Source organism: Leifsonia sp. 2TAF2 (assembly GCF_052115085.1).
Taxonomy (GTDB): domain Bacteria; phylum Actinomycetota; class Actinomycetes; order Actinomycetales; family Microbacteriaceae; genus Leifsonia.
The window spans coordinates 55921-169028 of the sequence record NZ_JBFRFY010000002.1 but is presented as its reverse complement, the minus strand read 5'-3'; the positions used below and the strand labels follow the sequence as shown (position 1 = coordinate 169028).

The 113108-nt window shown below is 68.8% G+C and carries 107 protein-coding genes and 3 rRNA genes (2 of these 110 only partly in view); 46 read left to right on the top strand and 64 right to left on the bottom strand.

The features are described from left to right. Positions 1-37 carry the 3' portion of a CGNR zinc finger domain-containing protein gene (locus tag AB4Z18_RS13055; protein WP_441783165.1) on the top strand. Its footprint begins 518 nt before the window's first position, so only the last 37 of its 555 coding nucleotides appear in the window; its start codon lies beyond the left edge, outside the window; its stop codon occupies positions 35-37. Positions 38-372: 335 nt separating this feature from the next. On the opposite strand, the gene AB4Z18_RS13050 is transcribed toward AB4Z18_RS13055, so the two are convergent. From AB4Z18_RS13050 to AB4Z18_RS13040, 3 genes are all read right to left on the bottom strand, one after another. Further along, a complete protein-coding gene (locus AB4Z18_RS13050) occupies positions 373-1692 on the bottom strand; it encodes an NtaA/DmoA family FMN-dependent monooxygenase (protein ID WP_441783164.1) in 1320 nt (439 codons plus the stop codon). Positions 1693-1701: 9 nt separating this feature from the next. Further along, positions 1702-3078, bottom strand: a complete 1377-nt coding sequence (locus tag AB4Z18_RS13045; RefSeq protein WP_441783163.1) for an O-acetylhomoserine aminocarboxypropyltransferase/cysteine synthase family protein — start codon at positions 3076-3078, stop codon at positions 1702-1704. A 78-nt stretch (positions 3079-3156) separates the two neighbouring features. Continuing rightward, entirely contained in the window at positions 3157-3849 is a 693-nt protein-coding gene (locus AB4Z18_RS13040) for a DUF1345 domain-containing protein (RefSeq protein WP_441783162.1), read from the bottom strand. Between the two features lie 131 nt (positions 3850-3980). On the opposite strand from AB4Z18_RS13040, the gene AB4Z18_RS13035 reads away from it, so the two are divergent. Beyond that, positions 3981-5873: an FAD-binding monooxygenase gene (locus tag AB4Z18_RS13035; protein ID WP_441783161.1), complete on the top strand. Its 1893-nt coding sequence runs from the start codon at positions 3981-3983 to the stop codon at positions 5871-5873. 42 nt (positions 5874-5915) lie between these two features. Further along, positions 5916-6839 carry an MBL fold metallo-hydrolase gene (locus AB4Z18_RS13030; RefSeq protein WP_441783160.1) on the top strand — a complete coding sequence of 308 codons (924 nt, stop codon included), beginning with the start codon at positions 5916-5918 and terminating at the stop codon, positions 6837-6839. A 10-nt stretch (positions 6840-6849) separates the two neighbouring features. On the opposite strand, the gene AB4Z18_RS13025 is transcribed toward AB4Z18_RS13030, so the two are convergent. The 3 genes from AB4Z18_RS13025 to AB4Z18_RS13015 all read right to left on the bottom strand — a co-directional run bounded on the left by AB4Z18_RS13025 (position 6850) and on the right by AB4Z18_RS13015 (position 9227). Next, positions 6850-7632, bottom strand: a complete 783-nt coding sequence (locus AB4Z18_RS13025; protein ID WP_441783159.1) for a hypothetical protein — start codon at positions 7630-7632, stop codon at positions 6850-6852. Beyond that, positions 7629-8297, bottom strand: a complete 669-nt coding sequence (locus AB4Z18_RS13020) for an IclR family transcriptional regulator (RefSeq protein ID WP_441784005.1) — start codon at positions 8295-8297, stop codon at positions 7629-7631. The genes AB4Z18_RS13025 and AB4Z18_RS13020 overlap by 4 nt, the downstream gene beginning before the upstream one ends. 99 nt (positions 8298-8396) lie before the next feature. Beyond that, on the bottom strand, positions 8397-9227 hold the full coding sequence (locus AB4Z18_RS13015; RefSeq protein ID WP_441783158.1) for a helix-turn-helix domain-containing protein: 831 nt from the start codon (positions 9225-9227) through the stop codon (positions 8397-8399). Positions 9228-9360: 133 nt separating this feature from the next. On the opposite strand from AB4Z18_RS13015, the gene AB4Z18_RS13010 reads away from it, so the two are divergent. Then, positions 9361-10101 carry an SDR family oxidoreductase gene (locus AB4Z18_RS13010; protein ID WP_441783157.1) on the top strand — a complete coding sequence of 247 codons (741 nt, stop codon included), beginning with the start codon at positions 9361-9363 and terminating at the stop codon, positions 10099-10101. 31 nt (positions 10102-10132) lie between these two features. Here AB4Z18_RS13010 and AB4Z18_RS13005 read toward each other — a convergent pair whose 3' ends face one another. Then, positions 10133-10603: a hypothetical protein gene (locus AB4Z18_RS13005; protein WP_441783156.1), complete on the bottom strand. Its 471-nt coding sequence runs from the start codon at positions 10601-10603 to the stop codon at positions 10133-10135. Between the two features lie 224 nt (positions 10604-10827). Between AB4Z18_RS13005 and AB4Z18_RS13000 the strand changes: the two genes are divergently transcribed. Both AB4Z18_RS13000 and AB4Z18_RS12995 read left to right on the top strand, forming a co-directional pair. Continuing rightward, complete coding sequence (locus AB4Z18_RS13000) at positions 10828-11880, top strand: glycoside hydrolase family 6 protein (RefSeq protein WP_441783155.1); 1053 nt, start codon at positions 10828-10830, stop codon at positions 11878-11880. After that, positions 11877-12317 carry a hypothetical protein gene (locus AB4Z18_RS12995; protein WP_441783154.1) on the top strand — a complete coding sequence of 147 codons (441 nt, stop codon included), beginning with the start codon at positions 11877-11879 and terminating at the stop codon, positions 12315-12317. Before AB4Z18_RS13000 ends, AB4Z18_RS12995 begins: the two co-directional genes overlap by 4 nt. Here AB4Z18_RS12995 and AB4Z18_RS12990 read toward each other — a convergent pair. The 7 genes from AB4Z18_RS12990 to AB4Z18_RS12960 form a co-directional block, all read right to left on the bottom strand. Then, positions 12314-13192, bottom strand: a complete 879-nt coding sequence (locus AB4Z18_RS12990) for an alpha/beta fold hydrolase (protein WP_441783153.1) — start codon at positions 13190-13192, stop codon at positions 12314-12316. The genes AB4Z18_RS12995 and AB4Z18_RS12990 overlap by 4 nt on opposite strands. Before the next feature lie 231 nt (positions 13193-13423). After that, complete coding sequence (locus AB4Z18_RS12985; protein WP_441783152.1) at positions 13424-14056, bottom strand: HAD-IA family hydrolase; 633 nt, start codon at positions 14054-14056, stop codon at positions 13424-13426. A 102-nt stretch (positions 14057-14158) separates the two neighbouring features. Further along, entirely contained in the window at positions 14159-15289 is a 1131-nt protein-coding gene (locus AB4Z18_RS12980) for an NAD(P)/FAD-dependent oxidoreductase (RefSeq protein ID WP_441783151.1), read from the bottom strand. A gap of 5 nt (positions 15290-15294) precedes the next feature. Continuing rightward, complete coding sequence (locus AB4Z18_RS12975) at positions 15295-16299, bottom strand: Gfo/Idh/MocA family protein (protein WP_441783150.1); 1005 nt, start codon at positions 16297-16299, stop codon at positions 15295-15297. Beyond that, positions 16296-17066, bottom strand: coding sequence for an amino acid ABC transporter ATP-binding protein (locus AB4Z18_RS12970; RefSeq protein WP_441783149.1), 771 nt, complete (start codon positions 17064-17066; stop codon positions 16296-16298). Before AB4Z18_RS12970 ends, AB4Z18_RS12975 begins: the two co-directional genes overlap by 4 nt. After that, the gene (locus AB4Z18_RS12965; RefSeq protein ID WP_441783148.1) at positions 17063-17851 is read right to left on the bottom strand and encodes an amino acid ABC transporter permease; all 789 of its coding nucleotides are present in this window, start codon (positions 17849-17851) and stop codon (positions 17063-17065) included. Before AB4Z18_RS12965 ends, AB4Z18_RS12970 begins: the two co-directional genes overlap by 4 nt. Before the next feature lie 26 nt (positions 17852-17877). Continuing rightward, the gene (locus AB4Z18_RS12960) at positions 17878-18744 is read right to left on the bottom strand and encodes an ABC transporter substrate-binding protein (protein ID WP_441784004.1); all 867 of its coding nucleotides are present in this window, start codon (positions 18742-18744) and stop codon (positions 17878-17880) included. 185 nt (positions 18745-18929) lie between these two features. Here AB4Z18_RS12960 and AB4Z18_RS12955 point away from each other — a divergent pair, with 185 nt between their 5' ends. Beyond that, positions 18930-20045 carry a LacI family DNA-binding transcriptional regulator gene (locus tag AB4Z18_RS12955; protein WP_441783147.1) on the top strand — a complete coding sequence of 372 codons (1116 nt, stop codon included), beginning with the start codon at positions 18930-18932 and terminating at the stop codon, positions 20043-20045. Here AB4Z18_RS12955 and AB4Z18_RS12950 read toward each other — a convergent pair. Then, complete coding sequence (locus AB4Z18_RS12950) at positions 20042-20257, bottom strand: hypothetical protein (protein ID WP_441783146.1); 216 nt, start codon at positions 20255-20257, stop codon at positions 20042-20044. The two genes, AB4Z18_RS12955 and AB4Z18_RS12950, sit on opposite strands and share 4 nt — an antisense overlap. 86 nt (positions 20258-20343) lie before the next feature. Between AB4Z18_RS12950 and AB4Z18_RS12945 the strand changes: the two genes are divergently transcribed. Beyond that, a complete protein-coding gene (locus AB4Z18_RS12945) occupies positions 20344-21294 on the top strand; it encodes a GlxA family transcriptional regulator (protein WP_441783145.1) in 951 nt (316 codons plus the stop codon). On the opposite strand, the gene AB4Z18_RS12940 is transcribed toward AB4Z18_RS12945, so the two are convergent. The 3 genes from AB4Z18_RS12940 to AB4Z18_RS12930 all read right to left on the bottom strand — a co-directional run bounded on the left by AB4Z18_RS12940 (position 21267) and on the right by AB4Z18_RS12930 (position 22253). After that, positions 21267-21536, bottom strand: a complete 270-nt coding sequence (locus AB4Z18_RS12940) for a hypothetical protein (RefSeq protein ID WP_441783144.1) — start codon at positions 21534-21536, stop codon at positions 21267-21269. The two genes, AB4Z18_RS12945 and AB4Z18_RS12940, sit on opposite strands and share 28 nt — an antisense overlap. 135 nt (positions 21537-21671) lie before the next feature. Then, entirely contained in the window at positions 21672-21845 is a 174-nt protein-coding gene (locus AB4Z18_RS12935; protein ID WP_441783143.1) for a CsbD family protein, read from the bottom strand. Between the two features lie 84 nt (positions 21846-21929). Then, on the bottom strand, positions 21930-22253 hold the full coding sequence (locus AB4Z18_RS12930) for a DUF7882 family protein (protein WP_441783142.1): 324 nt from the start codon (positions 22251-22253) through the stop codon (positions 21930-21932). A 136-nt stretch (positions 22254-22389) separates the two neighbouring features. On the opposite strand from AB4Z18_RS12930, the gene treY reads away from it, so the two are divergent. The 7 genes from treY to AB4Z18_RS12895 all read left to right on the top strand — a co-directional run bounded on the left by treY (position 22390) and on the right by AB4Z18_RS12895 (position 31794). Next, positions 22390-24654, top strand: a complete 2265-nt coding sequence (gene treY / locus AB4Z18_RS12925) for a malto-oligosyltrehalose synthase (RefSeq protein ID WP_441783141.1) — start codon at positions 22390-22392, stop codon at positions 24652-24654. After that, positions 24651-26357 (top strand): malto-oligosyltrehalose trehalohydrolase, encoded by a 1707-nt coding sequence (gene treZ, locus AB4Z18_RS12920; RefSeq protein WP_441783140.1) that lies wholly within the window; start codon positions 24651-24653, stop codon positions 26355-26357. The genes treY and treZ overlap by 4 nt, the downstream gene beginning before the upstream one ends. Positions 26358-26403: 46 nt before the next feature. Continuing rightward, the gene (locus AB4Z18_RS12915) at positions 26404-26607 is read left to right on the top strand and encodes a hypothetical protein (protein WP_441783139.1); all 204 of its coding nucleotides are present in this window, start codon (positions 26404-26406) and stop codon (positions 26605-26607) included. A gap of 32 nt (positions 26608-26639) precedes the next feature. Continuing rightward, positions 26640-26972, top strand: coding sequence for a type II toxin-antitoxin system death-on-curing family toxin (locus tag AB4Z18_RS12910; RefSeq protein ID WP_441783138.1), 333 nt, complete (start codon positions 26640-26642; stop codon positions 26970-26972). A gap of 162 nt (positions 26973-27134) precedes the next feature. Next, positions 27135-29171 carry a glycogen debranching protein GlgX gene (gene glgX, locus AB4Z18_RS12905; RefSeq protein WP_441783137.1) on the top strand — a complete coding sequence of 679 codons (2037 nt, stop codon included), beginning with the start codon at positions 27135-27137 and terminating at the stop codon, positions 29169-29171. Further along, entirely contained in the window at positions 29171-30028 is an 858-nt protein-coding gene (locus AB4Z18_RS12900; RefSeq protein ID WP_441783136.1) for a serine/threonine-protein kinase, read from the top strand. Before glgX ends, AB4Z18_RS12900 begins: the two co-directional genes overlap by 1 nt. Positions 30029-30039: 11 nt before the next feature. Further along, entirely contained in the window at positions 30040-31794 is a 1755-nt protein-coding gene (locus AB4Z18_RS12895; RefSeq protein WP_441784003.1) for a glycoside hydrolase family 15 protein, read from the top strand. Positions 31795-31858: 64 nt separating this feature from the next. On the opposite strand, the gene acs is transcribed toward AB4Z18_RS12895, so the two are convergent. The 3 genes from acs to AB4Z18_RS12880 all read right to left on the bottom strand — a co-directional run bounded on the left by acs (position 31859) and on the right by AB4Z18_RS12880 (position 36851). Continuing rightward, positions 31859-33838 (bottom strand): acetate--CoA ligase, encoded by a 1980-nt coding sequence (gene acs, locus AB4Z18_RS12890; RefSeq protein ID WP_441783135.1) that lies wholly within the window; start codon positions 33836-33838, stop codon positions 31859-31861. Positions 33839-33903: 65 nt separating this feature from the next. Beyond that, positions 33904-36246, bottom strand: coding sequence for an ATP-binding cassette domain-containing protein (locus AB4Z18_RS12885; RefSeq protein ID WP_441783134.1), 2343 nt, complete (start codon positions 36244-36246; stop codon positions 33904-33906). Between the two features lie 35 nt (positions 36247-36281). After that, entirely contained in the window at positions 36282-36851 is a 570-nt protein-coding gene (locus tag AB4Z18_RS12880; protein WP_441783133.1) for a dihydrofolate reductase family protein, read from the bottom strand. Positions 36852-36898: 47 nt separating this feature from the next. Here AB4Z18_RS12880 and AB4Z18_RS12875 point away from each other — a divergent pair, with 47 nt between their 5' ends. After that, positions 36899-37909: a PHP domain-containing protein gene (locus AB4Z18_RS12875; RefSeq protein ID WP_441783132.1), complete on the top strand. Its 1011-nt coding sequence runs from the start codon at positions 36899-36901 to the stop codon at positions 37907-37909. A 137-nt stretch (positions 37910-38046) separates the two neighbouring features. Here the strand turns inward: AB4Z18_RS12875 and AB4Z18_RS12870 are convergent, their stop codons facing one another. The 3 genes from AB4Z18_RS12870 to AB4Z18_RS12860 are packed head-to-tail and all read right to left on the bottom strand — an operon-like array spanning position 38047 to position 41092. Continuing rightward, a complete protein-coding gene (locus AB4Z18_RS12870; RefSeq protein WP_441783131.1) occupies positions 38047-38826 on the bottom strand; it encodes a hypothetical protein in 780 nt (259 codons plus the stop codon). Between the two features lie 59 nt (positions 38827-38885). Further along, positions 38886-39380, bottom strand: a complete 495-nt coding sequence (locus tag AB4Z18_RS12865) for a MarR family winged helix-turn-helix transcriptional regulator (protein ID WP_441783130.1) — start codon at positions 39378-39380, stop codon at positions 38886-38888. 23 nt (positions 39381-39403) lie between these two features. Next, a complete protein-coding gene (locus AB4Z18_RS12860) occupies positions 39404-41092 on the bottom strand; it encodes an MDR family MFS transporter (RefSeq protein ID WP_441784002.1) in 1689 nt (562 codons plus the stop codon). 206 nt (positions 41093-41298) lie between these two features. Between AB4Z18_RS12860 and AB4Z18_RS12855 the strand changes: the two genes are divergently transcribed. The 3 genes from AB4Z18_RS12855 to AB4Z18_RS12845 all read left to right on the top strand — a co-directional run bounded on the left by AB4Z18_RS12855 (position 41299) and on the right by AB4Z18_RS12845 (position 44531). After that, complete coding sequence (locus tag AB4Z18_RS12855; protein ID WP_441783129.1) at positions 41299-41976, top strand: phosphatase PAP2 family protein; 678 nt, start codon at positions 41299-41301, stop codon at positions 41974-41976. A 163-nt stretch (positions 41977-42139) separates the two neighbouring features. Beyond that, the gene (locus tag AB4Z18_RS12850; protein ID WP_441783128.1) at positions 42140-44095 is read left to right on the top strand and encodes a sigma-70 family RNA polymerase sigma factor; all 1956 of its coding nucleotides are present in this window, start codon (positions 42140-42142) and stop codon (positions 44093-44095) included. A gap of 154 nt (positions 44096-44249) precedes the next feature. Beyond that, entirely contained in the window at positions 44250-44531 is a 282-nt protein-coding gene (locus AB4Z18_RS12845) for a hypothetical protein (protein ID WP_441783127.1), read from the top strand. 6 nt (positions 44532-44537) lie between these two features. Here AB4Z18_RS12845 and AB4Z18_RS12840 read toward each other — a convergent pair whose 3' ends face one another. Next, positions 44538-45647 carry a S1C family serine protease gene (locus AB4Z18_RS12840; protein ID WP_441783126.1) on the bottom strand — a complete coding sequence of 370 codons (1110 nt, stop codon included), beginning with the start codon at positions 45645-45647 and terminating at the stop codon, positions 44538-44540. Between the two features lie 151 nt (positions 45648-45798). On the opposite strand from AB4Z18_RS12840, the gene AB4Z18_RS12835 reads away from it, so the two are divergent. The 3 genes from AB4Z18_RS12835 to AB4Z18_RS12825 all read left to right on the top strand — a co-directional run bounded on the left by AB4Z18_RS12835 (position 45799) and on the right by AB4Z18_RS12825 (position 48611). Then, positions 45799-45987 carry a hypothetical protein gene (locus AB4Z18_RS12835; protein WP_441783125.1) on the top strand — a complete coding sequence of 63 codons (189 nt, stop codon included), beginning with the start codon at positions 45799-45801 and terminating at the stop codon, positions 45985-45987. A gap of 81 nt (positions 45988-46068) precedes the next feature. Next, entirely contained in the window at positions 46069-46293 is a 225-nt protein-coding gene (locus AB4Z18_RS12830) for a hypothetical protein (protein WP_441783124.1), read from the top strand. An 8-nt stretch (positions 46294-46301) separates the two neighbouring features. Then, positions 46302-48611 (top strand): ATP-binding protein, encoded by a 2310-nt coding sequence (locus AB4Z18_RS12825; protein ID WP_441783123.1) that lies wholly within the window; start codon positions 46302-46304, stop codon positions 48609-48611. A 63-nt stretch (positions 48612-48674) separates the two neighbouring features. Here AB4Z18_RS12825 and AB4Z18_RS12820 read toward each other — a convergent pair whose 3' ends face one another. After that, the gene (locus tag AB4Z18_RS12820) at positions 48675-49232 is read right to left on the bottom strand and encodes an RNA polymerase sigma factor (protein ID WP_441783122.1); all 558 of its coding nucleotides are present in this window, start codon (positions 49230-49232) and stop codon (positions 48675-48677) included. A 102-nt stretch (positions 49233-49334) separates the two neighbouring features. Further along, positions 49335-50324 carry a UDP-N-acetylglucosamine 2-epimerase gene (locus AB4Z18_RS12815; RefSeq protein WP_441783121.1) on the bottom strand — a complete coding sequence of 330 codons (990 nt, stop codon included), beginning with the start codon at positions 50322-50324 and terminating at the stop codon, positions 49335-49337. An 87-nt stretch (positions 50325-50411) separates the two neighbouring features. On the opposite strand from AB4Z18_RS12815, the gene AB4Z18_RS12810 reads away from it, so the two are divergent. Next, a complete protein-coding gene (locus AB4Z18_RS12810; protein ID WP_441783120.1) occupies positions 50412-50696 on the top strand; it encodes a GNAT family N-acetyltransferase in 285 nt (94 codons plus the stop codon). Here AB4Z18_RS12810 and AB4Z18_RS12805 read toward each other — a convergent pair. After that, entirely contained in the window at positions 50656-51027 is a 372-nt protein-coding gene (locus AB4Z18_RS12805; protein WP_441783119.1) for a hypothetical protein, read from the bottom strand. The genes AB4Z18_RS12810 and AB4Z18_RS12805 overlap by 41 nt on opposite strands. Positions 51028-51109: 82 nt before the next feature. Between AB4Z18_RS12805 and AB4Z18_RS12800 the strand changes: the two genes are divergently transcribed. Beyond that, entirely contained in the window at positions 51110-52261 is a 1152-nt protein-coding gene (locus tag AB4Z18_RS12800; RefSeq protein WP_441783118.1) for a glycerate kinase, read from the top strand. Positions 52262-52269: 8 nt separating this feature from the next. Here AB4Z18_RS12800 and AB4Z18_RS12795 read toward each other — a convergent pair whose 3' ends face one another. The 4 genes from AB4Z18_RS12795 to AB4Z18_RS12780 form a co-directional block, all read right to left on the bottom strand. Next, positions 52270-53319, bottom strand: coding sequence for a lipoate--protein ligase family protein (locus AB4Z18_RS12795; protein WP_441783117.1), 1050 nt, complete (start codon positions 53317-53319; stop codon positions 52270-52272). 46 nt (positions 53320-53365) lie between these two features. Beyond that, positions 53366-53578: a hypothetical protein gene (locus AB4Z18_RS12790; protein ID WP_441783116.1), complete on the bottom strand. Its 213-nt coding sequence runs from the start codon at positions 53576-53578 to the stop codon at positions 53366-53368. A gap of 58 nt (positions 53579-53636) precedes the next feature. Further along, the gene (locus tag AB4Z18_RS12785) at positions 53637-54881 is read right to left on the bottom strand and encodes an alpha/beta hydrolase (protein ID WP_441783115.1); all 1245 of its coding nucleotides are present in this window, start codon (positions 54879-54881) and stop codon (positions 53637-53639) included. 245 nt (positions 54882-55126) lie between these two features. Next, the gene (locus AB4Z18_RS12780) at positions 55127-55999 is read right to left on the bottom strand and encodes an alpha/beta hydrolase (RefSeq protein WP_441783114.1); all 873 of its coding nucleotides are present in this window, start codon (positions 55997-55999) and stop codon (positions 55127-55129) included. 72 nt (positions 56000-56071) lie between these two features. On the opposite strand from AB4Z18_RS12780, the gene AB4Z18_RS12775 reads away from it, so the two are divergent. Genes AB4Z18_RS12775 through AB4Z18_RS12755 form a run of 5 tightly spaced genes read left to right on the top strand, consistent with a single transcriptional unit; the run spans position 56072 to position 59758 of the window. Then, positions 56072-56503, top strand: coding sequence for a MarR family winged helix-turn-helix transcriptional regulator (locus tag AB4Z18_RS12775; protein WP_441783113.1), 432 nt, complete (start codon positions 56072-56074; stop codon positions 56501-56503). 5 nt (positions 56504-56508) lie between these two features. Further along, complete coding sequence (locus AB4Z18_RS12770; protein ID WP_441783112.1) at positions 56509-57807, top strand: MFS transporter; 1299 nt, start codon at positions 56509-56511, stop codon at positions 57805-57807. Between the two features lie 20 nt (positions 57808-57827). Beyond that, positions 57828-58772 (top strand): prolyl aminopeptidase, encoded by a 945-nt coding sequence (pip, locus tag AB4Z18_RS12765; protein ID WP_441783111.1) that lies wholly within the window; start codon positions 57828-57830, stop codon positions 58770-58772. A gap of 26 nt (positions 58773-58798) precedes the next feature. Further along, on the top strand, positions 58799-59491 hold the full coding sequence (locus AB4Z18_RS12760; RefSeq protein WP_441783110.1) for a nucleoside/nucleotide kinase family protein: 693 nt from the start codon (positions 58799-58801) through the stop codon (positions 59489-59491). Between the two features lie 9 nt (positions 59492-59500). After that, complete coding sequence (locus tag AB4Z18_RS12755) at positions 59501-59758, top strand: glutaredoxin family protein (protein WP_441783109.1); 258 nt, start codon at positions 59501-59503, stop codon at positions 59756-59758. Positions 59759-59779: 21 nt separating this feature from the next. On the opposite strand, the gene AB4Z18_RS12750 is transcribed toward AB4Z18_RS12755, so the two are convergent. After that, the gene (locus AB4Z18_RS12750) at positions 59780-60406 is read right to left on the bottom strand and encodes an MBL fold metallo-hydrolase (protein ID WP_441783108.1); all 627 of its coding nucleotides are present in this window, start codon (positions 60404-60406) and stop codon (positions 59780-59782) included. Between the two features lie 18 nt (positions 60407-60424). On the opposite strand from AB4Z18_RS12750, the gene AB4Z18_RS12745 reads away from it, so the two are divergent. The 3 genes from AB4Z18_RS12745 (at position 60425) to AB4Z18_RS12735 (ending at position 63177) form a co-directional block, all read left to right on the top strand. Further along, positions 60425-61213, top strand: coding sequence for an alpha/beta hydrolase (locus AB4Z18_RS12745; protein ID WP_441783107.1), 789 nt, complete (start codon positions 60425-60427; stop codon positions 61211-61213). Positions 61214-61313: 100 nt separating this feature from the next. After that, entirely contained in the window at positions 61314-62285 is a 972-nt protein-coding gene (locus AB4Z18_RS12740; RefSeq protein WP_441783106.1) for an aldo/keto reductase, read from the top strand. 31 nt (positions 62286-62316) lie between these two features. Next, positions 62317-63177, top strand: coding sequence for an aldo/keto reductase (locus tag AB4Z18_RS12735; RefSeq protein WP_441783105.1), 861 nt, complete (start codon positions 62317-62319; stop codon positions 63175-63177). A 6-nt stretch (positions 63178-63183) separates the two neighbouring features. Here the strand turns inward: AB4Z18_RS12735 and AB4Z18_RS12730 are convergent, their stop codons facing one another. From AB4Z18_RS12730 to AB4Z18_RS12710, 5 genes are all read right to left on the bottom strand, one after another. After that, complete coding sequence (locus tag AB4Z18_RS12730; RefSeq protein ID WP_441783104.1) at positions 63184-64062, bottom strand: LysR family transcriptional regulator; 879 nt, start codon at positions 64060-64062, stop codon at positions 63184-63186. Positions 64063-64123: 61 nt separating this feature from the next. Next, on the bottom strand, positions 64124-64834 hold the full coding sequence (locus tag AB4Z18_RS12725) for a winged helix-turn-helix transcriptional regulator (RefSeq protein WP_441783103.1): 711 nt from the start codon (positions 64832-64834) through the stop codon (positions 64124-64126). Between the two features lie 13 nt (positions 64835-64847). Then, positions 64848-65303, bottom strand: coding sequence for a VOC family protein (locus tag AB4Z18_RS12720; RefSeq protein ID WP_441783102.1), 456 nt, complete (start codon positions 65301-65303; stop codon positions 64848-64850). 52 nt (positions 65304-65355) lie between these two features. Beyond that, a complete protein-coding gene (locus tag AB4Z18_RS12715; protein WP_441783101.1) occupies positions 65356-66015 on the bottom strand; it encodes an MOSC domain-containing protein in 660 nt (219 codons plus the stop codon). Positions 66016-66043: 28 nt separating this feature from the next. Beyond that, positions 66044-67528, bottom strand: coding sequence for a peptide MFS transporter (locus AB4Z18_RS12710; protein ID WP_441783100.1), 1485 nt, complete (start codon positions 67526-67528; stop codon positions 66044-66046). 138 nt (positions 67529-67666) lie between these two features. Between AB4Z18_RS12710 and AB4Z18_RS12705 the strand changes: the two genes are divergently transcribed. From AB4Z18_RS12705 to AB4Z18_RS12690, 4 genes are all read left to right on the top strand, one after another. Continuing rightward, positions 67667-68104, top strand: a complete 438-nt coding sequence (locus AB4Z18_RS12705; protein ID WP_089915549.1) for an Lrp/AsnC family transcriptional regulator — start codon at positions 67667-67669, stop codon at positions 68102-68104. A gap of 67 nt (positions 68105-68171) precedes the next feature. Next, positions 68172-68597 carry an SRPBCC family protein gene (locus AB4Z18_RS12700; RefSeq protein WP_441783099.1) on the top strand — a complete coding sequence of 142 codons (426 nt, stop codon included), beginning with the start codon at positions 68172-68174 and terminating at the stop codon, positions 68595-68597. 89 nt (positions 68598-68686) lie between these two features. Then, on the top strand, positions 68687-69433 hold the full coding sequence (locus AB4Z18_RS12695; RefSeq protein WP_441783098.1) for a response regulator transcription factor: 747 nt from the start codon (positions 68687-68689) through the stop codon (positions 69431-69433). After that, positions 69430-70854, top strand: coding sequence for a sensor histidine kinase (locus AB4Z18_RS12690; RefSeq protein WP_441783097.1), 1425 nt, complete (start codon positions 69430-69432; stop codon positions 70852-70854). The genes AB4Z18_RS12695 and AB4Z18_RS12690 overlap by 4 nt, the downstream gene beginning before the upstream one ends. Before the next feature lie 54 nt (positions 70855-70908). Here the strand turns inward: AB4Z18_RS12690 and AB4Z18_RS12685 are convergent, their stop codons facing one another. Together AB4Z18_RS12685 and AB4Z18_RS12680 are read right to left on the bottom strand one after the other, a co-directional pair. Continuing rightward, a complete protein-coding gene (locus AB4Z18_RS12685) occupies positions 70909-71742 on the bottom strand; it encodes an aldo/keto reductase (protein ID WP_441783096.1) in 834 nt (277 codons plus the stop codon). Positions 71743-71771: 29 nt separating this feature from the next. Further along, on the bottom strand, positions 71772-75395 hold the full coding sequence (locus AB4Z18_RS12680) for a proline dehydrogenase family protein (protein WP_441783095.1): 3624 nt from the start codon (positions 75393-75395) through the stop codon (positions 71772-71774). A 94-nt stretch (positions 75396-75489) separates the two neighbouring features. On the opposite strand from AB4Z18_RS12680, the gene AB4Z18_RS12675 reads away from it, so the two are divergent. Next, positions 75490-77079 (top strand): phytoene desaturase family protein, encoded by a 1590-nt coding sequence (locus AB4Z18_RS12675; RefSeq protein WP_441783094.1) that lies wholly within the window; start codon positions 75490-75492, stop codon positions 77077-77079. Positions 77080-77163: 84 nt separating this feature from the next. Further along, on the top strand, positions 77164-77715 hold the full coding sequence (locus AB4Z18_RS12670) for an SRPBCC domain-containing protein (RefSeq protein ID WP_441783093.1): 552 nt from the start codon (positions 77164-77166) through the stop codon (positions 77713-77715). A gap of 19 nt (positions 77716-77734) precedes the next feature. On the opposite strand, the gene AB4Z18_RS12665 is transcribed toward AB4Z18_RS12670, so the two are convergent. After that, entirely contained in the window at positions 77735-78700 is a 966-nt protein-coding gene (locus AB4Z18_RS12665; protein WP_441783092.1) for a DNA-3-methyladenine glycosylase family protein, read from the bottom strand. 86 nt (positions 78701-78786) lie between these two features. Between AB4Z18_RS12665 and AB4Z18_RS12660 the strand changes: the two genes are divergently transcribed. Continuing rightward, positions 78787-80181, top strand: coding sequence for an FAD-binding oxidoreductase (locus AB4Z18_RS12660; protein ID WP_441783091.1), 1395 nt, complete (start codon positions 78787-78789; stop codon positions 80179-80181). 22 nt (positions 80182-80203) lie between these two features. Here AB4Z18_RS12660 and AB4Z18_RS12655 read toward each other — a convergent pair whose 3' ends face one another. The 4 genes from AB4Z18_RS12655 to AB4Z18_RS12640 all read right to left on the bottom strand — a co-directional run bounded on the left by AB4Z18_RS12655 (position 80204) and on the right by AB4Z18_RS12640 (position 83299). Beyond that, positions 80204-80749 carry an acyl-CoA thioesterase gene (locus tag AB4Z18_RS12655; RefSeq protein ID WP_441784001.1) on the bottom strand — a complete coding sequence of 182 codons (546 nt, stop codon included), beginning with the start codon at positions 80747-80749 and terminating at the stop codon, positions 80204-80206. Positions 80750-80851: 102 nt separating this feature from the next. After that, positions 80852-81181 carry a nuclear transport factor 2 family protein gene (locus tag AB4Z18_RS12650; protein WP_441783090.1) on the bottom strand — a complete coding sequence of 110 codons (330 nt, stop codon included), beginning with the start codon at positions 81179-81181 and terminating at the stop codon, positions 80852-80854. A 17-nt stretch (positions 81182-81198) separates the two neighbouring features. After that, complete coding sequence (gene menD / locus AB4Z18_RS12645; protein WP_441783089.1) at positions 81199-82950, bottom strand: 2-succinyl-5-enolpyruvyl-6-hydroxy-3-cyclohexene-1-carboxylic-acid synthase; 1752 nt, start codon at positions 82948-82950, stop codon at positions 81199-81201. Continuing rightward, on the bottom strand, positions 82943-83299 hold the full coding sequence (locus tag AB4Z18_RS12640) for a PLD nuclease N-terminal domain-containing protein (RefSeq protein ID WP_441783088.1): 357 nt from the start codon (positions 83297-83299) through the stop codon (positions 82943-82945). Before AB4Z18_RS12640 ends, menD begins: the two co-directional genes overlap by 8 nt. 42 nt (positions 83300-83341) lie before the next feature. Here AB4Z18_RS12640 and AB4Z18_RS12635 point away from each other — a divergent pair, with 42 nt between their 5' ends. Then, on the top strand, positions 83342-83680 hold the full coding sequence (locus AB4Z18_RS12635) for a DUF4229 domain-containing protein (RefSeq protein WP_441783087.1): 339 nt from the start codon (positions 83342-83344) through the stop codon (positions 83678-83680). On the opposite strand, the gene AB4Z18_RS12630 is transcribed toward AB4Z18_RS12635, so the two are convergent. From AB4Z18_RS12630 to AB4Z18_RS12620, 3 genes are read right to left on the bottom strand one after another with little or no spacing between them, the layout of a single operon-like run. Further along, the gene (locus AB4Z18_RS12630; protein ID WP_441783086.1) at positions 83668-84651 is read right to left on the bottom strand and encodes a 1,4-dihydroxy-2-naphthoate polyprenyltransferase; all 984 of its coding nucleotides are present in this window, start codon (positions 84649-84651) and stop codon (positions 83668-83670) included. The genes AB4Z18_RS12635 and AB4Z18_RS12630 overlap by 13 nt on opposite strands. A 26-nt stretch (positions 84652-84677) precedes the next feature. Beyond that, on the bottom strand, positions 84678-85853 hold the full coding sequence (locus AB4Z18_RS12625) for an AMP-binding protein (protein ID WP_441783085.1): 1176 nt from the start codon (positions 85851-85853) through the stop codon (positions 84678-84680). A gap of 11 nt (positions 85854-85864) precedes the next feature. Continuing rightward, positions 85865-86776 carry a 1,4-dihydroxy-2-naphthoyl-CoA synthase gene (locus AB4Z18_RS12620; protein ID WP_441783084.1) on the bottom strand — a complete coding sequence of 304 codons (912 nt, stop codon included), beginning with the start codon at positions 86774-86776 and terminating at the stop codon, positions 85865-85867. A gap of 56 nt (positions 86777-86832) precedes the next feature. On the opposite strand from AB4Z18_RS12620, the gene AB4Z18_RS12615 reads away from it, so the two are divergent. After that, entirely contained in the window at positions 86833-87825 is a 993-nt protein-coding gene (locus AB4Z18_RS12615) for an o-succinylbenzoate synthase (protein WP_441783083.1), read from the top strand. Positions 87826-87831: 6 nt separating this feature from the next. Here the strand turns inward: AB4Z18_RS12615 and AB4Z18_RS12610 are convergent, their stop codons facing one another. The 10 genes from AB4Z18_RS12610 to AB4Z18_RS12565 all read right to left on the bottom strand — a co-directional run bounded on the left by AB4Z18_RS12610 (position 87832) and on the right by AB4Z18_RS12565 (position 101440). Continuing rightward, a complete protein-coding gene (locus tag AB4Z18_RS12610; RefSeq protein WP_441783082.1) occupies positions 87832-88851 on the bottom strand; it encodes an HAD-IIA family hydrolase in 1020 nt (339 codons plus the stop codon). Continuing rightward, positions 88826-89668, bottom strand: coding sequence for a hypothetical protein (locus AB4Z18_RS12605; RefSeq protein ID WP_441783081.1), 843 nt, complete (start codon positions 89666-89668; stop codon positions 88826-88828). The genes AB4Z18_RS12610 and AB4Z18_RS12605 overlap by 26 nt, the downstream gene beginning before the upstream one ends. 1003 nt (positions 89669-90671) lie before the next feature. Next, positions 90672-90788: ribosomal RNA gene (gene rrf / locus AB4Z18_RS12600) — 5S ribosomal RNA — on the bottom strand. Positions 90789-90921: 133 nt separating this feature from the next. Next, positions 90922-94035, bottom strand: a 23S ribosomal RNA gene (locus AB4Z18_RS12595). Positions 94036-94461: 426 nt separating this feature from the next. Beyond that, positions 94462-95985, bottom strand: a 16S ribosomal RNA gene (locus tag AB4Z18_RS12590). The 16S, 23S and 5S rRNA genes sit together here, the layout of an rRNA operon. 699 nt (positions 95986-96684) lie before the next feature. Next, positions 96685-97752, bottom strand: coding sequence for a c-type cytochrome biogenesis protein CcsB (gene ccsB, locus AB4Z18_RS12585; RefSeq protein WP_441783080.1), 1068 nt, complete (start codon positions 97750-97752; stop codon positions 96685-96687). Between the two features lie 9 nt (positions 97753-97761). Beyond that, positions 97762-99390, bottom strand: coding sequence for a cytochrome c biogenesis protein ResB (gene resB / locus AB4Z18_RS12580; protein WP_441783079.1), 1629 nt, complete (start codon positions 99388-99390; stop codon positions 97762-97764). After that, on the bottom strand, positions 99374-100114 hold the full coding sequence (locus tag AB4Z18_RS12575; protein WP_441783078.1) for a cytochrome c biogenesis CcdA family protein: 741 nt from the start codon (positions 100112-100114) through the stop codon (positions 99374-99376). The genes resB and AB4Z18_RS12575 overlap by 17 nt, the downstream gene beginning before the upstream one ends. A gap of 1 nt (position 100115) precedes the next feature. Continuing rightward, entirely contained in the window at positions 100116-100733 is a 618-nt protein-coding gene (locus AB4Z18_RS12570) for a TlpA disulfide reductase family protein (protein WP_441783077.1), read from the bottom strand. Then, on the bottom strand, positions 100730-101440 hold the full coding sequence (locus AB4Z18_RS12565) for a histidine phosphatase family protein (protein ID WP_441783076.1): 711 nt from the start codon (positions 101438-101440) through the stop codon (positions 100730-100732). The genes AB4Z18_RS12570 and AB4Z18_RS12565 overlap by 4 nt, the downstream gene beginning before the upstream one ends. 153 nt (positions 101441-101593) lie before the next feature. Here AB4Z18_RS12565 and AB4Z18_RS12560 point away from each other — a divergent pair, with 153 nt between their 5' ends. Then, positions 101594-102355 (top strand): JAB domain-containing protein, encoded by a 762-nt coding sequence (locus AB4Z18_RS12560; RefSeq protein WP_441783075.1) that lies wholly within the window; start codon positions 101594-101596, stop codon positions 102353-102355. On the opposite strand, the gene aspS is transcribed toward AB4Z18_RS12560, so the two are convergent. After that, the gene (aspS, locus tag AB4Z18_RS12555; RefSeq protein ID WP_441783074.1) at positions 102285-103613 is read right to left on the bottom strand and encodes an aspartate--tRNA(Asn) ligase; all 1329 of its coding nucleotides are present in this window, start codon (positions 103611-103613) and stop codon (positions 102285-102287) included. The genes AB4Z18_RS12560 and aspS overlap by 71 nt on opposite strands. A gap of 64 nt (positions 103614-103677) precedes the next feature. Between aspS and AB4Z18_RS12550 the strand changes: the two genes are divergently transcribed. Further along, positions 103678-104862, top strand: a complete 1185-nt coding sequence (locus AB4Z18_RS12550; RefSeq protein WP_441783073.1) for an acetyl-CoA C-acetyltransferase — start codon at positions 103678-103680, stop codon at positions 104860-104862. 38 nt (positions 104863-104900) lie between these two features. Here AB4Z18_RS12550 and AB4Z18_RS12545 read toward each other — a convergent pair whose 3' ends face one another. The 3 genes from AB4Z18_RS12545 to AB4Z18_RS12535 form a co-directional block, all read right to left on the bottom strand. After that, positions 104901-106028: a bifunctional 2-methylcitrate synthase/citrate synthase gene (locus AB4Z18_RS12545; protein ID WP_441783072.1), complete on the bottom strand. Its 1128-nt coding sequence runs from the start codon at positions 106026-106028 to the stop codon at positions 104901-104903. 66 nt (positions 106029-106094) lie between these two features. Then, positions 106095-106994, bottom strand: a complete 900-nt coding sequence (prpB, locus tag AB4Z18_RS12540) for a methylisocitrate lyase (protein WP_441783071.1) — start codon at positions 106992-106994, stop codon at positions 106095-106097. Next, entirely contained in the window at positions 106995-108566 is a 1572-nt protein-coding gene (locus tag AB4Z18_RS12535) for an MmgE/PrpD family protein (RefSeq protein ID WP_441783070.1), read from the bottom strand. It abuts the gene before it with no gap. 31 nt (positions 108567-108597) lie between these two features. Between AB4Z18_RS12535 and AB4Z18_RS12530 the strand changes: the two genes are divergently transcribed. Beyond that, on the top strand, positions 108598-109236 hold the full coding sequence (locus tag AB4Z18_RS12530; protein ID WP_441783069.1) for a LysE family translocator: 639 nt from the start codon (positions 108598-108600) through the stop codon (positions 109234-109236). 52 nt (positions 109237-109288) lie between these two features. Here AB4Z18_RS12530 and AB4Z18_RS12525 read toward each other — a convergent pair whose 3' ends face one another. Together AB4Z18_RS12525 and AB4Z18_RS12520 are read right to left on the bottom strand one after the other, a co-directional pair. Continuing rightward, positions 109289-109819, bottom strand: a complete 531-nt coding sequence (locus AB4Z18_RS12525; protein ID WP_441783068.1) for a YbhB/YbcL family Raf kinase inhibitor-like protein — start codon at positions 109817-109819, stop codon at positions 109289-109291. Positions 109820-109829: 10 nt separating this feature from the next. After that, complete coding sequence (locus tag AB4Z18_RS12520) at positions 109830-110606, bottom strand: polyprenol monophosphomannose synthase (protein ID WP_441784000.1); 777 nt, start codon at positions 110604-110606, stop codon at positions 109830-109832. 153 nt (positions 110607-110759) lie between these two features. Between AB4Z18_RS12520 and trhO the strand changes: the two genes are divergently transcribed. Further along, on the top strand, positions 110760-111647 hold the full coding sequence (gene trhO / locus AB4Z18_RS12515; protein ID WP_441783067.1) for an oxygen-dependent tRNA uridine(34) hydroxylase TrhO: 888 nt from the start codon (positions 110760-110762) through the stop codon (positions 111645-111647). A 105-nt stretch (positions 111648-111752) separates the two neighbouring features. Next, positions 111753-113108 carry the 5' portion of a cation:proton antiporter gene (locus AB4Z18_RS12510; RefSeq protein WP_441783066.1) on the top strand. 237 nt of this gene lie beyond the right edge of the window, so the window shows 1356 of its 1593 coding nt (coding positions 1-1356); its start codon is at positions 111753-111755; the stop codon falls past the right edge of the window.

The following is a 113108-nucleotide window of genomic DNA, read 5'->3' as shown; positions in this document are numbered from 1 at the left end:
GATCGCGTTCCGGGCGCGCCAGGAGCAGGCCGGGTAGGGCGCGCGCGGGTCCTGTTTTCAGGACAATCCGCGCCGCCGGCGCCCTGTATTCAGGAGTCTCGGGGCCGCACGTGCAGCCATGTCCCGTTTTCAGGACATGGCTGCACCAGGAGCCCGGAAAGTCCTGAAAACAGGACCGCCCGCACGCGAATCGCAGGGAACGGGACGCGTGCAGGCTCCGCGCGAAACGGACACCGAAGGGTCCTGTTTTCAGGACGCGGGGATGCCTCCAGACCTGAATTCAGGAGAATCGGCGGGGAGCGTGCAGCCATGTCCCGTTTTCAGGACATGGCTGCACGAGGAGCCCGGAAAGTCCTGAGAACAGGGCCCGGCTCAGAAGTCGGACAGGTTGCCCCGGATGCCGCCGTTCCCGAACTCGGTGCGCAGGATCCCGCGACGCCGCAGCACCGGGACGAGCTCGTCGAGGTAGCGGTGCAACGTCACCGGGTGCAGGTCGCCGGAGAAGATGAAGCCGTCGTTGTCGGCCTCCTCCCCCAGTTGCTCGATGAAGTCGGCGATCTGCTCGGCCGTGCCGACGAATCCCGCGCGGTCGGCGATCCGGCCCTTCACCACCTTCGGCGCGACGAGCTCGCGCAGCGTCACACCCCCGCGGACACCCTGCTTGCCGAACAGCCCCTTGATGCTGCCCTGCGAAACGTGGTCACCGAAGACGGAGACGTCGAACGGCTCGTCGAGGGAGAACGTCGTCAGGTCGGTCTCCAGGTCGCTCGACTGCCCGGCCAGCTCCCGGTACAGCTCCTCGTCGGTGGGATGCTTCGACGCCTCCACGACGCGGCGCGCCTCCTCGTCGCTCGACACCACCTCCGGTTTGAACACGAACAGCACCTTGATCGAGTCCGGGTTGCGCCCGGCGGCGATGGCCGCCTCGCGCACCTTCGCCCGGTAGTCCCGAATGCTCTGCGCGTCCAGCGGGGCCAGCGCGAGCTGCACGTCGGAGTGGGTGCCGGCGAAGGCGATGCCCCGCGGCGAACCGCCCGGCGAGACGATGGCAGGGTCGCCGTCGGTGAACGGCACGGCGTTGAGCGGGCCTGCGAGCCGGAAGTACTCGCCGTCGTGCTCGAACGGACGGATCCGGGAGCCGTCGGCGAAGTGCCGGGTCGCGGCGTCCTCGATGAGGGCGTCGTCATCCCAGCTGTGCCACAGGCGGCGGATGACGGTGAGCCACTCCTCCGCACGGTCGTAGGCGGCATCGTGCGACAGCTGCGGCAGCCCGAGGTGCCGGGCGCTTCCCACATCCGTGACAACGTTCACGCCGAACCGGTGCCCGCTCAGGTGGTGCAGGCTCGCGAACTGGCGCGCGGCGACGTACGGAGGGTAGGCGCCCGCGTTGATGGTCGGCGCGACGCCGAGGTGACGGGTGGCATCCAGAAGGTACGGCGAGAGGATGAGCGGGTCGTGCTTCGGTCCGCCGTACGCCTCGCGGACGCGGAGGTCGAGCGTGTCGGGGAACCCCAGCGAGAGCGCGTCCTCGATGATGACCAGGTCGAGGCCCGCCTGCTCGAGTTCGCGGGCCGACTGCTGGTACAGGTCGGGACGCTTCCAGTCGTAGCCCCACTCCCAGTACGGGCGACCCCACCCCTGAGGGCCGAAGCCGCGGCTGAAGAACCAGCCGAAATGCTGAAGACGTGCCATGGTGTTCTCCTACCGTCCCGCGCCGACGGCATCGGGCACCGTCACATCCGGCACCGTCACATCCGGCGCCGTCACATCGGGCACCGTCACATCCGGCACCGTCACATCCGCCGCCACCACCGCCGCGATCCCCCGGGCGAGGTCGGCGATCAGGTCGTCCACATCCTCGAGCCCGATCGAGAGCCGAAGCAGCCCGCCGCCGATCCCCGTCTCCTCCCGCACCTCGGCCGGGAGGTGCGCGTGCGTCGTCGATGCGGGGTGAAGGATGAGCGAGCGCACATCGCCGACGTGCGTCATGCGGCTGAACAGGTCGACCGCGTCGTAGAAACGCTCCGCCGCGGCGGCGCCCCCTGCGAGCCGGAAGCCGAGTACCGCGCCCTGCCCGCGGGGAAGGTAGCGCTGGGCGAGCGGGTGCGAGGGATGCGACTCCAGCCCCGCATAGTCGACGCGCGTGATCTCCGGCTGGGTCTCCAGCCAGCGCGCCACCGCGAGAGCCGTGTCGGACTGGCGCTGCACCCGCAGCGACAGCGTCTCCACGCCCTGCTGGATGAGGAACGCGTTCATCGGCGACAGCACCGGCCCGAACAGGGACGCCACGACCGAACGCGAGAACGCCGTGTAGGCCGCAGCCCCGTGCACCTGCACGTAGCTCGCGCCCTCGAGCCACTCGTCCGGCCCGGTCAGGTGGGCGAACGGCGAGGTGGACCAGTCGTAGCTGCCCTGGTCGACGACCACACCGCCGAGCGTGGACCCGTGGCCGCCGAGGTACTTGCTCGCCGAATGCACGACGATGTCGGCGCCGAAGTCGCCTGGACGCAGAAGGTACGGGGTCGCGAGGGTGTTGTCGACGACGAACGGGATGCCGTGCTCGTGGGCGACGTCCGCGACCCCGGCGATGTCGAGGATGTCGGTCCCCGGGTTGGCGATCGACTCGCCGAACAGGACGCGGGTGTTCGGGCGGATGCGGCGCCGCCACTCCGCGAGGTCGGCCGGGTCGTCGACGAACTCGAGCTGGATGCCCAGCCGGCGCAGTCCGTTCTCGAACAGTCCGCGGGTGCCCGAGTAGACGTTCTGGGCGGAGAGGATGTGGTCGCCCGCCTGCACGAGGCCGAGGAGGGCGACCGTCAGGGCGGCCTGCCCACTGCCGACCGCGATCGCCTCGCGGCCTCCCTCGAGCGCTGCCACGCGGCGCTCCAGGGCGGCGGTCGTCGGGTTGCCTGAGCGGCTGTAGGTGTAGCCGGCCTCGCCTCCGCCGAAACGTCCCTCCGCCTGGGCGAAGCTGTCGAACTCGAAACCCGCGGTCAGGTAGATGGGGGTGACCCGGGCGCCGTGAGCGGCATCGCGGGCCTCTCCCGCATGCACCTGGGCTGTGCTGAACTCCGACATTCCCCTATGGTGCGGCACCACTCCCGCTCAGAAGCCTTCTATTGCGGAAAGCTACGCGGCGGCTGTCGGTCGTGGGGATCAGTGGTGCGCCGTGAGCGTGTTGAGCGCGAGCACGATGATGGCGCCGTTGTAGAAGAAGCTGAGGATGGAGTGCTTGGTCACCGACCAGCGCAGCGACGGCGACAGGATCACGGCGTCGGAGGTCGCGAACGAGGTGCCCACCGTGAAGGCGAAGTACACGAAGTCGCTGAGCCGAGGCGTCGCTCCCCCGGGGAACTCCACGACCGGCCGCAGCGCCCGGCAGTGCCGGCGATAGTAGAACTGCGCGTAGCCCCACTGCAGCAGCAGCCACGACAGCAGCATCGCGCAGGTCCCCACGACATCGGAGACGGTATCCCGGGCGGCATTGCTGTACACGGCGCTGACCTCGACGGCGCCCGCGATCCCGCAGACGCTGGCTATGACCGTGGACGCTGCGCCGACGAACTGAGCCACCCAACTGACGTACAGTGGCGGCGGATGCTGGGGCGACCGCGTGCGCGGCCGTCGCGCGATCAGGGTGATGGCGACGGCGACAGCGATCACATAGAGCAGGGCGATCACGCTCCACTCCGCCAGCAGTTCGACCGTCCTCGTGGAGTCGGGCTCCACCAGGAGAGCGACGCCGAGCACGACGAGGGCCACCTGGATCAGCAGATTGGCGCTCAGGATGACGTGCAGCAGGAGGCGACCCAACGTGCGACGGGTGAGGAGAGCGGGGAGGACGGCCATGTGACTTAGAGACGTCGTTGGGTCGCCGTTCATGACGCGGGCGCGCGGGAATGGCGGATCGGCTACCATGGAGAGCGATATGCGAACGTGGTGTTCGCATAATGAACGACCCACAACGAAGTGAGGACCCCGTGCAGTTCCACCACCACGGCTACGTCTCCGGCGATCCGCGCATCCACGAGCCCGCAGGCACCGGGATCGACCGCCCTGCCGAGCTGCCCGACGAGGTCGATGTGCTCATCGTCGGCACCGGCCCGGCCGGCATGATCGCCGCGGCCCAGCTCGCGCAGTTCCCAGACGTCGTCACCCGCATCGTCGAGCGGCGGCCCGGCCGGCTGGCGATCGGACAGGCGGACGGCATCCAGGCCCGCAGCGTCGAGACGTTCCAGGCGTTCGGGTTCGCCGAGCGGATCATCGCCGAGGCGTACCGCATCACCGAGATGGCGTTCTGGAAGCCGGATCCCGCCGATCCCTCCCGCATCGTCCGCACCGCCCGCCCGGTCGACGACCCGACCGGCGTCAGCGAGTTCCCGCACCTCATCGTCAACCAGGCGCGCGTGCTCGACTACTTCGCCGAAGTCATGGCGAACTCGCCGTCACGGATGACGCCCGACTACGGCTACGAGTTCGTCGGGCTCGAGGTCGGCGAGGGCGAGCATCCCGTCGCCGTCACCCTCCGGCGGACCGCCAGCCCGGACGAAGGCGCCCTCCAGGTCGTGCGCGCCAAATACGTGGTCGGCGCCGACGGCGCACGCAGCAAGGTGCGCGAGGCGATCGGCTGCCACCTCGCCGGCGACCAGGCCAACCACGCCTGGGGCGTCATGGATGCGCTCGCCGTCACCGACTTCCCCGACATCCGCACGAAGTGCTCGATCCAATCGGAAGCGGGCAACATCCTGCTGATCCCGCGCGAAGGCGGGCATCTGTTCCGGATGTACGTGGACCTCGGCGAGGTCGCACCGGAGGACAAGGGCGCCGTCCGCCAGACCACGATCGAACAGATCATCGAGCGCGCGAACGCCATCCTCCACCCGTACACGCTGGACGTGCGCAACGTCGCGTGGCACAGCGTCTACGAGGTCGGCCACCGCCTCACCGACCGCTTCGACGACGTCCTGCCGCACGAACTGGGGATGCGCACGCCGCGCGTCTTCATCACCGGTGATGCCTGCCACACGCACAGTGCCAAGGCAGGCCAGGGCATGAACGTCTCGATGCAGGACGGCTTCAACATCGGCTGGAAGCTCGGCCATGTGCTGGACGGCCGCTCCCCCGAGTCGCTGTTGGCGACCTACTCGGCCGAACGGCAGGTCGTCGCCAAGAACCTGATCGACTTCGACAAGGAGTGGTCGACACTGATGGCGAAGAAGCCGGAGGAGTTCGACAGCCCGTCGGAGCTGGAGGACTTCTACGTGCGCACCGCCGAGTTCCCCGCGGGCTTCATGACCCAGTACTCCCCGTCGCTGATCGTCGGCGAGGCCGCGCACCAGGAGCTCGCGACCGGTTTCCCCATCGGGAAGCGCTTCAAGTCCGCACCCGTCGAGCGGGTCTGCGACGGCAACCCCGTGCAGCTGGGCCACCACGCCCGGGCCGATGGCCGCTGGCGCATCTACGTCTTCGCCGACAGCGCGGCAGCGGGCCAGTCGTCCGCCGTGTCGAACCTCGCCCAGTGGATGTCGACCTCGCCCGAGTCTCCGCTGGCAGCGACCCCGACCGGCGCCGACCCCGATGCCTGGTTCGACGTGAAGGTGACCTACCAGCATGACCACGCCTCGGTCGACCTCGGCGCCGTGCCCGAACTGTTCCTGCCGCGGGTGGGTCCGTTCGGCCTGATCGACTACGAGAAGGTGTACGCCTCCGACCCGGCCGACGACATCTTCGCAGCGCGCGGCGTCGACCGCGACGGCGCGATCGTCGTGGTTCGGCCCGACCAGTACGTCTCGGCGGTGCTGCCGCTGACCGCGACGGACGAGCTGGCGGCGTTCTTCGCTCCGATCCTGGGCACCCGGACGCTGGCCCGCTGACGCGTTCGGGCGGCACGCCCGCCGGCGGTCTAGCCTGTGGGCGTGGCCCCCTTCGAGACGATCGCCGACGGCGTGCACGCGGTGCGCATCCCGATGCCCGGTGGCGGCCTGCCGTACAGCCTGGCGTACCTGGTGGAGGACCACGGCGGGCGGCTGCTGGTCGTGGACCCGGGCTCGCCGACCGACGAGGCCACCGGAAGTCTTCTGGATGCGGTGGATGCGCTGGGCCGCACCCCCCTCGACGCCGCCTCGATCGTGGTGACGCACCTCCACGCCGACCATGCGGGCGGGGCGGCCGCCCTGCGCGCAGCGACCGGTGCGCCCGTGCTGATGCACGCGCGCGAGGCGCAGGCCGTCGAGACGATCGCGCGCGGCCTGCCGTCTCCGGACCTGGACGCGTGGGGCGTTCCGGCCGGCCGGCGCGCAGAACTGCGAGCGGTCGCGTCCGCACCGGTCGGCCCTGCGGTGGCACCGCCGGATGCCGTGCTGACCGACGGCGAACTCCTCGACGTGCCCGGTCGCCGCATCCGCGTGCTCTGGACGCCGGGCCACACACCCGGCCACCTCTGCCTGCACGATGAGGACGCAGGCCTCGTCTTCACGGGCGACCATGTGCTGCCGACCATCAATTCCGGCCTCGGTCTCGGCGGGCCCTCGGCGACGAATCCGGTCGGGGACTACCTCGCCGGACTGGAGCGGATCGGCGCGCTCGACGGCCAGGCCCTTCCCGGGCACGAGCAGCCGTTCGACGGCCTCGCCGAGCGCTGCGCGGCGTTGCGCGAACACCACCTACGGCGAGCGCGCGAGGTCGCCGCGCATCCCGGCGGCACTGTGTGGGAGATCGCGAGCGGCCTGACCTGGACCGGCGGCTGGGATGCGCTGGCCGGCTTCACCCTGCTCTCAGCGCTGTCGCAGACCGCGCTGCACCGCGACTTCGTCGGCCGCGGAGGCCTCCGCTCCGGTTAGGGCCGATCGCTCACTCGAGGGCCAGCACCGCCCGCACGACGGGCACATGGCGGCGGGTCAGGTCGTTCGACCAGGCACCGAGCACGTGCAGGGTCGCCATCCGGAAGACCAGGGCCCGCACCAGGAGATGCCTCCACTCGGGGATGCCGTGGTCGGAAGCGAGACGACCGAGCGGGTAGCCATGCCAGCACGCCGCATCGGCGACGGCGATGGCGCTCGCGTAAGCCGCTGGACGCCAGTAGGGCGCCCAGTCGATGACAGCGGGCGGTCGGTCGTCGGCGAACAGCACGTTGCCGAGCAGATCGCCGTGGATGAGCTGCTCGGGCAGGTGCACCGGGCGGTACGCCGCACGCAGAGCGTCGAGGAGCGCATCCCACGGCCCCTCCTCCTCACCCCAGGCGATCCGGTCGGCGCGGGCCCACGGGAGATCGCGGCGCTCCAGGAAGTCGGGCTTCGGAACGCGAGCGAGCGCCCGGTGGAACGCCTCCCCAGCGCTCAGCACGTCATCCACTCGCGACGGATCCGCCGCTCCTGGGACCCACCGCTGGGCGTGCCAGCCGTCCCGCGTCCACGATCCCCGGTCGTCGCGCAACGGCTCGGGGACGGCGAACTCGGCCGAGCGCTCCAGTCGGTTGAGGACATCGGAGGCCCACTCCGTCTCGCCGAGAGCCTCGGCCGGCCGGAGGACCACCGAGCCGGCCCGCCAGGTGACTCCGCGTCCACCGGCGAGCCGCTCGATCGGCACCTCACCCGCGAATGCCGCCACGACCGCGCCCGGAGGCGGAACCGTCACCGCAGCTCCCCTTCGATGGCCGCGGCCGCCTCGCGCAAGCGGGCGCCGATCGCCTGCGCATCCACGTCGTTCGTGACGTAGACGACGGCGAGCGCGGCCACCGGCTGCCCGGCAGCCTGCACCGGAACGGCGATGGATGCGAGCCCTGCGATGACCTCGTCGTGGCTGGTCGCGTATCCGCGTTCGCGCGCAGCCGCCGCCTCGTCGCGCGGATGCTCCCCGGGGAGCGCCCGCCACTGCGCCTCGGTCAGCGCGGACTGGATGGCGATGCCCGGCGCGCCGGACGCGAGAGGGTGCCGCGTGCCCGGACGCTGGGCCACCGTTGCGTGCGCGTGCGACGGCTCCACCGTCACGAGCGTCACCACGTCGTGCCGGTCGAGCACAGCGAGGAAGGCCGTCATGCTCAACTCGTTGGCGAGGGCGGTGAGCTGCGGCAGCGCGGCCGACTGCAGATCGCGCGACACCGCCCGGGCGAGGGTGGCCATCCGCGGGCCGAGTTCCACGGCCCCGGCCGCATCCCGCACGACGAGCCCGTGATCCTCCAGGGTGCGCAGGATGCGGTAGGCGATCGAACGGTGCAGGCCGAGCCGGGAGGCGATCACCGGGATGGTCAGTGGTTCGCCGGCGTCGGCCAGCAGCTCCAGCATCCGGATGCCGCGTGACAGCGTCTGCAGCGGGGGCGTCTGGGCTGCGGTGGTCTGGGCGGTGGCGGGCTGGGCATCATCGGTCGGGGGCACGTGTTCGATTATAGAAACATTGGGGGCTCAACCGACTTCGGGCGCTCGCGCGGCCCACGTCGCGAGCAGCCGAAGCTTCTCGGCGGCGTCGCTGTTCTCGTGGGGGTAGTAGACCACCAGGATCATGTCGTCCACGGGCAGCTTTTCTCGATACAGGTCGAGCGTCCCGACGACCGGATGAGAGATGGTGGCCCTTCCGCCGTCGAGCGCCCGCACGTCGTGACGTGCCCAGAGTGTGCGGAACCGGGCGCTGGCGATCGACAGTTCGCCGATCAGCTCGACCGCGCGCGGGTCGTTCGCGTCCACACCGAACGTCTGCCGCGCCGCAGCGACGAACGAGACCACCGCAGCCTCCCAGTCGGCGTGGAACTCGCGCTCTTCCGGATCGAGCAGCAGCGACCGCAGCCGGTTCTCTCCCGGCACGAGGCGGGGCGAGAACGCGACTGCGAGCGGATTCGATGCGAGCACGTCGAAGTATCTGCTCTCGATGAAGGCGGGCACGTCGAGAGCCGCGAGCAGATGGTGGAGTCGCGCCGGCACGCCATCGCTGCGAGGACGACGCCGAACGCGGGGGCGAGGTCCGGCGAGGCTGAACAAGTAGGCCGCTTCGACCGCATCCAGGTGCAGCACGCGCGCGAGGGCTTCGAGCACCTGCAGGGAGGGATTGTCGTCCCGGCCGCGTTCGAGCCTCAGGTAGTAGTCGACGCTGATTCCCGCGAGGAGCGCGACCTCTTCGCGCCGCAGCCCGGGAACCCGGCGGTGCGGGCCGTTCGGGAGGCCCACCTGCTCCGGGGAGACCAGCCCGCGTCTGGCGCGCAGGTACTCCCCGAGCGCGTTCGGCCGAGCCGCATCATCCATGCTTCGACGATACCGAGCGCTCCGCCAACGTGAGGGGGTCCTGTCACTCCCCGGATCCGCGGGGAACTGCCTCAGTCGGTCCGGCGGCGCGAGCATTGCCGTGACCCGTCATCGAACGGGAGGAAGAGGAACCATGGAGTTGAACAATCGCACCGTACTGATCGTCGGAGGCACCTCTGGAATCGGGCTCGGCCTGGCACGACGCTTCGCCGCCGCAGGAAGCACCGTCATCGTCGCCGGACGCGACACGACCAAGGTCGACGACCTCGAATCGGTCACGATCGACGTCACCGACGCCGACTCGGTGGCCCGGGCTCGGGATGTCGTGCTCGCCGCCCACCCGGACCTCAACGTGGTCGTCACCATGTCGGGCGTCATGCTGATGGAAGACCTCCGCGACCCGGCGCACGCCGAGGCTGCGGAGACCACCATCGCCGTCAACCTGCTCGGCACAATCCGGACCATCGACGCCTTCACGCCGCACCTCATCGCCCGCGGCGGCGCGGACATCATCACCGTCACCTCGGGGATCGGATACCTGCCGTTCCCTCTGATGCCGACGTACGGAGCGTCCAAGGCGGGTGTCCACGCCTATACGGAGGCGCTCCGAGCGCAGCTCGCCGGCACCGGGGTCACCGTCACCGAGCTCATCCCTCCGGCCGTCGCGACAGCGGGTCAGGAGAAGGTGAACCCTGCCGCGCTTCCGCTCGACGGCTTCCTCGATGAGGTCACCGACCTCCTCAGCCAGGATCCGACGCCGAACGAGATCGTCGTCCAGGCCGCGCGCCGCCTCCGCTGGGCGGAACGGGACGGAACCTACGCGGAACTCCTGGAGGCCCGGTCGCAGGCGCTCAACACGCTCCCCGGCCGGTGATGGCCGCGGACGGACCCGCCTCCGGCGGCGCTTAGGCCGAGACCGAAGCCCGCGTGTTGACCACATCCACGCGTGCGTCGATGAACGAGTGCACGCTCTCGTGGATGTGGTACTGCGTGTGCGACAGACGGTCACCGCGGCTGCGGAGCAGCGCGCGCGCAGCGGTGCGACGGGCGCGGATGCGGCCGAGCGCGAAGGCGACCGCGACCACGACCGCGAGCACGACGAGCGCCCCAGCGCCGTCGACCGCGCCACTCCACGACGGCGCGACCGTCAGGAGCGCGACGGCCCACGCGGCGGCCGTGACCGCGAGGAGCGAGCCGCCGGTCCACAGGGCGGTCCGTGCGAGGCGGAGCGGTCGGGCCGCCAGCGTTGCGCGGGCCTCTGCGGCTTCCCGCTCGTGCTGTCGGCGGCGCTCCTTGGCCCAGTGCAGGTCGCGCTCGTGGCGCCGCGCGAGCAGCTGGGCCTTGTCGTGGGCAGGGTTGTAGGAGGTGGTGTGCACGATACGTCCTTTTGCGCGTTCGGGTTCTCTCGCGGGCCGGGTTTCGGGTCGGCGTCGCGAGGCTCAAGACAGTAACTCGGGTGTGACATCCGCGAGCATAGCCAGAAAGAACGGTCTGTGGGTCGTTTGGGGGACATTAGTTTGTACCCCAATCCGGGCGACATGGATGCCGTCCACCGTGCGCTGTTAGGGTGTGCTTTCCGAACGAGTCCGGAGGGGGACGGATGCGCAGACCGGTCGTACTCACCGTCGCCGTCGTGGCGGCCGTGCTGCTGGCCGCCGGCGTCGCGCTCGCGTTCGCCGTGCCCGGCTCGACGCCCCCGCGGGCAGCCTCCGGCGCCGCGAGCGCGACCGACGGTTCGGCCGCGACCTCCACGCCGACCGCCGGCCCCCGGGCGCCGGCGTTCGCATCCACGCGCCTCTATCTCGACCCGAACACCGAGGCCGCCGCCGCCGAGAAGCGCCTCAGCGCCGACGGCGACCCCGCGGCCGCGTCGTTCGCCGGCCGCATCGCCGAGGTGCCGACGGCGGTCTGGCTCGGCGAGTGGTTCCAGGGTGCCCGGTTGACGACCGAACTCCGGAACGACATCGCCGATGCGAAGGCGCAGAAGGCGACGCCCGTGTTCGTCGCGTATGCCATCCCGAACCGCGACTGCGGCGGGTACTCGAAGGGCGGTCTGGCGGCCGACCAGTACGTGCCCTGGATCCAGAGCATGGCATCCACGCTGAAGGGCAGCCACGCCGTCGTGCTGCTCGAGCCGGACTCGCTCGCCATGCTCTCCGACCCGAAATGCGCCGGCTCGGCCGAGGTCCGGTTGCCGTTGCTGCGGTCGTCGGTGCGCATCCTCGAATCGGCCGGGGTGGCCACGTATCTCGACGGCGGCAATGGCCGCTGGCTGTCCGCTGCCGATCAGGCCGCGTGGCTGAAGCAGGCAGGGGTGCAGGATGCGCACGGCTTCTTCACGAACGTGTCGAACTTCGACACGACCCAGAACGAGCGCGACTACGCCGGGCGCCTCTCCTCGAAGGTCGGCTGGAAGCACTACGTCATCGACATCTCCCGCAACGGCAAGGGCTGGACGGGCGACTGGTGCAATCCGCCCGGTGCTGCACTCGGTCAGGACCCGCGCGTGACCGAGGGCGCCGACGGCAAGCTGGATGCGCTGCTCTGGGTGAAGCATCCGGGCGTCAGCGACGGCAGCTGCAATGGCGGGCCGGCCGCCGGCGTGTGGTGGCAGGCGGGCGCTGAGGCGCTCGTGCGCGGGAGGGCGGAGTGAGCTCGGACGCGTGCGGCCGGCTGGCGGAGGCGTGCGCACGGCTTGCCGCCGACACCACCTCGCCCAGCCGGTTCCTGCGCGAACTCGGACACGAGGTGGCGGGGGTCCGGCGTGGACCCCTGTGGTTCCTCGACGCAGGTCGCGGTGGCGCCAACCGCATCCGTGGCCGCGGCTTCCGCGACCACGTCGACGACGGGACCGAGGGCCAGGCGCGCCATTTCGCCGGGATCGTCGCCCTGGCGGCACGGGTCGGCCCGACCCCGGCCCGCTGGCTGTCCATCCACGTCGGCCGGGATGCGCCCGAGACGGCAGACGGCCGCCTGACCGACCACGCCATCGACTTCGTCCGCCTGATCCGGTCGGGCGAGCTGCCGCTGAGCGACACGGACGCGTGGATCCGCGAGACGATCTGCGGCGCCGCGGCCGACTCGGCCTAAGCCCGCGGCGGGAGGTGCGCTCCCCGGTGGATCTCGTACAGGCTCGCGTGGCCGGGTGAGTCCGGGTCGTCGACGATCGGCCGGTCGGCCATGAACAGCCGGATGATGTGGGCCAGTTCGCCCGGGTGGCTGAAGTTGATCGCGTGCGCGGCGCCCTCGATCCGGACCAGCAAGAGGTGGTTGTCCGTTTGGGCGGCGATCTCCTGCACGCGGTCGGGGTGCGGCATCAGCGGGTCTCGGTCGCCGAGCACCACCAGGGTCGGGATGTGCAGCTCGAGCAGCCGGTCCAGCGACGGGTACTGCGTGAGTGCGCTGAACATCTTGAACGTGCTCGGCACGCCGAAACGGAGGTAGTCCGGCGTCGCCACCCGCATCATGCGCGCCGGTTCGCGCCTGCCGTCGCGAGTCAGCTGACCCACGGCACGGCGGAGGGGCTGGTTGTACAGACCGCCCGCCGGGGAGACGAGGATCGCGCGGTCGAGCCGGTCCGGGTAGTGGTGGGCGAACTCGAGGATGACCGGGCAGCCCATCGAGTTGCCCACCAGGGTGACCTTCTCGATGCCGCGCTCGTCGAGGAAGCGCGCGGCGGCGTGCGCGAGGTCGGGGATGTCGAGACTGCTGGGAGATTTGCCGCTCCGGCCGAAGCCGGGGAGGTCCGGCACCAGCGTGTGGAAATCGCCCGCGAGCCGCTCGGCGGTGGGCAGCAGATACCGGCCGGACAGGCCGAAACCGTGCACATGCATCATCGCGGGGGCGTCCGGCGGGCTCGGCGACTCCCGGTAGAACACGTCGATCCCGTCGACCGTGGTCCATCGTTCCGCCAGGCTGGACGCCGGGTGCCGGGGAAGGCGCCGCGGCGCGCTCTTCGTGCCCATGTTTCCGATGATCCTCGCCGGATACGCCCCGGCGCAATGCACTCGTGAGGAGGAACTGTGGAAGCCTGCGTTCGGTCGGAGAAAGGGCTGCGATTCTCCGACGTACCGCGGTGCGGAAGGAGTTCCGACTGCAGAGGCGGCAGGTCTCCGACGATGTCCGCGAAATCTCCGACAGTGCGCGGGCGACGGGATGCGCCCCGGATGCGACCGGATGTGCCCCGGCGCAATGCACTACCGCGACAGCAGTGCGCGCATCCTGGTCCAGTCGGTGAGGCGGGTCAGGTCGACGGTGGTGGCCGAGCTGTGCTGCCCGACGACGACGGCGCGCGCCCCGGACGCGACGGCGGCCGCGAGGCCGGCCTCTGCGTCCTCGAAGACGACGCAGTCGCCGATGGGCACGCCCAGCAAGGCCGCCGCACGAAGGTATCCCTGCGGGTCCGGCTTGCCGCGCTCGACGTCCTCCGCCGCGACGACGACGGCCGGGACGGGGATGCCGGCGGCGCGCATCCGGGCGATCGCCAGTTCGCGCGGGGCGCTGGTGACGACGGCGACCGGTGCCCCGGCTGTGACGAGCGCCTCCAGCATCGCGACCGCTCCCGGGATCTCGATGATCCCCTCGGTGCGACCGACCTCCTCGGCGACCAGCCGCCGCACGAGGTCGGCGCGTTCGCCCTCGCTCAACCCGGGGAGGAAGTGCGAGACCGTATCGATCGCCTGGCGTCCATGCGCGTAGGCCAGCAAGGCTGCTGGGTCGATGCCGTGCCGGTGGCCGAACGCGGTCCAGACGGATTCGACGACCGCCGTCGAGTCGACGAGCGTCCCATCCATGTCGAACAGGAACCCGGCCGCCTCGATCTCATCCACGCTCCGAGCTTAGGAGACGCAGTCGAAGACGAGACGGCCGGGAGGGCGGAGGGGGCCCCATCCCGCGGTGCCGGCCGAAGCCCGCGACCCCCTCCGCGACGTTCACACCAGGGCGGCAGAGAAGCGCGCGGGGCGGAACGTGTCGAGCAGCGGCGACTTCTCGCCGGTGAGGATTTCGCGGGCGAGCAGTTCGCCCGCGATGAGCCCGAGCGTGGCGCCGCTGTGCGTGAACGCGACGAAGTAGCCGGAGACCTGCTCCAGCTCGCCGAGGACCGGCTCGCCGTCTCCGGGGATCGGCTTGCCGCCGATGCCGAAGCCGTCGAACTCGAGCGCCGGGTTGCCGGCGAGCACGCGCGAGGCCTCCTCCAGCAGGCGGTCGACGATGCCGTCCGGCACGGTCACGGAGCCGTCATCCCCGATGATGAGCGCCTCCTCCGACCACGCGGAGTCGAGGGCGAGGGCGCCGGTCGGGGTCGGGCGCACGGCCACATTCGGCGTGTTCAGGACGGCCTTCAGCTCCGTCTCGACCGGCTTGGTCCAGACCAGCAGCGCCGTCGGGCTGCCGTCCTCGATCTCGATGCCGTGCTCGGCGACCTGAGCCGGAACACCCGGACCGGTCGCGAGCAGCACCGCGTCGGCCTCGAAGCGGCGGCCGTCGGGGGTCACGGCTCCGACGGCGCGGCCGTCCTCGACCACGACCTCGACGTGGCCTGCGCCGGTGATCAGGCGTCCGCCGCGCGCGGTGAACTCGGCGGCGAGGAAGGCGATGAGCGACGGAAGGTCGACCCATCCCTCGCCCGGGTTGAAGATGGCGCCCTCATCGGCGATCGCGGCCGGGTCGACGCCGGGCGTCCAGTCGGTGACGTCGGCGGCGGTGACCCACTGGGCGTCGTAGCCGATCGCGCGCTCGTGCTCCAGGATGGGCGCATACGAGTCGCCCTCGGGCGCCCAGGTCAGTCCGCCGTCGAACCGCAGGAACACGGAAACCTCGGCGCGCGCCGCGAGCGTGCGGTAGCGGTCGATGCCGAGCTGGCGCAGCGCGTGGTACTCCGGCGAGCGCAGGCCCGCCGTGTTCAGCCACGAGAGGGACCGCCCGCTCGCGCCGCTCGCGAGCTCGTTCTCGGTCAGCAGCGTCACGTCGGCCCCCGAGCGGACCAGCTGGACCGCCGTCGAGACGCCGAGGATGCCGCCGCCGATGACGACGACGCGGGAACGGATGGATGGCGTGGTCATGGTGCTCACTTTCGGTTCTGGGTGTGGATGGTGTCGATCAGTTCGAGGACCGCGAGGCTGTCCCGCGGGTCGACGGGGAGCGCGGCCCCGTCCTGGAGGGATGCGGCCAGCCGGCGGTAGAACTCGGCGTAGTCGCCGGGGATGAGCGGCAGCTCGTCGGGGTGCGCGTCGGTCCCGACGCGGGCCGGTGCGATGGCGCGGCCGAGGCGCGGGTCGCCGGGGCGCATCCCGCCGCCGAGCTGCCCCTCCTGCGGGTCGAGCCCCCAGGAGACGAAGCCCGAGCGCGAGCCGAGCACCCGGAAGCGTGGGCCTGCGATCGGCGCGACGGCGCTCATCCACAGGTGGCTGGTCGTGCCCGACTCGTGCTCGAGCACGGCGAACACGTCGTCGTCCGCTCCCCCGCCGCGGCGGTTGCGCACCTCGGAGTGCACCGCGCGGGCGGGTCCGAACAGCAGGAGCGCCTGGTCGATGAGGTGGGCGCCGAGGTCGAAGAGGATGCCGCCGCCCTCACCTGCGCCCGTTGTCGATTTCCAGGACTCGTCGGCCGACGGTTTCCACCATTCGAACCTCGACTCGAGGCGACGGACGTCGCCGAGCGAGCCGTCCTCGATCAGGCGGCGGAGGGTGAGGAAGTCACCGTCCCACCGCCGGTTCTGGAAGACGGTGAACGGGACGCCGGCGTCCTCCGCACGCGAGATGAGCGCGCGGCCCGACGCCGCATCCGGCGCGAACGGCTTGTCCACGACGGTCGCGAGGCCGGCGTCGATCGATGCTGCGGCGTGCTCGACGTGCAGCGGCGTCGGCGAGGCGACGACCACCAGGTCGAGTCCGGGATGGGCGAGCAGCGCATCCACGTCGGGCACCGCCACAGCGCCCGGATGGTCCGCGGCCAGCCGGTCGGTCTGCGAGGTGACGACCGCCGCGAGCTCGAACGCGGGGTCCGCCGCCAGGAACGGCGCGTGGAAGACCCGCCCGGCGACGCCGTAGCCGATGAGTCCGGCGCGGATCACAGCACCTCCGACAGGAAGCGCTGCAGGCGCGGGCTCTGCGGCCGGTCGAACAGGTCGTCCGGTCGTCCGGCCTCGACGACGCGCCCCTCGTCCATGAAGACCACCTGGTCGGCGACCCTGCGGGCGAAGTTCATCTCGTGGGTGACGACGACCATGGTCATACCCCGCCGGCCGAGGTCGGCCATGAGGTTCAGCACACCCTTCACGAGCTCGGGGTCGAGCGCGCTGGTGACCTCGTCGAAGAGCATCACCTCGGGCTCCATGGCGAGCGCCCGGGCGATGGCCACGCGCTGCTGCTGGCCGCCGGAGAGGTCGCGCGGCCGGTGGTCCATCCGCTCCCCGAGCCCGACCTCGATGAGGCGCTCCTCGGCGACGCGCTGGGCCTCCGCCTTCGACATCCGCTTCACCGAGCGGAGCGCCAGCGTGACGTTCTGCAGGGCGGTGTGGTCAGGGAACAGGTTGAAGTGCTGGAAGACCAGCCCGATCCGGCGGCGCAGCACATCCGGCTTCGTGCCCAGGATGCTTCCGCCGCCGAGCAGCACGTCGCCACTCTTCGGCTCGTGCAGCCGGTTGATGCCGCGGAGCATCGTCGACTTGCCCGACCCGGATGGGCCGATCACGCAGGTCGTGGTGCCGGGGGCAACCGAGACGGTGACGCCGCGGAGTACATCGATGTCGCCGTAGGCCATGGTCAGGTCGACGAGGTCGAGGGCCGAGCCCCGGAACTCGGGCGTCTGCTGCGCGGGCAGCGGAGAGGTGTAGGTCATGTGTTGCTCCCGAGGGTGAGAGGCGCCGGCGGCTGGACCTCATCCAGCTCGTCCAGACCGCTCTTGGGCGGTGCCGGCTTACGGCGTCCGGTGCGGAACCGGTTGTCGAAGTAGTTGACGAGGTGCGTCAGCGGGACGGTGATGACGAGGTAGAAGAGCCCGGCCAGCACCAGCGGGGACAGGTTGCCGGTCAGCACGGCCGCATCCTGGCCGACGCGGAAGAGCTCGCGCTCGCCGACCAGCAGCCCGAGGAAGTACACGAGGCTCGAGTCCTTCACGATGGCGATGAATTGGTTGACGAGCGCCGGAAGCACCCGGCGGATGCCCTGCGGCACGACCACCAGTCGCATCGCCTTGGCGTAGCTGAGGCCGAGCGCACGGCACGCCTCCAGCTGCCCGCGGTCGACGCTCTGGATGCCGGCGCGGAAGATCTCGCCGATGTACGCGGCCGCGATGAGCGACAGCGCCAGGATGCCGAGCGGGTACGGAGACGGCCCGAAGATCGACTGCGAGAACCGCGCGAACCCTTGTCCGATCAGCAGGATGGTGAGGATTGCCGGCAGTCCGCGGAACACGTCCGTGTAGATGCGGGCGGGGATGCGCAGCCAGCGGGACGTGGAGATCCCCATGACGGCGACCACCATGCCGAGCACGACGCCGATGATGGTCGCCGCGATCGAGATGATCAGCGTGTTGACGAGTCCGACTCCGAGGAGCTGCGGGAAGACCTGCAGCATCGACGGGATGTCGAAGAAGGTGTGGGTGATGGTGGTGAGCCAGTCCATGGGGATCTCCCTGAGTGCCCGCTCGTCTACTTGGACGGGGTGGGCGTCGAGGTCTGTTCAGCCTTCGGCAGGTACTGCTCGGGCATCGGCGAGCCCGGGAACCACTTCTGGTAGAGCTTCTTCCAGGTGCCGTCCTCCATCGCGTCGTGGAGGGCCTTGTCGAGGGCCTTCTTGAGGGCCGGGTTGCCCTTCGCGATGGCGAAGCCGGCGGGGGCGTCGAAGGACGGGATGTCTTCCGCATCCTTCAGCGACGGGTACTGCGAGACGTAGCTCTTTGCCGCCTCGTAGTCGAGGAAGTGCGCATCCACCGAGCCGCTGTTGATGGCGGAGACGGCGGCGTTGTTGTCGGGGAAGCGGACCAGGTTCGCCTTCGGGAAGTTCTTGACCGCGTAGGCCTCCTGCAGGGTGCCCTGCACCACGCCGAGGCGCTTGCCCGCGAGGTCCTTCGCCGAGTCGATGCCGCTCGACTTCGTGGTGAGCACCGTCAGGTAGCCCGCCAGGTAGCCGTCGGAGAAGTCGACCGTCTTCTTGCGCTCGTCGGTGATGCCGATGGCGGCGACGCCGACGTCGAACTGGTGGTTCGCGACGGCGGAGAGGAGGCCGGAAAAGTCCTGCCCGGTGAAGACGGCCTTGCCGAGGTGGGCGCGCTTGGCCACGTCGGTGAAGAGCTCGACATCGAAGCCGGTGAAGTTTCCGCCGGCGTCGGTGAAGGTGTAGGGCTTGGCGTCGCCGAGGCTGGCGACGCGGACGGTGCCCGCCTCGATGAGCCCGTAGGGGTTGTCCTTGGTGGTGGTGCCCGAGGCGCCGCCGGAGCTGCAGGCCGCGAGGACGAGGGCGGCCGAGGCCGCGGCGGCCAGCAGTGCGGCCGGCCGGAGGAGGGTGCGTCGTTTCACTGCGGGGTCCAATCGTCGAGGGATGGTGGACGAGAAACGGAACGTGCGATCCTCGTCGATCTCGGGGTTGCTGAGACCGGTCTCTGGCATTTACGCTGAGACCGGTCTCAGTTGGTTTTCTGGGACGCTATAACATCAATCCGGGGTTCGTCAACACGAGAACCCGAATCAGGAAGGCGGCACCGATGTCACCACGCCCCGCGTCTCGGCGCGCCGTAACGGTGGCCGACATCGCCCGCGCGGCCAAAGTCTCGAAGGCGACAGCCGCTCGCGCCCTCGGCGACTACGGACAGGTGAGCGACGCGGTTCGATCCCGCGTGCTGGCCGCAGCCGAGGAGCTCAACTACCGGCCGAACGCGCTCGCCAAGTCGATGAACACGGGCCGCTCGAACACGATCGGCGTGGTCGTCGGCGACATCGAGAACCCGTTCTTCGCCCACGCCATGCGGGGCATCTCCGACGTGGCGAACGCGGCCGGCTACGACGTCATCCTCACGAACTCCGACGAAGACGTGGATGCAGAGGAAGCGGCCGTCGACGTCCTCCTCGACAAGCAAGTGGATGCGCTCATCGTCGCGCCCGCATCCTCAGCCCGGGTGTCCCACCTCGCCGCGGTCGCCGACGCCGGCCGGCCACTCGTGCTCCTCGACCGCCGTGCCGACGGACACTCCTACGACTCGGTCACCGTCGACAACCGCGCGGCCGCGGCGGCCGCCACCTCCGAGCTGCTGGCGGAAGGCCACCGGCGCATCGCCTTCATCTCGACGCACGACCATCCTGCGCCGGAATACACGCCGGGCGAACGGATCACGATGTCCAGCGTCGCCGACCGCGTCGCCGGCGTGATGGAGACACTGGCCACAGCGGGCATCCCGTCGCCCGAGACCCACATCCGGCTGGACGCCCGCCGCCGTGGGGTGGATGCCGTCGCCCGCGAGTTGCTCGACGCCGACGAGCCGGTCACCGCGATCATCGCCTCCGACAGCCTGATAGCCATGACGGTCTTCCAGGTGATCCGGACGCTGGGCCTGCGGATCCCGGACGATGTCTCGCTGATCGCGTTCGACAACCCGGAGTGGACGGGCATCACCACGCCCCCGCTGACGGTTGTCGAGCAGCCCATTTACGAACTCGGGGCTGCGGCTGCTCGGCGGGCGCTGGCGCGCATCCGCGGCGAGCAGGTGGACGACGAGGCCGTCGTGTTCGCGGCCGACCTGGTGCGGCGCGCGTCCGTCGCCGCTGCACCTCGTCCCGCGCCGCTGCGCATCGCGGCCGCGTTCACGGAATCGAGTGACGCCTAGCGGCCGGTCTCGCGCGCCGACTGCGCTGCGCGCAGGTCGCCGAGTGCCCGATCGGTCTCCCGGTTGATCTGCCCGCCGCGTGCGAGGATCGCCGCGGGGAGCCAGTCGCTGAGGACGAAGCGACGGCGGGCGACCGGCTCGCCGTTCTTCACCCGGGCCGGGTGAGAAACCCAGCTGTGTTCGATGCCCTGTGTCCACGTCGTGTTTGCCATGACATCAACGTTACGGACGTAAAGATACCGCCACGAGATGGCTGCAGGTCTATCTTCGCAAACATTCGGCCACTACACTCGGCAGCATGATCCGATCCGTCGCGGTTCCCCTCATCGACGACTTCGCCATGTTCGAATTCGGCGTGGTCTGCGAAGTCTTCGGGCTCGACCGCAGCTATGCGGGGCTGGAGCCGTTCGACTTCCGTGTCTGCTCCATCCACTCAGGGGAGCCGATAACGAGCCCGGTCGGCGTCACCGTCACCGCCCCCTACGGACTCGAGGCGATGGACGACGCCGACCTGATCGCGGTCCCCGCGGCGACGGTGCGCGACGAGTACCCCGAGGAGTTCCTGGATGCGCTCCGCCGGGCCTACGCGCGCGGCGCCATCCTGCTCAGCGTCTGCTCCGGAGCGTTCGCGCTCGGAGCCGCGGGGCTGCTCGACGGCCGCGACTGCACCACCCATTGGCGCTACTCCGAGGCGCTGCAGCGTCGGTTCCCGGAAGCGCGGGTCGACCCCGACGTGCTGTTCGTGGACGACGGCCGCATCATCACCAGTGCCGGCACCTCCGCCGGGATCGACGCCAGCCTCCACCTCGTGCGCCGCGAACTCGGCAGCGCCGTGGCGAACACGATCGCCCGTAACATGGTCGTCCCTCCGCAGCGCGACGGCGGCCAGCGCCAGTACATCGACAAGCCGGTCAGCGACTGCGAAGACGACACCTTCAGCGAACTGCTCGAGTACCTCACCGACCGCCTGGACGAGCCCCACACAGTCGGGATGCTGGCCGAGCGCACCCACATGTCGACCCGCAGCTTCTCCCGTCGGTTCGTCGCCGAGACGGGCGTGTCGCCGATGCAGTGGCTGACCACCCAGCGCATCCTCCGCGCACGGCTGCTGCTGGAGACGACCGAGCTGCCGATCGACGAGGTGGCACGGCAGTGCGGCTTCGGCAGCGCCACGCTGCTCCGCCACCACTTCGACGCCGAGGTCGGCGTGCCGCCGACCCGCTACCGCGCCGCCTTCGCCCGCGCCTGACGGCCAGGCGCCAGGTCGTCACCGCGGTAGTGGCGCAGTAGCCTCCGGTTGCGCGCGACGATCTGCCCGCACAGAGCCACCGTGACGAACCCGCAGACGACCACGCCCCAGGCACGCGGGTTCTCTCCTTGTGTGGGGATGGCGATGGCCACCGCGATCGTCGCGAGGAGCGCCAGCGCGGCCAGGATGCCGCCGACGGCCGCCCTCCGCCAAGCCTTCGCCCGATCCGACCGGTCTCCCATGACCGGAAGCTACTCCGAGCGCCGGGCGAACAAAAGCCGCATCTCAGGGAAACGCAGGATGAACGGCCGGGCATTGCGAAGCCCCTACCCGAATCCGGGCGGGGGCTTCGCTGAACACGTCAGTTCGTGAAGGCGTCAGTCCTTGAAGACGTCTTTGATCTTCTCGCCTGCCTGCTTCACGTCGGCCTTGGCCTTGTCGCCCTTGCCCTCGGCCTCGAGTCGCTCGTCACCGGTGGCCTTGCCTGTGGCCTCCTTGGCGTTGCCTCCGAGCTTCTCGCCCGCGTTCTCGATCTTGTCGTCGAGTCCCATGAGGTCTCCTTTCGTCCTCCGATTCGCCTTCGACGCTCCCACCACGTCGACAGCCCGTCTACCCCCGACCGATCTCCTGAGAAATCAACCCCGGACGGCGACCTGCCCCTCACGGGTGGACTTGGCGGGCTCCGGCGTCACGAGGAGGCCGTTGGGCCGGTGCGTCCCGTCGAGCAGCGCCTCCAGCCAGTCGCGGTTGAGAGGCGCGATGGCGCCGTCGTCGTAGTGGAAGCCGATCGGGAAGCCGTTGTCGATCCAGATTGCCTCCCGACCGCCATCGTCGTCCCGCATCCAGCTGAGTGCGAACGACTCGCGACGCCGCAGCTTGTTGGTGATGACCACCTGAAGATGGGCGAGCATCCTGTCGCTGAACTCGTACTCCGCGCCCCCGTAATTCAGCACTGCCACTTCCGCCACTCCCCTCGGGCGCCCGGCCGCCGGGTGCGACACAAAGCTGGTTGCCTCCAGCATATTGCTCGCCTGTCTAGCAATACGACCGGCGCGAGATTTCAAGGCCTACTCGGCACCTCTCCCCTCCCCCAGAATGAAGCGTGTGAGCACCTACCGCCTCCAGATCTCCCCCGACTTCACCCTCCGCGACGCCACCCAGGTGCTCGACCACATCCAGCGCCTCGGAGCGGACTGGGTCTACCTCTCACCGCTTCTCGAGGCCGAGCCCGGGTCGATGCACGGGTACGATGTCGTGGACCACAGCCGCGTCGACGCCTCTCGCGGCGGCCCGGAGGCCCTGCGCGAATTCGCCGACGCCTCCCACGAGCGCGGCCTGAAAGTGCTCGTCGACATCGTGCCCAACCACATGGGGGTCGCGACGCCCGCGGTCAACGCCTGGTGGTGGGATGTGCTCACGCACGGCAAGGAGGCCCGTCACGCCTCCTACTTCGACATCGACTGGGAGTTCGGCCACGGTCGCCTGCGCCTCCCGATCCTCGGCGACGGCCCTGACGAAGAGGACGCCCTCCGGATCGAGGACGGCGAACTGCGCTACTACGACCACCGTTTCCCGATCGCCCCCGGCACCGGCGAGGGCACCCCGCAGGAGGTGCACGCCCGCCAGCACTACGAGCTCATGTCGTGGCGTCGCGCCGACGCCGAGTTGAACTACCGCCGCTTCTTCGCTGTCACCACGCTCGCCGGGCTCCGGGTCGAAGACCAGCAGGTGTTCGACGACACCCACCGGGAGATCGCGCGCTGGGTGGACGAGGGGCTGGTCGACGGCATCCGCGTCGACCACCCGGACGGCCTCCGCGACCCCGCTCAGTACCTGGAGCGGCTGCGAGCCCTCGCCGGCGACGCGCCGATCTGGGTCGAGAAGATCATCGAGGGCGACGAGCGGATGCCCGACTGGCCCGTGCAGGGCACCACCGGGTACGACGCGCTCGCGATCATCGACCGCGTGCTGGTCGACCCGTCCGGCGAAGGCCCGCTCACGGCATTCGCAGGCGAACTGGACGAGCGCGAGGAGAGCCAGGATTGGGCGGAGCTGGTGCACCGCCGCAAGCGCGCGATCGCCGACAGCATCCTCCGCAGTGAAGTGCTGCGCGTGGTCCGCGAGCTCGGCGAGGGCACCGACGACGAGGTCGCCGACGCGGTAGCCGAGCTGGCCGCCTGGTTCCCCGTGTACCGGAGCTACCTCCCGTTCGGCGCCGAGTACCTGGAGGAGGCGCGGCTCGCGGCCGCGGAGTCCCGGCCCGACCTCGCCCCCGTCATCGCCCGCATCACCGACCGCCTGGGCGACCGGTTCGAGCAGACCACCGGCGCGATCATGGCCAAGGGCGTGGAGGACAACGCCTTCTACCGGTACACCCGTCTCGTCTCGCTCACCGAGGTGGGCGGCGACCCGGCCGAGTTCGCAGTCTCGCCGGAGGAGTTCCACCGCCGCCAGGCCGACCGCCAGCGGCGCCTCCCCGAGTCGATGACCGTGCTCTCGACCCACGACACGAAGCGCGGCGAGGACACGCGGGCGCGCATCCACGTCCTGGCCGAGCTGCCGGGACGCTGGGAGCGCTTCCTACGCACGGTGCGCGACCGGGTCGGGTTCGGCGATGGATCGCTCGAGAACCTGCTGTGGCAGTCGGTCGTCGGTGCGTGGCCCGCCTCCCGCGAGCGCCTGCAGGATTACGCGCTCAAGGCGGCGCGCGAGGCCGGCGCCTCCACCGGCTGGACCGATCCCGACGAGGCGTTCGAACAGCGGATGGCCGCGGCGATCGACGCCGCCTTCGACGACGAGCGCGTCCGCGCCGAGGTGGAGGCGCTGTCCGCCGTCATCGAAGCGCCGGGCGCGAGCAACGGCCTCGCTGCGAAGCTGCTGCAGCTGACCGCCCCCGGCATCCCGGACGTCTACCAGGGCTCCGAGCGGTGGGAGCGGTCGCTGGTCGACCCCGACAACCGCCGGCCCGTCGAATTCGACGCCGCCTCCGCGCTGTTGGCCCACATCGACGAGGGATGGCAGCCCGAGATCGACTCGTCGGGCGCCGCGAAGGTACTGGTCACCGCCAAGGCCCTCCGCCTGCGCCGCGATCGCCCCGAGCTGTTCACCGGCTATCACCCGGTCTACGCGGAAGGCTCGCGCGCCGGCCACCTCGTCGGCTTCGACCGCGGCGGTGCGATCGCGCTCGCCACGCGCCTGCCCGTGGGGCTGGCCGCGACCGGCGGCTGGGCGGACACGACGATCGACCTCGGGGAGGATCCCATGCGCGACGAACTCACCGGGCGCGAGCACCGGGGCCGCGTGCCGCTCGCCTCCGTCTTCGAAACCTATCCGGTCGCACTGCTGGCGGCGGTCCGATGACCGGCGGCTGGGGCGAGCGCCGGTTTCCCGTCTGGGCGCCGGAGGGCCGAGCGGTGGATGTGGTGCTCGGCGACCTGGGGACCTTCCCGCTCACGCTCATCCCCGCCACCGCGGACAGCCCGACCGGCGGCTGGTGGGAACTCGCCGAGTCGCCCGCCCTCCCCGACGAGCCGCTCGACTACGGCTTCCTGGTCGACGGCGAAGGCCCCTTCCCCGACCCGCGGTCGCTGCGCCAGCCGAACGGGGTGCACGAGCTGAGCCGCGAGTTCGACCCTCGCGCACACGAGTGGGCGGACGGCGAGTGGGAGGGCCGAGACCTCACCGGCGCGGTCATCTACGAGCTCCACATCGGCACCTTCACCCCCGAGGGGACGCTGGATGCCGCCCTCGGGCGCCTGGATCACCTGATCGCGCTCGGCGTCGACGCGATCGAGCTCCTCCCCGTGAACGCCTTCAACGGCACGCACAACTGGGGCTACGACGGCGTTCTCTGGTACGCCGTGCAGGAGCAGTACGGCGGCCCGGCCGCGTACCAGCGGTTCGTCGAGACGTGCCATCGACGCGGGCTGGCGGTCATCCAGGACGTCGTCTACAACCACCTCGGTCCGAGCGGGAACTACCTGCCGAAGTTCGGTCCGTACTTCGGCCAGGGCGCGAGCACCTGGGGTGTCTCCATCAACCTCGACGGGCCGTCCTCCGACGAGGTGCGCCGCTACATCCTCGACAATGCGGAGTACTGGCTGCGCGAGATGCACGTCGACGGCCTGCGGCTGGATGCGGTCCACGCCCTCAAGGATTCGGGCGCGACGCACCTGCTCGAGGAGCTCGCGGTGCTGGCGGACGAGCTCGCGGGCGAGACGGGCCGGCCGCGCACGCTCATAGCGGAGAGCGACCTCAACGACCCCCGCCTCATCCGCACCCGCTCGCATCACGGCTACGGACTCCACGCCCAGTGGGACGACGACGTGCACCACTCCATCCACGCCAATCTGACCGGCGAGGACACCGGGTACTACTCCGACTTCGCGAACCCGGATGCGCTGGTGAAGGTGTTCCAGCGCGGCTTCTTCCACGACGGCACCTGGTCCAGCTTCCGCGAGCGCCGCCACGGCCGTCCACTCGACGCCGACATCCCCTTCACGCGGCTCGTCGTCTTCAGCCAGGACCACGACCAGATCGGCAACCGTGCGGCCGGAGATCGCCTCACCGCCACGCTCGACTCCGGCCGGCTGGCGGTCGCCGCAGCCCTCACCCTGCTCGGCCCGTTCACGCCCATGCTGTTCATGGGAGAGGAGTGGGCCGCGACGACGCCCTGGCAGTTCTTCACCTCGCACCCGGAGCCCGAGCTCGGCAAGGTGACGGCCGAGGGCCGCATCGAGGAGTTCGCGAAGATGGGATGGGACCCGGACGTCGTCCCCGACCCGCAGGACCCGGAGACGTTCCAGCGCTCGAAGTTGGACTGGTCCGAGCCCGGCCGCCCGGAGAACGCGCGGATGCTCGACTGGTACCGGACGCTGACGGCGCTCCGCCGCACCGTGCCTGCCGATGCGAAGGCGACGGACGTGGCCTACGCCGAGGGCGTCTTCCGCTTCTCGCGCGGCGGCCTCCTGGTCGAGGTCAGCCTCTCCGGCACGGGCCTCGGCGCGCCCCCCGCGGACGCCGTCGCCGCCTTCGACCAGGCGGTGTGGGTGACACGGCGATAGGTGCCAGGCGGTACACTCAGGTACCAATTGGTACGAGGAGTGCACAATGGCCATGAATCTGCGGCTCGACGCCGCCCACGAAGAACTGCTCGAAACGCTTGCTCAGCAGGAGCACCGGACGAAGACAGAAGTCGTGAAGCTCGCTCTCGAAGCGCGAGCCGCTCAGCTCGACAAGAGTGCTCGCACGCGGGCGATCATGGACCGCATCCTCGATGAGGACGCGGCGCTGCTCGACGCTCTCTCCCAGTGACCGAGTACCTCGAGCCCCGGGATGTGTTGGGGTTGATCCGACAACTGAGTTTCCACGTCCGCGACAAGAACTTGCTGCTCTCGGCTCTCGCCTCGCCCCTGCCCGTCTTCGGCGAGGAGATGTACGAGGGAGATGTCGAGAAAGCCGCCGCCCTCCTGATCGCCCTCAACCGGAATCATCCGCTCGCAGACGGCAACAAGCGACTCGCGTGGATCGTAGCCAAGACGTTCCTCGCGCTCACTGACCTGCACCTGACCAGCGAGCCGGTGTCCGAGGCGGACACCTTCATACGGAAGTTGGCGCACGGTGGAGTCGAGCACGCCGAGGTCGTTCGTTGGCTGGAGTCTCGGATCTCGCCGTTGTGACCCGCGCCTAACGGTCCGCCACCCCCCTGTCAATGCCTGGAGGACAGCACCGCCTCGCAGGTATCGTTACGGTCTACCGATCGGAGGCACCGTGCCCAAGCCCTGCCCCCGGCCCCACCGCCGGACCCTCCACAGCGCATCCACACTGCGGAGGGCATCGCTGTGACGGCGGAATCCCTTCCCTACCCGCTGGGAATCACCCTGCGGGAGGGCGGCGCCAACGTCGCCGTCTACAGCGAGCGAGCCGACAAGGTGATCGTCTCGCTGTTCGACGCGCGTGGCCGCGAGAAGCAGAGCGAGCTCACCGAGCGAACCGGGCACGTGTTCCACGGGTTCGTGCCGGGCCTCGTCCCGGGCACCCGGTACGGGCTGCGCGTCAACGGCCCCTGGGATCCGGCCAACGGTCTTCGCTTCTCGCCCGCGAAAGTGCTCCTGCCTCCGCATGCCCGCGCCGTGACCGGCTCGTGGGACAACACCCAGGCCGTCTTCGGCCACCAACTCGGCCGCCCGAAGCGCCGCAGCGACACCAATGGAGCACGCCACGTCGCCCTCGGCGTCGCCATCGACCGCCAGGAGTTCGACTGGGGCGACCACGAGCGCCCGCGCACGCCGCTGAGCGAGACGATCATCTACGAAATGCACGTGAAGGGGTTCACGAAGCTCATGGAGTGGGTGCCCGAGGAGTTCCGCGGCACCTACGCCGGCCTCGCGCATCCCGCAGCCGTCGAGTACCTCAAGAACCTCGGCGTCACCGCTGTCGAACTGCTGCCCATCCACCAGTTCGTCCAGGATGCGCACCTGCAGGAGAAGGGCCTCCGCAACTACTGGGGCTACAACTCCATCGGCTTCTTCGCGCCGCACAACGAGTACGCGGCCACCGGCGACACCGGCCACCAGGTCGACGAGTTCAAAGGCATGGTCAAGGCGCTGCACGCGGCGGGCATCGAGGTCATCCTCGACGTGGTCTACAACCACACCGCCGAGGGCAACGACCTGGGTCCGACGTACAGCTTCAAGGGCATCGACAACCCGTCCTACTACCGGCTGGTCGAGGGGGATGCCGCCCACTACTTCGACACCACCGGCACCGGCAACAGTTTCAATGTGAGCCACCCGGCCGCCCTGCAGGTGATCATGGACTCTCTCCGCTACTGGGTCGAGGACATGCACATCGACGGCTTCCGCTTCGACCTGGCGACCACGCTGACCCGGCAGGGCGGCGACGCCAGCCTCCACAGCGCGTTCCTGACCCTCATCCAGCAGGACCCGACACTCGCGCAGGTGAAGCTGATCGCCGAGCCGTGGGATGTCGCCGGCTACCAGCTCGGCGGCTTCCCCGCCGACTGGTCGGAGTGGAACGGGAAGTTCCGCGACGACGTCCGCGACTACTGGCGCGGCACCCCGGGGGTGCTGTCGACGCTGTCGCAGCGCGTCCTCGGCAGCCCGGACATCTACGAGGACTCGCGCCGCGCCCCGCTCTCGAGCGTCAACTTCGTGACCGCCCATGACGGTTTCACCCTGGCCGACCTGACCAGCTACAACGAGAAGCACAACGAGGCGAACGGCGAGGACAACCGCGACGGCGAATCCGACAACCGGTCGAACAACTACGGCGTCGAGGGCCCCACCGATGACGAGGGGATCAACGCGTTCCGCATCCGGCAGCGCAAGAACTTCCTCGCCACGGTGCTGCTGTCCGCGGGCGTACCCATGATTCTCGGCGGCGACGAGATCGGCCGCACCCAGCAGGGCAACAACAACGCCTACTGCCAGGACAACGAGATCTCCTGGTTCGACTGGGCGAACGCCGACTGGGAGCTGCACGAGTTCACGTCGAAGCTGATCCGCCTGCGTCGCTCCGAGCCCGCCCTTCGCCCGGAGTGGTACCGGCAGGCGCCCGAGGTGGGCGGCACGGATGTCGTCTGCATCGTCCGCGCGGACGGCGAGCCGTTCTCCGACGAGGACTGGGCCGACCCCGAGGCGCGGTCCATAGCGTTCGAGCTGCGTCACGAGGGCTCCGACTCGTTCCTCCTGATGCTCAACGCGGCGGGCAACGGCGTCGAGTTCATGCTGCCCGACGCCGCCGGCTCGCCGTGGGAGCTCGAGCTCTCCAGCGACCCCGAGCTCGCGGTGCACGACAGCACCAGTGTCATCCTGGGCGAGTCGTCGTTCGCCCTCCTGCGGTCACGGAACAGCTGATGCCCGAGTCGACCATCCCGGCCCTGCTCGGGCGCTACCGCCCGCAGTACGTGATCGGACGCGGTGGGGAGGCCAGCATCTTCCGGGCCACCGACGAGCTGCTCGGCCGCGAGGTCGCCATCAAGCTGTACCGGGCGGGCGGCGAGGAGGAGATGGCGCAGTACCGCACAGAGCAGGCGGCGCTCGCACGGCTGAGCCACCACGGCATCGTCTCGCTCATCGACGCCGGGATCGACTACACGTCGCCGAAGGACCCACGTCCGTTCCTCATCATGGAACTCGTCACCGGCACGGACCTCGCCACCGCGCTGGCCGAGCGCGAACTCGAGCTGGAAGAGATCGCCGAGGTGGCCTACGACATCTCCGAGGCGTTGGAGTACGTGCATGCGAACGGCGTCGTGCACCGCGACATCAAGCCGTCCAACATCATGCTCGTCTCCTACGGCACGACGACGTTCCGCGCCCGCGCACGACTCACCGACTTCGGCATCGCGAGCGGCATCGCCGGCACCCCTGCACAGCCGGATGAGGGGAAGACCACCGGAACGGCGGCCTACCTCAGCCCCGAGCAGGCGATGCGCCAGCCGGCGACGTCGGCGAGCGACATCTACTCGCTGGGCCTCGTGCTGCTCGAGTGCTTCACCCGGTCGGTCACGTACCCGGGGTCCGCGGTCGAATCGGCGCTCGCCCGTCTCGAGCATGAGCCGCCGATCCCCGACGGGCTCCCCGACGACTGGCCGCGCATCCTTCACGCCATGACCGCAGCCGACCCGGCCGCGCGGCCCACAGCCGCTCAGCTGACCCCGGCCTTCCGCGAGGCCGTCATCTCGGCGGCGGGGCTCCAGCAGCGAGCGTGACGGCGAACGGCATGCGCGAGGCCGCCATCGAGGACCACGCCGCTCTCGGCGACGGCCGGACGGTCGCGCTGATCGACCGATCGGGCACCGTCGACTGGCTCCCGGTACCGAGCCTTGACTCCCCGCCCGCTTTCGCCTCGCTGCTCGATCCCGAGCGCGGCGGCCACATCCTGCTGCATCCGGTGAGCGACTTCGAGACGACCAGGCGCTACCTGCCCGGGACGAACGTCCTGGAGACGACGTTCCGCACCGCGACCGGCACGGTGCGGGTGACGGATGCGCTCGTCACCGGCGTCGCCGGCCGCCTCCCCTGGCTGGAGCTGGCCCGCCGCATCGAAGGCGTGACGGGCACGGTCGTCATGGACTGGGCCGTCGAGCCGGGAACCATGCTTGGGGGTGCGAGTCCATGGGCCGAGCGGGTGGACGGCAAGCGCATCCTCCGGGTGGACCGGGTCAACATCGGTGTCACCGGACTGAACGACACTGAGGAGGACGAGGATGCGCCGCGTTTCGGCGGCCGCATCCGCGTCACCGAAGGCGCCCGCCGCACGCTGAGCATCGTCGCGACCGACGACGAACCGCTGCACCTGCCCGACCCGGGGAACGTCGACATCGGCATCGATCGCACCCTGTCGAATTGGGAACTCTGGTCGCGGACCTTCTCGTACCAGGGACCGTGGGATGACGCCGTGCAGCGCAGCGCCCTCGCCCTCAAACTGCTGCTCTACGCGCCGACGGGCGCCATCGCTGCCGCGGCCACCACGTCCCTCCCGGAGACGCCGCGCGGCGGCAAGAACTGGGACTACCGCTTCGCCTGGGTGCGCGACACCGCGTACGCGCTGCGGGCGCTCGCGCGGTTCGGGCTACGGGAGGAGACCCACGCGGCGATCTCCTGGCTACTGCGCGCGGTGAAGGGCGACGTCGCCGAAGTGCGCGTGCTCTACGGCTTGCGGGAGGAGTCGTCCGCCGCCCCGCAGACGCATGACGTGCCCGGCTGGCGCGGCATCGGGCCGGTGGTGACGGGAAACCGGGCGGCGGGGCAGCTCCAGCTCGGCGTCTTCGGCGATCTGCTCAGCGTGGCGCTCGCTTACGCGGCGGCCGGCAACGTCCTCGACGTGCCGACCCGGCGCCTGGTCGCCGATGTCGCCGACCACGTGTGCGATGTCTGGCGGCTGCCGGACTCCGGGATGTGGGAGCTGACCGAGCTCCGCCACCACACCTCGTCGAAGATGGGCTGCTGGCAGGCGCTGCAGTCGGCCCTCGAGCTGGTGAAGCTCGGCCAGATCGAGGGCAACCCGTCGCGCTGGCGTCGCGAGGCGGACCTCATCCACGCGTGGGTCGGCGAGAACTGCTGGTCGGACGACCTTGCGGCGTACACGATGGCGGCCGGCGCGGAAGAGCTGGATGCGTCCGTGCTGCTGCACGCTCCCAGCGGCTTCGACCGGGGCGAGCGGATGCGCTCCACCATCGCCGCGCTGCGACGCGACCTGGGGGTGGGCGCGCTGCTGTACCGCTTCACCGGCGCCGAGGCCGAGGGCGAGCGGCCGTTCACCGCGTGCTCGTTCTGGCTCGTGTCGGCGCTGGCCTGCGTCGGCGACGTGACCGAGGCATCCACGCTGATGGACGACCTGATCGGGCGGGCCAACGACGTCGGACTCTACGCGGAGATGATGGATGCGGACGGCGCTTTCTGGGGCAACTTCCCGCAGGCGCTGTCGCACCTCGGCCTCATCGACGCCGCGCTGACCGTCGCCGACCTGCGCTGACCCGGCTGCCCTCTCTAGTTGACGCAACACGCCGTCGCGCCGGCCTCTCGCACGGCGTGTCGTGTCAACTCGACCGACCGGCGAGGGCGGCCGCGATCGCGTGCGGCACCGTCTCGTCCTGCAGCGAGGTCGTGTCGCCGAGCGGGCGACCGTCGAAGAGGTCGACCAGCAGCCGACGCATGATCTTGCCCGAGCGCGTCTTCGGGAGGTCCCCGACGAGCACCACGTGGCGCGGCTTCGCGATCGCCCCGATCTCGCGGGTGACCTGTTCGCGCAGCTCGGTTTCGCCCGGCGCCTCTCCCGACGGCACGACGAACGCGGCGACCGCCTGCCCGGTGGTGTCGTCGCCCACGCCGACGACGGCCGCCTCGGAGACGCGTGGATGCGCCACCAGCGCCGACTCGATCTCGATGGTCGAGAGGCGGTGCCCGGACACGTTGATGACGTCGTCGAGGCGCCCGAGCAGCCATATGTAGCCGTCGGCGTCGACTGCTGCTCCGTCGCCCGCGAGGAAGTAGCCACGGTGGGCGTACGGCCGCCAGTACGAGTCCCGGTACCGCTCCGGGTCTCCCCAGACGGTCCGCGACATGGCGGGCCACGTGCCGTCGATCACGATGGAGCCGCCCGAGCCACGCGGTACGTCCTCGCCTCGCTCATCCACGACCCGCACGGTCACCCCCGGCACGGCGACAGTCGCGGAGCCGGGCTTCAGCGCCGTCACGCCGGGCAGCGGTGCGACGATCGCGGCGCCGGACTCCGACTGCCACCAGGTGTCGACCACTGGCGCCCGGCCTGCGCCGATGTTCTCGCGGAACCACACCCAGGCCTCCGGGTTGATCGCCTCGCCGACGGTTCCGAGCAGCCGGATGCTGGACAGATCCCAGCGGTCGCCGAGGCCCTCGGGGAACCAGGTCATGAACGTCCGGATGAGCGTCGGGGCCGTGTAGTACGTGGTCACGCCGTAGCGCTCGATCAGCTCGAAGTGGCGTCCGGTGTGCGGGGTGTTCGGCGTGCCCTCGTAGAGGACGGAGGTGGCACAGTTCGAGAGCGGTCCGTACAGGACGTAGGTGTGCGCTGTGACCCAGGCGAGGTCGGCCGTGCACCAATACACGTCGTCGTCCTTGGCGTCGAACAACGCCCAGTGACTCCACGAGGCCTGCGTCAGGTAGCCGCCGGTCGTGTGGACGACCCCCTTCGGGCGCCCGGTCGTGCCGGACGTGTAGATGATGAACAGCGGCGTCTCGGCGTCGAAGAACTCCGGCTCGTGGATGTCCGGAGCAGTATCGACGACGTCGTGCCACCACACGTCGCGGCCCGGCGTCCACGGGATGTCCGGCGTCAGCTCGCCCGTGCGGCGCACCACCAGGACGTGCTCGACGGCGTTGTCACCGGCGACCGCCGCATCCGCGTTCGCTTTGACGGGTACCGCGGCACCCCGGCGGAACTGCCCATCGGTGGTGACCACCAGCTTCGCGCCCGTGTCTTCGACCCGGAAACGCAGCGCCTCGGCCGAGAACCCGCCGAACACGAGCGAGTGGATGGCGCCCACCCGCGCGATCGCGAGCGTGATGACGACCGTCTCGGGGATGACCGGCAGGTAGACGACGACCCGGTCGCCCTTTCCGATGCCCAAGGCCGTGAGGGCGTTCGCGGCCCGCGCGACCCGGCGCTGCAGGTCGGCGTAAGTGATCGTCTCGCGGTCGCCCTGCTCGCCCTCGAAGTGGATCGCCACACGGTCGCCGCGTCCGGCGTCGACGTGCCGGTCGACGCAGTTGACGGCCGCATTCAGGCGCCCGCCCGCGAACCATTCCGCCCGCGGGACGGTGAGGTCGCCATCCTCCCCGATGACGGCTGGCTCCCACGTGTGCGCGGTGTGCCAGGGCTCCGCCCAGTCGAGGCGTTCGGCCTGCCGCTCCCAGAACGCGACCGGATCGCCGGCCGCTTCGGCGAACACCGACGCATCCACGTTCGCCTGACTGGCGAACTCGTCCGATGGCGGGTACAGGCGGGTCTCACGGCCCAGGTTCTCGATCGGGGTGGTCACGCTCCGACGGTATCCGGCGCCGGCCCGGCGGGCACGCACGGCCCGTAAGGTTCCGTAACGCCGGTTCAGGCGCCGACGTAGCGCGCGAGGTGTTCGCCCGTCAGCGTCGACCGTGCGGCGACGAGTTCGGCAGGGGTGCCCTCGAAGACCAGCCGGCCACCATCGTGCCCGGCGCCGGGGCCGAGGTCGATGATCCAGTCGGCGTGCGCCATCACCGCCTGGTGGTGCTCGATCACGATGACCGACTTGCCGCCGTCGACCAGCCCGTCGAGCAGCCCCAGAAGCTGTTCGACGTCGGCGAGGTGCAGACCGGTCGTCGGCTCGTCGAGGACGTACACGCCGCCCTTCTCGGCCATGTGCGTGGCGAGCTTGAGCCGCTGCCGTTCACCGCCGGACAGGGTGGTCAGAGGCTGTCCGATCGTCAGGTAGCCGAGCCCGACATCCGACAGCCGGTTCAGGATGGCGTGGGCGGCCGGCAGCTTCGCGTCACCACCGGCGAAGAACGCCTCGGCCTCGGTGACCGGCATCGCGAGCACCTCGCTGATATCGCGTCCACCCAGGGTGTACTCCAGCACCGACTCGTCGAAGCGTCTGCCCTCGCACACCTCGCAGACGGTCGACACTCCCGCCATCACGCCGAGGTCGGTGTAGATGACGCCGGCTCCGTTGCAGTTGGGGCAGGCGCCCTCCGAGTTGGCGCTGAACAGCGCGGGCTTCACTCCGTTGGCCTTCGCGAACGCCTTGCGGATCGGCTCCAGCATCCCCGTGTAGGTCGCGGGGTTGCTGCGGCGCGACCCGCGGATCGCCCCCTGGTCGACCGCCACGACTCCGTCGCGCGACGCGACCGACCCGTGGATGAGCGAGCTCTTGCCGGAGCCCGCCACGCCCGTGACGACCACGAGCACTCCGAGCGGGATGTCGACGTCCACGCCCTGCAGGTTGTGCTCGGTCGCCCCGCGCACCTCCAGCGCGCCGGTCGACCGGCGCACCTCCTCCTTGAGCCGCGCACGGTCGTCGAGGTGCCGTCCCGTGAGCGTTCCGCTCGCACGCAGCTGCTCGACCGATCCCTCGAACACGACCTCGCCGCCGGCGGAACCCGCCCGTGGGCCGAGGTCGACGACGTGATCGGCGATCGCGATCGCTTCCGGCTTGTGCTCGACGACCAGCACGGTGTTGCCCTTGTCGCGCAACTGGAGCAACAGTTCGTTCATCCGCTGGATGTCGTGCGGGTGCAGACCGACCGTCGGCTCGTCGAAGACGTACGTGATGTCGGTGAGCGACGATCCGAGGTGCCGGATCATCTTGGTGCGCTGTGCCTCGCCGCCGGACAGCGTCCCGGACGGACGATCCAGCGACAGGTACCCGAGCCCGATGTCGACGAACGAGTCGAGCAGGTGCTGGAGGTTCTTCAGCAGTGGGGCGACGGAAGGCTCGTCGAGCCCGCGCACCCAGTCGGAGAGGTCGGTGATCTGCATCGCGCACGCGTCCGCGATGCTGATGCCGCCGATCTTCGACGCCCGCGCCCCCTCACTGAGCCGCGTCCCGCCGCACTCCGGGCAGGTGGTGAACGTGACCGCGCGCTCGACGAACGCCCGGATGTGCGGCTGCATCGCGTTCACGTCTTTCGACAGCATCGACTTCTGGACCTTGGGCACGAGGCCCTCGTAGGTCAGGTTGATGCCCTCGATTTTGACTTTGACGGGCTCCTTGTAGAGGAAGTCCTGGCGTTCCTGGTCCGTGAAGTCGCGGATCGGCTTGTCGGCCGGCACCAACCCCGAGTTGCCGATGATCCGCACCGCCCAGCCGTCTGCCGTGTACCCGGGGATGGTGATGGCCCCCTCCAGCAGCGACTTGCTGTCGTCGAACAGCTGCGCCAGGTCGATGTCGCTCACCGAGCCCATGCCCTCGCACCGCGGGCACATCCCGCCCAGCTGTGCGAACTCGCGCTTCTCCGTCTTGTCGCCGACCGTGATCGCCCCGCTGCCCGTCACCGACGGGATGTTGAACGAGAAGGCCTGCGGCGAGCCGATGTGCGGCTGCCCGAGCCTGCTGAACAGGATGCGGAGCATCGCGTTCGCGTCCGTCACGGTTCCGACCGTCGACCGCGCGTTGGCGCCCATCCGCTCCTGGTCGACGATGATCGCCGTGGTCAAGCCTTCGAGCACGTCGACATCGGGACGGGCGAGCGACGGCATGAATCCTTGGACGAAAGCGCTGTACGTCTCATTGATCATGCGCTGGGATTCGGCCGCGATCGTGCCGAAGACCAGCGAGCTCTTGCCCGAGCCGGATACTCCGGTGAACACCGTCAGCCTCCGCTTGGGAAGCTCGACGCTGACGTTCTTGAGGTTGTTCTCCCGCGCCCCCTGGACGCGGATGAGGTCGTGGCTGTCGGCCGCTGCGGTCATGTCGATTCCCTCCGTCGAGCGCGACCCACGATATATCAGGAGGCGGTTCGCGCGGGGAGGACCGTGTACCGCAGCCGCGCGAACTGGCCGACGGCAGTCGCCTCCTCCAGGTGCAGGCGGTCCGACTCCACCCGCCGCGGGAAGAGCGGAGCGCCTCCGGTGAGCGTCACGGGCGCGATGGAGATGGCCAGCTCGTCCAGGGCTCCTGCGTCGAGGAACTGCCCGGCGAGGTCGCCGCCGCCGACCACCCAGATGTCGGCATCGCCCGCCGCCTCCCGGATGCCTGGCAGCGCCTCGCTCACCGACCCGGACACGAAGCGGATGTCGGCCCCCTCCGGCACCGGCAGCTCCCGGTGCGTGAAGACGAACGTCGGCCGCGTGCCGTGGAACTCCTGCCACTTCTCCGGGTGAGCCAGGATGTCGGACTCGCGCAGCACCCACTCGTACGTGGTGCGCCCCTCCACCATCACCGCCGCACCGCTCGGGATCAGCGATTCGTCGGGCGTCTCGCCGCCCGGAACCGCGAAGAGCCAGGACAGCGAGTCGTGTTCATCCGCGATCCATCCGTTGATGGTCGCGGCCGTGTCGAAGATGATTCTCCCCATGGCGCGACGGTACCGGCGACCACCGACAGGGTGGGAGCATGGTGCGCATGGATGCCGTCGACGCGCTGAACGAGATCGCCTTCTGGCTCGAGCGGGAGCTGGCGCCCAGCTTCAAGGTCCAGGCCTTCCGGCGTGCGGCGGCCACGATCGCGCCGCTCGACGCGGAGGAGCTCGCCGCGCGCGTCGCCGACGGACGGCTGAAACGCACCAAGGGCATCGGCGATCGCACGTTCCAGGTGATCGCCCAGGCGGTCGACGGGCAGGTCCCCGACTATCTGGCCGATCTCCGGCAGCGCAATGACGAGCCGCTCGACACCGGCGGCGCCGACCTGCTCGCACAGCTACGCGGCGACCTCCACAGTCACACCGAGTGGTCGGACGGCACGGTCCCTATTGAGGTCATGGCAGCGGCCGCGGCAACGCTGGGCCGGGAGTACCAGGCGATCACGGACCACTCCCCCACGCTCACCGTCGCGAGCGGGCTCAGCGCCGAGCGGCTCGAGGAGCAGCTCGATGTCATCGCCGGGCTCCACACCGGCTCCCTCACCCTCCTCACCGGGATCGAGGTCGACATCCTCGAGAACGGCACCCTCGACCAGAACCCCGAACTCCTCGGACGGCTGGATGTGGTGGTCGGCAGCGTCCACTCGAAGCTCCGTTCCGACCGCCGCACGATGACGAAGCGGATGCTCGGCGGCATCCACGACCCGCAGACCAACGTCCTCGGGCACTGCACCGGGCGGCTCGTGCAGGGTTCGCGTGGGACGCGGCCGCCGTCGGAGTTCGACGCCGACGCCGTGTTCGCGGCCTGCGTCGAGAACCAGGTCGCGGTCGAGATCAACTCGCGTCCGGAGCGTCAGGATCCGCCGGACGACCTCATCCAACGCGCTCTGGATGCGGGATGCTTCTTCTCGATCGACACGGACGCGCACGCGCCCGGCCAGCTCGACTTCCTTGCCTACGGCGCCGCCCGCGCCGCCGCGAACGGTGTCCCCGCCGACCGCATCATCACCACGTGGCCGCTCGACCGCCTCCGCGCCTGGCTCGCCAAGTCCTGAATTCAGGACGCCGAGGTGCTCGCAGATGCTCCTGGTCCTGAATACAGGACGGCCAGGTGCTCGCAGATGCTCGCGACACGCCGGAGCGCGGCGCAACAACGAGCACCTCAGGGTGCGGGCGGGAGAGGGACGGAGCGCTAGAGACCCCAGGCGGAGGCGGGCGCCTGCACGATCTCGACCGGGCGCGTGCTCCAGTGGGTGCCGTTCCCGTAGTGGCTGCTCGCCCACGGGCTCGCCCAGATCGCCGAGGCGGTCGCATCCGCGGATGCGCCCGACTGCAGCCCGGCCACGATGTCCGGGTATCCGCGCTGCAGGTTCTTCGCGCAGTACTCGGCGGCCGTGACGAGGTCCGGGTAGCTGCCGAGGCCGGCGCCGCCGCCGGACCCGTAACCGTTGTTGAGAGGATTGTTACGGTTCCACCAGTCCGGTGGGCCGTTCTCCTGCCGCATCCAGCGCAGCATCACGGTGACGTTCGCGTCGGTCTGCGGCCAGCCGCCGAACATGAGCACGAGCTTCGCCCACGCCTCGTTGGTGCCGACCCGAGCAAGAGTCTGCAGCCCGTCCGTGGCGGCGAGGCTGTCCCGGTTGACGACCGGGGCGGCGATCGTCGCATCCACCAGCAGCTGCTGGTCGGGAGCGGGCGCGCCCGTCCCCGGCTCCTCTCCCTGCCCCGGCGCGAGCGTCGTCGACGGCGCCACCAGCAGCGAGGATGCGAGGGCCTCGTCTGTCGGAACGATCGAGAACCCGCACACCAGACCGATCACCGCGAGCGTGACGCCCACGCGGTGCTGCAGCGGCACCATCGGCTTTCGCGGCGGCTTCGGCAGCCGGACCCGCACCCGCTGTGTCGGCACAGCGGCACGGCGGCCTGCCGAGCGGCGGCCGCGGGGGCGGAGGGGGGCGGATGCGGACTGCATACCCGACGTAGGGTACCAGCGCCCGCCGGGAACGCCACCCGGAGCCGCCATCCGGAGTCCTACCGCGTGACCTCGTTCAGCCGCTCCAGGAGCCCCGCCAGCCGACGGACGTCCTCGTCGCTCCAGCGGCGCAGGCTCCGGTACAGCGTGGCCTGGTCGGCGGCGCGCACCTCATTTACCTTCTCGATGGCCTCGGGCGTCGCGGCGATGAAGCTGGCGCGCCGATCCTCGGGGTCCGTCTTCCGTTCGACGAAGCCCATGTCCTCCAGAAGCTTCACCTGCCGGCTGATCACGCTCTTGTCCGTGTAGAGCATGTCGGCCAGCGCGCCGGCGTGGATGGGGCCGCTGCGCACGATGGCCGTCAGTAGTTTGTAGCTCCCGGGCTGCAGCTCGGGGTGGATGCGTTGCGCGCGATCCCGCATGGCGATGCTGACCTGGTTGAACAGCCGGGTGAACTGCTCCTCCACGTCGGAGATGGCCGCGTCGCTCGCCTGTCCGGGGGCGACGGGAAGGGTGGCGGCAGAGCCTGCCGCCACCCGATCCGTGTTGTCCATGGCCGCGATCATAACGTGACCGTCTAGCGGCCCGTCCCAGCCGGGGCGTCGTCGTCCGCCGTCCGCCGCACCGCGGGCAGCGCACCGGTGACGGGAGCACCGATCATCGCCTCCGCGACCTCGAGCGCGTTCTCCTCCGCCGCCTCGAGCGGGGTGTCCGCGTTCTCCGGGTGCTCCTCGTTCATCCGCTCGATGGCGGTCTTGCTGCCGAGCTTGATGTTCGGCAGGAACAGGATGGCGACGATGGTGATGACCGCCAGCGGCACGGCGACGAGGAAGATGTCGGCCACAGCCTGCCCGTACACCGACTCCACGATGGTGCGGATCGGCAGCGGGAGGGTGTTGACCTCGGGCAGCGTGCCGCTCTGCAGCGACTTCGCGGCCGCCACGCCCTTCGCCCCGAGCTTCGCGACGGCGGCCATCAGCTCGCCCTTGCGGTCGGCCATCATGTCGACGACCGCGGTTCCGAGGATGGATCCCATCACCGAGACGCCGATCGTTCCGCCGAGGCTCCGGAAGAACGCGACGTTCGAGCTGGCGGCGCCGAGCTGCTCCGGCCGGACGGTGTTCTGCACGATGAGCACGAGGTTCTGCATGACCATGCCGACGCCGGCGCCGAGCACGAGCATGTAGATCGACACGAGCCAGTAGTTGGTGTCGTACTCGATGGTGCTCATCAGGTAGAGGCCGACGGTCAGCAGGATGGAGCCCGTCACCATGAAGGCCTTCCACTTGCCGAAGCGGCTGATCAGGTTGCCGACGATCATGGAGGAGAGCAGCAGGCCGAGGATCATCGGCAGCGTCAGCAGACCGGACTCGGTCGGAGTCGCACCGCGCGCCAGCTGCATGTACTGGCCGAGGAACACCGACGTGCCGAACATCGCGACGCCGACCGAGATGGATGCGATGACGGCCAGCGTGAAGGTGCGGTTCTTGAACATCCCGAGCGGGATGATCGGCTCCTTGACCACGAGCTCGGTCACGATGGTGGCGATGATCAGGGCGATCGATCCTCCGACCATCCACATGGTCTCCGCGCTCCACCAGTCGAAGTTCTTGCCGGCCAGCGAGACCCAGATGAGCAGCAGCGAGACGCCGCCTGCGAGGAAGATCGCGCCAAGGTAGTCGATGCGGACGGCGCGCTTCGGGCGCTTGGGGAGGCGCAGTGTGATCTGCAGCAGGATGATGGCGGCGGCGGCCACGGGCACGCCGACGAAGAAGTTCCAGCGCCAGCCGACGGAGTCGGTGAGCAGACCGCCGATCAGCGGGCCGCCGACCGTGCCGACAGCCATGATGCCGCCGAAGAGGCCCATGTAGCGGCCGCGCTCACGCGGGCTGATGATGTCGGCCATGATGATCTGGCTGAGCGCCGTCAGACCGCCGGCGCCGAGGCCCTGCACCACGCGGAAGCCGATGAGCATGTTGGTGTCCTGCGAGAAGCCGGCGAGGGCCGACCCCAGCACGAAGATCACGAGAGCGAGCTGGATGAGCAGCTTGCGGTTGAGCAGGTCGGCGAGCTTTCCCCAGATCGGCGTCGAGACCGTGGTCGCAAGCAGCGTGCTGGTGACGACCCAGGTGTAGGCCGTCTGGTCGCCGTGGAGTTCGGAGATGATCCGCGGCATCGAGGTCGAGACGACCGTGCCCGCGAGGATCGAGACGAACATCCCGAGCAGGAGTCCGGAGAGGGATTCGAGCACCTGCCGGTGCGACATCACGGCCGGTGATCCATCCCTGGAGAGAGTGGTTGACATGCAGATCCTTCACGCAATTGGTTGACAAAGATCAACCATATATAAATAGATGACCAGAGTCAACTAACGTTTTGCAGTCCTGCAATATTTCCGAACGCTGAAGAATCTCGAATCGGCCCCCGGCGGATGCCCAGCGTCGGCAGCGACCGGCTCCCTACCCTCGGAGGATGCACTCCCGCCGCCCGAACCCGTGGTCGCTGCGCGTCCCCGCGCACTGGGTCGTCTGGACGGTCGTGCTCTTCGCGCTGACCATCGGCCTCGGATTCGCCGCGAAGGCGCTTCCCGCCCTCCGCCTGGCAGGTCTCGACGCGGCGGTCAACCGCGTCAACTCCCCGCTCCTGGATGACGCGGCACTCGTGCTGGACCGGCTCGACCATCCAATCGTCGTCGCCGTGATCCTCGTCATCGTGTTCGTCATCCTGCTCTTCGTCGCGGGATGGCGGCGAGCACTGGGCGTCTGCGTAGTCACCGGCGGAGGCTGGCTGACCACCCTGGTGGTCAAGACCGTCGTGGCTCAGCCGCGTCCGTCCACCGCCGGGCTGACGCACCTCCTGCACATCTCGCCCGCCACCCTGAGCTACCCGAGCGGCCACGTGGTGTTCGCTGCTGCCCTCGTGACCGCACTGTCGCTGGTCTGCCGCACCGCCGCGGCCCGCGTCGTCGTGCTCGCGGTGGGCGCCGTCTTCGTCCTCCTGGTCGCCTGGTCGCGGCTTTACGTCGGAGTGCACTACGGGACGGACGTGGTCGGCGGCGTCCTGAACGGCATCGCCGGGGCGCTGCTCGTTGCGGGGTTGTGGCAGCTCGCCACGCGCGGCCAGCGCACGGGATACGCAGCCACTCGGTAGTAGCGCGGTCACTCGCTGCGGGGTCCGCACGGGATGGTGATGACACCGGTCGCTCTCTGGCGCCGATAAAAGGCCGAACAAATTTCTTCGGCGACGCGTCATGATCCCGAGTCTGGTGCGTCTATCTCAGTAAACGCCCCGTATTGCGTAAGGACCCGACCTTATGACCCGTCACCTCGACGACCTCTCCGATGCCGACCTGATCACCCGTTCCCGAGAAGGGGATCCGCACGCCTACGGCGTGCTCTTCAAGCGCCACTGGCAGGCCGCCAGAGCCATGGCGGCCTCCGTGACGAACCGCTTCGAGCCTGACGACCTGGCGTCGGAGGCGTTCGCGCGCATCCTCAAGACCGTGGAGAAGGGCAACGGGCCGCGGGCCGGCTTCCGGTCCTACCTGGCCACGACGGTGCGGAACGTGGCGATCGATTGGTCGCGCCGCAAGGTCACGCCCAACATCGAGGATCCCGACGTCATCGAAGACTGGACGTACAGCGAGCTCACCGCCCTCGACCGGATGGAACGCCAGACGGTCGCGCAGGCCTTCTACGCGCTTCCCACGAGCTGGCAGGAAGTGCTCTGGTACACGGAAGTGGAGGGGATGGCGCCGCGCGACGTGGCTCCCCTGCTCGGCCTGAACTCCAACGCCGTCTCCGCCCTGGCTCTGCGGGCCCGCGAGGGGCTGCGCCAGGCGTGGATCAACGCTCACCTCGCCGAGTCGGACGCAGACGACCCCATCCATGGCTGGACGCTCAAACGGCTTGGATCCCACGTGCGGGGGAAGCTCTCCAAGGCAGACACCCGCAAGTTGACCGAGCACCTGAACAGCTGCACGCCCTGCTCGGCCGCAGGGGAAGAGGCGAATCACGTCGGCTCCCGCCTCGCCCTCGGCATCCTGCCCCTCTTCCTCGGCCTCGCGGGCGCCGCGGCGTACACCTCCTGGACGAGCGGCTCGCAAGGCGCCGCCGCAGCGACGCTGGCGGGCTCCGCCTCCGGGGTGCGGCAGGTCGGGCGCCTGCGGCACCTGTTCGGGTCCGGGGCAGGCGGGGCACACCTGGGGATCAGCGCCGTGGCTGCCAGCGTGGTCGCGGCGGCAGCACTGACGGGCGGGGCCATCCTCGCGTCACCCGCGCCGGAGACCGCGGGGGCACTCTCGAGCGGGTCGCCGGCGATCGGGTCAGATGACGAGGGTGGGCCCACCCCACCGGCGGCTCAGAAGATCCCTTCTCCCGAGACGGTGCCGGACCAGCCAGGCCCTGGCCAAGCCACGTCTCCTGTACCGAAGGAGCGACCGGCAGAGGCCGACACGCTTCCCGTCCCCGAAGCGCCGGCCGAGCCGACGAACGCCGGGACGAGTCCGCCGACCGAGCAGACGCCGCCTCCGGGGCCCGAGGCCACCACCCCGCCGGACCCTGAAGTCACCACCCCGCCGGACCCGGAGAGCACTACCCCACCGGACCCCGGCCCCGTCGCAGCACCGCACGGATGCGAGGCCGCTATCCGCATGGTCTCCGCCGAAGACACCGTGCTCGCCTTCGCGCTCGACGAGCCGGCAGGCACGAGCACGGCCACCGACCTCGTGCACGGAGGCACGGCCCGCTACGCGGGAACTCCGGGCGATGGGCGATGGGCACTCATCGACGACGCGGTGCGGCCACCCAGCGATCAGTTCACCGTCCAGATCTGGTTCAAGACGGCGGTCGGCGGCGGGCGGCTGCTGGGCTTCAGCAACTCCGGCGGCGCGGGTCTCTCGTCCGACTACGACCGGCACCTCTTCCTCACCGATGACGGCCGCGTCGTATTCGGTGTCTTCCCGGGCGCGGTGCACACGATCGCCTCCAGCCGGAGCTACGCCGACGACGTCTGGCACCAGGCGACGGCGACACTCTCCTCCGCGGGCATGGCCCTGTACGTCGACGGACAGCGTGTCGCGCAGGATGCCGCTGTCACGGCCGCGCAGAACTTCTCCGGCCACTGGCGCGTCGGCGCCGACAACCTCGACAACTGGGGGCCGGAGACTCCGTCCCGGCAGCAGGTGGCGGGAAGCCTCTCGCATGCGGCCGTCTACGGGGTCGCTCTGACGCCCGATCAGATCGAGGCGCAGTGGAATCGATGCGCATGACCGCTCCGCGTCATAGCGGAGCCGATCCAACGTCTCTTATAAGCGTGGGTGCGATTCGGGCTTCGCACCCCACCAGGAGCGGCCCGGTCGCCTCGTCGGGTAACGGGGCGATGGGCCGCTCCCTCACGACAGCCGCAGTGCGGGAGGGAACGAGATGAGAACGACGACCTGGAACCCCCGCGAGCGCGCTGCTGGACTGGTCAGCGTCATCACCGATGGATGGCGGGGTGAGGTGATCACACCGCTCATCCCTCGCGATCCCACCTCGCCGTTGCGCTCCGCACTCCTCAATGAGAGGGCGGAACGGCTGAGCGAGCTCCGCACGCTCGACTTCCGCGTGTTCACCACCGTGCGGCTCGAGGAAGCCGGCACCGGCGACCATTACCGGATCATCGATCGGTTCAAGTCGGCGGCAGAGGTCGCCCGCCCGGCATGAGCCGGCTCATCCCGCGCCCAGCGTGACGGTCGCCTTCTCGGTCTTGCCGTCGCGCAGATAGGTGACCTGCACGTCATCACCAGGTGCGCTGGTGAGCTGGATGGCGGTCAGGTCGTCCACGCTCGCGACCGGCTTGCCGTCCACCTGGGTGATGATGTCGCCGGCGGCGAGGCCCGCAACGGCGGCGGGTCCACCCGGAGTGACCGATTGGACGTACAGCCCGGACGGCGCCTCGCCTGCGCCCGGTTCTATCGGGCTGACGGCGATGCCGAATGTCGGGTAGACCACCTTGCCCGTCTCGATGATCTGTTTCGCGATCGGGAAGGCGACCGCCCCCGGGACCGCGAACCCGATACCGACGCTGCCTCCCCCGGCGACGCCGGTCGCGCCGGGAACAGTGGCGATCGCCGAGTTCACGCCGACGAGCCGCCCACCGCAGTCCACCAGCGCACCGCCCGAGTTTCCGGGGTTAATGGAGGCGTCTGTCTGAATGGCGTCGGCGAGCACGGCATTGCGGTCCCCGTCTCCCTGGACGGGGACGGTGCGCCCGAGAGCGCTGACCACACCGGTGGTGACGGTGCTGGAGAGCCCCAGCGGCGCGCCGAGGGCGACCACCGGCTGGCCGACCTTGAGGGTCGTCGAATCTCCCTGTTGGATAACGGGCAGGGCAGATGCCTGAACCTTGATGACGGCGATGTCGGCACGCTCCGAACGTCCGATCAGTCGTGCCGGGTGCGTGCTGCCGTCGCTGTAGAGTACGACGATCTCCGCCCCCTCCGCGGCCGGTGCGATCACGTGATTGTTCGTCAGGATGTAACCGTCGGCGGTGATGATCTCCCCGCTTCCGGTTCCGCCCGAGCCGTCGGCGGCCGAGACGCCGATCGTGACGATCGTCGGAAGCACGTCGCTTGCAACACGCTCGGCGTCGCACACCGACGGCGAGCTGGCCGCCGGCGCCCGGGAGGGAAGCATCCCGATCAGAGAGCCGGTCGACCGGATGGCGAGGCCACCGAGCACGCCGGCGCCGAGCAGAATGACGGCGGCCAGCACCGCGAGGAGCACGATCGCCCACGCCGGGAAGCGACCCGACCTGCGTGCGTGGCTGCCGTTCGACATGCGGATATGGTCCCGTCGGATGCGAGCACCTGGCTAGACAGTTGGTCCTGCCCTGCGGAACGTCACCAGTCCGCTATAGCCAACCAGCCGCCGGACACGTCAAGCTGTGCCCGTTGACACGTCTCGACCGTGGGGGAAGAGGTGCAGTGCGTTGACCGAGGATTCGAGCCCTTCGCCGTGGCCGGAACGGCGTGACTGGGGACGCGCCTTCGAGCATGCGGAGGTCGTCGGCGTGGAGATCCTCGCCACCGAGGTGCGCGTGCGCCTGCGCTCGGGGGTCGAGCTGGAGTGGCCGCTGAACCCGCCTGGGCGGGATCGGAACACCGACGATATTGCATAGTGCGCAACCTCCTTCGCAGTGTCACGATGTAGCACGCCGACACCGGTTGGTCCGACACCTGCCGGGCAGAAGGAGGCAACGATGGCTGACGACAGCGACTACATCCACCCGCCCCACCCTCCGCGCCTGAGAGAGCATGTCGGTCTGATCCGGTGGAGTCGCGACGTCGCGGGTGAGTGGGTCACCGAGACCATCACCGGTCAGTTCGCCGGCGGCGACTCGCGACGCTGGGTCCTCCGCCTCTACACCGGTATCGAACTGGAGTACGACCTGGAGGAGTGGGCTCCGTACCAGCCGCACCTCTGACGGATCGTATGCACGCATCCAGCTCATTGCACGGTCTCCCTGCGCGCCTCGACCCCATGATCGGGCGGCGCGAGGAGGTGTCCCTCGTGCGTCGGCTGCTGCAGACCTCCACACGCCTGGTCACGCTGACCGGCACGGCGGGCGTTGGGAAGAGCCGTCTAGCGGCGGCCGTCGCAGAATCGCTGCTGCGCTCCGTCTCCGGCGTCTGGTACGTCGATCTGCGCGGGCGCGGCGGCGAGGTGGCCTCGGCCATCGCCCACGAACTCAAGGTCGACCCAGGTGAGGACGCGGTGGGCGCCGTCATCGCGGCGATCGGCGACACCGACACGCTGCTTCTGCTCGACGACGCGGATGGGGCGGTTGAGGAGGCGTCGGCCGTGGTCGATGCCCTGCTGGTAGCCTGCTCCGGCGTCCGGATCATCGTGACGAGCCGGGAGCCGCTCGCCTCGAGCGGGCAGGCCCTCGTCGCTGTCGGCCCCTTCCTGCACCGCGACCTGACCGCCACCAGCGACGCCGTCCGGCTGTTCGCAGAGCGCGCCGCGACGGGAGACGCCCGCTTCACCGTCGATGACACCACCCTGCCGCAGGTCGTCGCGATCTGCGAGGCGACGCACGGCGTCCCGCTGGCGATCGAGCTGGCCGCCGCGCAACTGCAGTTCATGGACGCCCAGACCTTGGCACGGCGGATGGGCGATCAGCTTCACGCGCTGGAACCGACGGGTTCGGAGTCGCGCTCGCTGCGCGCGGCGGTCGAGGACAGCTGGCGGCGCTGCAGCCCGCTCGAACGGCGGGTGTGGTCGGACCTCAGCGTCCTCGCACCCGGCTGGGATTTGGAGCTGGGCGAGGCCATGGCGGGCCGTGCCGCCGGTGATGCGCACGCTGCCACGACGGCGGTGAAGCAACTGGTCCGTCGGTCCGTGGTCCACCGGCGCCGCGCCGAAGGCGGGGTGCGTTACGAGTTGCTGCCGGCGATCCGGGAGTTCGGCGCCGAGAAGCTCGAGCATCGGCGCGAGGCCGAGGGGCACTTCCTGCTGTGCATGCTGGCCAGACTGCACGACGCGGAGGACGACTGGTTCTCCGACCGGCAGGCGGAGATCCTGCGACGGCTGCGCGGGGACATCCCGAATATCCGTCGCGCGGTGAAGACGGCCGCGTCGCACGGCGAAGCGGACCGCGCGGTCGAACTGACCGTCACCGCGTGGCGCCAGGCCTGGCAGATCCACGGCAGCGCGGACGAACTGGGGAGCTGGCTCACCATCGCCTTGCGGTCGGGCACCCTTTCCCCCTACTGGGCCGCGTTGGGCCATGGCCTTCGTTCGGTGGTGTACAGCCAGAGCGGGAAGCCGAACCTGGCGGAGCGCGAACAGGAGGAGGCGGTCTCGGCGTTGGCTGAGCTTCGCGAGGAAGAGTCCGGCCGCCCCGAACTGGTACGCGAGGCCGATGCAGCGGTGCGGAGCGCCACCGAGGCCGTGGAGCGGGACGACGGCGCAGCCGTACTCGCCCTTCGCGGCCTGATGCAGGACCTCGGCGAGGATGCGTACCGCTTCGGCCGCACCAACATCCCGCAACGCCTGGCGGCCCGCCTGCTCGCTCGGGGCGAGCGGGCAGCCGGGTACGCGGCGGGCGACGGGGTGCTCGAGCGTGGGCAGGTGGCTGGGGACCGGTTCGAGCGGTCGTTCGTGCTCACCACCCGGGCCGCGGCGGCGGCCGCCACCGGCGACTACGAGACCACCGCCGAGAATGCCCGCGCCGCCCTGCTCCTGAAGCGCGGGCTGGGCAATCTGCTCGGCGTCGCCCAGGCGCTGGAGCTCCTGGCCGATGTCGCCCGCGAGCAGGCGGACCCGGCCCGGGGCGCGACCCTGCTCGGGACCGCGGCAGGCCGGTGGGAGGAGGCCGGCGCGATCCAGGCGAACTATCCCCCCTACTTCTACGACAGGGAGACCACCGAACGGGCGCTCCGCCACCGGATGGGCGACCCGGCTTTCGAGAAGGCGTTCGCGTACGGTCGGGAGCTCGGCGAGGACGAGAGCATCGACTTCGCGCTGCGCGGGGTCGTCGAGGCGCGCACGCGATCCATCGTCCCGGCGTCGCCGCTCGGCCCCGCGCTGACGCCGCGCGAGAGGCAGGTGGCGGCGCTGGTCGCCGATGGCGAGTCGAACAAGGCGATCGCGCGTCGGCTGTTCGTCTCCATCCGCACCGTCGAAGCGCACGTGCAGAACGCTCTGGTGAAGCTCGGGCTCCGGTCCCGTACCGAGTTGGCGCTCTGGTACCGCGAGCACGCGGGGGAACGCGCGGGAGCGCACACCGTGGCCTCGTGACGGTCGCGACCGCTCACCCGGGAAGCGCACGCGTAGCACGCGCACTCCCCGGGGCGGACATCGTCAGGCGGCGAGCGTCAGCTCGTCGCGGGTCGTGGCGAGGGCGGTGCGGAGACCATTGCGGGCGCGGGCGGCCAGAGCCGTCGCCGCTCCCGTGGTCATCCCCATCGCCTCGGCCGCCAGGCTCATCGGCAGTTCGTGGACGCAGGTGAGAAGCAGGATGCGCTGCCAGCGCTCGGGCAGGCCGCGGAACGGCCGTTCCAGCTCGCCGAGGTCGCGGACCTCGAACCCGCAGGCGCCGGCGGCAGTGTCGTCCGTCAGGGGCACGAGTCGCAGTCGCGCCTCCCGCGCACCCCAGGTGGCGGCGACGTTCCGGATCGCCGTGCGGAGGTAGTGCGCGAAACCCTGGGTGGGTCCGTTGCCGTTGCGCAGTGCCGCGAAGACCTTGGCGAAGGCCTCCTGGACGATGTCCTCCGCGCCGAACCGGGAGGTGGTGGCCCGCGCCACGTGGTGCGCCCACCGCTGGTAGCGGTCCCACAGCTCGCCGAAGACCGCATGCTCGCCCTGGCGAACGCGGTGCAGCAGTTCCAGGTCGGTCGCGCGGACAGCGGTGGCGGTCATCAGGTCTCCTCGATCGCATCCCGGTCGGAAGGCGTTCACGACCGGATGACCTCAGACTCGATCGGGCGACGCCTCCGCGAGAACGAGGAAACTACCGAAGCACTACCGAGCTCCGACCACCCGTTCCGCACGGGAGAAGTCGAGGAGGCGATCACCCGCCCCCAACAGCGCAGCGAGCGCGGCCACGACACGGTCCGAGGCGTGTCCGTCGCCGAACGGACTGACCACGTCCGCCATGGCGGCGAGACGCAGCGGGTCGGCCAGCAGTTCGGCCACCTCCTGCACGATGCTTTCGACGCGCGGGCCGATCACCCGCGAGCAGCCCGCCAGGATCCCCTCCGGTCTCTCCGTCGTCGTGCCGAGCACGAGCACCGGGGTGCTCAGCGTCGGCGCGATCTCTTCGATCGCGGCGCGGTCGGTGACGACCAGCACCGCCCGCTCGACCAGGACCGCCAGCTCGGTGAGCGGGAGCAGGGGAACGGCGCGGATGTTCGTCGGCCGGGTCGGCGCGGCGGCGAGCCCGGCGTGAAGCGCGAGGCCTGCCCCGTCACAGAGAACGAAATCGTGATGCGGGAACCGGGCCGCAATCAGACGGACGGCAGTGCCGACGCGCTGCAGGGCGGCGGCGTCACCCTCGGCACCGTGGGCCGCGATCAGGACGACAGCGCGGCCGGGCGGCGCAGCTCCCCGCAGCGGCAGCACCGCATCCACGACGGTGTCACCGGTGACGACGATGCGCTCCTCCGGGACGCCGGAGGCGAGCAGGATGCGCTCGGCGTGTTCGGTCGGAGCGAGGTGGAGGGAGGCGATCCTGCCGATCCCCCGCCGGGCCGGCTCGCACGCGGGGACGCCGGCCCGATGTCCGTCCCGTCTGCCCGCGTCGACGTGCACGACCGGGATGCCCCGCTCGGCGGCCGCCAGCGCCGCCTGCAACCCCGACTGCGTGCCCCCGTGAATCAGCACGGCATCGGCCTGTGCCGCATCTGTCGCGTCAACGACGGCGAAGACCTCCGAAGCGTCGAGCGCGCGAACGATCGGCCGCATCCGGAGGTCGGCGTCGGGGCTTCCCCCGACGGGCAGGATTCTGAGCACGGCGGCTCCTCTCGCGAGGAGGGCGGGATAGCCCTCACCACTAGAGACGACGATGGTCTCCACTCCCTGACGAGGTAGCGTGGATTCATGAGCCTGACCGTGGAGAACCGGCCCGACGAGTCCCGCTACGTACTGCTGCAGGACGGCGAGGTGATCGGGCTCGCCGAGTACGAACTGCGCGACGACGCGATCGTGTTCACCCACACCGAGGTGGACGAGGAGAAGCGCGAGAGAGGGATGGCATCCACTCTCGTGCAGTCAGCTCTCGACGACGTGCGCGACAACTCGGAGCGCCGGGTCGTCGCGTCATGCCCCTACGTGCGGAGCTGGCTCAGCGAGCACCCCGACTACGCGGACCTGCAGGAGCGCTAGCCCGGCCGTCGTCGCTGGGCTCCCGGCCCTCGGCACGCTGGCCGTTTCCCGCCGAGCCGAGGTCGAGAACGATTTTGCCGCCCTCCCAGCCGGTGTCGCCCGCGTCCCCGGGAAGTGGCGCCGGTGCGGGGAGGAAGGACTGACGGTCGAGCTCCTGCTGCGCCTCGTGGCGGGTGGGAGCGAAAACCTCGTCGAAGGAGCCGCCGATGGCGCCGCTCATGGTGCCGGATCCGCGCTGAGCCTTGTTCGACAGGTCGATCCAGCCGAGCTTTACCGCGACGACGATCAGCGCGACGAACGCAGCAACGATCCCCACAACCCACCAATTCACGCCCTCCAGGGTATCGGAGGAGCTGTGGGCTTCCTGAGGACGGACCGATCGCGATCGGCCTCCCGGTGTAGCGTCACGTCTCGTGATCGATGCGCACGGCGAACACCGCGCCCGGATCGTCGTCGCACCCGACTCCTTCAAGGGGTCTGCCGGTGCAGACGTCGTCGCGGCGGCCATCGCGGAGGGCTGGCATCGGGTGCGGCCCGACGACGACCTGACGTTGCTGCCGATGGCCGACGGCGGCGAAGGCACAGTGGATGCGTTCCTCGCCGCCGTTCCCGGAGCGACCGAGCGCACGGCGATCGTCGATGGACCCGACGATCGTCCGGTCACCGCACGCTGGGCGCTGCTGCCGCCATCCGCGGACACACCCGGCGGAACGGCCGTCATCGAGGTCGCGCAGACCAGCGGCCTGAACCTGCTCGACTCGCTGCGACCCCTGGATGCGCACACCCGGGGTCTCGGTCAGGCGATCGCGCAGGCTCTGCGGGAAGGCGTCTCGCGCATCCTCGTCGGGCTCGGCGGAAGCGCCAGCAGCGACGGCGGGGCCGGCGCCCTCGCGGCCCTCGGCGCGCGGTTCACCACCGGAGACGGCACGACCGCTCGGGACGGCAATGCAGGTCTCGGCACGATCGAGGCGGCGGACCTGAGCGGCCTCCCTTCGCTTCCCGAGAGAGGCGTCGTGCTGCTGACGGACGTGCGCAGCCCGCTCCTCGGCGAGCGCGGCGCCGCGCGGGTCTTCGGCCCGCAGAAGGGCGCGTCGCCCGCCGAGGTCGAGACGATGGAGGAGAACGTCGCGAACTTCGTCCGTCGCCTCTCCGAGCACCGGCCGGACGCTGCTTCGATCAGCGCAGCGCCGGGCGCCGGTGCGGCCGGCGGGACCGGGTTCGGGCTCGCCCTGTGGGGAGCGACGACGAGATCAGGCGCCGAGGAGATCGCGGTCCAGGTGGGGCTTCCGGAGGCTGTGCAAGGGGCCGACCTCGTCATCACCGGCGAGGGCCGCTACGACGCGCAGACCGGTGAAGGGAAGGTCGCCGCGCACGTCGCATCCCTCGCCCGGGATGCCGGAGTGAACGTCGCGCTGATCGCCGGGCTCGTCGCGATGGAACCGGTGGGATTCACCGACCAGGTGGAGTTGACCTCGCTCGCCGGTTCGGCCACGGAGTCCGTGGCCGACGCTGCGAAGTGGGCGCGGCGGGCCGGGGAAGTCCTGGCGACGCGCTGGCGCGCCTGAGCCCCGCGTCACGGCACCCGGTAGAGCCACTCCTGAGTGTCGAACTTCTCGGCGACGAGCCTCTCGGCCGCAGCGTACTCGGCATCGGTGAGATCGCCGTCGGTCGCCCCGTACAGACTCTTGAATGTCAGCTTCATCTGCTCGATGATCTCAGCGCGGCTGAGTCCGGTCTGGCTGCGGAGCGGATCCACGCGCTTGGCCGCGCTCGTGATGCCCTTGTCGCTGATCTTCTCGCGACCGATGCGGAGCACCTCCGTCATCTTCTGGCCGTCCATGTCGTAGCTCATGGTGACGTGGTGCAGCACAGCGCCCGAGCCGAGGCGCTTCTGCGCGGCGCCGCCGATCTTGCCCGACGGGCTCGTGATGTCGTTGAGCGGCTGATACGCGGCGTCGATGCCGAGCGACTTGAGCGCGATGATCGCCCACTCGTCGAGGAAGGCGTAGCTGTCGGCGAAGCTCATCCCCTGCACCAGGTCGGCCGGTGCGTAGATCGAATAGGTGACGACCGATCCCGCCTCCATGAACATCGCGCCACCGCCGGTGATGCGGCGGACGACCTGGACGCCGTACTTCTCGGCGTTTACCGGGTCGACCTCGTTCTTGACCGACTGGAAGCTTCCGATCACCACGGCGGGCTCGTCCCACTCCCAGATCCGCAGGGTCGGCCCGCGGCGGCCCTCGCCCACTTCGTTCGTGAGCACCTCGTCGAGCGCGAGGTGCAGCTGCGGCGAGACGGCCTTGGCGTGAACGATCTGCCAGTCGTAGTCCCGCCAGCTGGTGGCTTTGGCGAGCGCGCGACGGACGGTCACGGCGACCGCCTCGGGCGAGAAGCCGAGTAGGCTCGCGCCCTCGGGCAGGGCCTCCTTGACGGCGGCGGCGATGGTCTTCGCGTCCGACTCGGCCGGGAGCCCGTTCACCGCGGCGTCGATGGCCTCGAGCGCGGTATCCGGTTCGAGGAAGAAGTCGCCGGCGAGCCGGAAGTCCGCGACCCGGCCGTCGACCACCTCCAGGTCGACCACGACGAGCTTGCCACCGGGGACCTTGTACTCACCATGCATACCCCCACCCTACGACCGCCGGGCGGGACGGATGCTCGGGCAGCGATCAGCGAGGCGGAGCGCCGGTCGGCTCGCCGAACTCGTCGATCTGCCGGTCCGGCCGGCGGGCGAAGCTCACGCCGATCCCGATCAGCAGGATGACGAGGAGGACCCCCAGGATGATGAGGATGTTGACGAAGTCGGACTCGTGCCCGGTGAACGTTCCCGGATTGTCGACCGGTGTGAACCTCCACAAGCCGAGTGCGGTGCTGATGCCCATGACGACCTCCCGCAACCAGTGTCGCCGCGCCTGTGCGCTCGCGAAAGACACTGCACGGTCAGAACGGAGTCACCCTCTTCCCCGTGCTCGGCAGACGCTGGTGCGTGATGGCGCGAGTCGCGTCGAGTGTTGTCGCAGAGGCGGTGTTGGCAAGCGACTCGGTTCCCCTATCCAGGTAGCCGAACCTCTCTGTGTGGGAAAGGAATCGTCTGATCCGCTCTCCGGCATCGCGGATCTTTGCCCACAGCGAGGATTTCGGGTTGTCGTTCCATGCGGAGTGCAGCACGGGTTCGTGCCCGGTCACGGCCTTGAGATGCTCAGCCGCGGCGCCATCGCAGCCGAACACGATCGCTCCGAACGCCGGCGAACGTGGATCCCTGCGGGAGAACTGGCCGAGGGACGCCACCGGATCCCGCGAGGACTCCCCCACATAGACGGACTCGGCGTGAAGCGCCGTCGCGTCGCCGACCGCGGGCTCGATTCCGGCAGAGCCGAGCATGACGACCGAGTGGATGCCGAGGTCAGCGCTCGCTAGAGCATCCGCCGTGAGCGTGGTGCCGTAGGAGTGGGCGACGACATTGAGTGCCGTGACCGGCTTCCCAGTGCTGCGAGTGGCCCGGAGCGCAGTGAGATCCCGCACCAGGTTGGGTGCCCCCTGCTCGGCATAGAAGCCGCGCGCCGCCTCGATGCTGGGCGGCGGAGGCGGCGGCTGATACCCCATCCACGCGATCACCGCACGCTTCTTCGCCGCACCCACCCGGCCCTGCGCCTCGTAGAGGTTGCGCGCCGCCAGCGTCCACAGGGGCATGTCGGTCGAGTAGGTTCCCATGCCCGGGATCAACCAGGTGACCTCGCTTGCGGTGTCGAGGTTCCCGACACTGATCGCGGCCAGAGGCGACGCGTCCGCCGTCAAGGCGACCAGCTGCCGTCGAGGTCTGAGTGCCTTCTCGATCGCACGGTAGGCCGCGAGCGAGGCCGCCGCCTGCCCGCGGCCCGGCCCCGTGGACGCGGCACGCTGCTGCATGACCGCGATCCGACTCGCGAGCGCCCGGCGGTTCAACCTGTCGCGGACCGCATAGGGCAGGCCGCCGAGATTGCCGTAGACGAGTGGGAGGGAGTCGCGCACGGACTCCCGCAGCTCGGCAGGCGCGTCCGCCCATTCGGCCGCGACGGCCTCAGGAGTCGCCGTCCGCAGATCCTTGATGATCTCCTCCGCTTGGACGTCGTGCGCACCGAGACCTCGTTGGCTGAGGGCGTTGCTCGCCGACGTAACCGTCGGCACGGCGTGCGGTGGGGAGAACACGACGATGCCCAGGAGAAGCGCACCCGAGAGGACGGACCCGAGACTGCGCCGAACTCTGCGACCGCGCGCACGCGACGTCGGGCGTGGCGGCATGGTGTCTCGATCCGACAGAAGGGGCACCGAACGCACTGCGCGCGCCCGGAGTCGGCGCGTGTGCCCCCTTCTGAAGACGGAGAGACTCCCCTCTCATGACGCCATCACACGTCGCGAGCGCTCGGACGAGGCCGAGAAGCGACCGCCGTGCCCTAGTCCCGCGGCGGGAACCGCTCGGCGAGCCAGGCGGTGAGGTCGTCGAACACCTCGGCGCGATTGATCTCGTTGAAGATCTCGTGGCGGGCGCCGTCGTAGACGATCGTGGTGACACTCGAGAGCCCCGACCGTGTCCGGTACGCCTGCTCGAGGCGGCGAGCGCTGACCGGGCCGCCCAGTGGATCGTCGGAGCCGACCTGGATGAGCACGGGGATGTCGGGGAGTCCGCGGGACGGCCGGCCGAGCAGCCGCGCCGCGTCGAGCATCCCGAACAGCTTCTGCAGCGGGGTAAGGGTGGTCAGCGGGTCGTCGACGAACGCCTGCGCGACGGCGGGGTCGCGGCTGAGCCACTCCGCGCCGGTGGTGCCGAGTGCGGCGAAGCGCTTGTTGAGGTCGCCGCCGTTCATCGATCCGAGCATCCTGTATGCGGTGCCAGACAGCACAATGGCGTCGTAGTCGTCGCCATTGCGGTTGAGGAGCAGCTGCCCGATGAGGGAGCCCCAGCTGTGGCCGACGTAGATGAGAGGGAGATCGGGGTTCTCTTCGCGGATGCGGAGGCTGAAGGCGTGCACGATGCGTACAGCGGCTCGGAGGCCGCCAGGCCCGAGTTTGCCGAGCCGCGTCGCGTCACCGTCCCACTGCTCCATCCCGGTGCGCCCGTGGCCGAGGTGGTCGTCGGCGTAGACGAGGAAGCCGGCACGCGCGAGATGCTCGGCGAGCTCGCGGTAGCGGCCGGCGTGCTCCCCTACTCCGTGGGCGAGTTGCACGACCGCCGACGGTCTTGCGCCCTCCGGCTGCGGCGCGTAGACATCGAAGTAGACGCGGACACCGCCTTCGGCGTCGAAGCTGCGTCCCTGTTCGCTCTGCACGGCCTCATTCTGTCGTACGCCGCAAGCGAAGGAGGTTTAGTTAGCCAGCCTAATTTGTTAGGCTAACTATGTATGAACGGACGCCTGTCGACCCACGACCTCAGCAGCGCCCTCCGCATCGCCGTGGCGCGGCTCTCCCGGCGCCTCCGCGCCGAGAAGGAGGACCACGAGCTCAGCGACTCGCAGACCGCCATCCTCGGCTACCTCGTCCGTGAGGGATCCGGCACGATCGGCCGGCTCAGCGAGTTCGAACGCGTGAAGCCGCCGTCGATGAACCGCACCGTCAACCGGCTGGAGCAGGCGGGCTATGTGGCGCGCACCTCCGACGACGCCGACGGACGCAAGGTCGTTGTGGTCCCCACCGATCGAGGCGCCGCGCTCGTGGCCGAGACCCGCAAGCGTCGCGACGCCTGGCTGCACCAGCGCCTGCGCACCCTCACCGCCGACCAGCGCGCCACCCTGGCGGCGGCCGCCGAGATCATTCGGGAGCTCGCCGACTCGTGAGTGCCATGTTCCGCTCCCTGGCGGGGGTCAACTACCGCATCTGGGCAGCCGGGGCCATCGTCTCGAATGTCGGCACCTGGATGCAGCGCACAGCGCAGGACTGGATCGTCCTGACCCAGCTGACCCACAACAACGCCTCCGCCGTCGGCTTCGTCATGGCCCTGCAGTTCGCGCCCGCGCTCTTCCTGCTCCCGGTGACGGGATGGGCGGCGGACCACCTGGACCGCCGCAAGCTGCTCATGGCCACCCAGGGGGCGATGGGCGCCCTGGGGCTGGGCCTCGGCATCCTCACCGTCAGCGGGATGGTGCAGCTCTGGCACGTCTACCTCTTCGCGCTGATGCTGGGAATCGTCGCGGCCTTCGACGCCCCGGCCCGTCAGACGTTCGTCTCGGAACTGGTCGCCGGCCCGAACCTCTCCAACGCCGTGGCGCTCAACTCGGCGTCGTTCAACGCTGCGCGCCTGATCGGGCCGGCGGTCGCGGGGCTCCTCACCGCCGCGGTCGGCGCCGGATGGGTGTTCCTCATCAATGCGGCCACCTTCGGGGCGGTGCTGGCCTCGCTGGCGATGCTGCGCAGTGATCAGCTGTACCGGAGGGAGCGGGCGAAGCGTTCCCGCGGCGGTCTGGTCGAAGGCTTCCGCTACGTGCGACGGCGCCCGGACATCCTCGTCATCCTGGTCATGGTGTTCCTCATCGGCACCTTCGGCCTCAACTTCCCGATCTTCATCTCGACCATGTCGGTCAGTGTGTTCCACCAGGGCGCGGGCGAGTACGGCATCCTCTCCTCGATCATGGCGATCGGGTCGGTGGTCGGTGCCCTGCTGTCGGCCCGACGCGATCGGCCCCGGGTCTCTCTGCTTTTCGCGGGAGCCGCGTTCTTCGGCTTCGGCTGCGCCCTGGCCGCGGTCATGCCGACCTACTGGCTGTTCGCGCTTGCCCTGATCGTGATCGGCGTCTCCTCGCAGACCCTGATGACCACGGCGAACGGCACCGTGCAGATGACGACCGATCCGATGCTCCGCGGCCGCGTGATGGCGATCTACATGGCGATCTTCATGGGCGGCACGCCGATCGGTGCACCGATCGTCGGCTGGGTCGCCGACACCTTCGGGCCCCGCTGGGCGCTGGGCGTCGGTGCCGCGAGCGGATTCGCCGCAGCGCTGGTCGGCGTCTTCTACCTGATCAAGTACCGCGGTCTGCGCGTGCGGTTCGCCGGGATGCGTCCCCGCGTCGTCCTCGCCCCGCGCGAGGTCGTCCGCGAAGAGCTCGAAGAGAACGAGGTCACGGCCACCCGCACCTCCTGAGCCCGCGGTACGGTACCGGGATGTTCCCTGTGACCGATCTCCTCGCGTCCGGCTGGGTGGAGAACCCGGACGGCGACCGCATCTACTGGGAGACGAGCGGCAACCCGCACGGCATCCCCGCTCTCTGGTTGCACGGCGGCCCGGGTTCGGGACTCGGCTCCGGCAACTATCGCAAGCGCTACGACCCCGACGTGTTCCTGATCGTCGGCATCGACCAGCGCGGCTGCGGGCGGAGCACCCCGCTGGTGGTGGATGCGCTCGATCGCCTGCCGCGCAACACCACGCAGGGACTGATCGCCGACACCGAGCTCGTGCGGGAGCACCTCGGCATCGACCGCTGGCTGGTGACCGGAGGCTCGTGGGGGTCGACGCTGGCCCTGGCGTACGCGCTCGCGCATCCCGACCGTGTCCGCGGCATCGTCCTCGGCGCCGTGACGACGACGGGACGGGATGAGGTCGACTGGATCAGCGAGACCGTCGGACGGATCTTCCCGGAGGCGTGGGAGGCGCTGGAGCGCGACTCGCATCGCCGCCCCGGCGAGCGCGTGGTCGAGGCGTACGCGCGCATCCTCGCGAACGGCACACCCGAGGAGCGCAGCGCCGCCGCCGACGCCTGGGACGCCTGGGAATCGACCCACGTGTCCCTCGACCCGAACTACACACCGGGGCCGTTGCACGAGGATCCGGTGCAGCGGCTGGTCATTGCGACCCTCGTGACGCACTTCTGGGCCAACGACGCGTTCCTGCCCGGCGACCGCGCCATCCTGAACCGGGTGGACGAGCTGGCCCACATCCCTGCTGTTCTCGTGCACGGCCGGCACGACGTCAGCGGGCCGGTCATCACGCCGTGGCTGCTGCACCGGCAGTGGCCCGCCAGCCGGCTGATTGTGGTGGAGGACGAGGGACACGGCGGCCTTCGGTCTGCGGAACGCATGGCGGAGGCGATCAGCGGGTTCGGGCGCTGATCGCGGGACACGCTGGTCGCGACAGAATGGGACGCGTGACTTCCGCTGCGTCCTCGTCCTCCGCTTTCGACCTGACCGCCTTGGCAAACCGGGCGCTCGACCTCGCCTCTGAGGGCGGCCGGGACATCGTCGGCGTCGCCGGCAGCCCCGGCTCGGGCAAGACGACACTGGCCCGTGCCGTCGCGCGTCGCGCGAACGAGCTCGCCGGGGCGGGCACCGCAGTGCACCTGCCGATGGACGGGTTCCACCTGGCGAACGCCACCCTCGACGCGCTCGGCCGGCACGACCGCAAGGGCGCGATCGACACCTTCGACGGATGGGGCTTCGCCGCGCTGCTCGAGCGCGTGCTCGCCGAGACGGGCAACCCGGTCTACGCCCCCGCCTTCGAACGAAACGTCGACGAGCCGGTCGCGGGATCCATCCCGATTCCGCCCGGCACGCGGCTGGTCGTCGCGGAAGGCAACTACCTGCTGGTTGACCAGGATCCGTGGTCGCGCATCCCGGCTCTGCTGGCCGAAAGCTGGTTCGTCGCGACACCGGATGACGAGCGAATGCGGCGCCTCGTCGACCGGCACACCCGCCACGGCCGCACGGTCGAGGCGGCAACGGCCTGGGCGCGCGACGTGGATGGGGCCAACGCGGTCATCATCGAGGCGTCCCGCTCGCGCGCCGATCTGATCGTCGACGGCACCACCGGTCTCCCAGGAGACACCGCTTAGCCTGAAGCAATGACTTCCCCGACCGCATCCTTCGACCGCGTGACCGTCTTCGGCGCCGACTGGTGCCGCGACTGCATCCGCTCCAAGTCCCTCCTCGACCGCCTCGGCGCCGACTATGAGTACGTCGACCTCGTCGCCCGCCCGGAGGAGGCGGACCGCGCTCAGCAGATCAGCGGCCGCACGAACATCCCGGTCATCGTCTTCCCGGACGGCCGCCACCTCGTCGAGCCGACCGACCCGGAGCTCGAGGCCGCGCTCCGCGGCTGACGCCAGGCCGGCTCACCCCGATCAGTCGAGCCGACCGGCGCGACCGTGACCGGGCAGGACCAGCCGCGGCCGCATCGCGGTGATCGCCGCGAGCGTCGCGTCGGCCTGGCCCTTGTCTGAGATCAGCATGGCCGGCAAGTGGATCAGGCGACCCTTGGACACCAGCCCGGCGTCGCCGATGAACGCGACGCCGCGCCAGCGCACGACGTGATGACCCGGCGTGTGCCCGGGCGCCGGGATCGTGACGACTCCGGGGGCGACCTCGAATTCCGCGTCGTCGGGCAACTCCGTTACCTCCGGCAGATCGGCGCGGCCGGGTCGATTGAACCGGCGCATCATGCGTCGCGTGCGCGTCGGCGGCGCGACCTCACCGCTCAGGATGCGCGCATCCATTGCACCGAGCCACACCGTGGCGCCGGTCGCCCGCTGCACAGCGGCCGCCGCACCGACGTGATCCGGGTCGTAGTGGGTGAGCACGACGTCCGTGATGGCGGGGATGCGCGCTGCCTCGAGTTCGGCGACGAGCCGCTTGGCGCCGGACGGGACCCCCGTATCGATGACGATGGAACGATCGTCGGCCTCGATCAGGTACGCATTCGCTCCGCGCGCCCCGTCGAGGCGGTGGACGCTGTCGATCAGCTCTCGCATGGTGGGATGCTAGTCCCCGTGGCTGATCCAGACCTCGCACGGCTCCGCGCGGAAGCCGCCGAGCGGGCGCGGGCCCGGCCCCGGCTGCCGTTCGAAGGGACGGTGTCCGACGACACCGTCGGCGGCGTCCCGGCCCGGTACTACCGGCCGGCACGCGCCGTGCATCGCGAAACCGCCATCGTTTTCCTGCACGGCGGCTACGGCGTGCTCGGCGACCTCGAACTGCAGGATGCGTACGCCCGGCGCATCGCGGGCACATTGGGCGTCCTCGTGCTCTCGGTCGACTACCGGCTCGCTTCGGAGTTCCTCCTCGCCGATTCCGCCGCCGATGCGGTCGCCGGCGTCAACGCCACGCGTGCCGCGGGCGGCGAGCGGGTCGTGCTCTGGGGCGACTCCGCCGGAGGCGCGGTCGCTCTCGCGGCCGCACGCCGCGCGCGGGTCGACGGCTTGGTCCTCACCAATCCCAACGTCGACCTGAGCCTGTCGCGCTACGACGACTCGGCCCCCGGAGGCCCCGGTCGCGAACTGTCGGAGTGGGCGTTCACTCGTTGGGCCGGCGTCGCGCGGCTCGCGGACGCGCCGGATCTCGCCGCCGACGTCGGCCGGCTACCACCCGTGTTCGCCGCCGTCGGGTCGGAGGATTCGCTGCTGCCCGATGCCCGGCACCTCGTCGAGCGGTGCGCGCACGCCGGCGTCCGCGCCACCCTGCGGGTCGTGCCCGGTGCATCCCACGGTTTCATGGGCGGCCCGGACACCGCCGTCGCCGAGGCGGTCGTCCGCGAGGCCGGCCGCTTCGTCGTCGGCTGACGTGCCTGACGGGGACTGACGCGATTCATCATCCAGGGCGCGCAATCCCATCCACATCACCTGTTGGACATGTGGACGCGTTCGGCGGAGAGTGGCGAGCATGGAGTACACACACCTGGGCCGGTCCGGCCTGAAGGTCTCGCGCCTCGTCCTCGGCACGATGAACTTCGGTCCGCAGACCACCGAAGAGGATTCCCACCACATCATGGACGCCGCGCACGACGCGGGCATCAACTACTTCGACACCGCCAACGTCTACGGCCAGCACAAGGGCCGGGGCGCCACCGAGACGATCGTCGGCAACTGGTTCACCCAGGGCGACGGCCGTCGCGAGCGCACCGTCCTCGCCACCAAGCTGTACGGCGACATGGGCGATTGGCCGAACGAGAGCCGGCTTTCGGCGCTGAACATCCGCCGCGCCCTCGACGCCAGCCTGAAGCGGCTGCAGACCGACTACATCGACATCTACCAGTTCCACCACGTCGACCGGAACACGCCCTGGGACGAGATCTGGCAGGGCATCGAGACGGCCATCGCGCAGGGCAAGATCCTGTATGCAGGATCGAGCAACTTCGCCGGATGGCACATCGCGACGGCGCAGGCCGAGGCGCGCAAGCGCAACCTGCTCGGGCTCGTCAGCGAGCAGTCGATCTACAACCTCCTGACGCGCCATGTGGAGCTGGAGGTGCTCCCCGCGGCACAGGCGAACGGCGTCGGCGTGATCGCCTGGTCTCCCCTGCAGGGCGGCCTGCTCGGCGGGGTCGTGCGCAAGCAGAACGAGGGCAAGCGCCGCCTCGAGGGCCGTGCGGCGGAGACGCTGGAGAAGAACCGCGAGGCGATCGAGGCGTACGAGGCGTTTGCGGAGGAGCTCGGCCACGAGCCCGGCGACCTCGCGCTCGCGTGGCTGCTCACCCGCCCGGGCGTCACCGGACCGATCATCGGCCCGCGCACCCAGGAGCAGCTCGACGGCGGCCTGCGCGCACTCGACATCCACCTCGACGATGCGGCGCTCGCGCGGCTCGACGAGATCTTCCCGGGCCACAAGACGGCCCCTGAGCACTACGCCTGGTGACCCCGGGCGTGACGGAAACGAAGGAGAACAGGTGAAGACACGCACTATCGGCGACGTTCAGGTCTCGGCCATCGGCCTCGGTGGGATGCCCATGTCGATCGAAGGGCGCCCCGATCGGGAGCGCTCGATCACGACGATCCACGCGGCGCTCGACGAGGGCATCACGTTCATCGACACCGCGGACGCGTACCATCTCGAGGCCGACGAGGTCGGCCACAACGAGGAGCTCATCGCCGAGGCGCTGCGCTCGTGGGGCGGAGACTCCTCCTCGGTGCTCGTCGCCACGAAGGGCGGCCACCTCCGCCCCGGCGACGGTTCGTGGACGCTGAACGGCCGGCCCGAGTACCTCAAGGAGGCCGCGAAGGAATCGCTGCGACGCCTCGGCGGCGACGCGATCGGCCTCTACCAGTTCCACCGGCCCGACCCCGAGGTGCCCTACGCCGAGTCGGTTGGCGCGGTGCGTGACCTGCTCGATGAGGGCATCATCCGCATGGCGGGTATCTCCAACGCGAACCCACAGCAGATCCGGGAGGCGCAGGAGATCCTGTCCGGCCGCCTGGTGTCCGTACAGAACCAGTTCTCGCCGGCCTTCCGGTCGAGCGAACCGGAGCTCCGCCTGGCGGACGAGCTGGGTATCGCCTTCCTGCCCTGGAGCCCGCTCGGCGGGATCAGCTCCGCCAGCGACCTGGGCAGCAGGTTCGAGCCGTTCAAGGATGTCGCCGACGCCCGTGGGATCAGCCCGCAGGTCGTCGCGCTGGCCTGGCACCTGGCGCAGAGCCCGCACGTCATCCCCATCCCCGGCTCGTCGCGTCCGGAGACCATCCGCGACTCGGTGACCGCGGTCGACGTCGAGTTGACGGCGGAGGAGCTCAGCCGGCTGAACGCGGCCTGACCCGCGTCACACCGTCGCGGTCACCGGGTCGAGTTGAGTAAGGAAGGCGGCAGCCGCCGGACTCGGCTGCTCGGCGACCGCGACGGCCACCCGCCACGCCGGGGCGCCCTGCAGGCCGACCGCCCGCAGGGCGTCCGGGCGTTTGAGGGCGAAGCTCGCCGGCACCACGGCCACGCCCAGGTTGTAGCCGACGAGATCGAGCAGGGGATGCACGTCGTTGACCTCCATCGCCGCGCGATAGTCGAACCCGGCCGCGGCGAAGGCGCGCCGCGTGAGCGCCTGGGCGCCCCATCCCTCCTGGAAGCCGACGAGCGGCTCGCCACGGAGGCTCTCCAGTGGGATGCTCTGCTCGGCCGCGAAGCGGTGGCCGGGATGGCAGAGCACCAGCATCTCCTGCGTGCTCAGCGGGCGCAGGTGGACGCCCGACGGCGTGTGACCCGTGTCGACGACCAGCGCGATGTCGGTGCGGCCGCCCGCCACGTCATCCACCAGCTCCTCGGAGCCGGAGTAGCGCAGGCGCACCTCGACACCCGGGTTCTCGGTCCGGAACGCGGCGAGTTCGGCCGGCAGGTCGACCGACCCCAGGCACGGCTCGGCGCCGATCGTCAGTCGCCCGCGTAGTAGCCCACGGACCGCGGCCACCGCATCCCGTGCCGCTGCGGCGCTGGCGAGCGTCCTCACCGAGTCGGCGAGCAGCGCCTGGCCGGCGGCCGTCAGTTCGACCCGGCGTGTGCTGCGGATGAACAGCGACGTACCCAGTTCCTGCTCGAGCGAACGGATGGATGCCGAGAGACCGGACTGCGAGATGCGCAGCAGTTCGGCGGCACGGGTGAAGTGCCTCTCCTCGGCGACGGTGACGAAGTGCTCGAGCTGGCGCAGTTCCATTGCGCGATCGTACTGCTGAATAGCTGTGCGCTCATAACTCGGGCCGATGCGGCGCGCTGCCTCACGCCGCCGACGACTGCGTGGTCGCATCCTCCCCAGGGATCGGGTCGAACCGGAAGGTCCGCCGGAAACGTTCGACGAAGTCCTTCCGCCCCGCCAGCACCTCCACCGTCGGAGTGCCGTCTCCGAGCAGCACCTCCAGATCGGCGAGCGCGACCCGGAACTCGAGCACATCGTCCGGCGCGCCCACCGTCAGCCGCCGCTGCGGCTGCGGCAGGGCGTCCGGGCCGACGTCCATGACATCGAGCGCGTGCCCGTCCACGACCGCACTCACGGAGGCGGTGTCCACGTGGAGGACGTACTCGGTCGCCGGCAGACCGACGGCATCCTCCGGCCGAAAGGCCGCACGAAGCGTCACCGCCAGCGCGTCCGCCGTGAACACGTCGTCCGCACCCGGCTCCGCCGGCACGGCCCACCCCCACCGCTCCAGTGCGAGCACCACCGGCTCGAGCCCCCGCCCGAGCGGCGTCAGCTCGTAGCCGCCGCGGACGACCGGCACCCGCCGGATGATGCCCGCCTGCTGCAGTTCCTTCAGGCGGTCGCTGAGGATGTTCGTCGGGATGCGCGGAAGCCCCGCCTTCAGGTCGCTGTAGCGGCGCGCGCCGGCGAGCAGGTCGCGGACGATGAGCAGCGCCCACCGTTCCCCGACCCGCTCCACCGCACGCGCGACCCCTCCGGACTGGCCGAAGCCGCGCGGTGACCGTGTGGCCATGCGGGATGCCGGGTCAGGCCTGTGCCTGGGCTCCGGCGCCCTGCTCGGCCAGGTAGGCCTCCGGGCCCTTCTCGGCCGCCTGCGGCACCATGTAGACGTAGGACAGGTTGTTGCCGTCCGGGTCCTCCAGGTCGCGCGAGTACATGAAGCCGAGGTCCTGAGCCGGGCGGGGCTCGGATCCTCCGGCCTCCAGGCCGTTGGCGACGATCGCGTCGACCTCCTCACGCGAGGTCGCGCCGAGGGCGATGGTGGCGCCGGCCTGCGTCGCCGGGTCGATGATCTGCTTGTCGGTGAAGGTGCCGAGGTACTCCCGCGTGAGCACCATGAAGTAGATGGTGTCGCTCAGGACGACGCAGGCGGCGTTCTCATCGGTGAACATGGGATTGATGGTGTACCCGAGTGCCTCGTAGAAGGCCTTCGAGCGGTCGAGGTCGTTCGTCGGAAGATTGACGAAGATGTTGGTGGCCATGATGTTCCTCCCAATCGGTGGTCCGTTGGGACTTAGCTTGCTCTTTGCAAGTTCACTTGTCAAGAACAAGTAAATGACGGGATCGCAGTTTCGCGATCGCCTCCCGCATCTCGTGGACGAGCGTGAGCATCCCCTCGCCTTCGGCCGCCTCCAGCGCGTCGGCCTGCCCCGCGTCAGCGCCCGAGAACCAGGATGCGACCGTAACCCCATGCCCCGGACGCGAGAGCACCCGGACCTCGTCGCCTGCGCCCACCTTGCCCGACTTCACCACCGACAGATAGGCGCCAGGGCGCCCCTCCCGGGTGAAGCGCTTGACCCAGTGCGGCTCGCGCATCCTGCGCTGGAAGACCGCGCACGGCTCCCTCGGGCAGGTCACCTCGACGACGAGCTCGTCGCCGATCGCCCACCGCTCGCCGATCTCGGCGCCGTTCACGTCGAGGCCGGCGGTCCGCAGATTCTCGCCGAAGAGGCCGGCGGGGATGGGTCGCCCGAGCTCCTGCGCCCAGAAGTCCGCATCCTCGTCTGCATAGGCGTAGAGCGCCTTCGAGGCGCCGCCATGGTGCTTCCGGTCCGCTTGCACGTCGCCGTGCAACCCGAGGGGACGCACCCGCAGGGGCTTCTCCACGGGCCGCTTGTCGATGGCGGTCACACCGATCGCGCCCGAATCGTGCAGGAGCTGCTCCACCCGGCACACCGCGAGAATCTCTGCCATCGGCCCAGTATCGCAGTGCGGACGAACCTCAGCGCACCCCGCGCATCATCCGCAGCACCCACGGGCTCACCAACGCCAGCAGCACGCCGATCACGATCGCGACACCGCCGATGATGCTGAAGTAGATCCCCTCGGTCGCCGGCTTGTACAGCTTCGCCAACTGGCCGGCCATCGCGGTGCCGAGCGCCACCGACAGGAAGTAGAGCGCCACCATCTGCGCCCGGAACGCCCGCGGTGCGAGCTTCGTCGTCACCGACAGCCCCACCGGCGAGATCAGCAGCTCGGCCACGGTGAAGACGAACAGGATGGCCACCACACCCAGCAGAGGAGTGCTGTTCGGCCCGCCGCCCGCCCAGATCAGGAACAGGAAGAAGGCGAGCCCCATGAGCACCGTCCCCGCCGCGAACTTGATCGGCGTCGACGGCTGCTTCTCGCCCCATTTCGTCCAGATGGCGGCGAAGACGCCCGACAAGACGATGATGAAGATCGGATTGATGGACTGCACCCACGAGACCGGGAACTCCCAGCCGAAGATGTTCCGGTTCAAACGCTCGTCTGAGTAGATCGTGACGACGGTGAACTGCTGCTGGTACAGCGACCAGAAGGCGGCGTTGGTGATGAACAGCGGGATGAACGCGACCAGGCGACTCCGCTCCTCCGCGCTCAGCAGACGCGACGACATGATCACCACGAAGTAGGCGATGGCGGCGACGATCGTGACGCCGATGACCCACAGCGCGAGATTGAACGCGTTGATGACGTGGGTGAGCACCAGGACGACGATCACGATCACCCCGGCGACGGCGACGCCGATCACAAGCCCGAACCGAGAGCGCTCGAGGGGATGCGGCACGTGACGCGCCTCCTCCGGAAGCCGCTTGCGACCGAAGGAGTACTGGATGAGCCCGATCGCCATCCCGACCGCCGCAAGCGCGAAGCCCCAGTGGAACCCCAGTGTCGTCTGCAGCAGCCCCGTGAGCAACGGGCCGAAGAAGGCGCCGAGGTTGATGCCGAGGTAGAACAGCGAGAAGCCGGCGTCGCGCCGCGGGTCCTTCTCCGAATACAGCGTGCCGACGATCCGGGTCGCGTTCGCCTTGAGCCCGCCGCTGCCGAGGGCGACGAACAGCAGGCCGACCAGCACGCCGCCCACACCGGGGATCAGCGCGAGCGAGATGTGCCCGGCCATGATGACGACCGCGCTCCAGAACAGCACCCGCTCCGAGCCGAACAGCCGGTCGGCGAGCCACGCCCCCAGGATGGTGGAGAGGTAGACGGCGCCGCCGTACGCGCCGACGACCCCGGCCGCCGTCGGCTGGTCGATCCCCAGGCCGCCCTGCTCCGCCGAGTAGTACAGGTAGATGAGCAGGATGCCCTGCATTCCGTAGAAGGAGAACCGCTCCCACATCTCCACGCCGAAGATGTTGGAGAGGGCCCGCGGCTGCCCGAAGAAGCCGTGACTGGAGTCGTCCTCGCGTCGCGACGGGGCGGTGTCGGTTTCGCTCATGGCGCCCATGGTCCCACCGTCCGAGTCCCGGGTGAACGCCCGCTTTGGTCTCGCTATGGCGCACAGTGGTGTGTCAGATCGTGCGCGCGGCGCACAATACGGCCACTTCCCTCACCCCTACGCAACGATTCACCATAAGCTCGGCATGTGGACAACCTCGATCGCAGCATCCTCGACCTCCTTCGTCAGAACGCGCGGGCGGGCTACGGTGACATCGGCTCGGTCGTCGGGCTGTCCGCCTCCGCCGTGAAGCGGCGTGTAGACCGGCTGGTGGCCGACGGCGTGATCCGTGGGTTCACCATCCAGGTCGACCCGGCCATCGACGGGATGAGCACAGAGGCGTACGTCGAACTGTTCTGCCGCGGCACGGTCTCTCCCGAGGAGTTGCTGCGCATCCTCTCCGCCGTCCCCGAGGTCGTCGACGCCGGAACCGTGACGGGCAGCGCCGATGCCATCGTCCACATCCGCTCCCGCGACATCCCGAGCCTGGAGGCCGCCCTCGAGAAGGTGCGCCTCGCGCCCAACGTGGACCACACCCGCAGCGCGATCGTGCTCTCGCGGCTGATCAACCGCGGTCACGCCTGACGACGCGGCCACCGGTGCGTCGCGAAACTTCAAGACGCGCGACGGCGGACCGGGCGACACTGGCCCCATGAGCACGACAGCACGAACCGACATCCACGTCGACGCCTCACGCGAGCGCCTCTGGGCGGCGCTCACCGACCCCGACACCATCGCGCGCTTCCTGTTCGGCAGCCGGGTCTCGACCGACTGGCAGCAGGGCAGCCCCATCGTCTACCGCGGCGAGTGGGAAGGCCGGCCGTACGAGGACAAGGGCACGATCCTCGACATCGTGCCGGGCGACCGCCTCGTCACCAGCTACTACAGCCCGCTGAGCGGCAAACCGGACGTGCCGGAGAGCTACCAGACGGTGTCGTACCTGCTCGCCGACGACGGCGAAGGCACCCGAGTCACCATCACGCAGGACGGCTGCGCGGACGACGCAGACGCCGAGAGGATGAGCGCCAACTGGGCCATGGTGCTCCAGGAACTGAAGTCGGTCGTCGAGGAAGACTGAGCGTCCTCCTTCGAGAACCTTCAGCCCGCGCGGCGCCCGCGGCAGGCCGGTGGGAGCGGCGGCACGGCCAACAGTGGCACGATGGGCGCATGAAGCTGCTCGTTGTGGAAGACGATCCGGACATGGGAGGCCTCGTCCAGCGGGGCCTCGCCGCCGAAGGCTACGACGTCACCCTCGTCACGAACGGCGTGGATGCGCTGATCGCGCTCCGCGGCGACGCCTTCTCGGCCGCCGCGATCGACGTCATGCTGCCCGGGATGAGCGGCTTCGAGCTGTGCCGTCACATCCGGGAGGCGGCGAACCCGATGCCCATCCTGCTGCTCACCGCGCGCGACGCCATCGAGGACCGCGTGCACGGCCTCGACTCCGGAGCCGACGACTACCTCACCAAGCCGTTCGCGTTCGCCGAGCTCGCCGCCCGCGTCCGCGCCCTGCTCCGGCGGGAGCCGACCGGCATGCGCCCGCAGGTGAGCGTGGGCCGGCTCACCATCGACTCGCACGAGCACCAGGCGCTCGTCGCCGGCCACGAGATGCCGCTGAGCCGGCGCGAGTTCACGCTCCTGCGCCTGTTCGCCACCAACCCGGACAAGACGCTGTCGAGGTCCGACATCCTCGAATCCGTGTGGGGCACCACCGAGAACATCGGGACGAACGTCATCGACCAGTACGTGTCGTACCTGCGGAAGAAACTGGATGCGGCGGGTGCCGGGCTCTCCATCGTCACGGAACGCGGCCGGGGCTACCGGCTGGACGCCCGCAATGCGGTCGACCGTAGCCGGGCAGCCGGCTCGGCCGAGCCCGCACCGACCACACACAACACCGCTTCGACGCCGTGAACTGGGTGCGGCGCCTGTCGATCACGGCGCGGATCACGATCGGCAGTCTCGTCGTCGCCGCGTTGTTCGCACTGGTCGCCGTCGTCGTCATCCGCATCGGGGTGTCCTCGATCCTCCACAACGCCACGGTTACGCTGCTGAACAACGACGTGGTCGCGCCTGCGCAGTCGCTCCCGTCGAAGCCGGCCGGTCCGTTCGATCTGCCCGGTGGCGGCCAGGAGCTGGCGATCGTGGATGCGCAGGGCTCCGTGCTCGCGTCGACGATGCCGGAAGCACTCGAGAACCGCCTCGCGCGGTTGATCAACCAGGGGAAGGACCCCCGCGAGGTGCAGGTCGGTGACGACCACTACCTCGTCCTCAGCCGCAGCGTCACCACGTCCGACGGCGTCATGCATGTGGTCGCGGCTCGCAACGATGAGACGACGGCGCTGATCCTCGACCGGCTGACGGCCGCGCTGCTGGCCGGCGCGGGCATCCTGATCTTCGCCTTCGGGGCGGCGTCGTGGCTGCTCGCGCGCACCGCGCTACGGCCGGTGAGCAGGATGCGGGAGCAGGCGGACCGGATCGCCGGCTCGACCCCGGAGGAGGCCGGGCTGCTGCCGGTCGGCCCCGCTCAGGACGAGCTCTCCGAGCTGGCGACGACCCTGAACGACCTGATCCTGCGGCTGCGCGCGTCGGCGGATCGCGAGCGGCAGATGGTGTCGGATGCGAGCCACGAACTGCGCACCCCTCTTGCGGTGCTGCGCGGGCAGCTGGAACTGGCCGAGCTGGATGCCGGGGATCCGGACGCGCTGCTGGCCGACGTCCGCTCGTCGCACGCGACGGCGATCCGGCTGGCCCAGCTCGCCAACAACCTGTTGGAGCTGTCGCGGATCGAGGCGGGGCCGTCGAGCGGCCGCATCGATTGGCGCACGCTGGTGGACGAGCTGACCGACGCGATCGATCGGGCTCGGTTGCTGGTGAGCAGCGACGACGAGGCGGCCGGGATCTCGGTCGACTTCGAGTATGACCCGCGACGACGGCCGGACCCGCGAGCGCGTGTGGCCTTGTCGCCGACGGATTTCGGTCGGATCCTCGACAACCTCCTCGGGAACGCCATCACGGCCATCCGCTCGTCAGGCGGCGAGCACCCGGATGCGACGGTGACGGCGACGCTGGAGCTGTCGACTGACGAGGACGGCGGCGAAGCCGTGGTGCTCACGGTCTGCGATTCGGGTCCGGGCATGCCGGAGGAGTTCATCCCGGTGGCGCTGGACCGCTTCACGCGCGCCGACGGCGCCCGCACCGGGCAGTCGGGTGGTGGGCTCGGGCTCGCCATCGTGGGCGCCTTGGCGGACGCCGCGGACGGCCGTGTGGTCTTGGCGAACGCGTCACCGTCGGGGCTGACGGCGACCGTCACGCTGCCGCTGCGACGCGACTGAGGCGGCAGTCGCTTGGCGGACTGAGGCGGCAGTCGCTGGCGACCTGCGCCGGACTCAGTGTCCGGTGCGGTCGGAATCGACGCCGGCGTCCGGCCCCTCGTCCAGCGTGTCCAGTGCGGCGAGGTCGTCGGCGTCCAGCTCGAAATCGAACACCGCGAGGTTCTCGGCCATGCGCTCGGGGTTCCGCGACTTCGGGATGGCGACGAGCCCGTTCTGCACGTGCCAGCGGAGGACGATCTGCCCGGGCGTTCGGCCGTGCTTGTCGGCGAGCCGCGCGAGCACGGGTTCGGCCAATAGGTCGCCCGTCCCCCCGATCGGGCTCCACGACTCGGTGACGATGCCGTGATCGCTGTCGTAGGCGCGCTGCTCACGGCGCGGGATGGCGGGGCTCAGCTGGATCTGGTTGACGGCCGGGGCGACCCCGGTCTCGGCGATGATCCGGTCGATGTGGGCCGGCTTGAAGTTGGAGACACCGATCGCGCGCGCCTTGCCTGCGTCGCGCAGACGGATGAACGTCTCCCAGGTCGAAACGTACTCATCGCGCTGCGGGAGCGGCCAGTGGATGAGGAGCAGGTCGACGTAGTCGAGCCCGAGCCGTTGGAGGCTGTCGTCGAGCCCGCCCACCGCCCGGTCATCGCCCTGGTAGGCGCCGTCGAGCTTGGTCGTCACGAACCACTCGTCGCGGGGCACGCCACTGTCGGCGAGGCCGCGACCCACGCCGATCTCGTTGGCGTATTTGACCGCCGTGTCCACGTGCCTGTAGCCGATCTCCGCTGCGGCGACGACGGCCTTCCGCACCTCTGCGTCGTCGAGCGGCCACGTCCCCAGGCCCAGCTGGGGGATGCTGCCGCCGCCGTCGAGGGGAAGGGATGGGATGGATGTCGTCATAGCTGCCACAGTACGCGAGCGATCACTTCTCACAGCACCTCGTCGGAGAGGTGCGTGGGGTTTCCGAAGCGGTGGTTGGTGATCGAGATGGCCTGCTCATGCAGGAAGGTGAGGACCTCGATGCGCCCGGACGGTGTGACCGGTCCGCTGTAGACGGCAATGTCCGGACTCCCGCCCAGCGCAACGGCGAGCGCCGCGGGGTCGCCGCCGATGAGCCGGATGCGGTGGGCCATGATCCGGCGCGACCGCACACGTGACAGCCAGTGCGCGTCGCTCTCGACCACCACGTCCACTTCTCGCTCGCGGAGCAGCGCCAGCATCCCCTTCGGCAGCCTCGCGGGCGTGCTGACCGTGAACGGCGCACGTGCGACCGTGGCGGCCGCCATCACCCGCAGCAGTTCGGGCAGCGAGCTGCCCTCGGAGAGCCGGATGGCCACGGGCACCGGCCGGTAGCGGAAGAGGTTCCGCTCGACGCCGAGGGCGGAGACGTCGGTGACGCGGTGGTATTCGGTGGCCACCGCGATCGCGTCGCTTAGCGCGGACCGTCGCACCAGGTCGAACGACGGGTAGTCCATCGACGACTGCCCGGACTCGATGAGCTGAGTGACGCGTGGCTCGAGTCCACGCAGGTGCAGGCTGGAACTCGAGTGGCCCGCCTCCGGCACCCAGGTACCGAGACCCAGGAGGTAGTTCGGGCCGCCGGCTTTAGCCCCGGCGCCGACCGACGATCGCTTCCACCCGCCGAACGGCTGCCGTCGGACGATCGCGCCGGTGATGCCCCGGTTGACGTAGAGGTTTCCGGCCTCGACCGTGTCGAGCCACAGGGCGAGCTCGTCGGAGTCAAGCGAGTGCAGGCCGGCGGTGAGTCCGTACTCGACCGCGTTCTGGAACCGGATGGCCTCCTCGAGGTCGCGCGCCGCCATGATGCCCAGCACCGGCCCGAAGAACTCGGTGAGGTGGAAGTACGAGCCGGGCTGGACGCCCGTGCGAACGCCCGGAGACCACAGGCGACCGGACCCGTCGAGCCGTCGGGGTTCGACCAGCCACTCCTCGCCCGCTCCGAGGGTGGTCAGCGCGTGCAGCAGCTTGCCCGAGGCAGGCTCGATGAGGGGTCCCATCTGCGCGACCGGGTCCTGCGGGTAGCCGACGCGCAGGCTGGTCACCGCATCCACGAGCTGATTGCGGAACCGCTCGGAGGTAGCCGCCGATCCGACCAGGATGACCAGGCTCGCGGCGGAGCACTTCTGGCCGGCGTGCCCAAAGGCGCTCTTCACGATGTCCGAAACGGCGAGGTCGTAGTCGGCGCTCGGGGTGACGATGATCGCGTTCTTCCCGCTCGTCTCCGCGAGCAGCGGGAGGTCTGGACGCCACGAGCGGAACAGCTTGGCCGTGTCGTACGACCCCGTGAGGATCACGCGGTCGACGCGCGGACCGGAGATCAGCTGCCGGCCGAGCTCGTTCTCGGCCACGTCGACCAGGGCGAGGAGCTGGCGCGGAATGCCCGCCTCCCACAGCGCCTCCGCCATCACCGCCGCCGAGCGACGAGCCTGGGGTGCCGGCTTGATGATGACGCCACTGCCTGCGGCGAGCGCCGCGAGCACAGATCCCGCCGGAATCGCGACGGGAAAGTTCCACGGCGGCGCGACCACGGTGAGGGCGGCCGGGATGAACCGTGCGCCCTGGACCGCATCGAGTTCGCGCGCGCGGGTCGCGTAGTAGTGGGCGAAGTCGACCGCCTCGCTCACTTCCGGGTCCGCCTCGGCGATGGTCTTGCCGGTCTCGGCCGCCATCACCTCGATCAGGCGGTCGCGGTTGGCTTCCAGCGCGTGCCCGGCCCGATCGAGCAGGATCGCTCGATCGTGCCCGCTGCGGCGTCCCCACTCGCCACCGGCGTTCGCAACGCCCTCCATGATCGCGTCGAGCCGCGCCGGGTCGTCCACGACGGCGGCCGTGATGGCGTCCATGCCGATCGCCGAATCCGCGGAGCGCGACAGGATGCGCCGTCCCCAGGCGCGGTTCGCAGCGCGCGACGGATCGGTGTCGGGAGCGTTACTGAAGGTGCCCGACTCGGCCGGCACCTCCATCCCACCGGAGCCTCGCGTCAGCCCGAGCACGACACTGGTGAGCCCCTCCGCCTGGGCGGTCGCCGCTTCGGGCGCGGGCGGCCTCGTGAAGGACGGCGCTGACGCCTCCTCCCATTCCCGAGTGCGGTCCTGCTGCCGATTGGGCACGGGCGCCGCTCCGCGCGGCCCGCCGTCGGCCTCCAGCTCGGCCACGGACGCCAGGAAGCGCTGCTTCTCCCGTTCGAACAGCTCGGTGTCGGAGGCGAGCTCGAAGACCGCCGACATGAAGTTCTCCGAACTGGCGTTCTCCTCCAGCCGGCGGATCAGGTACGAGATCGCCACGTCGAACTCGCGGGGGTCGACCACCGGCGTGTAGAGGAGCAGCCCGCCGACCGTGCGCTTGACGGCGTCGGCCTGCGCCGTGGCCATGCCGAGCAGCATCTCGAAGTCGATCCGGTCGGTCACACCGCGACGCGAGGCGAGCAGCCACGCGTAGGCGATATCGAACAGGTTGTGACCGGCCACACCGATCTTGACCGCGTCCGTATGCTCCGGCGTCAGCGACCAGTCGAGCACTCGCTTGTAGTTCGCGTCGGTGGACTGCTTCGTGCCGTAGGTGGCGAGCGGCCACCCGTGGATCGTCGCATCCACCCGCTCCATCGCCAGGTTGGCGCCCTTGACCACGCGGACCTTGACCGGAGCGCCGCCGGCCACGCGACGCTGCGTCGCCCACTCCGTGAGCGTCTGCATCGCATCGAGGGCATCGGGGAGGTAGGCCTGCAGCACGATGCCCGCCTCCAGGCCCAGCAGCTGCGGCTTGCTGAGGATGCTCGTGAACACCGCCATCGTCAGGTCGAGGTCGCGGTACTCCTCCATGTCGAGGTTGATGAACTTGGGCGTCGGGGATGCGGCGGCCAGTTCGTAGAGCGGGGTCAGCCGTTCGACCACGCGTTCGACGGTCTCGTCGAACGCCCACATCGACAGCTGCGACGCGATGGACGACACCTTGATCGACACGTAGTCCACATCGTCGCGCGCGAGCAGCGCACGAGTGCCCTCGAGCCTGCGCTCGGCCTCCTTCTCACCCAGCACCGCTTCGCCCAGCAGGTTGAGATTGAGGCGCGCGCCGTGGCCCTCCGGGTCGTCGGGCGCCCGCAGCCGTTCGATCGCGTGACCGAGCTTCTCGGGCGTCGCATCCACGACGAGATGGCCGACCATGCGACGGAGCACCCGCCGAGCGATGGGGATGACCACCCACGGCAGCACCGGCCCGAACACTCCGCCGAGCCAGATCGCGAGCCGCATGTACCAGGGCAGGAACGCAGGGATGCGCTTGGCGACCCGCTGCAGGTTGTAACCGGCGACGAACAGGTCTTGAGGCCGGGCCACACCGTCGACGAACCCCACGGCGAACTCCAGCCCGTGCGGGTCGCTGAGGACTCCGGCGAGCCGTTCCGCGGCGGGATCCCTCGGGGGCGCGTCGGCCCCGTTGCCGTGCCTGCTCTCGGCGAGCCAGCGCTGCACCAGCTCGACCGCCTCGTGAGCGATCGTCGCCGGGCGCGCCTCGGCGCCATCCGTTGTGTCGACCATGATGACGACACTATTACCCGGTGCTGGAAGGGCTCGGAAGCGACCTGAAGTTGTGGAGAACTGCCTGTTCTCCACCGCGGCTAGAGTCGTTCCCATGACCGACCGCTCCTCTTCGCCCGCCTCCCCGACGCACGACATCGTCATCGTGGGCGGCGGACACAACGGGCTCACCGCAGCGGCCTACCTCGCGCGGGCGGGGAGGTCCGTCATCCTCCTGGAACGGTTGGAGGAGGTCGGCGGCGCCGCGGTCAGTGCCCAGGCCTTCGACGGGGTCGAGGCCCGCCTCTCGCGCTATTCGTATCTCGTCAGCCTCCTCCCCCAGCGCATCATCGAGGACCTCGGGCTCGACATCCGGCTCGCGCGGCGCCGCTACTCCTCCTACACACCCGTCCCAGGAGATCCCGACGGCGCGGGCCTGCTGATCGACAACACCGACGCCCAGGCCACGGCGGCCTCCTTCGCCCGGATCGGCGCCGACGACGACGCTGCGGCCTTCGACGCCGTGTACGAGACCACCGGTGGGCTCGCCCGCGCGCTCTGGCCGACCGTGACCGAGCCCCTCCTGACCCGGTCGGAGGCCAGAGCACTGGTCGGCGACGACGAGGCTTGGCGTGCGCTCGTCGAGCGGCCGATCGGCGAGTTCATCGAGTCCCGCCTGCAGAACGACCTGGTGCGCGGCGTCGTCGCGACCGATGCCCTGATCGGCACGTTCGCGAGCCTCTCCGACCCCGGACTCGACCAGAACCGCTGCTTCCTCTACCACGTGATCGGCCAGGGCACCGGGGAGTGGGATGTCCCCGTCGGCGGGATGGGCGCCGTCACCGGCGAGCTTGCGCGGGTCGCCCGCGAGGCCGGCGCCCGCATCGTGACGGGCGCCGAGGTGACCCGCATCGACGCCGACGGCACGGTCGAATACCTCCGCAACGGGCACGAGCGACGGGTCGTCGGCAGCCGCGTCCTCGCCAACGTGGCGCCCGATGTCCTCGACGCGCTGCTCGGCGAGACCCCCGAGCCGCCCCGGCCGCGGGCCGAGGGCGCGCAGGTGAAGGTGAACCTCCTGCTTTCGCGTCTGCCGCGTCTCCGCGACGAGGCCATCGACCCGAAGGCGGCCTTCGGCGGCACCTTCCACATCAACGAGACGTACACCCAGCTGGAGGAGGCGTACTCCGGCATGACCCGCGGCGTGATGCCCGACCTCCTCCCCTGCGAGATCTACTGCCACACGCTCGCCGATCCGAGCATCCTCGACCCCGAACTCGCCGCCACCGGAGTGCAGACGATCACCGTGTTCGGCCTGCACACCCCGGATCGCTGGCTGAGCGATGAGAACAACGACGCCACCAGGCAGCGGCTTCAGGATGCGGTGGTCGCCTCCCTCAACTCGGTGCTCGCCGAGCCCGTCGAAGACCTGCTGCTCACCGACGCCGACGGTCGCCCGTGCATCGAGACGAAGACCACGCGCGACCTCGAGCAGGCCCTCAACATGCCCGGCGGCAACATCTTCCACGGCCCGCTCTCCTGGCCCTTCGCCGAAGACGACGAGCCGCTCGGGACGCCGGCCGAGCGCTGGGGCGTCGCCACGCGGCATCCGCGCATCCTGATGTGCGGCTCTGGCGCCCGGCGCGGGGGCGCCGTCAGCGGACTCGGCGGCCACAACGCAGCCATGGCCGTCCTCGAAGACTGAGAGCCCTCGAAGCAGCCCCCTGCCGTTTCGCGGCGACCGTGGCTAAGGTGTGGATCACCAGAGGCTGAGCCGACGGAGGTCACCATGATGCCGCAGCCGACAGGAAGACTGGTCCGCAAGGACGACGGGGTCTACCTCGTGTTCGATCGCATGTTCAAAGCGCCGATCGAGGAGGTGTGGACCTACTTCAGCCGCTCCCCGCGGCTCGGCGCCTGGCTGGGCGAGTACAAGGGAACCGGCTCCACGGGCGCGGTCAAGCTGCGCATGACAGCGGAGCGTGACGGCGCCGAGTGGCAGGACGTCTCGGTGCTCGAGTGCTCGGCACCCCATCGTCTCCACGCCGATGTGGGCGCCGCCGGCGAATCCCACCGGATGTTCGCCCACCTCACCGAGGCGAGCGGGCACACCACCGTGACCGTCGGCCGCCGGCTGAGGTCGATCATCGACGAGGCCGACTCCGGACCACGTTGGGACTACTACCTGGACCGCCTGGTGGCCGCGCACGACCACAAACCCCTGCCCGACGTCAGCAGCTACGCCCCCGCCATGAGGGAGCATTACCGCACCCTGTGCCGGGAGTTGGACCGCGACCTGCGCTCCGAGCACGCGGCCGCCCGCTCCGGCGCGACGGGCTAGCGCCGCGCCGCATCCGCGCTCAGTGCCAGCGGTGGTCCTGAAGCGTGACCCGGGGTCCGCGGCGCTGGAACCGGAATCCGCTCGCGAAGATCAGGCGAACGACCCGTTGCCGGTGACCCGCCCACGGTTCGAGCAGTTCGAGCATCCCCTCGTCGTCGACCCGGCGCCCGATCAGCGCTTCACCCACCTGATGCGCGAGGTGATAGTCGCCGACGCTGACGAGGTCCGGGTGGCCGTGCGATCGCTGCAGCGTCTCCGCCGCGGTCCACAGGCCGACGCCCGGGATGGTCTGCAGCGCCGACTCGGCGGCCGCAAGGGTCTCGGCTCGCTCGACCGCTCGCGCAAGCGAGGGCGCGACGGCGAGCACCGACTGGATGGCGCGGGCCCGGCGCGGATCCACCCCGGCCCGGTGCCACTCCCACGACGGGATGCCGCGCCACTGCTCGAGCGTGGGGATCACCCGCATCCCCTCGGGCGCGGGCCCCGGCGCGGGCTCGCCGTACCACCGCAGGAGGCGCGACCAGGAACGGTACGCTTCCAGGCTCGTCACGCGCTGCTCGATGATCGCCGGGAGGAGCGCCTCCAGCATCCGGCCGGTGCGCGCAAGGCGCAGTCCCGGGTTGCGGTGGAGGCTGTCGCGCAGCAGGGCGTGCCCGCTCACGTCGAGGTCTGACCAGTCGTCGCTGCGCCCCAGCAGGTCGGGGACGCCCGCGATCGCCCACTCCGCACCTGGACCCCAGGCCGCCGCCTCGATCGAGCCGTCGGCTGTGCGCCGCTGGATGCGGAGCGTCGCGGCACCCGCCGGCGTGCGCCAGGTGCGCCACATCCCCCGCAGATCCCACACGGTGCTGGGGTCGTACGGTCCGCGGCCCAAGAGGGCGAGCGTGCCTGCCAGATCGAGTGGTTCGCTCGGGCGGTACACCGTCGTTGCGTCCGGTGCCGCGTCCGCGCCGGAAGCGCGGGGAACGGGCAGCACGGCGGTCATGCAGGAATGCTACGTCACACGGCTGACGGTGGCCTTCTGCTGCCCGAGTCTTCCCGTATGTCGGTCGTCTCCCCTACATTTCCCCCATGGGAATCGAACTCGATACGACCGCTGTCGCGCGCTTGCGCGAGGCCGTCACCGGAACCATCTACACCCGCGGCGAGGAGGGGCTCGCCGCTGAGGTGTCCTGTTTCAACCCGGCGATCCGCCATGATCCGGACATCGTCGTCGCCGTCGCGACCGAGGGCGACGTCGTCGAAGCGGTGCGTTTCGCCCGCGAGGCCGGCATCCCGGTCCGCGTGCAGGCGACCGGGCACGGGGCCGAGGCCCCGATCTCCGGAGGGATGATCATCTCGACCCGCGGTATCGACCAGCTCTCCGTCGATCCGGAAACGCGGCTCGCGCGCATCGGCGCGGGCGTCCGCTGGGCGCCGGTCATCGTCGCTGCGGCCGAGCACGGGCTCGCGCCGATCACCGGCTCATCGACCAGCGTCGGCGCCGTGGGGTACAGCCTCGGCGGCGGGATCGGCCCGCTCGCTCGGCAATTCGGCTTCACCGCCGACTGGGTGCGCGGGTTCCGCGTGGTCACCGCCGACGGCACGGTCGTCACGGCCGACGGCGAGACCAACACCGACCTCTTCTGGGCCCTCCGGGGTGGAAAGGGCGGCCTCGGAGTCGTCACGGAGATGCTCCTCGAGCTGGTCTCGCTCCGCTCCCTCTACGGCGGCAGCGTCTTCTTCGAAGGGGATGCGATCGAGCCCGCGTTCCGCGCCTGGATCGACTGGTCGGCCGACCTCCCCGACGAAGCGACCACCTCCGTCGTCCTCCTGAACGTGCCGGACATGGATGGTCCGCCCCCGCCCCTGCGCGGCCGCACCGTCCTCAGCGTCCGCTTCGCCTATCCCGGTGATCCGGTCGAAGGCGAACGTCTCTTCGCGCCGATCCGGGATGCGGCGCCGGTCTACCTCGACTTCGTGGCCGAGATGCCGGCCACCGCCGTCGCGAGCATCCACAACGACCCGGAGGAGGGCGGCCCCACCTGGATCCGCGGCCTCATGCTCGACACCTTCGATCAGGATGCGGGCGACGTCATCCTGGAACTCGCGGGGCCGGGCTCCGGTGCGCCGTTCCTCGCGGTCGAGCTTCGCCAGATCGGCGGCGCGACCGCTCGCGACCCGGAGGATGGAACCTCGGTCGGCGGTCGCGACAGCGGGTACACCCTGAGTCTGCTGGCGGGCGATCCGTCGACCTTCGCGGAGGCCGCCCCAGCCCGCGCTCTCGCGATCGCGCAAGCCCTCGGCGGTCGGGTGTCGGCGATCACGAACGTGAACTTCGCCGGCGACCTCGCCGACAAGGCCGCATTCGAGAAGGTCTGGCCGCCCGCGGTCTTCGAACGGCTGCGGTCTGCGCGGGAGCAGTGGGATCCGGAGCGGGTGTTCGCGTTCGGGCCGCCTGATTCCAGCCTGAATCAACCGGCCTGATCTCACGAGGGAGGCCGACCGGTCACTCGCTCCAGACGCTGGGCGCTTCCGCCCGCGTCGAGGGGAGGGCCGCGTCGGCTCCCCACTCGCGTAGCCACTGTGGCACGGTGACGTCCGTAGGCGACGGACCCACCGCATCCAGCAGTTCGTCGATCGTGACCACGCCGCCACTGCGCTTGAGGAATCGTCCGCGAATGAACGCCTGCGTGTAGATCTCTCCATCGACGGTGAAGCGCTGCTCAACATAGACGGCCTTCTCGTCGAAGCCCAGGATGCGGGACTCGACGACGAACCGCTGCCAGAGTTCGAGCGACTTGCGGAACGAGATCGTCTCCGAGGCGACGACGGGGTACCAGCCGCGCTCCTTGAAGATCGCCCACACGCCGTTGCGCTGCAGCAGGTCGAAGCGGCCGATATCGGCGATAGAGAGGTATACGCCGTTGTTCATGTGCTTGAGGATGTCGAGGTCGGTCGGCAGGACGCGGAACCTCGTCCGCGCCACATCCCAGTGGCCGAGCCGCGCACCGAGACGCGAGATGATCGCGTGAAGCATCGTCCGGAAGATCATGTGCACGCGATCATGTTAGTGATCCGCTAGCGAACCACAGCATTCGTTGTGCGGTCTCTCCAACACCAGCTACGGCCGAGTGGATGCGGCTTGTGCGGTCCCCTAGCTGATGCGCAAACTCGCGATCCGTCCGTCCCTGAGCACGAACTCCATGGGACCGGTTCCGTTGAATCCGTCGCCGGTCACCTTCAGCGTGACGACGTACGTGTCGGGCTCGCCACCGTCGCGGTAGTCCACGAACTGGAAGTGCGACTTCTTCCCGATGTTGTCGGTGCGATCCCAGCTGCGGACGCCGTCGTGTCCGTGGAACTCACGCCCCCAATCATTGAGGTAGGCGTCATCGGTGAAGAGGTTCACGAAGCCGTCGGAGTCGCCGGCGTTCGTAGTATCGATGAACTGTTGGATCGGCTCGGGGAGCCCGGATGCAGCCACGTCGTTTCTCCTACCGATCAGCGGGTGAGGGGGATCTCCAGAATGCTGACACCGGCCGGTGGCGCCGACAAGGCCTGATCGAGCTCTCCCTTGGTCCGCGCGACACTGTGGTGCCAGCCGTACGCTTTCGCGAGCGCCGCCAGGTCCACCGAGTGGGGTGTGAAGAGGACGCGATCGAATGCCTCCGCGGGCGCGGTGCCGGCCACCTCGAGTCCGTCGAAGATCGTGCCGCCCCCGTCATTGCCGACGACGACCTGAAGGTGGGGCCGGTGCTCGCCGTCCACCACGAGCAGAGACCCCGCGTCGTGCAGCAGAGCCAGGTCGCCGAGGAGCACCCGGGTCACACCGCTCGGCGTCTCCGCTTCTCTCGCTGCCGCCTGGCTGGCGACCGCGATCCCCAGCGCTGTGGCGATGGTTCCGTCGATCCCCGCGAGCCCGCGGTTGGCGTGGACGGCGATCTTCTTGCCCGGGACGATCCGGTCGACGTCACGGATGAGGCGTGATGCACCGAGGACGAGACGGTCGTGCGGCCAGGTGTACCGCCACAGGGCCTCTGCGAGCAGCGCCCGCGTGACTGGTGCTCGCACGGCCGCGAGCTCCGCGGCAGCGAAGGCCAGCGCGTCGGCGGGCTCGAACGAACGAGCCTTCTCGACGTCCGGGGCGACGGCCGCAGGCCCCGCTTCTCGCTCGGTCTGCTCGGCGATGCGCCTGCTCGCGAATACCCAGCGGCCCACCCACCCGCGGACCTCGGGCGACCGCACGTCGATCCCGTCGCCCACGCGCACGCCACCGACGATTCGGGCACGGCGCCCGGGGTTGTACGCCTGCTCGCCCGTGGGCGCGACGACAAGGAGCTCGACGTCGTCCCGGGTGAGGAGCGAGGGAATCTCACGGCTCAGCGTGGGGTGGCCGAAGACGATGGCGCGTTCCACCGCGCCCCCGAACGACTCGTCGCGGAGCAATTCGCGATAGGAGACCACCAGGTTGGGCCCGAAATGCGCCCCGCTCGAGACCTCGGCGAGCAGAGGGAATCCGCCCTCCCTGGCGAGCTCTTCGGCGTGGATGCCGGCGTCGGCCCCGGCGACGACCACCGTGCGCGGGCCACCGTCGACAGCGACGATCTGCCTGCCCAGCGCGTGCGGACCCGCCATCGTCGGAAGGGTTCCAGTCACGGGCTCCGCCAGCGGCGGAACGGCGACGGAGAGAGGCTCCCGGAACGCCACATTCACATGCACCGGTCCCGGGTCGGCCGTCTCGGCGCCGACCGCGGCCCGGACGGCCGCCTCGGCGAGCGCCGCGGCGCGCTCGGCCTCATCCGGCGCGCCCGTCGGAGCCTCCACATCGTGGGACGCCCGGACCGCAGAAGCATAGAGGCCGTCCTGCTGCGTGGTCTGGTTCGACCGGATGCCGCGGAGCTCGGTCGGACGATCCCCGGTGACGACGATCAGCGGGATGCCCGCCTCGTGCGCTTCGAGGACGGCCGGGTGGAGGTTGGCCGTGGCTGTCCCGCTCGTGGTGATGACGACGGCCGGCGCTCTCGTCTCGCGCGCGAGGCCGAGCGCGAGGAAGCCGCCCGATCGCTCATCGATCCGCACGTGAAGGCGCGAGGAGCCTGACCGCTCGAGTTCCGCCGCGACCAGAGCGAGTGCTTGCGAGCGCGACCCGGGGCTCACGACGATGTCGCGGACGCCGTTGCGTACGAAAGCGCTGAGGAGTGCGAGCGAGAAGTCGGTGGCAGGGTTGCCGGTGCGTTTCGCGCCGTCACCCATCCCGTCGGCCGGTCTGGTCGTTGTCGGGAGGGTTGTCGTCGAGTTCGGAGAGCTCCTTCTCCAACTGCCGGATGCGCTCTTCCTGGTCGTGGTCCATCCGCAATTTACCGAGGAACTCCGGGTCGTCGTCTGGCGCGGTCACACGGCGTGCGAGGTTGGCCTTGCGGCGGCCCCGGCCTATCAGGAACCAGAGGATGCCGCCGATGACGGGGAACAGGATGATGACGAGCAGCCACACGGGCTTCGGAAGGCCACGCACTCGAGAACGGTCGAAAAGGGCGCAGTCTGCCACCGAATAGATGTAGAACACCACGGCTGCGACGCCGAGGGCTATCCAGAGGCGAACCATGGGTCAATCGTAACTCTCAGAGACGGTCTCTAAGCTGGGAGGGTGAAGCGGATTCCCTCTTGGATCACCTACACCGTGCTGCGCCTCTTGGTGTTCGCGGTGCCGCTCGCGATCCTGCTCCTCCTCGGGCTCGTCTGGTGGCTCGCGGTCATCGCCGCAGCGCTCATCGGATTGTGCCTGTCGTACATCTTCCTGAGCCGTCCGCGGAACGCCGTCTCGTCAGAGCTGTACGCCGTCCGCCACCGGGAGAAGCCGGTCCGGTCGGAGGACGACGACGCGGAGGACGCGGCTCTCGATGCGGACGACGCCAACATTGAGGCCGACCCCAAACCCGACACCGACACCCAGACCGAGCGCGGCCAGCACGGTCAGAACGCGTAGGCGGCGCCCAGCGCGATTCCCACGAGCAGCCCGGTGATGCTGGTGAGCTGCAGCGCGGTGACCAACTCGCGCGGCGACCGGCCGAACAGCGTGATCACGCAAGCGGGAAGCGCAGTCAGCAGCGCGAACATCCCGAACCAGGCGAACGGGTAGAAGAGCGCGAGGACCGCGAGGATGCAGAACGGCGCCAGCAGCAACACGCAGAAGACGATCCGGGATGCGATGCTGCCGAGTAGGACGGCGAGCGTCCGCTTACGCGCCAGCCGGTCCGGCTCGATGTCCCGGATGTTGTTGACCATGAGTACAGCGCAGGCGATGAGGCCGGCGATCACTCCGCCGTACCAGGCCTCCTGGTTGACGACCCCCGCCAGCATGAACGTGGTGCCCGCTGTCGCGACGAGCCCGAAGAAGACGAACACGAACACTTCGCCCAGGCCGTAGTACCCGTAGGGCCGCTTGCCGCCGGTGTAGAACCATGCCGCCGCGATCGCCGCGGCGCCGATGAGCAGTACCCACCAGTGCTGGGTGAGGATGACGAGAATGAGGCCGGCCACCGCAGCCAAGCCGAAGAAGACGAGGGCGACGGTGAGCACCGCTCGCGGCGCAGCCTTGCCGGACCCGGTGAGGCGACCAGGCCCGACGCGGAATTCATCCGTGCCCCGCACGCCGTCGGAGTAGTCGTTCGCGTAGTTCACACCGATCTGCAGCAGCACCGCGACCGCGAGGCACAGCAAGGATCGGACCGGGTGCCAGACACCCGGGCCGTCGGCGATCTTGGCGGCCCCGACACCGATGAGCACAGGTGCGACGGCCAGCGGCAGTGTCCGCAGTCGCGCTCCGGCGATCCAGTCGGCGGTGGTCGCCGGCTTCACGTTGGCGGCAGCGGCTCCCGGTCGGCCGCTTCGGCCGCCTCGCGGTCCGCGCGCAGTCGGCGGGCCCATCCGCTGCATGCGTGGCTTGTTCTGACTCATCACAGAGCGAATCGTAACAACATCCGCTATGCCTCTCGCTCTTCGGCGAGCGCCGAGAGCGCGACTCGATCCGGCTTGCCGCTGTCGAGACGGGCGATCTGATCGACCACGATGATCCTGTCGGGTGCGGCAGCCCGCCCCAGTCGATCCGCGAGCACCTCGCGGACGACCTCGAGCCGCGGGCCTGCGCCGCCCTCCACGACGACAACCGGAACCTGTCCCCAATCCGGATGCGGCGCTGCGACCACGACCGAATCGGCCAACCCCGGCAGTTCTCTCACGACGCGCTCCACCGCGTCGAGCAGCACCTTCTCGCCGCCGGAGATGATGACGTTGTCCGCCCGTCCGAAGACCTGCACCCGGCCGCCGGCGTCGACCTGCCCGAGGTCGCCCGTGCGATACCACCGCGCGCCGTCGCGTTCGTGGAAAGTGGATGCCGTCCGCTCCGCGTCGCCGAGGTATCCCTCCGCGAGCACCGGCCCTGAGATCTCGAGCCGTCCCTCAGCCTCACGCACAACCGTCGTCCCGATCGGGATGCCGTCGTAGACGCATCCTCCGGCCGTCTCGCTCGATCCGTAGGTGGTGACGATCCGCGCGCCCACGGCTTCCGCGCGCTCGCGAAGCGCTGGGCTGAGGGCTTGCCCGCCGACGAGAATGCCGTCGAATCGGCGCAGCGCGTCAGCGACCGCTGTCGACCCTTCTTCGACCGCGTCGATCAGGCGCCCGAGCTGCACGGGGACCAACGATGTGTAGCGCAGGTCGTGCCGCAGCTCGCGTGCGACCTCCGCAAACCGTTCCGGATCGAAGCGCCCGGGGCCGTAGAGCACGGGCTCCGTCTCGGCCGCCAGTGACCGCACCAGCACCTGGGCGCCCGCGACATAGTGCGCGGGAAGCGCGAGCAACCACTGGCCCTGCCCTCCGAGCGCACCGGCCGAGGCGGCTGCGCTCGCCAGCAGCGCGTCGGCGGACAGCGCCACCCGCTTCGGCACGCCGGTCGACCCGGACGTCTCGATGATGAGCGCAACATTCTGCGCCACGCGGTCCCCGTCCGACGGCCAGATCTCCCGGTCGGGCCCACCTCCCGACTTCCCGCCGGCACTTCGCGGGACGAGAGCATCTCCACCGCCGGTCAGGGCCTCACGCAGCGCGATGTAGACCTCTGCCGGATGCGCGGCATCGACCACCCGCACGGATCGCGTCATGGCGGGCCGCCTCAGTACTGCCACGGGAACGGCGACCAGTCCGGATCCCGCTTCTGAAGGAACGCGTCCCTTCCCTCGACGGCTTCATCCGTTCCGTAGGCGAGTCGGGTCGCCTCCCCGGCGAACAGCTGCTGCCCGACGAGCCCGTCGTCGACGGCGTTGAACGCGTACTTCAGCATGCGGATGGCGGTCGGCGATTTCGTCAGGATCTCGTTCGCCCACTCCAGCGCGACCGTCTCCAGCTGCTCGTGCGGCACCACGGCGTTGACGGCACCCATCTCGTACGCCCGCTGGGCCGAGTATTCGCGCGCCAGGAAGAAGACCTCCCGACCGACCTTCTGGCCCACCTGCCGTGCGAAGTACGCCGAACCGTAGCCGGCGTCGAACGAGCCGACGTCGGCATCCGTCTGCTTGAACCGCCCGTGCTCGGCGCTCGCGATCGAGAGGTCGCAGACCACATGGAGCGAGTGGCCCCCTCCCGCCGCCCAGCCGGGAACCACGGCGATCACCACCTTCGGCATGAAGCGGATCAGGCGCTGCACCTCGAGGATGTGCAGGCGCCCGCCACGTGCCGCGTCGATACTCGACGCGGTCTCGCCTTCGGCGTACTTGTACCCGTCGCGCCCGCGGATGCGTTGATCGCCTCCCGAGCAGAAGGCCCATCCACCGTCTTTCGGACTCGGCCCATTGCCCGTCAACAGCACCACACCGATCCGAGGGTTCGTCCGCGCGTCCTCCAGCGCCGAATAGAGCTCGTCCACCGTGTGCGGGCGGAACGCGTTCCTGACCTCGGGGCGGTTGAAGGCCACGCGTGCGATGCGCCCGCTGACGTCGTGGTGATACGTGATGTCGGTGAGCCCGCCGAAGCCGGGGACCTCGCGCCACACGTCGGGGTCGAAGAGTTCTGAGACGTCCGCTTGCATGGATCCAGCCTACGGTTCACCGTCCCGGCGCGACCGTGGCGTGCAAAACTTGTGGAATGCTGCCCGAACTGGCCGACCTGTTGGCAACTGCCCGGGTGGTCTCCCTGCCGATGACCACCCGTTTCCGCGGCATCACGGTCCGCGAGGCCGTGCTCTTCGAGGGCCCGGAGGGGTGGACGGAGTTCTCACCCTTCGTCGAATACGACGACGAGGAGGCGTCGGCCTGGCTCCATGCGGCCGTCGACTTCGGCTGGCGCGCAGTGCCTGAGCCTCTTCGTCGGCGCATCCCCGTCAACGCGACGGTTCCCGCCGTGCCGGCTGAAGACGTGGCAGCCGTGCTCGCCCGCTTCCCCGGCGCTCGAACCGCCAAGGTGAAAGTGGCTGAGCGCGGACAGACCCTCGCCGACGATGTCGCCCGCGTTCGCGCCGTGCGCGAGGCGCTCGGCCCCGAGGGCCGGATACGTGTGGACGCGAACGCGCTGTGGAACCTCGACGAGGCCGAGCACGCCATCCACTCGCTCGCACCCTTCGATCTCGAGTACGTCGAGCAGCCGTGCGCCACCGTCGACGAACTCGCCGAGTTGCGCCGTCGCGTCCACTACATGGACATCCCGATCGCCGCCGACGAGAGCGTACGGAAGGCCGCCGATCCCCTCGCCGTCGCCGAAGCCGGGGCCGCCGACCTGATCGTGGTGAAGGCGCAGCCTCTCGGCGGCATCCACGCGGCCCAGCGGATCGTCGCAGCGGCCGGTCTGCCCGCCGTGGTGTCAAGCGCGCTCGACACGTCGGTGGGCATCGCGATGGGCGCGCACCTGGCGGCCGCCCTGCCCGAACTCGATTTCGATTGCGGGCTGGGCACCGTCGCCCTATTCGTGGACGATGTCGCCGACGAGCCGCTGGTCCCCGTCGACGGGAGCATCCCCGTCGTCCGGCCGACCGTGTCCGCGAGCCGATTGGATACGCTGCGCGCCGATGACGAGCGCTCCGAGTGGTGGCTCGACCGGGTCAGGCGGTGCCACCGCATCCTGGAGCACGGTGTCGCGCTCTGAGGCGGGTCAGAGGTAGAGCCGCTCCGGCACCTCGAGCCCGTAGATCGCGCGCCCCGAGTTCCAGATGGCGGCGCACGCCGCCCGCAGCAGGTCCAACTCGTCGGAACCCTCGGACCGGATGCGCACGTCGTTGCCCTCGATGGCGACGGTCGCTTCGCGCACAGTCACCGCGCCGTCGCGCGCCGTCTTCACCTCCGGGTACGGCTCGCTGAGCCCCCGGAGGTCGCCGAGGATGTAGGTGGGACGCGAGTCCGCATCCGCCGCGAGCAGCTGCTTGCCGCGGTCGATCCCGGTCAGCACGAGCACGGAGTCGATCCCCGCGCGGTTCGCCCCGAGGATGTCGGTGTCCAGCCGGTCCCCGATGAAGAGCGGCTTCTGCGCCGCGAAGCGCGTCACCGCCTCATCGAAGATCGCCCGCTCGGGCTTCCCCGCGACCAACGGCAGCCGTCCGACGGCGGTGTGTACCGCGGACACCAGCGTCCCGTTGCCCGGAGCGATGCCCCGCGCGACAGGAATGGTCCAGTCGGTGTTCGTCGCGATCCAGGGACGCTCCTCATCGGTGCGCCCTTGGAGGGCGAACGCTGCCTCTGCCAGGTGCGTCCATCCGATCTCGGGTGAGAACCCTTGGATGACCGCAGCAGGCTCGTCTTCGGCGGAGCGAGTAACGGTGAACCCGCCCTTTTCGACCTCGTCGACGAGGCCGTCTCCCCCGACGACCAGCACGTTCGAGCCCGCCGGCACGTGAGCGGCGAGCAGCCGGACGGCCGCCTGCGGTGACGTGACGACGTCGGACGGCTGCACCTTCAGCCCGAGCTCGGCGAGGTGCTCTGCCACCGCGGCATCCGTTCGGGATGCGTTGTTGGTGATGTAACCGACTCGGGCGGTTGCGGTCGCGTCGTTCAGGCTCTCGACCGCATACGGGATGGCGTCAGCGCCTTTGTAGACCACGCCATCCAGGTCTGCCAGGACCAGGTCGACTCCGTCGAGCGGTGCCTTCGCGTCACTGCTCCGTCGAAACAGCGCCATCGTCCGGCTCACCCTCCTGCTCGAGCTCCTGGTGCTGCTCGTCGTCGCTCTCTCTCGGGGCTTCGCCCATCTCTTCGGTCTCGTCCGTGTCGTCCGTGTCGTCCGCCTCGAAGAAGACGTCCTCCTCGACGATGTCGACGGTCTCGAGCTCGTCCGCCGCGTGCGCCTGATCGAGCGCGATCTCGGCGCGCTGCGCCCGGTCGCGCCAGCGCACCGCATCGTCGTCGCGCCCGAGCTCTTCGAGCACTTCGGCGTACGCGTGGAAGAGGTCGGCGCTGTAGGCGAACGCCCGATCGGGATCCAGCTGCGGGATCTCCAGTTCGGCGAGGGCGGCCTCTGGCTGACCGAGATCGAGGCGGGCGCCGGACATGGCGATCGCCAGGGAGACCTGGACATCGACTGGCAGCGTGGAGCGCTCGACCGAGCGGCCGAGTTCCAGCGCGCGGTCGGGACGCCCCACCCCGCGTTCGCTGTCCACCATCAGAGGAAGCTGGTCGTTCGAACCGGAAATACGCCGGTAGGTGCGGAGCTCGCGCAGCGCGAGAGCGAAATCGCCCGTTGCGTACGCCGTGATGGCCAGAGTCTCGCGCACCACGGCCACTCGGCCGGCGCGGCGCGAAGCGGACACCGCGTGCTGATGAGCCGACTCCGGATCGGTGTCGATGAGGCGGCCGGCCATCACCAGGTGCCTGGCGACCTCGTCCGCGTTGTCCTTGCTCAGGGTCTTCAGCTCGACGCGTGCTTCCTTCGGGAGATCGCGGGCTTCGATGTCTTCGGGGATGATCGGATCGTCGTGGCGCGGACGGATGGACTTCAATTCGCGAGCGCGCTCGGCATCCTCGTCGTACTGGCGTGCCTGATCGCGGGCATCCCTGTCACCGCGGGCCGGTCGCCCTTCCCGTGTCCAGAGCTGCTCGTCGCGGCCGGATCGGCCCTGACCGTCACGGCGGTACCCGCCCGACTGGCTCCGAGGCGCGTCCGAACGCGGAGCGCCGGAGCGCGGCGCACCCGAGCGGGGAGCGCCGGAACGCGGGGCGCTGGAACGCGGCGAACCATCGCCGGTTCGCTCACGGGATCCGCCGGTCCAGGGGCGCCCGCCGGCGCGGTCGCCTTCACGGCCGCGGTAGCCGTCGCGCGATCCAGCGGCGCGTTCGCCGCCTCGGTATCCGCTGGTGCGATCGTTGCGATCGTTGCGGTCGCTGCGGTCGTTCCGGTCATTGCCGTGACTACGGTCGCTGCCGCGGTAGCCGGAGCGCTCTCCCGCTCCACCGCGGCGGTCGCCTCCGCGCGAGCCGGCGAAGCCGCCGGAACGCTCGGGACGGGCCCCGTCGCTAGAGGCGCGCGGCTTCCATTCGCGGGGCTGACGGTCGTCGCGGGAGCGCGCCCCACCGTCGCGGTCGGATCCTCCGCGCGAGTTCCGTTCGGCGCCGCGGTAGCCGCTCGAACCTCCACGTCCGGACTGTGCGTCGCCGGAGCGCCGATACCCACTATCCGAACCGTCCGATCGTCCGCTGCGCCATGACCCCGCGCCTCCCGAAGAAGACCGGTCGCGTGACGCGCCACCGTTCCCTCGAGCGGCACCGCCTTGGCGGCCTCGGTCGCCGTCGCGCGGCGATCTCGAGCTGTCGCCGCCTCGTGCGGGCCGTTCTGGCTGCTGTCGACGCCGTGGCTGCTCGTTCCGGGCGTTCTCGTCTGCCGGTGTGTCGCTCACGGCTTCTCCTGTCGAGTCGGCGGGTCGAGCCCAGCCTATGCTTCGTACTGCTTCTGACCTCGTTAACGCGAAATGGCCACCCATCACTGGGTGGCCATCTCACAAAGAAGTCCGGCGGTGTCCTACTCTCCCACAGGGTCCCCCCTGCAGTACCATCGGCGCAGAGAGTCTTAGCTTCCGGGTTCGGAATGTAACCGGGCGTTTCCCTCTCGCTATGGCCGCCGAAACACTATTGATGTATCAAAGTGAACGATCAAGCTTCGCTTGAATCAGTTCTCGACCGTACATCGAGAACCACATAGTGGACGCGTGCAATCTCATGCCCCTCATACCAGCCTTACAACAGTATGAGAGTGGTGATTATCAAGTTATCGGCTTATTAGTACCGGTCAGCTCCATGGGTCTTTAGTCCCCACTTCCACATCCGGCCTATCAACCCAGTAGTCTAGCTGGGAGCCTCTCGCCCGAAGGCATGGAAATCTCATCTTGAGGCCGGCTTCCCGCTTAGATGCTTTCAGCGGTTATCCATCCCGAACGTAGCTAATCAGCGGTGCTCCTGGCGGAACAACTGACACACCAGAGGTTCGTCCAACCCGGTCCTCTCGTACTAGGGTCAGATCCTCTCAAATTTCCTACGCGCGCAGCGGATAGGGACCGAACTGTCTCACGACGTTCTAAACCCAGCTCGCGTACCGCTTTAATGGGCGAACAGCCCAACCCTTGGGACCTACTCCAGCCCCAGGATGCGACGAGCCGACATCGAGGTGCCAAACCATGCCGTCGATATGGACTCTTGGGCAAGATCAGCCTGTTATCCCCGAGGTACCTTTTATCCGTTGAGCGACAGCGCTTCCACAAGCCACTGCCGGATCACTAGTCCCGACTTTCGTCCCTGCTCGACTTGTCAGTCTCACAGTCAAGCTCCCTTGTGCACTTACACTCGACACCTGATTGCCAACCAGGTTGAGGGAACCTTTGGGCGCCTCCGTTACTTTTTGGGAGGCAACCGCCCCAGTTAAACTACCCATCAGGCACTGTCCCTGAACCGGATTACGGTTCTAAGTTAGATATCCAGAGTGACCAGAGTGGTATTTCAACATTGACTCCACCGACACTGGCGTGCCGGCTTCAAAGTCTCCCACCTATCCTACACAAGCCACACCGAACACCAATACCAAACTATAGTAAAGGTCACGGGGTCTTTCCGTCCTGCTGCGCGTAACGAGCATCTTTACTCGTAGTGCAATTTCGCCGAGTTCGCGGTTGAGACAGCTGGGAAGTCGTTACGCCATTCGTGCAGGTCGGAACTTACCCGACAAGGAATTTCGCTACCTTAGGATGGTTATAGTTACCACCGCCGTTTACTGGGGCTTAAATTCTGAGCTTCGCCGAAGCTAACCCTTCCTCTTAACCTTCCAGCACCGGGCAGGCGTCAGTCCGTATACATCGTCTTGCGACTTGGCACGGACCTGTGTTTTTAGTAAACAGTCGCTTCCCACTGGTCTCTGCGGCCTTCAAACGCTCCCGGAGCAAGTCCGTTCACGCCTCAGGCCCCCCTTCTCCCGAAGTTACGGGGGCATTTTGCCGAGTTCCTTAACCACGATTCTCTCGATCTCCTTGGTATTCTCTACCTGACCACCTGAGTCGGTTTGGGGTACGGGCGGCTGGAACCTCGCGTCGATGCTTTTCTTGGCAGCATAGGATCACCCATTTCGTCAATGAAGACTACGCATCGTGCCTGGGCCTATATGAGAGACGGATTTGCCTATCCCTCGGCTTACACACTTACACCGGGACAACCATCGCCCGGCTGGGCTACCTTCCTGCGTCACACCTGTTAATACGCTAGCCGCACCAGCATGGGGTCGAGCGTTAGGCCCGGACCTTCACCCCGAAGGGATCCGTGTCCAGGATTAGGACTCTTAGCACCACTGGATTAGCTTGGGCGGTTCTTCGCCGGTACGGGAATATCAACCCGTTGTCCATCGACTACGCCTGTCGGCCTCGCCTTAGGTCCCGACTTACCCAGGGCGGATTAGCCTGGCCCTGGAACCCTTGGTCTTTCGGAGGACGGGTTTCTCACCCGTCTTTCGCTACTCATGCCTGCATTCTCACTCGTGTAGCGTCCACGGCTGGTTTACACCGCCGCTTCACTCGCCACACGACGCTCTCCTACCCATCAACACGGCTGGACCACGAAGGCCTACCAATAATGTCAATGCCACAACTTCGGTGGCGTGCTTGAGCCCCGTTACATTGTCGGCGCGGAATCACTTGACCAGTGAGCTATTACGCACTCTTTCAAGGGTGGCTGCTTCTAAGCCAACCTCCTGGTTGTCTGTGCAACTCCACATCCTTTCCCACTTAGCACGCGCTTAGGGACCTTAGTTGGTGGTCTGGGTTGTTTCCCTCTCGACGATGAAGCTTATCCCCCACCGTCTCACTGCTGCGCTCTCACTTACCGGCATTCGGAGTTTGGCTGACGTCAGTAACCTTTTAGGGCCCATCGGCCATCCAGTAGCTCTACCTCCGGCAAGAAACACGCAACGCTGCACCTAAATGCATTTCGGAGAGAACCAGCTATCACGAAGTTTGATTGGCCTTTCACCCCTATCCACAGCTCATCCCCTCAGTTTTCAACCTAAGTGGGTTCGGTCCTCCACGACGTCTTACCGTCGCTTCAACCTGGCCATGGATAGATCACTTCGCTTCGGGTCTAGGACATGCGACTGAATCGCCCTATTCAGACTCGCTTTCGCTACGGCTACCCCTCACGGGTTAACCTCGCCACATATCGCTAACTCGCAGGCTCATTCTTCAAAAGGCACGCTGTCACCCCTACAAGGAGGCTCCAACGGTTTGTAAGCAAACGGTTTCAGGTACTATTTCACTCCCCTCCCGGGGTACTTTTCACCTTTCCCTCACGGTACTTGTCCGCTATCGGTCATCTGGGAGTATTTAGGCTTATCAGGTGGTCCTGACAGATTCACACGGGATTTCTCGGGCCCCGTGCTACTTGGGATACTCTTCGCGCCATTGGACCATTTCGGTTACGGGGCTGGCACCCGCTGTGGCTGGCCTTTCAATGCCATTCACCTATGATCCTTTGTAACGCTTGCAGTTCGGCAGAAGCTGCTGAAAAGTCCCGCAACCCCGACCATGCAACGCCTGCCGGCTATCACACATGATCGGTTTAGCCTCTTCCGGTTTCGCTCGCCACTACTAACGGAATCGCTTTTGCTTTCTCTTCCTGTGGGTACTGAGATGTTTCACTTCCCCACGTTCCCTCTACCCGCCCTATATATTCAGGCGGGAGTCACTGGGTCACCCAAAGGGCCCAGCGGGGTTTCCCCATTCGGAAATCCTCGGATCAAAGTTCGCTTATCAACTCCCCGAGGCTTATCGCAGATTGCTACGTCCTTCTTCGGCTCCAGATGCCAAGGCATCCACCGTTTGCTCTTAGAAACTTGAAATCACATGAGTTTTAGAATCGATCGACGTCTCATCTGCCGAAGCAGAATTGACGCAGATTGACCAATGATCTAATAAATCAGATCATCTTTGTGATCCGAACCCGAAGGTTCGAATCTAAGATGCTCGCGTCCACTGTGTAGTTCTCAAAGTACGGGCGGTACCTTCTCCGCCGGCCGAGTTATGGCCAACAAGAAAAGGTCCAGAGGATTCGGTTCTCATCTGTTCCGATGAGGTCCGGTCCCTCAGGACCCAACAGCGTGCATGTGCGAAGCTTCGCAGTCCGAACCGTTCCTATCCCGAAGGATGTACTGAGTTCGAGCCGATCGGCTCCGCACCAATGTCAATGTTCCACCCATGAGCTAACCAGCTGAGACGTTCGCTCAGATCTGGCGCCTGGACACCCGAGGGTGCCAGTTGCTCCTTAGAAAGGAGGTGATCCAGCCGCACCTTCCGGTACGGCTACCTTGTTACGACTTAGTCCTAATCACCGATCCCACCTTCGACAGCTCCCTCCACAAGGGTTGGGCCACCGGCTTCGGGTGTTACCGACTTTCATGACTTGACGGGCGGTGTGTACAAGGCCCGGGAACGTATTCACCGTGGCGTTGCTGATCCACGATTACTAGCGACTCCGACTTCATGAGGTCGAGTTGCAGACCTCAATCCGAACTGAGACCGGCTTTTTGGGATTCGCTCCACCTTACGGTATTGCAGCCCTTTGTACCGGCCATTGTAGCATGCGTGAAGCCCAAGACATAAGGGGCATGATGATTTGACGTCATCCCCACCTTCCTCCGAGTTGACCCCGGCAGTCTCCTATGAGTTCCCGCCATTACGCGCTGGCAACATAGAACGAGGGTTGCGCTCGTTGCGGGACTTAACCCAACATCTCACGACACGAGCTGACGACAACCATGCACCACCTGTTTACGAGTGTCCAAAGAGTTGACTATTTCTAGCCCGTTCTCGTATATGTCAAGCCTTGGTAAGGTTCTTCGCGTTGCATCGAATTAATCCGCATGCTCCGCCGCTTGTGCGGGCCCCCGTCAATTCCTTTGAGTTTTAGCCTTGCGGCCGTACTCCCCAGGCGGGGAACTTAATGCGTTAGCTGCGACACGGAGACCGTGGAATGGTCCCCACATCTAGTTCCCAACGTTTACGGCGTGGACTACCAGGGTATCTAATCCTGTTCGCTCCCCACGCTTTCGCTCCTCAGCGTCAGTTACGGCCCAGAGATCTGCCTTCGCCATCGGTGTTCCTCCTGATATCTGCGCATTCCACCGCTACACCAGGAATTCCAATCTCCCCTACCGCACTCTAGTCTGCCCGTACCCACTGCAGGCCCGAGGTTGAGCCTCGGGTTTTCACAGCAGACGCGACAGACCGCCTACGAGCTCTTTACGCCCAATAATTCCGGACAACGCTCGCACCCTACGTATTACCGCGGCTGCTGGCACGTAGTTAGCCGGTGCTTTTTCTGCAGGTACCGTCACTTTCGCTTCTTCCCTACTAAAAGAGGTTTACAACCCGAAGGCCGTCATCCCTCACGCGGCGTTGCTGCATCAGGCTTTCGCCCATTGTGCAATATTCCCCACTGCTGCCTCCCGTAGGAGTCTGGGCCGTGTCTCAGTCCCAGTGTGGCCGGTCACCCTCTCAGGCCGGCTACCCGTCGTAGGCTTGGTGGGCCGTTACCTCACCAACTACCTGATAGGCCGCGAGTCCATCCTTGACCGAAGTTCTTTCCACGTACAGGAGATGCCTCCGTACGTCGTATCCGGTATTAGCTTCCGTTTCCGGAGGTTATCCCAGAGTCAAGGGCAGGTTACTCACGTGTTACTCACCCGTTCGCCACTAATCCCCCGGAGCAAGCTCCAGGTTCATCGTTCGACTTGCATGTGTTAAGCACGCCGCCAGCGTTCGTCCTGAGCCAGGATCAAACTCTCCGTAAATGTTTAGCTCCACGATCGCAAGCGACCGGGAAACATTGTGCGGGCGAGACCAGGAAATGTGGTCTACGCACCGCGAGTTTGTCTTGACTAGTTTCGAATATCTACTGACATTCTGTTCTAATCCAAAGGAATCTCGCATCGACCACTAGACTAGGTCTAGGAAGTCAATGCAGAGGTTATTTGGCATTTGACATTGTGCACGCTGTTGAGTTCTCAAGGATCGGACGCTCTCACCTTTCAGCCTGCCGGCTTTCTCTGTGAGGCAACTTCTCTACCTTACCACTCTCAGTCAGTTTGTCAAGTCGGCGTTTCGTGTTCCTCGTTGGCCCGATATGTGGTGGGCACAACCGATCACACGATCCGAACCGGTTAGACCTGCTCAGTGAGTGGGTGTTAATCCTAAGCGCAGCAAGCGAACTTATACAAGTTCAGGTTTGCCGCTAAGCCAAGGATTTGGTCCCGCTTGAGGCCGGGGAGCTCTTCCGCTCTCCCGCACCTTTGGGGTGACAAGTAAGTACTTTACGCAGGCCTCCGGGGACGTGCAAATTCCGCCAGCAGCCCGGGCGTGTCGCGCTCGACTTCCGCATGATTCCGCGGATCTTCACCCCATGGGTCTCTGCGGTGCCCTCCGCACGAACGAAAGAACCCCCTCGTGAGCCGAAGCTCAGAGGGGGTTCTTTCACGCGGAAGGCCGGAGGCTCATAGCCCCGAGTACGCGTGCAGTCCGTGGAAGAAGACGTTGACGATCCCGAAGTTGAACAGCACGGCCGCGAATCCGATGATCGCGAGCCATGCGGAACGGGATCCCCGCCACCCGCGGGTGGCACGTGCGTGGATGTATCCGGCGTAGATCACCCAGATGATGAAGGTCCACACCTCCTTGGTGTCCCATCCCCAGTACCGACCCCAAGCCTTTTCGGCCCAGATTGCGCCGGCGATGAGCGTGAACGTCCACGCGATGAAGCCGACGATGTTGATCCGGTACGCCAGGTTCTCCAGCGCGACGGAACTGGGCAACGTCGCCAGGAACCGGAACTGCTGCGGGCGCGACTCCTCGACCTGACGCTCTCGCCGGTACTGCAGCAGCTGCAATCCCGACAATGCGAAGCCGAGTGCGAAGAATGCCGTGCCGAGCACGGCCACGATGATGTGGATGACCAGCCAGTACGACTGCAGCGCCGGCTGCAAGGGCACGACCGGCACGTAGTAGCGCAACAGTGCGATGCCTTGAAGTACCAGGACCAGCCCCAGGACAAACGTGCCCACGTACTTGATCGGCCACCTGAGGTTCGCCACGAGGAAGACGCCGATGATGACGAGGGTTCCCGTCATCGAGAACTCCCACATGTTCGCCCACGGGACCCGCGCCGCGGCGATACCCCGCAGCACTACGGCGACCAGGTGGAACGCGAAGCCCACGATGGTGAGCGCGAACGCCCACCGCATGGATGCGGAGTTCTCCGATCCGTTCACCAGGTCGTCCTCAACCCGCGAACTGATGCGCGACGACAACCGGCCGAGCGCCGACGATGGCTGAGGCGGCGCCTCCCCCGGGCCACTCCCGATCACCGCGGTCGTCGACGCCCCGACGGGCGCAGCGACCGCAGCTCGACGGGCGACGGCACTGGGTACGACTGCTGCCTCCGCCGCTGTCGCTCGAGCGCCGCGGCGGGCAAGGTCGAGTGCGAAGGCGATGAACGCCGCCGCGTACAGACCCATCGCCGCGTACAGGAACACGGTCGATAGCTGAGCGAGGGTTTCAGTCACGATGCAAGCCTAATTCTTCTGGGAGCCGCCGAGGGCTCGGGAATGCTGGTCCGCCACCGCGGTCACGGCGGCGAGGAGGTTCGGGTCGTCGCCGCGGGCCAGTCCCGCGTACTCGAGCGTGAGCGAACCGTCGGGGTTCTCGACCGCCTTCACCCACATCCGGCGGCGGGGAACGAACAACGACGTGAGGAGGCCGACCAGGATCAGGATGGCGAACAGCAGAACCCACCCCTGTGCCGGATCGTGGTGGACCTCGAGAGTCGCGAAGCGCTTCACGCCGTCGAGCGAGATCGTGCCGAGTCCGTTCGGGAGCTGCACCGTCTCGCCCGGCTTGAGCTCGAGCGCCTTCGTCTTGGTCGGCGGCCCGGCGAGCTGCTCGAGCGTGTCGGTGTTGAGGCTGTACACGGATTGCGGAACGCCGTCGTCGACGCCGAGGTCACCGGCGTACACGTTGAGGCTCAGGACGGGATCGTCCAGTCCAGGGAACTTCGACGCCAGGGCGCCCTGCGCGGTCTGACTCGCGGTCACGGTCGGGTAGAAGAAGCCGATCATCCCGACCTGCTCTTTGAGCCCGTCCGGCACCTTGACGAAGCCGAGCGACGTCAGGTTGGGATCCGCTTGCGGGATGAACGGCACCGAGTCACTGAAGACGACCTTGCCCGCCGTGTCCCGCACCGTGATGGTCGGCGCGTACCCGTTACCGAGCAGGTAGACGTTCGTTCCGCCGATCGCCAACGGGTCGTTGACCTTGATCGTCGTCTTCGACTTCGCGTCCCCTGGACCGACGGTCGTCACGTGGGCCGTGTAGTCGAGCGGGGTGCCGATCGCATCCTTGTTCTTCGTCTCGTAGGCCACATCCAGCTTGTCGACGGCGATCGAGAAGGGTGCCAGTGTTCCGTCACTGAAGAAGCGGCCCGGGTTGAACGAGTTGTACGACGGCAGGCTGTTCACGAAGCTCTGCCCTTCGACGACGATCTTCTGGCCCGTATAGCCGAAGCCTCCGCCGACGCCGATCGCGAGCAGGACCCCGAGCAACGCGATATGGAAGACGAGGTTGCCGCTCTCGCGCAGGTAGCCGCGTTCTGCCGAGACCGAGGTGGAGCGCGCATCCTGATACAGGGCCACGCGGTACCGATTCGCCTTCAGCACGTCGCGCGCAGTGACGATCGGGTCCGGGGCATCCGCCCGAAGCTCCGCTGGAAGGATCCGCGCCTGGAATCCGGCCATGCGGGTCAGGCGTACAGGCGTCCGCGGGGGCTTCGCGCGCATCGCCAGGAAGTGGTGCTTGGTGCGCGGGATGATGCAGCCGATGAGGGATGCGAACAGCAGCAGATAGATCGCCGAGAACCACACCGACGTGTAGACGTCGAAGAACTGGAACTTGTCGAGGACCGGCGCGAGTGACGGGTTGTCGGTGAAGTACTTGGTGACACCGTTCGGGTCGGAGCTGCGCTGCGGAACGAGCGACCCGGGGACCGCCGCGATCGCCAGGAGCAACAGCAGGAACAGCGCCGTGCGCATGCTCGTCAGCTGGCGCCAGAACCAGCGGATCCAGCCGGTTGGGCCCAGCTGCGGCTGGACGACGTTCGGATCCTCCCGGGGCGGGGCCGAATCGATGTGATCAGAGGGCCGGCTCAAAACCTTGGATCACCGCCAAGAACTGGGACATGAGCTCGCTCCACACACCGGTGACCATCAGGATGCCGATGACCACCAGCAGCACGCCGCCGATGATGTTGATGACACGGATGTGCCGCTTGAGGAAGGCCACCGAACCCGCTACCCAGTCGAAGCCCAGGGCGACGAGCAGGAAGGGGATGCCGAGGCCGACGCAATAGAAGAGGCCGAGCAGCGCCCCGCGCCAGGGCGAACCGCTGCCCACGCTCAGTGCGCTGATCGCGGCGAGCGTCGGGCCGATGCACGGCGTCCACCCCAGACCGAAGACGATGCCGAGCAGGGGTGCGCCGATCAGCCCCGTCGCAGGCCGCCAGGCCGGCTTGATCGTGCGCTGGAGGAAGGAGAACTGGCCGATGAAGACGAGCCCCATGACGATCACCAGCGCGCCGAGCACGCGGACGACGACGTCCTGCCAGCGGATGAGCCAGAAACCCAGGGCGCCGAAAGCCGCACCGTAGGCGACGAAGACGATCGCGAATCCCAGGATGAAGAGGGCGACTCCGGTGAGGAGGCGCGAGCGGTCGCGTTTCGCGCCCGGGTCGCTGATGCCACCGACATACGCCAGATAGCCGGGAACCAGCGGGAGAACGCACGGTGACGCGAAGGACACCAGACCCGCGAGGAGTGCGATCGGCAGGGCCAGCAGGAGCTGACCGCTGAAGACGATCTGACCGACGCCGCCCACGTCAGTTCTCGGCCACGGCGTCGGAGATAAGGGAGTCGAGGATGCTCTTGTCGGGGATGGCGCCCAGGATCCGGGCGGCGACGCGACCCTTCTTGTCGACCACCAGCGTCGTAGGCGTCGCCTTCGGAGGAACCGTCTTGCTGAAGGCGAGCAGGACGGATCCGGTGTCGCGGTCAAGTACCGAGGGGTACGTGACGCCCTTCTCCTTCTCGAAGCTCGCCGCCGTCTGCGCCGAGTCGTAGAGATTGACGCCCAGGAAGCCGACGCCCTGCGACGCGTACTTCCGGCTGAGCGACTCCAGCGCGGGGGCCTCAACGCGACAGGGCGGGCAGCCGGCATACCAGAAGTTGACGACGAGGACTTTGCCCGCGTACTCACCCGAGGTGACCGTGCCGCCATCCTGCAGCTTGCCGGAGAAGGGGACGGGTTCGCCACGATTGCCCGCGGCGAACTCGCTCACGGTGCCATCGCCGGCGATGTAGTTCTGACCGCTGCCAGAGCGGTACTGCTTCGCCAGGCTGTCGTCGGCCGTGCAACCGGTCAGCGCGAGCGCGGTCGCGGCGACGAATGCGGCCACCGGCAGCAGGATGCGTGAGCGCACGCGGGAGACGCCACTCATACGGCTCCCACATCGGTCGCGGACGCCTGCAGGCTGGCCGCGGGCTCGACGTAGCCGACCTCGACGAGGCGGCGGGATTCGGCCGTCCGCGCGGGACGACGCGTGGGATCGGCCGACGCATCCACATCGCCTTCTGCGTGTTCTCCGGGCTCGATGCGCTCGAAACTGGTGATGCTGGAGAGCGCGCAGCGCCGCTTGCGCGGATCGTGCGGGTAGCGCTCGCCCGCAACGGACAGATGCGTGACCCAGATCGGGAGCTGGTGACTGACCAGGATGACGTCGCCCGAGTCGACGGACTGGAAGGCGTCCTCCACGGCTGCGAGCATCCGCTGTTCGATCCTCGTGTACGCCTCGCCCCAACTCGGCCGGAGCGGGTTCACCAGGTACGGCCAGTAGACGGGATTGCGGACGGCACGCTTCATCCGCGTACCCTCGAACCGATTGGTCGGCTCCATGATGCGCTCCTCGATCACCGGCTCGAGGTCGAATGCCTCTGCGATCGGGGCGGCCGACTCGCGGGTGCGTTGGAGCGGCGAGACGCGCAATGCGGTGACCGGACGGTCGCGTGCGATCAGTTCGTCTGCTGCCGCCTGCGCCATCCGGTGCCCGAGTTTGGAGAGGCCGAAGCCCGGCAACCTGCCATACAGGATGCCGTCGGGGTTGAACACCTCGCCATGACGGACGAGGTGGACCTGGCTCGCTACCACGGCTCCAGTCTACGGAGGAGCTTCCCTTGAATTGACTGAGCGCCGGCGGGGGCTCGTGCCGAGCTGGTTCTCCACAGGCCGTCGGGAGTTTCGGTTTTCCACAGATTGTCTCCGCGGGCGATGGCGGATGCTGTCCCTGCTTACTTTCGAGCCATGGCCGACGATGAAGAAGAGGACGTGGCTCTTGCGAACATCCCGAATCACGACCGTCCCCGCGAACGGATGCGTCGCCTGGGCGTCGGATCACTCACCGACGACGAGGTGCTCGCGCTCGTCCTCGGCTCGGGCCAGACCGGGCGCAGCGTCCTCGCGCTCGCGCGGTCGGTGCTGCGGAGGACCGGCGGCTTTCCCGGGCTCGCGACGATGGACTTCCCCCGGCTGGAACAGCTGCCAGGGGTCGGGCCCGCGACGGCCGGGCGCCTGGTCGCGATCATCGAGATCTGGCGGCGCGCAGGCGCCTCCTCCGCCTGGACGCGACTCGTCGACCACAAGGCGGTCGCCGCTGTCGTACGTCCCGAGCTGCTGCACCGCGACTCGGAACGGTTCGTCGTCATCGTGGCGGACCGCGCGGCCCGACCACTCGAGCTCGTGCTCATGCGCGACGGCGGGGTGGATGAGACGCACGTCCAGCCGGCCGATGTGCTCCAGGCGGTGCTCACGCGCGGCGGCCGGTCGTTCGCCGTGGCGCACAACCATCCGTCAGGAGTCTTGGACGCATCCGTCGCCGACCTCATGCTCACCCGCCGACTCGACCAGTCGGCGGCGACGCTCGGCCTGCGGTTCCTCGGGCACATCCTCGTGGCGGGCGAGAGCTGGACGGCTCTGCCCACCAACGGATCTGGAACTACGGCGTCAGGCGCGTCGGGCCGCGGAAGAGGTACGTCGTCTCGCGGAGGTTCGACAGGTGCAGCATGAGCATCAGCACGCGGGCGAGGCCCATGCCGAAACCCCCGTGCGGCGGGATGCCGTACCGGAAGAACGCCAGCACATCTTCGAGCTCCTCGACGGAGAGGCCCTTCTCGGTCGCCTGCTGCTCCAGGATGTCGACGCGATGCTCACGCTGAGCGCCGGTCGAGATCTCGACCCCGTTGAAGATGAGGTCGTAGCTGCGGGTGATCGACGGGTCCTCGGGATGACGCATGTGGTAGTACGGGCGGATGCTCGACGCGTAGTCGGTCAGGAACACGAACTCGTGGTCGAAGGTCTCCTTCACGTACGCGGAGATCTGGCGCTCGCCCTCCGGGTCCATGTCGTCGTCCGCACGCGGCACCTCGTAACCGCGCTCGGCGACGATACGCTTCGCCTCCGCCAGCGGGATGCGGGGGAACGGCGTCGACGGCACGGTGACCTCGACGCCGAACAGGCGCTCGATCTCCTCGCCGTGCTTCTCCTTGACCGCCGTGAAGCCGGCCACCAGGAGTTCTTCGTGGACCTTCATGACGTCTGCGTGGCTGTCGATCCAGCTGATCTCCGTGTCCACGCTGGTGAACTCGGTAGCGTGGCGGCTGGTGAAGCTCGGGTCGGCGCGGAACGCCGGACCGATCTCGAACACGCGGCCGAAACCGGCGGCCTGAGCCATCTGCTTGAAGATCTGCGGGCTCTGCGCCAGGTAGGCGGTCGTCTCGAAGTACGGCAGCTCGAACAGCTCCGCACGCGACTCGGAGGCCGAAGCCATGAGCTTGGGAGTGTGGATCTCGACGAACCCGTTGTCGACCCAGTACTGGCGGAGCGCGTGCTCGAAGGTCGTCTGGACCCGGAAGATGAGGGCGTGGCTCGGCTCGCGCAGGTCGAGGAAGCGCCAGTCCATACGCTTGTCGATGCCGCTGTCGGCCGCGATAGGCGTCTCCGGGACGGCCGCGGTCTCGACCTCGAGCGACGACAGCCGGATCTCGATCCCGCCGAGCTTCACCCGCTCGTCGTGCTTGAGCTCGCCGGTGGCGCGCACGAACGTGCCCTGCGAGAGGCCGGAGATGGTGACGGCGGGTTCGTCGGCGACGACCACGCCGTCCTCACCCACAGTTCGCGGGTTCACCAATTGCACGGCGCCCGACTCGTCGCGCAGGACGACGAACTGCACCTTCTTCTGGTCGCGGACAGTCTCGACCCATCCAGCGACACTCACGGGACCGTCGGGGAGGGCGGCCAGGTCCTTGATCAAAACGCGTGCAGTCACGAGCCCCAAGCCTACCGGTGCGCTCGGTGTGAGAATGGAGGGACCAGGCACGAAGGAGTAGCCCATGAGTACCGACGACGTCGTCATCCTGTCCGCCGCCCGCACCCCGCTAGGGAAGATCAAGGGCGCGCTCGCGTCTCTGACGGCAGTGCAGCTGGGGACGATCGCGCTGCAGAAGGCGCTCGAACGCTCGGGCCTCGGGCCGGAATCCGTGGACACGGTGCTATTCGGGCAGGTGCTGCAGGCGGGTGCCGGTCAGAACCCGGCGCGGCAGACCGCGATCGGCGCGGGCATCGGCTGGGATGTTCCCGCCACGACGATCAACAAGGTGTGCCTCTCGGGACTGGCCGCGGTGATCGACGCCGCACGTCTGATCCGGACAGGCGAGGCGACTGTGGTCGTCGCCGGCGGCCAAGAGTCGATGACGAACGCGCCGCACATCCTCCCCGGTTCACGCATGGGGTGGAATTACGGCTCCATCCAGGCGCTCGACTCCGCGGCGCACGACGGGCTGACGGACGCATTCGACGGAGTGTCGATGGGCGCCTCCACCGAGAGCTACACGGAGAAGCTCGGCCTGACGCGCGTAGCGCAGGACGAGTTCGCGGCGCGATCCCATCAGCGGGCCGGCGCGGCGGCCACGAACGGGGTGTTCGAGGACGAGATCGCGCCCGTCACGATCCCTCAGCGACGTGGCGAGCCCGTCGTGGTCAGCACCGACGAAGGAGTGCGGCCGGATTCGACCGCCGAGACGCTGAGCCGACTGCGGCCGAGCTTCGCCGAAGGGGGCACGCTGACCGCCGGGAACTCCTCGCCGCTGAGCGATGGAGCGGCCGCGCTCGTGCTCACCAGTCGGGAGAATGCGGAACGCCTGGGACTCGACTGGCTCGCGCTGGTCGCGGCGAGCGGACAGGTCGCCGGGCCCGACAACTCCCTTCACTCCCAGCCGTCGCGCGCGATCGACGCAGCACTCCGGCGGGCGGGGTGGAGCGTCCCGGACCTCGACCTCGTCGAGATCAACGAGGCGTTCGCCGCCGTCGCGCTGCAGTCGATGGCCGACCTCGGGCTGGACGCCGAGCGGGTGAACCTGCACGGCGGGGCAATCGCCCTGGGGCACCCGATCGGCGCCTCGGGAGCACGGCTCGCCGGCCACGCAGCTCACGAACTCGCGCGTCGTGGTTCGGGTCGGGCGGCCGTCGCGCTCTGCGGCGGCGGCGGGCAGGGGGATGCTCTGCTGCTCTATCGCTGATCCAGCGGATCCGGCTGGCTTGCCGCATCGAAGCAGCGCTAACGCTCCAGGTGACGCTCCGTCGGGCCGGTGTACTGCGACAAAGGCCGAATCAGGGAGTTCGAGGCGTACTGCTCGAAGATGTGTGCGGTCCAGCCCGCTACCCGCGCGGCGGCGAACAGCGGCGTGAACGTCTCTGTGTCGAACCCCATGAGGTTGTAGGCCGGGCCGGACGGGTAGTCGAGGTTCGGCTTGATGTTCTTGCGCTCTCCCATAGCGCTCTCGAGCGCGTCATAGAGGTCGAGCATGTCCTGGCGCTCGTAGTGCTCCGTGAGCGTGACCAGCGCCGCCCGCATGGTCGGGACGCGCGAGTCGCCGTTCTTGTAGACGCGGTGACCGAACCCCATGATCTTGCGCTTCTCGGCGAGCGCGGAGTCCAGCCACTCGGCAGCACGGTCGGCCGAACCGATCTCATCGAAGGCGTGCATCACGGCCTCATTGGCTCCGCCGTGCAGCGGCCCCTTGAGCGCCCCAATCGCTCCCGTCACGGCGGAGTAGACGTCCGACAGCGTCGACGCGATGACCCGAGCGGTGAAAGTGGAGGCGTTGAACGAGTGCTCCGCGTACAAGACCAGGGAGACTCGGAAGGCGTCGACGACCACGTCGTCCGGCACCTCGCCGAAGGTGACCCACAGGAAGTTGCGCGAGTAGTCCAGGTCGTCACGTGGCTCGACCGGCTCGAGCCCACGCTTGCGGCGCTGGATGTACGCAACGATCGTAGGCAGCTGGGCCAGCAGATAGATCGCGCGGCCTTCATTCAGGTCACGATCGAGGATGCCGTCGGTCTGCTGGAGCGTGGCGTCGAGACCCCCGAGCTGGCTCACCGCGGTGCGCAGCGCATCCATCGGGTGGGCGGAGACCGGGATGTCGTCGAGGGCGCGCCGGGTGCGATCGTCGAGGCGGCGGAGCGACCGTTCGAGCGATTCGAAGGCGGTGAGTTCCTCGGGCGTCGGAAGCTCTCCGTGCCACAGCAGGTACGCGACCTCCTCGAACGAGCAGTACTGCGCAAGCTCCTGCACCGGGTAACCGCGATAAAGCAAGGAGTTCGTCTGCGGGTTCACCGAGGAGATGGTCGTCGTGTCGACGACGACTCCGGCGAGGCCCTTGTGGATCTCAGGGTCGGTCATGTGAGCTCCTTCGCTGCTGACAGGATGGCCGCCGACGCGCGACGTCGTCGTCGTCGTCGGAGAGTTCTAGCGCCGCACCTCGAAGTTGTATACCGAGGTGTCGAAGGCGTTGTAGCCCTCGTAGTCAATCAGGTCGTACAGATCCGCGCGATGCTGCATCTCACCGAGCAGCGGCTTGAGCGACCCCTCGGCGAGAAGCTGGTCGAGCCCTCTCTCTGCGGCTCCCATGGCCAGCCGGAGGAGAGAGACGGGCCAGATGACGATGTTGACGCCGACGTCACGCAACTGGTCGACGGTGAAGAGGTCGCTCTTCCCGAACTCGGTCATATTGGCGAGCATGGGCACGTCCACGGCGGCCCGCACGGCCTCGAACTCGGAGAGATCGGCCATGGCCTCCGGGAAGATCGCATCCGCGCCCGCGTCGATGAGAGCTTTCGCACGATCGATCGCCGCATCCAGTCCCTCGACCGCACGGATGTCGGTCCGGGCCATGATCAGGAGGTTCGGATCGCGACGAGCATCGGCCGCCGCTCGGATCCGCTTGAGCGCCGTGTTCTCGTCGACGACCTGCTTGCCGTCGAGGTGCCCGCAACGCTTGGGGTTCACCTGGTCCTCGATGTGCAGGCCTGCGACTCCTGCATCCTCCAGCGCCTGGACCGTGCGGGCGACGTTCATCGGCTCTCCGAATCCCGTATCCGCGTCGACCAGCGCCGGGAGGTCGGTCATTCGGGTGATCTGCGCGGATCGACCGGCGACCTCGGTCTGCGTGGTCAAACCGATATCGGGGAGGCCCAACTCGGCAGAGAGCACCGCGCCCGAAATGTAGACGCCCTCGAAGCCCTTGCGCTCGATGAGGCGAGCGCTGAGCGGATTGAACGCGCCGGGCATGCGGACGAGCTCACCCGACGCAAGGCGGGCGCGGAATGCCGCGCGCTTCTCGTGCGCGGGAACGGACGAATAGAGCATCTAGAAGAGTCCCTTCGGCGCGGGCGAAGCGGCGAGCAGGCCGGGACGCGCGGTGATGGTCAAGCCGCCCAGTTCGGCGGCTTTCAGGTCGGGAAGCCGCTCGGCGAGGGCGAGGAAGCGCTCGATCTCGTCGGCCTCCAGCACGCCTGCCGCGAGCGTCCGGAACTTTGCGACGTAGTCCTCACGTACGAAGGGCCGGGCCCCCAGCGGGTGCGCGTCGGCCACGGCGATCTGGTCCTCGATGACACGGCCGTCGGCCAGACGGATCTCGACGCGACCGCCGAACGCCTTCTCGGCCGGGTCGGTCGAATGGTAGCGCCGGGTCCACTCCGGATCCTCCGTGGTGGTCACCTTGCCCCAGAGCTCCACGGTGTCCGGGCGCGCGGCCCGAGCAGGCAGGTACGACTCCACGTGGTGCCAGCCCCCGTCCTGCAGGGCCACCGTGAAGATGTACGGGATGCTGTGATCGAGGGTCTCGCGCGACGCCGTCGGATCGTACTTCTGCGGGTCGTTCGCGCCGGAACCGATGACGAAGTGCGTGTGATGCGAGGTGTGGATCACGATGCTCTCGACCCGAGACGGATCGGCCACCTCGGGATGCTGCCGGTGGAGTCTGCGGGCCAGGTCGATCCACGCCTGGGCCTGGTACTCGGCGGAATGCTCCTTCGTATACGAGTCGAGGATCGCCCGCTTCGGCTCGCCGGCGGTCGGCAAGGGGACGTCGTACGAGGCGTCCGGGCCGTCCAGCATCCAGGCGATGACGCCGTCCTCGCCTTCGTAGATCGGAGTCGGGCTCGTCTCACCGCGCAAGGCACGGTCGATCGCCTCGACCGCCATCTTCCCGGCGAAGGCCGGGGCATGCGCCTTCCAGCTCGAGATCTCGCCCTTGCGGGACTGCCGCGTTGCGGTCGTGGTGTGAAGTGCCTGGCCGATGGCCTGGTAGATCGTCTCCGGAGGAAGACCGAGAAGGGTGCCGATGCCGGCGGCCGCCGACGGACCCAGATGGGCCACGTGGTCGATCTTGTGGCGGTGCAGGCTGATCGCGCGGGCGAGGTCGATCTGAAGCTCATATCCCGTCGCGATCCCGCGAACGAGATCCCTCCCGGTCAGCCCGTACGCGCGGGCGGCGTGCTGCGCGACCGCGGTGATCGGAGGGATGTTGTCGCCTGGGTGCGAATACTCCGCCGCCAGGAAGGTGTCGTGATAGTCGAGCTCCCGCACCGCGACACCGTTCGCCCAGGCGGCCCACTCCGGGGAGACACGAACGGACGGCTTCTCGCCGAAGACCGTCGAGCCGTCCTGGGGGTGCTCCACCGTCTCGGTCAGCTCCTCCAGCTGGCGCACCGGAATCGGGTGTGCCAGGGCCTGAGCCCTGGCCGAGATCACCGGCCGACGGGTCAGGGAAGCCGCTGCGACAGCCGCGTTGTCGATCACGCGATTGATCACCATCTCGGTGACGTCTGCATCCACCTCGACCGGGTCGGCGGCGACCTCCGCCATCTTCCATGCGAGTTGGTCCTGGCGGGCGAGATTCTCGTCACTGCGGTGCACACGAACGTTGTGGAGCTTCACGTAACGAACCTACCTCCCCTACGCTCAGCGCATGGTTGCCGGTCCCTCCCTGCTCGCCTTCGCGCTCGCCTCCGTCGCGCTCATCGTCATTCCCGGCCCGAGCGTGCTCTTCGTCATCGGCCGCTCCCTGGCACTCGGGCGGCTCGGCGGGCTGCTCAGTGTCGTCGGGAACGCGCTCGGGATGCTGCCCCTGGTGATCGCGGTGGCGCTGGGCATCGGTGCGGTGGTCGCGCAGTCGCTCGTCGTGTTCACGATCATCAAGTTCGCAGGCGCCGGCTACCTGATCTACCTCGGGATCCAGGCGATCCGGCACCGTCGGCACACCGCCGTCACACACGAGGCGACGCCGCCACGGCGATCATGGCTGCGCATCCTCAGCGAAGGATTCGTGGTCGGCCTGACCAACCCGAAGTCGCTGGTGTTCTTCGTAGCCGTGCTCCCACAATTCGTCGACTACCACGCGGGCGCGATCCCCCTCCAGCTGTTCGAGCTGGGAACGGTTTTCCTGCTACTGGCGCTCACGTTCGACAGCGTGTGGGCGCTCGCGGCAGGGACGGCGCGCCAGTGGTTCGGACGGTCGCCCAAGAGGGTGGAGCGGCTTGGTGCCACGGGAGGTGTGCTCATGATCGGGCTCGGCGGGGTGCTCGCCTTCACCGGCGTCAAGCACTGACGCCGGCGTCAAGCACTGACACTGGCGCCGAGCGCTGGCGCCGGCGACGCGGTCAGATGTCGCCGTCCGTGGCGACCGTGGAGATCACCGCCCGCGCCAGGGTGTGGAAGTGCGCGTTGAAGCCCAGCACGGCAGGCGTCGACTCCGGGTCCAGGTCCAATCGCTCGACATCGAGCGCGTGGACGACGATGTCGTAGCGGTGCGTGCCCGTGCCGGCCGGCGGCTCCGCCCCCGTGAAGCTCTTCGAGCGCAACTCATTGGACAGCATGGATGCGCCCTCAGGCAGGCCGGCGCCACCCTCGGCGCCCGCGTTCGGAGCGAGGCTCGTGACGGAGGAGGGGATGTTGAACACGGCCCAGTGCCAGAATCCCGATCCGGTCGGCGCATCCGGATCGTGGATCGTCACGGCGAAACTCTTCGTCTCCGGGGGGAAACCCGTCCACGACAGCTGAGGGGAGACATCCCCGCCACCCGAACTCGACGCCCACTGCTCGCGCGAGAACCGGTCGCCGTCGGCGAAGTCGTCGCTCGACACGGTGAAGAGAGGAACAGCGCCGAAGCGCTCGAAAGGATCGTTTGCCATGCCGCTCACGCTACGCCCGGCGGATGGGCTCCACCTCGGCCGGCGTCGGGCGTCTGCGGAACCGGTGCGGAAGCCCCACGAGTCCCCACAGCGTGACGCGCAGCATGGCTTCCGCGACAATGCCGCCGCCCATCTTGGAGGCGCCGCGCTCCCGCTCGACGAACGTGATCGGCACCTCGACGATAGAGAGACCGGCGTCATACGCGCGCCGCGTCATGTCGATCTGGAAGCAGTAGCCCTGACTCTCCGTGCGCTCGAAATGGAGTCGTCGCAGCGCGTCAGCGGTGAAGGCACGGTAGCCACCGGTCACATCGCGCACCGGAAGCCCGAGGGCGATGCGCGAATACGCGCTGCCGCCCCGGGAGATCAGCCGTCGGCGAGCAGGCCAGTTCACCACCCCGCCGCCGTCGACCCAGCGGGAACCCAACACGACGTCCGCGCCATCCGGGGAATCGACGGATCGGAGCGTGCCCAGAAGTGCGGGCAGCTGCTCGGGCTGGTGAGAGCCGTCCGCATCCATTTCGACGATCGCGTCATAACCGGCGTCGAGCGCCTGACGCATCCCGGCACGGTAGGCCGCGCCCAGGCCCTCCTTACCGGACCGGTGCAGCACGCTGACGTTCTCATCGGTCGCGGCGAGCGCGTCCGCGATTTCGCCTGTGCCGTCGGGGGATCCGTCGTCGACGACGAGCACCTCGGCTTCGGGAACCGATGCGCGGAGGCGCCCCACAATCGAGCCGATATTCTCGCGTTCGTTGTAGGTCGGGATGATGACCAGGGTTCGCAACAACCCGCCCTTCTGTCACGGGGACGTGCCCCGGGGAACGCATCGACCTTGTCCCACCTGCCTGAACGGGAGGCGAACAAAGCTTCACGCGCTCACATCGTTCACCATCCTACGATCGGCGCCGATCGGGAAGCACTCGCCTACGATGAGGCGGTGGCCGTCCCCAAAGTGCTCCTCTTCTACGTCTTCGCGCCGCTCGCGGACCCCGAGGCGATCCGTCTCTGGCAGCGCGAACTCTGTGAACGACTGGGGTTGCGCGGCCGGATCCTGCTCTCCGAACACGGCATCAACGGAACGCTGGGCGGTGAGCTCGACGCGCTGAAGCGGTACCTGAGGGTCACCAAGGAGTACGCGCCCTTCCGGCAGCTCGACGCCAAATGGAGCGAGGGTTCCGGCCTGAATGCGGACAACACCAGCACAGACTTCCCGCGACTGTCAGTGAAAGTACGGGACGAGATCGTCTCGTTCGGTGCTCCCGACGAGCTGGTCGTCGACGAGAACGGCGTCTCGGGAGGCGGCACGCGGCTCGCGCCCGAGGAACTCCACGCCCTCGTCGAAGCGCGCGAAGACGTGGTGTTCTTCGACGGCCGCAACCCGTTCGAGGCCGGCATCGGGCGCTTCCGGGACGCCGTGGTGCCCGACGTCTCGACCACCCGCGACTTCGTCGCCGCCCTCGACAGCGGCGCGTACGACCATCTGAAGGAGAAGCCGGTCGTCACGTACTGCACCGGGGGGATCCGGTGCGAGGTGCTGTCGTCGCTCATGCGCACGCGCGGGTTCCAGGAGGTGTACCAGCTCGAAGGCGGCATTGCGCGCTACGGCGAGGCGTACGGCGACGACGGGCTGTGGGAGGGTTCCCTCTACGTCTTTGACGGGCGCGGAGCTCTGACCTTCAGCGACCACGCCGCCGTGCTGGGCCGCTGCGCCACGTGTGGCGCGGAGACCAGCAGGATGCGGAACTGCGTCGACCTCGCATGCCGGGAGCAGTTGGTTGTCTGCGAGGACTGCGATTCGGCGGCCTGCGCCGCCCACGCCGCATAAGGCCTTCGACGGTCGCTCGACGACAATCGTCCACATCGCGGAGAGCGAACGCGTTTTCCACCGTCTCCCGGGAAACCTTGGCGAGGTGTTCGCGTTGCCGCCATCATGAACAGCATGGATCCGGTCACCACAATCGTCTGGATCGTGTCGTTCGTTGTCGTCACGGTCGCGGTCACCGGCCTGTCCCGGAGGGTGGGCTGGTCGGCGCCGGTGGTGCTCGTCTTCGTCGGCGCGGCCGCCTCCTTCGTGCCGGGGGTCCCGGAGGTCGCGCTCGAGCCGGAGGTGGTGCTGTTCGGCCTGCTGCCGCCCCTGCTGTTCGCCGCAGCGATACAGACCTCGATCGTGGACGTGCGCGCGAGGCGCGACGGCATCCTGCTCCTTTCGGTCGGGCTCGTCGCCTTCACCGTCATCGTGGTGGGCTTCGCCACTTTCCTGGTGGTGCCGGCGATCACCCTCGCGGCAGCCTTCGCGTTCGGAGCGGTCGTCGCCCCCACCGACACGGTGGCCGTCAAGGCTGTCGCCGGCCGGGTCAAGCTCCCCCGCCGACTCGTGACGGTGCTCGAAGGCGAGAGCCTGCTCAACGATGCGACCGCCCTCGTGGCGCTCAACGCGAGCATCGCCGCCATCGTCAGCATCGTGAACCCGGTCGCGGTCGGCATGGACTTCGTGCTCGCGGTCGTCGTGGGGATCGGGGTCGGACTGGTCGTGGGGCTCGTGCTCGCCACCATCCGCAAGCAGTTGCGCTCGCCGGTGCTCGACACCTCGCTGGCGCTCGTGACGCCATACATCGCCTTCATTCCGTCGCAGCTCCTGCACGGATCCGGGGTGCTGGCCGTCGTGGTGGCCGGGCTCTACCTCGGCTACCGCTCCCCCACGATCCAGACCGCAGAAGCCCGCATCGCCGAGACCATCAACTGGCGGACCGTCAGCTTCCTGCTCGAGAACGCGGTGTTCCTCTTCATCGGGCTGGAGCTGCGATCCATCCTCACCGGGGCATTCTCCTCCGGCATCACCGTTCCGCAGACGATCGTCATCAGCATCGTCGTGCTGCTCGCCATCTTCCTGGCCCGCTTGCTTTGGATGGTCGGCACGACCACGCTCTACCGCTACGGGCCTCAGCGGCTCCGAGAACGCGGGTGGAACTGGCCGACCGGCATCGCGGTGTCGTTCGCCGGCATCCGTGGCGTCGTCACCCTCGCGGCGGTCTTCCTGCTGCCGGAACAGACGCCGCATCGCGAATTCCTGCAGTTCCTCGCCTTCGTCGTCGTGGTGGCCACCCTGCTCGAAGGCCTCGCGCTGCCGTGGATCATCCGCAAGCTCAAGCTGCCGCCACCGGACTTCGCGCAGGAGGCGAGTGAGATGCAGCGCCTGTTGGCCGAGGCGCAATCGGCGGGGCTGGAGCATCTCGAGTCGCAGGTCACCGGCGACGAGGACGAGCGGGTGATCCAGCGGTTGCGGCTC

Coding starts and splice junctions, on each gene's coding strand:
- AB4Z18_RS12775 (WP_441783113.1), top strand. CDS start 56,072: ATGAACGGACGCCTGTCGACCCACGACCTCAGCAGCGCCCTCCGCATC.
- AB4Z18_RS12695 (WP_441783098.1), top strand. CDS start 68,687: ATGAAGCTGCTCGTTGTGGAAGACGATCCGGACATGGGAGGCCTCGTC.
- AB4Z18_RS13045 (WP_441783163.1), bottom strand. CDS start 3,078: ATGTCGGAGTTCAGCACAGCCCAGGTGCATGCGGGAGAGGCCCGCGAT.
- AB4Z18_RS12950 (WP_441783146.1), bottom strand. CDS start 20,257: ATGGCAAACACGACGTGGACACAGGGCATCGAACACAGCTGGGTTTCT.
- AB4Z18_RS12730 (WP_441783104.1), bottom strand. CDS start 64,062: ATGGAACTGCGCCAGCTCGAGCACTTCGTCACCGTCGCCGAGGAGAGG.
- AB4Z18_RS13050 (WP_441783164.1), bottom strand. CDS start 1,692: ATGGCACGTCTTCAGCATTTCGGCTGGTTCTTCAGCCGCGGCTTCGGC.
- AB4Z18_RS12935 (WP_441783143.1), bottom strand. CDS start 21,845: ATGGGACTCGACGACAAGATCGAGAACGCGGGCGAGAAGCTCGGAGGC.
- AB4Z18_RS12855 (WP_441783129.1), top strand. CDS start 41,299: ATGCACTCCCGCCGCCCGAACCCGTGGTCGCTGCGCGTCCCCGCGCAC.
- AB4Z18_RS12750 (WP_441783108.1), bottom strand. CDS start 60,406: ATGCGAGAGCTGATCGACAGCGTCCACCGCCTCGACGGGGCGCGCGGA.
- AB4Z18_RS12965 (WP_441783148.1), bottom strand. CDS start 17,851: ATGGACTGGCTCACCACCATCACCCACACCTTCTTCGACATCCCGTCG.
- AB4Z18_RS12615 (WP_441783083.1), top strand. CDS start 86,833: ATGCTGCCCGAACTGGCCGACCTGTTGGCAACTGCCCGGGTGGTCTCC.
- AB4Z18_RS12940 (WP_441783144.1), bottom strand. CDS start 21,536: ATGGGAGACCGGTCGGATCGGGCGAAGGCTTGGCGGAGGGCGGCCGTC.
- AB4Z18_RS12655 (WP_441784001.1), bottom strand. CDS start 80,749: ATGATCTTCCGGACGATGCTTCACGCGATCATCTCGCGTCTCGGTGCG.
- AB4Z18_RS12755 (WP_441783109.1), top strand. CDS start 59,501: ATGACTTCCCCGACCGCATCCTTCGACCGCGTGACCGTCTTCGGCGCC.
- AB4Z18_RS12530 (WP_441783069.1), top strand. CDS start 108,598: ATGGTTGCCGGTCCCTCCCTGCTCGCCTTCGCGCTCGCCTCCGTCGCG.
- AB4Z18_RS12715 (WP_441783101.1), bottom strand. CDS start 66,015: ATGGCAGAGATTCTCGCGGTGTGCCGGGTGGAGCAGCTCCTGCACGAT.
- AB4Z18_RS12840 (WP_441783126.1), bottom strand. CDS start 45,647: ATGTCGAACGGCAGCCACGCACGCAGGTCGGGTCGCTTCCCGGCGTGG.
- AB4Z18_RS12685 (WP_441783096.1), bottom strand. CDS start 71,742: ATGACGACATCCATCCCATCCCTTCCCCTCGACGGCGGCGGCAGCATC.
- AB4Z18_RS12980 (WP_441783151.1), bottom strand. CDS start 15,289: ATGACCACGCCATCCATCCGTTCCCGCGTCGTCGTCATCGGCGGCGGC.
- AB4Z18_RS12680 (WP_441783095.1), bottom strand. CDS start 75,395: ATGGTCGACACAACGGATGGCGCCGAGGCGCGCCCGGCGACGATCGCT.
- AB4Z18_RS12720 (WP_441783102.1), bottom strand. CDS start 65,303: ATGGCCACCAACATCTTCGTCAATCTTCCGACGAACGACCTCGACCGC.
- AB4Z18_RS12830 (WP_441783124.1), top strand. CDS start 46,069: ATGGCTGACGACAGCGACTACATCCACCCGCCCCACCCTCCGCGCCTG.
- AB4Z18_RS12825 (WP_441783123.1), top strand. CDS start 46,302: ATGCACGCATCCAGCTCATTGCACGGTCTCCCTGCGCGCCTCGACCCC.
- AB4Z18_RS12740 (WP_441783106.1), top strand. CDS start 61,314: ATGGAGTACACACACCTGGGCCGGTCCGGCCTGAAGGTCTCGCGCCTC.
- AB4Z18_RS12545 (WP_441783072.1), bottom strand. CDS start 106,028: ATGACCGACCCTGAGATCCACAAGGGCCTCGCCGGAGTCGTCGTCGAC.
- AB4Z18_RS12525 (WP_441783068.1), bottom strand. CDS start 109,819: ATGGCAAACGATCCTTTCGAGCGCTTCGGCGCTGTTCCTCTCTTCACC.
- AB4Z18_RS12710 (WP_441783100.1), bottom strand. CDS start 67,528: ATGGGCGCCATGAGCGAAACCGACACCGCCCCGTCGCGACGCGAGGAC.
- AB4Z18_RS12955 (WP_441783147.1), top strand. CDS start 18,930: ATGTCACCACGCCCCGCGTCTCGGCGCGCCGTAACGGTGGCCGACATC.
- AB4Z18_RS12675 (WP_441783094.1), top strand. CDS start 75,490: ATGACCGACCGCTCCTCTTCGCCCGCCTCCCCGACGCACGACATCGTC.
- AB4Z18_RS12665 (WP_441783092.1), bottom strand. CDS start 78,700: ATGACCGCCGTGCTGCCCGTTCCCCGCGCTTCCGGCGCGGACGCGGCA.
- AB4Z18_RS13015 (WP_441783158.1), bottom strand. CDS start 9,227: ATGGATGATGCGGCTCGGCCGAACGCGCTCGGGGAGTACCTGCGCGCC.
- AB4Z18_RS12990 (WP_441783153.1), bottom strand. CDS start 13,192: ATGGGCACGAAGAGCGCGCCGCGGCGCCTTCCCCGGCACCCGGCGTCC.
- AB4Z18_RS12885 (WP_441783134.1), bottom strand. CDS start 36,246: ATGACCGCAGCGGCCGACAGCCACGACCTCATCCGCGTCCAGGGGGCG.
- treY (WP_441783141.1), top strand. CDS start 22,390: ATGAAGCGTGTGAGCACCTACCGCCTCCAGATCTCCCCCGACTTCACC.
- AB4Z18_RS13000 (WP_441783155.1), top strand. CDS start 10,828: ATGCGCAGACCGGTCGTACTCACCGTCGCCGTCGTGGCGGCCGTGCTG.
- AB4Z18_RS12865 (WP_441783130.1), bottom strand. CDS start 39,380: ATGGACAACACGGATCGGGTGGCGGCAGGCTCTGCCGCCACCCTTCCC.
- AB4Z18_RS12810 (WP_441783120.1), top strand. CDS start 50,412: ATGAGCCTGACCGTGGAGAACCGGCCCGACGAGTCCCGCTACGTACTG.
- AB4Z18_RS12945 (WP_441783145.1), top strand. CDS start 20,344: ATGATCCGATCCGTCGCGGTTCCCCTCATCGACGACTTCGCCATGTTC.
- AB4Z18_RS12640 (WP_441783088.1), bottom strand. CDS start 83,299: ATGGTTCGCCTCTGGATAGCCCTCGGCGTCGCAGCCGTGGTGTTCTAC.
- AB4Z18_RS12845 (WP_441783127.1), top strand. CDS start 44,250: ATGAGAACGACGACCTGGAACCCCCGCGAGCGCGCTGCTGGACTGGTC.
- AB4Z18_RS12915 (WP_441783139.1), top strand. CDS start 26,404: ATGGCCATGAATCTGCGGCTCGACGCCGCCCACGAAGAACTGCTCGAA.
- AB4Z18_RS12630 (WP_441783086.1), bottom strand. CDS start 84,651: ATGAGTCAGAACAAGCCACGCATGCAGCGGATGGGCCCGCCGACTGCG.
- AB4Z18_RS12760 (WP_441783110.1), top strand. CDS start 58,799: ATGGGACGCGTGACTTCCGCTGCGTCCTCGTCCTCCGCTTTCGACCTG.
- AB4Z18_RS12570 (WP_441783077.1), bottom strand. CDS start 100,733: ATGAGTGGCGTCTCCCGCGTGCGCTCACGCATCCTGCTGCCGGTGGCC.
- menD (WP_441783089.1), bottom strand. CDS start 82,950: ATGGGTGACGGCGCGAAACGCACCGGCAACCCTGCCACCGACTTCTCG.
- treZ (WP_441783140.1), top strand. CDS start 24,651: ATGACCGGCGGCTGGGGCGAGCGCCGGTTTCCCGTCTGGGCGCCGGAG.
- AB4Z18_RS12790 (WP_441783116.1), bottom strand. CDS start 53,578: ATGGGCATCAGCACCGCACTCGGCTTGTGGAGGTTCACACCGGTCGAC.
- AB4Z18_RS12660 (WP_441783091.1), top strand. CDS start 78,787: ATGGGAATCGAACTCGATACGACCGCTGTCGCGCGCTTGCGCGAGGCC.
- prpB (WP_441783071.1), bottom strand. CDS start 106,994: ATGCTCTATTCGTCCGTTCCCGCGCACGAGAAGCGCGCGGCATTCCGC.
- AB4Z18_RS12875 (WP_441783132.1), top strand. CDS start 36,899: ATGGATGCCGTCGACGCGCTGAACGAGATCGCCTTCTGGCTCGAGCGG.
- AB4Z18_RS12870 (WP_441783131.1), bottom strand. CDS start 38,826: ATGCAGTCCGCATCCGCCCCCCTCCGCCCCCGCGGCCGCCGCTCGGCA.
- AB4Z18_RS12625 (WP_441783085.1), bottom strand. CDS start 85,853: ATGACGCGATCCGTGCGGGTGGTCGATGCCGCGCATCCGGCAGAGGTC.
- AB4Z18_RS12850 (WP_441783128.1), top strand. CDS start 42,140: ATGACCCGTCACCTCGACGACCTCTCCGATGCCGACCTGATCACCCGT.
- AB4Z18_RS13040 (WP_441783162.1), bottom strand. CDS start 3,849: ATGGCCGTCCTCCCCGCTCTCCTCACCCGTCGCACGTTGGGTCGCCTC.
- AB4Z18_RS12670 (WP_441783093.1), top strand. CDS start 77,164: ATGATGCCGCAGCCGACAGGAAGACTGGTCCGCAAGGACGACGGGGTC.
- AB4Z18_RS12560 (WP_441783075.1), top strand. CDS start 101,594: ATGGCCGACGATGAAGAAGAGGACGTGGCTCTTGCGAACATCCCGAAT.
- AB4Z18_RS12860 (WP_441784002.1), bottom strand. CDS start 41,092: ATGTCGCACCGGCAGGTGCTCGAATCCCTCTCCGGACTCCTGCTCGGG.
- pip (WP_441783111.1), top strand. CDS start 57,828: ATGTTCCCTGTGACCGATCTCCTCGCGTCCGGCTGGGTGGAGAACCCG.
- AB4Z18_RS12900 (WP_441783136.1), top strand. CDS start 29,171: ATGCCCGAGTCGACCATCCCGGCCCTGCTCGGGCGCTACCGCCCGCAG.
- AB4Z18_RS13010 (WP_441783157.1), top strand. CDS start 9,361: ATGGAGTTGAACAATCGCACCGTACTGATCGTCGGAGGCACCTCTGGA.
- AB4Z18_RS12820 (WP_441783122.1), bottom strand. CDS start 49,232: ATGACCGCCACCGCTGTCCGCGCGACCGACCTGGAACTGCTGCACCGC.
- AB4Z18_RS12970 (WP_441783149.1), bottom strand. CDS start 17,066: ATGACCTACACCTCTCCGCTGCCCGCGCAGCAGACGCCCGAGTTCCGG.
- AB4Z18_RS12880 (WP_441783133.1), bottom strand. CDS start 36,851: ATGGGGAGAATCATCTTCGACACGGCCGCGACCATCAACGGATGGATC.
- AB4Z18_RS12725 (WP_441783103.1), bottom strand. CDS start 64,834: ATGGCCACACGGTCACCGCGCGGCTTCGGCCAGTCCGGAGGGGTCGCG.
- AB4Z18_RS12895 (WP_441784003.1), top strand. CDS start 30,040: ATGCGCGAGGCCGCCATCGAGGACCACGCCGCTCTCGGCGACGGCCGG.
- AB4Z18_RS12610 (WP_441783082.1), bottom strand. CDS start 88,851: ATGGCGCTGTTTCGACGGAGCAGTGACGCGAAGGCACCGCTCGACGGA.
- AB4Z18_RS12550 (WP_441783073.1), top strand. CDS start 103,678: ATGAGTACCGACGACGTCGTCATCCTGTCCGCCGCCCGCACCCCGCTA.
- AB4Z18_RS12770 (WP_441783112.1), top strand. CDS start 56,509: ATGTTCCGCTCCCTGGCGGGGGTCAACTACCGCATCTGGGCAGCCGGG.
- AB4Z18_RS12795 (WP_441783117.1), bottom strand. CDS start 53,319: ATGCATGGTGAGTACAAGGTCCCCGGTGGCAAGCTCGTCGTGGTCGAC.
- AB4Z18_RS12700 (WP_441783099.1), top strand. CDS start 68,172: ATGAGCACGACAGCACGAACCGACATCCACGTCGACGCCTCACGCGAG.
- AB4Z18_RS12620 (WP_441783084.1), bottom strand. CDS start 86,776: ATGCAAGCGGACGTCTCAGAACTCTTCGACCCCGACGTGTGGCGCGAG.